Source organism: Terriglobales bacterium (genome assembly GCA_035624455.1).
In the GTDB taxonomy this organism is placed as follows: Bacteria; Acidobacteriota; Terriglobia; order Terriglobales; family Acidobacteriaceae; genus DASPRM01.
In genome coordinates this window covers 1-115,343 of sequence record DASPRM010000075.1, presented here as the reverse complement: position 1 = coordinate 115,343, position 115,343 = coordinate 1, and the positions used below count along the sequence as shown (strand labels likewise).

The following is a 115,343-nucleotide window of genomic DNA, read 5'->3' as shown; positions in this document are numbered from 1 at the left end:
ATCATCGAGCACGTCCGCGATGGCGGACGAACAATTCTCACCGAGTTCGAGTCGAAGGCAGTACTGGCCGCCTATGGAATTCCAACTGTCCCGACCGAGGTGGCTGATGGAGAAGCTGAGGCGGTCAAGTTTGCAGATCAGTTTGGCTATCCCGTGGTCCTGAAGCTGAATTCCGAAACCATTACGCACAAAACAGATGTAGGCGGCGTGCAACTCAATTTGCGAAACGCCGACGCGGTGAAAGCTGCATTCCAGTCCATTCTTGACTGCGTGACGGCAAAAGCGGGTCCCGAGCATTTCCAGGGTGTAACAGTGCAGCCAATGGTAAGGCTGGATGGATATGAGGTGATCCTGGGTAGCAGCATTGACGCGCAGTTTGGCCCGGTGTTGCTGTTTGGAGCGGGTGGCCAACTGGTGGAGGTGTTCAAGGACCGGGCGTTGGCATTGCCTCCGCTGAACACCACGCTGGCGCGACGCATGATGGAGCAGACCAAAGTTTACACCGCGCTAAAAGGAGTACGCGGACGCAAACCAGTGGATCTGGCGGGCCTGGAAGATCTGCTGGTGCGCTTCAGCAATCTGGTGATCGAGCAGCCCTGGATCAAGGAAATAGACATCAATCCGCTGCTGGCGTCTCCGGATCGTCTGCTGGCGCTGGACGCACGCATCGTCATTTGGGGGCGTGGGACGGCGGAAAAGGAGCTACCAAAGCCCGCGATTCGTGCGTATCCCAATCAGTATCTGGGTTCATGGACGGCGAAGAATGGGACAGCACTGACCCTTCGTCCGATCCGTCCGGAAGACGAGCCTTTGCTAAGCAAGTTTCATGAGCGGCTCTCTGAACGCAGCGTGTACCTTCGCTACTTCACTCCGTTGGGTCTTAGTCAGCGCACTGCGCATGAACGGCTGACGCGGATCTGCTTCATCGATTACGACCGAGAGATGGCACTGGTTGCCGAGCAAGCCGAGCCCGCCACAGGCGTGCCCAGAATCGTTGGGGTGGCACGGACTGTCCGCTTGCATGGAACCCAGACGGTCGAAGTCACAGTCGTGATTGAAGATGACTTCCAGCATCTAGGACTCGGAAGTGAACTGACGAAGCGCATCGTCGAGATCGCCCGCAAGGAACAGGCAACGCAGGCCGTAGCGGCCATGCTTCCCGAGAACGAAGATATGCAGGCCATCTTTCGAAAACTCGGATTTTCCGTTCTAGAGGATGACAAGCGACGGGTAACTAGGGCGGAGTTGCAACTTGCATGAGCGATCGTCCGCAATCATCTCCCAGGTAATCCAGGCGATACCTTTCTGCGCAGGCCGCACAAGGCTGTGTGATCTCTGCCCACGACAGTTGTGACCGGCCGGGCTACAAAGGAGACGCATCACCCGTGTGTCCAAAGGGTGCGGAGGCATCTCTATGGCTCTAATCGATTCCAAGGTTGGCAAAGTGATCCGGGATTACTCCATTGAAGAACTGAGAGAGCAAGCGAATTTGATGCGGGGCTACGACCTGGTGGCATTATGCGCGGCTGGATCCGGGCACGCGGGGGGCACACTCTCCATCATGGACGTTACAGCCGCCCTGTATCTGAAGGTGGCGAATCTGGATCCGGCAAACCCGTTTTGGGAGGACCGCGATCGCATCATCTGGTCCACCGGCCATAAAGCGCCAAGTCTGTATCTTGGACTTGCATTTGCGGGTGCTTGCAAACTCGAGGATGTGATGTACCTGCGCAAACTCTCGTCGGCATTTCAAGGCCATCCGCATTGGCTGAAATTTCCCGGAGCCGAGGTCTCCAGCGGTTCGCTGGGGCAGGGATTGAGTATCGCAGTGGGAATCGCCATCGCTGCCAAATTGAATGGCAAGCAGCACACCACGTTTTGCATCATGGGAGACGGTGAGCAGCAAGAGGGCCAGATATGGGAAGCAGCCATGGAGGCCGCGCAGTTCAAGCTGGATAATCTGGTCGGGATCATTGATTACAACGGGCTGCAGATTGATGGTGCGGTTTGCGAAGTGATGAATATCGATCCTATTGAGGACAAATACCGGTCATTTGGCTGGAACGTGGTGCGCATTGTCGGTCATGATATGGAGCAGGTGGTCGATGCACTGGAAAAAGGAAAAGCCAACCGGGGCTGTGGGAAGCCCTTCTTGATTGTGGCGGAGACTGCTAAAGGAAAGGGCGTCAGCTTCATGGAGAATGTGGCGGGCTGGCATGGGAAGGCCCCCAATCAGGAAGAGATGAATCGGGGGCTGGCGGAACTGGGGCTGACCGGGAAGATTCGGGTGCAGGAACTGCTGGAGCACGCGAAGGAATATCAGGCCGAAGTGGAGCGGAAGCTCGAGCTCAAGATGCCGAAATTCAGCCGAAACTATTGGTGGAATTCGGACAGCAAGATGATGGCGGCGATGAAGCCGACGAGAATGGGCTTCGGGCAATCGCTGGCAGAAAACGGCGATGATGAACGAATTGTCTGCCTGGGGCTGGACATCTCCGGCTCGATCACTATCAGCGAGTTCTATACCAACAAGCCAAATCGCAAGAAGCGCTGGATCAGCATGGGCATCGCGGAGCAGTCAGCTACGGCTGCGGCAGCGGGGCTGGCAAAAGAGGGGAAGCTGCCGGTGCTGGGAACCTATGCCACGTTTGCCGCCGCCCGCAACCTGGATCAGCTCCGGGTTTCGGTGTGCTATGGGAATTTCAATGTCCTGATCGCCGGTGCTCATGGAGGGGTCTCCGTCGGGCCGGATGGAGCGACACATCAGGCGCTCGAAGATCTGTTTGCGATGTGCGGATTACCCAACATGTCGGTGGTAGTTCCATGTGATATCGCAGAGACGAAGAAGGCGACGGACTACCTTCTGTTGAAGCATGTAGGACCGAAGTACGTCCGCTTCGCCCGAGAAGCCACACCCATTGTGACTTCCGGAAGTACACCCTGGGTGTTTGGTAAGGCGAACGTAATCCGCTATCGGCGAGAAGCTGAGCAGTTTGGGGAGGCTTTTGAGACGCTGTTGGCCGAGGACTATCGCGATGAAGGTGAGGACCTCAGCATCGTTGCCTGCGGGCCAATGGTTCCAGAAGCAATGCGCGCAGCCTATATCCTGAAAAAGGAATTCGGCTATGAAACACGTATCGTCAACATGCATACACTGAAGCCGCTGGACGAAACGGCCATTCTCCGGGCGGGGAAAGAAACAGGAGCGGTGGTCACTGCCGAAGAACACCAGATTGGGGCTTTGGCATGGCAGGTAAGTGGGATACTGACGCAAAGCGCGGAACTGTACGGCCATCCGATCATCACGGGAGCAGTTGGAGTAAAAGACCGGTTCGGCGATTCGGGAGCGCCCTGGGAACTGATCAAGGAATTCGAAGTCAGCGCCGAGCACATCGCGCAGAGGGCCGCGGAGTTGATGGCGATCAAAAAGGGACGGGCTGCCAGTTCCCGGAACCAAGCAGAGCGTGAAGCCTTGGTGCGGTAGGGGCCGAGCGAAGACAAACCAGCACTTAGTCATTAGACACTACCTTGAGTTATCCAAGTGTGTCGATTTACGTCACAATCCTTCACCATTCCTTCACTGTACCTACGAAGGGAGCCAACCAGGATTCTTTCTTGTAAGTATCTGACAAAGCTGAGAATTTCGGGCCGGGCGGTGCCTCAACTTTCCCCGTTGGACCGTCAAATTACGCCGTTCGGCTGATTCCATTCGGCCACGACATAGAAAGAGGACAAGAATACGCCATTGTGCATGGCGGCGGTCTTGGTCCACCAGGGCCAAGGCGGGGGACTAGGTCTGCAGTTGAACCGAAGAAGGTGAGGACATGAGCACTTCGACACATCCAGCAACGAGTGGTGGGCTAGTGCAGATTACATCGCTGGAAGAAATGATTCGCCAGCGAGTGGCAGAAGAACGGGCACGGCTGGAGAAGGAAGCAGGAATCGCCCGTAAAGAGATCCATCATTTTCACAAGCCGATCGAGCGGCCATTCACTGCAGACCAGCGCAACAAGACCACGCTTCTTTTTGGCGGGCTGACCTGGAAGCACGAGAAGTTGGTCCATGGCGCTCTCGAGGGGCTGGGTTACAAGTGCGAAGTGGTGCCCACGGCGAATGTAAAGGCGTTCCAGTTGGGCAAGGAGTATGGCAATAACGGCCAATGCAATCCTACGTACTTCACCGTCGGCAACCTCGTCCAGTATCTGCAGAAGCTGGAGGAGTCGGGCATCCGCCGGGAAGACCTGCTCAACAATTACATTTTCCTTACCGCAGGGGCATGTGGTCCGTGCCGCTTTGGGATGTATGAAGCGGAATACCGGCTGGCCCTGCGCAATGCAGGCTTCGACGGCTTCCGAGTGATGCTATTCCAGCAATCGGGTGGTCTCGACCAGTCGGAGGCGGAAGCCGGGCTGTGCATGAACCTGGACTTCTTTCTGAACCTGCTGAATGCCCTCAATATGGGCGACATCATTAACGAAGTCGCGCATCAGATCCGGGCGTTCGAAGCGAATACCGGCGAGACAGACGCTGTCCTGGATGAGTCGATCGACTACCTGCACGAGGCGCTCAAGAAGAAGTCGCCCTGGTCGGTAGAGAGCAAACTGGGGAAGGCAGCCAACAAGATCCCGATGAAAGGTACGGTTGAATATTTGGGCAAATTCCTCAATCAGCTCATGTCCGACGATTACATGGTGGCGCTGAATCAGGTACGCGATCGCTTCAACCGGGTGAAGGTGGACCGCTTCCGGGTGAAGCCGATTGTGAAGATCACGGGCGAGTTTTGGGCGCAGACCACGGAAGGCGACGGCAACTTCAATATGTTCCCGTTCCTTCACAAGGAGGGTGCGCAGATCATCGTGGAGCCGATCGGCACCTGGATCATGTACATGATCCATCAGGTGGTGCAGAAGATTCGCGACACCAAGGGACTGGAAGAGGGTACGGTTGCGCCTCCGAGCTGGCGCATCGACAAGCAAGCCAAGATTGAATGGAACTACCGCAACAAGTTGATGAAGCTCAGGGCTGCGGAGCTGATCTTTGCTCGCGAGTATCACCGCATTGTTGACGCTCTGGGAGGGACTGCGCATCGTTTGGTAGATCAATACGAACTACAGCGGCTCGGCCATCCTTACTACAACTCGCGTGCGGGCGGCGGCGAAGGGCACCTGGAAGTGGCCAAGAATATCTACTACTCCAATCGCGAACTCTGCCACATGGTGCTCTCGCTGAAGCCGTTTGGATGTATGCCCTCCACGCAGTCCGACGGAGCGCAATCAGCCGTAGTGGCGCATTACAAAGACATGATCTTCCTTCCCATTGAAACCTCCGGGGAGGGCGAGATCAATGCGCATAGCCGGGTGCAGATGGCGCTGGGCGAAGCCAAGGCCAAGGCTAAGCTCGAGTACAAAGAGGTGCTGGAGAAGATCGGCAAGAGCCAGGACGAGTTGAAGGCGTATGTCGAGCAGCACCCGGAGATGTCCAACGCGCTCTATCCGGTGCCGAAGTACAAAGGCGTAATTGGGACTGCTGCGAACTTCGCGGTGCATGTGGCAGAACGTATGGGGGCCCAGGTTCCGTATCACGCGGAAGCGCACTGAGCGTTGCAAAAGCGGACTTGACCGTGAATTTGCAAGGCTACCAACTGTCATCCTGAGCGAGGGTCGAGTATAAAGACGAGGCCCGAGTCGTGGGACCTGGTGTTTTAAGGGTTCCTCCAGGCTAAAGGCTCTCTAGGAGAATCATGGCGGGACTTACCGATAAAGCGATTCGCGACAAGAAGTACGAAATGCTGTGGATGGGTGCCGACGTCGGTTCCACGACGGTGAAGATCGCGGTCATCGACGGTGAAACCGACCAGATCATCTGGCAGGACTACCAACGGCATGAAACCAAGCAGCCGGAGAAGCTCCTGGAGATGCTGAAGCAGATCGGGGAGGACCTGCCAGCTACGCCGATAGAGAACTATCGCGTATTCATCACTGGATCGGGTGGCTCCGGAATTGCCAAGCACCTGGGCGCGAAGTTCGTGCAGGAGGTAAACGCGGTATCGCTCTCCGTGGAGAAGCTCTATCCAGAGTGCGGGTCAGTCATCGAACTGGGTGGGCAAGACGCGAAGATCATCATCTTCAAGGAAGACCCGGAGACGGGCAAGAAGAAGAAACTGCCTTCGATGAATGACAAGTGCGCGGGTGGCACGGGCGCGGTCATCGACAAGATCAATGCCAAGCTTCGTATTCCCTCTGCGGAACTCTGCAACATGGGCTACAAGGGCCTGAAGCTGCACCCGGTGGCAGGGAAGTGCGGGGTTTTCGCCGAGACCGATATTAACGGCCTGCAGAAACAGGGCGTTCCGCCGGATGAGCTGATGGCGTCATTGTTTGAGTCAATCGTGCAGCAGAACCTGTCGGTGCTGACGCGCGGCAATACGCTACGTCCCGTTGTGCTGCTATTGGGTGGTCCGAATTGCTACATCAAGGGAATGCGCGACTGCTGGAAAGCTAACATCCCCAAGATCTGGGAAGAGCGGAACTATCCCCTTCCAGAGGGTGTGAATCCGGAAGATCTGATTAAGACCCCCGATAATGCGCAATATTTTGCCTGCATCGGAGCAGTCGAGTTTGGAAAGCAGGAAGACCCGGGAGTCGGTCTTTATCAGGGCTACTCGAAGCTGGAATGGTACATCACGGAGGGACGTGCCCAGGAAAAGGCTAAGAAGGGCGGCGCACAGGCGCTGGCGAAGAGCCCGGAGGAGTTGGAAGAGTTCAAGAAAAAGTACGCCAAGAAGAAGTTTGTAGCTGCGACATTCCAGCCTGGCCAAGTAGTTGCGGGTTTTGTCGGAATCGATGGCGGATCCACTTCAACCAAAGCCGTCCTCGTGGACAAGAACCGCAATATTCTGTGCAAGACCTATCAACTCTCGAAGGGAAATCCGATCGAGGACACGCAGGAGGTTCTGGCCAAGATTACGAAGCAGGTTACAGACCAGGGCGCGACTTTGAAGGTCTCAGGCGTTGGCACCACGGGCTATGCCAAAGACATTCTGAAAGACGCGGTCGGCGCCGATGTGGCGCTGGTAGAGACAGTAGCCCATACGCAGGCAGCGCTGCATTTCTATCCCGACGCGGACGTGATCTGTGATGTGGGCGGCCAGGACATCAAGATCATCATCCTCAAAGACGGACGCGTAAAAGACTTCAAGTTGAACACGCAGTGCTCGGCCGGCAACGGCTACTTCCTGCAGGGTACGTGCGAAAGCTTTGGCTTCAAAGTCGAGGAGTTCGCCGACATCGCATTCGGAGCCAAGGGCTTTCCGCAGTTCGGTTATGGCTGTGCGGTGTTCATGCAGTCGGATATCGTCGATTTCCAGCGGCAAGGGTGGAAGCCCGAAGAAATCATGGCGGGGTTATGCAACGTGCTGCCGAAAAATATCTGGCTGTACGTATCCCAGATTCCCAACCTGTCGGCCATAGGGCGCAGGTTCATTCTCCAGGGCGGCACGCAGCACAATCTGGCGGCGGTGAAGTCGCAGGTGGATTTCATCGAATCGCGATTCAAAGGAAAAGAGGTGCAGCCCGAGGTGATCGTGCACCAGCACTGCGGCGAAGCCGGCGCGATTGGCTGTGCTTTCGAAGCAGTTCGCTTGTGGGAGAACGGAAAGCAGACCGAATTCATCGGAATGGATGCGGTGGCTTCAATTTCCTTCACCACGACACGAAACGAGGACACCCGGTGCTATTTCTGCAAGAACAAGTGTCTGCGCACTTTTATCGACGTAAAGACTGCTTCACCGAATCCGAACTATAAGCCGCCGGTGAAAACTAAAGTGCCGCTGGCGCCGGGCGCCCAGCGCTTGATCATCGCCACCTGCGAAAAGGGTACGGTAGAGAACGTGGAAGAGATGCGCGTCATCAAGGGCAATATTGACGCCATCAAGAAGGAGAACCCCAATCTGGTGGAGATTGCGGCCAAGGCGGCATTCAAGAGCTACGAGCCACCACTCGTGGCCGATCCGCTGCCTAAGTTGGTGATCACTAAAGCGCAGAAGCAACGCATCGAACTGATGAAGCGGCGGGCAGAGCTGAAGATTGGCATGCCGAAAGCGCTGAACATGTATTCGTGCGGCCCGTTCTTCACCGCCTATTTCGAGTCGCTGGGGGTAAAAGCCGAAAACCTATTGTGGTCGGAATACACCAGCGAACAACTCTACAAAGAAGGGGCGAAGCGGGGAGCGATTGATCCCTGCTTCCCGTCCAAGGTTGGGATTCCGCATGTACACAATTTGCTGTACTCGGTGCATCCGAAGAAGAAGCTGGATGTGATCTTCTTTCCGATGATCGATTCACTTCCAACCTTCCTGACGCATACGCAGTCCAGCCGCGCTTGCCCAACGGTGACGGCTACACCTGCTTCAGTCAAAGCCGCCTTCACCAAAGAAGGCGATCTGTTCAAGGAAAAGGGCGTGATCTGGAGGGACACGCTCATCTGCCTCAATGAAGAGAAGCTGGCACACCGTCAGATGTATGAAGACTGGGAAGACATTCTGGGCCTGACCGAGGAGGAAAACCTCCGGGCGGTGCAGCAGGGCTTCGCAGCAATGAATAAGTTCGACAACGAGATCATGCGGGGAGCAGCGCGCGAAGTGCTGAAGCGCCTGGAGGCTGAGACCCGCCTGGGTATTGTGCTGCTGGGCCGTCCGTACCACAACGATCCCGGAATCAACCATGAGATCCTGGAGGAGTTCCAGAAGCTCGGATATCCAGTATTTTCTCAGGATTCGCTGCCGCTGGACGATGAAATCGTGTGGAAGCTGTTCGGAGACGAGGTCCACGCGGGCGTGATCAAGCACCCAATGGACGTTTCCGATGCCTGGAAGAATTCGTATTCGGAGAATACGAGCCGCAAGGTTTGGGCCGCCAAGTACATCGCCCGGCATCCCAATCTGGTGGCGCTGGAGCTTTCCAGCTTCAAGTGCGGACACGATGCCCCGATCTATACTGTGATCGAAGAGGTCGTCGAACACTCAGGAACGCCGTACTTCTGCTTCAAGGATATTGATGAGAACAAGCCGACCGGGTCCATCAAGATTCGCGTGGAGACGATTGGTTACTTCCTGAAACGCTACCGAGAGGACATGGTTCGGGAGAAACAGAAGAAGCTGACAATTGAAGACCAGCTTAAGAAATTTGAGGAGCAGTTGCGCGCGGAGCTGCTCATCGCACAGAGGCACCGGGCTGCTGAGGGCGTTCCCGCGGAACTGGTTTCCATTTCCAATGCTCAGCCAACGGCGGATGAGTTGGTGCAGCTGAGTGGAGATTAAAGTAGGACTTTAACATAGGATTACAACGAATTCCGTCCCTTCTGCCGGTCCGAAAGGCTGGCAGAAGGGATTTGTTTTGCTGAAATTTGCACGCTGCCGCGGACAAGAGTGTCCGCGCCACACGTGCTAGACTTCAGTAAAATAGTCTGATCTCCAGCAGGATGGCGCAAGCATGGCAATGGACTCTGATAAGGTGATGTTTGAGATTTACCGTGAGGCGACTTACAGCGGGAAGTACCGGGTGGTGTATTTCACCGAGTTGAACGAAAACAACAAGGAGTTTGAGATCAACCGGGCACTCGCCGGGGAGCACTTTTACGATGGTTTCATCCGCAATTACGGCAAGGACGAAGCCAAGGACATCATCGACGCGCTCCTGAAACGCATGAACGACGGCGAATCGCTGCCCCCCGAAGAAGTGGAAAGGGCCTTGGGCGACCATATGGCCAACCGCTAGCACAATCCCGTCAATAGGCTTGGGGTATAATCACCGCACAATGGCCGAACAACAGGTCGCCAAGGCACCGGGATTTGTCCCGGACGAACTGAAGCATGAGCCACGATCCAAAGGGATTCTGACCCCCCGCAAAAAGAAACCCAAAGAGCTGGCAGTAATTACGGAATGCTGTACAGGCTGTGCCGGCTCGCCAGCGTGCGTGGAGTACTGCCCGATTGAAGACTGCATGTTCTGGGTACCCGATGAAGATCATCCCCCATTCGGGCGCATTCAGGTCGACCCGATCCTGTGCATCGGGTGCAAGAAGTGCACCAGCAAGGGGCCGGATGGCAGCTTCCTCGACGGCTGCCCGTGGGACGCCATAGTGATGCTGGATACTACGGAAGTCGAAAAGGAAGTGGGAATGATGAGTTACTAGTGGCTGCTTTCCCGGCCTGTCGCTGCCAACAAGTGCGTCGTTTGCCCGGCATTGTTATCGGGTAAATTGTAATCGGGTAATCTGAAAACTAAACTTGGGGCCTGTCTCTAGCGGGACAGCTTCAATCATTTCATGGTTTGTTTCCCATCAGCTCCAAGACTGCTGTGGTTTCGGCGAGGATGGCAGTTTTGATCGTCGGTTCACGATCAGGGTAAAACTTGGACGAGTGGAGCGAAGGTAACGGCTCTCCGCCACCCTTTGCCGCCCTATATTTCTCGGGATTCACCGCGCCCACGTGGAACATCAGAATTGGCACTCCTGCGCTGCCATATTCTGAAAAATCTTCTGAGGACATCTTAGGCGGAATTTCCAGCACATTATTTTGCCCCAAGCTGCGGCTTACGGCAGCTTCAACGCGGCGGGTGAGCACAGGGTCATTGAATACTGCTTTGGTTGAGTCCACGACTTTCATCTCGGGAGGCTTGGGAGCTCCGGCAGCCTGGGCTTCGGCGCACGCAATCCGCTCGATGCCGGACAGCAAATGCTCGCGGACCTCCGGGCGGTAAGAGCGAACCGAAAGCTGAAGTTTGACCTCATCGGGAATAATGTTGTGCTTCGTGCCTGCGTGGATGGAACCCACCGTAACGACGGCCGGATCATTGGGATCATCCTCCCGAGAGACGAGAGTCTGAAGTGCGAGAATAGTGCGAGCCGCGACGACTATAGGATCGATTGTCATTTGCGGCTTGGCCCCATGCCCGCCTCTGCCGTAAATAGTCAAGTCTACGGCATCGGAAGCGGCCATGGAGTAACCAGAAGTGAATCCGACCTGACCCGCCGGGATGCCATCATCGTCATGGAGAGCCAAGACAAAATCGGGCTTTGGGAAGCGCGTGAAGAGCCCGTCCTTGAGCATGGCCGACGCGCCATTCATCGATTCTTCAGCAGGCTGGGCAATCATCATTAATGTGCCATGCCAGAGGTCGCGGTGCTGGCTTAGCAAGCTTGCGGATGCAACCCAGGTGGACATATGCACGTCGTGACCGCAGGCGTGCATCACGGAAACATCATTACCCGCAGCGTCCTTGGTTTTGACGTGACTTGCGTAAGGAAGACCGGTGGCCTCAGCAACTGGAAGGGCGTCGAGTTCGGTGCGCACCATCACTGTGGGTCCGCTGCCGTTCTTAAGGATGGCTACAACTCCATTGCCGCCTACGTTCGTGGTGACCTGGAATCCCAGTTTGCGGGCCGCGTCGGCGAGCTTGGCAGCCGTCTGAACCTCATGCGACGAGAGCTCAGGGTTACGATGGAGATCCAGGTAGAGAGCTTCAATATTGGGGTAGATCGAGTCAATATCGCCCTTCGAGAAACTGGGACCCTGAGCGAAGGCACCAATGGAGACAGCCAGGCAAATCATCAGCGAAAGCGATCGCATAGCACCTCGGTTGTGAGATAGCAAAACTGCAGATCCCTCGCGTCCTGGCGGCCGCACGTCCACTCCATTGAGCCAAAAGCGGGCTCATTGGGGAACCCGCTCCTGATGGCAAGAGCCTGCTCCACATGCCTCACTTCGCAGCTCGCTGCAGAATAGCACGCTCAGAAGCAACAGCTTGTTCGCGAATGCGCTCCGGCATCTCCGGCAGAGCACGTTCGTAGGGGCGGATGGCGGGGAGATCCTCGACCCGGCCGACTACGTAAAGAGCTCGCAGCGCCTCCCAAACCTGGTCGGTGCTGGGATCGATGCGGGCTATCTCACCGTTTGCTGCAACCTGCGCGCCGCGGCTTGCGGCGAAGGCCACACGGCCAGTCAATGGCGAGCGAAGTTCGAAAATTTTGGCATCAGCGCTGAGTTTGGAAACAGTGCCATTCTGACGCACAGTGGTTCCAGGCTTGGCGCTATCCACAATGATTCCCGTCGACGGTGCTGTGATGACGGCGGGCTTTAGCATCTCGAGTAGTTGCGATCGGCCAGAATCATCGCCGAAGCGCACCAGAGCCAGAGCGGCGTTACCTCTGACGTTAGCGGACGAATCGTGCAGAAGTTCAAGCAGAGCCTGGTGGAATTCCGGGCGGGAAGCGTCCTGGCCCATGACCCAGGCATCGGTGTTGCGAATCTCTTCCACTGGATGTGAGGCCAGCCAAACCAAATCCGGATACCAGTGCGCGACGCTGTCATCGCGACGTCCTATTCGTTCGCCGATCTGCACGAGCGCGTGCTGAATGTGGCGGGGCTTCTGGCTGTCGTGCAGGTAGCGATTGAGCTCAGCATCTGACAATTGGCGGCCAAACCAGGTACTGCGCCAAAACAGAAACGGCATAAGCACGATGGCCCAAGCTGTCATGAAAAAGAGAATACGAGTGCGAGTGGACATCCGATGGTGCACGCGAGGAGAGGAAACAGTTTCAGCTGGAGTTGGCGATGATGGCTGGTTTACTTCAGTCACAGGGGAATTGTAATCGTTGATGGGCCTGCGCTTCACTCTTCTACGTCGGCGTCGAGAACGCGTGGTTGCTCCAGGTAGTGCGACACCGCGTATTGTGCCACCAAGCTGGTGGGCACCAGGACCTCTGCTCCTCGCCATTCGCCTTTCGGGTGTGGCGCATCCAGTGGGTGTTTGCAGGGGCCACTGCTGCCAAACTCCTCCCCGAAGAAGGCGGCCTGGGCTTCGGGGAAGGGAGTGAGATCACGCCAAGCCCGATCACCGACCGTCCCGGAGATGTCGATTTTGAGTTTGACGATGGGCATGACTTACGCTGACGAGGCGCAGTTGGCGTTCGATTCCTCAGGGTGCAAACAGGTGATACAGCATAACGTAGATGATGACTCCGGTCACAGAAACGTAGAGCCAGAGAGGATAGGTCCAACGCGCGATGGCGCGGTGGCGCTCAAAGAGCTCGCGTAAGGCACGTGAGAGCGTGATCAGCACCATGGGAACGATTACCACAGCGAGAATGGTGTGGCTAATCAGGATCGTGAAGTAGAGAGGCCGTGACCAGCCGTGTCCCTGAAAGCGCACGGATCCAACGTGGTAGTGATAGTAAAGATAAGAAGCCAGGAACAGGGTGGAGGCCGCGAAGGCCGACAGCATGCATGCCCGGTGTGCCGCGATGCGGCCCTTCTTAATCAGTGAGACACCCGCAATGATGAGAGCTGCAGAAGTGCCATTCAGGATGGCATTGATCAAGGGAAAAATGGCGTAGCGTTCATTCATGCCGCAGGTTTCGTGGTGCGACGGTTGGCTACCAGAAATGCGAGGACGAACATGATCATGGCAAAAGCCGCAAGAACAGCCAGGTTGGTGCTGATGGATAGTCCAAGCGAGGAGCTTCCCGGGAACAACAAGCCGCGCAACGCCTCCGTGCCATAGGTCAGCGGATTGATGCGCATCAGGAATCTGATCCAAAAAGAGGCTCCACTGAGGGGGAACAGCGAGCCAGAAAGGAGCCATAGCGGGATCAGGAAGAGATTGATGATGGCGTGAAAGGCCTGGGTTGAGTCCATGGGCCAGGCAATGATGAAGCCGAGGGCAGTAAGCGAGAACGCGACCAGGAAAACGGCAAGCGCGACCAGCAGCAGGGTTCCCACTCCGAAGTGAATTCCCACGGCAGGGGCGAAAACCAAAAAGATCAGGCCCTGCAGAGCCGCCAGCGTAGTGCCTCCAAGGACTTTTCCCAGCACAATCACCGAGCGATGAACCGGAGCTACCAGGACGGAAAGCAGGAAGCCCTCTTTGCGGTCTTCGATGACCGACATCATAGTAAATATTGCGGTGAACAGAACAATCATGATCAGCGCGCCGGGAAAGAAGAAATCCAGATAATTCTGGCTGGCTTGGGCGCTCGCACCGCGAAAAGAAGTGCCAAAGCCTGATCCGATCACGATCCAAAAGAGCAGAGGCGAGGCAATCACGCCTATCACGCGGGTGCGCTGGCGGTAAAAGCGCACCACTTCACGCCACCAGAGACTGAACGCAGGCCGGAACGTGCCCACGGCAGCTGCGGGAGGCGATAGGGCCAAACTTTGGGCCTGGGCTGGCATCAGCTTTGTTCCTGGTCGGTCCAGAATCGGTGTCCGGTGCGATGGATGAAGACATCTTCCAGAGTCGGTTTGCTAACCGAGACCGACTGAATCTCGCCAGGGAAGGCTTCTACGACATCGGTAACGAAGCGGTGGCCTTGCTCGCGCTCCAGCCGCACTTTGCCGTCGAGGACCGATGTTGCAAGACCGAAGCGGGCGCGTATCTGATGGGCGAGGGAGTCCGGGTTGACAGCCTCCAGCAGAATGACGTCGCCGCCAATTTCATGTTTCAGTGCTGCGGGAGTGCCGAGGGCAACCAACTTGCCTTCGCTCAGGATAGCGAGGCGATCGCAATGCTCGGCTTCCTCCATCAGGTGCGTGGTTACGATGATAGTGACATTTTCTTGATCACGCAGCGTGCACAGATACTGCCAGAGATCACGACGAGCTCCTGGGTCAAGTCCGGTAGTAGGTTCGTCAAGCAGGAGCACCGATGGATGGTGCATCAGACCCTTAGCCAGTTCCAGACGGCGCTGCATGCCGCCAGAGAAGGCTTCTGCCTTATCGTTAGCGCGATCTGACAATCCTACGCGGGAGAGCATTTCGTGGATTCGCGCTCTCAGAACAGAGCCTTTCAGGCCGTATAAGTGGCCCACGTGCCACAGGTTCTCGTTGGCAGTGAGCTTCACGTCAATGCTAGGCGCCTGGAAAACAACACCGATGCGGCGACGGAGCCCCTCAGGATCGTTGGCCGCATCGCAACCCATGATGATGGCGCGTCCGCGCGTCGGTAGCATTAACGTGGAGAGAATACGGAACAGCGTGGTTTTGCCGCTTCCGTTGGGTCCCAGCAATCCAAACATTTCTGCCCGCTGAACATTGAACGAGACACCATCTAGTGCTTTACGTTCACCGTAGGAATGCTGCAGGTTATCGACGCACACAACGGCGTCGCTGGAAGTCTCAGGAACCTGCCTGGGGTTGGCCCCGGGAACTTGAATCGTGTCAGTGGGCACAAGCCATTCTACGATGCCACAGCGTTAATCATCATCAGGCCGAACAACAGCGGGAGGTAAATAACAGTTGCCTGCAGTAGAAAACGGGCATGTGCTTTCGAGTGTGGAGAGGTGGGGGGTAGTTTGGCGGCAGCAAGTCGGTATCCAAACCAGAAGAGAGCAGCACTCAACAGCAGTGCACCCGAGAGGTAGAGCCTTCCGGTCATGCCAAGCAGGCTCGGAGCCACACTCATAGGAATGAGGAGGAGGGAGTACACGATAATTTCCCGGGCTGTGGAGCGCCCGTCACTCTCAACCACCGGCAGCATGCGAATGCTGGCGTTGGCGTAGTCCTCACGATAGAGCCAGGCGATAGAGAAGAAGTGTGGAAACTGCCAGAGAAAGACAATGGCGAACAGCACGATGCCTTCCCATTCCACCCGGCCACGATTGGCAGTCCATCCGAGTAGTGGCGGCATGGCGCCGGAAAAAGCGCCTACGAAGGTGCAGATGGGGGATCTGCGCTTGAGCGGAGTGTAAACGGTCAAATAGAAAACTGCCGTTCCCAGTGTGAGTAGCGCCGTCAGGTTATTGGTGGTTAGAGCGAGATAGACAGTGCCACCAAGGATCATGGTTGAGGCAGCGACGGTGGCATGAGCCAGACTCATGCGGCGAGCAGGCAGTGGGCGAGTAGCGGTGCGGCGCATCAGGGCGTCAGCTTCGCGCTCCAGGACTTCGTTAAAAGCAGCGGTACCACCCGAGACTAGCCCAATGCCCAGTAAGGCGTGAAATAAGGCCCAAGTAAAAGACGGGACGCCAGACTTAAGCGCGCCAAGATAGAAACCCGTCCAGGCGGTCAGTACGATCAACGTCGTTACCCGAAGCTTGATTAACTCTGCGTAGTCGCGCGCGCGGCTGATACCGTTCCGGGCAGACCAGAGTGGGTGAGTGGCACTGCTCATGCAATCACAGCCTTTTGAGTTCGAGAACTAAGCGGTTCAGCTTCGGTTTGCGGCACAGCGACATGGCGCCAGGTCTGGATCGCGAGGACTACAGTCGTAGCCAACAATAAGGCGCCCACTGATACATGCGCTACCGTTGACCAAATCATCATTGGCGTTGGCTGAGCAACTTCTCCTCCCCAGACCACCCTAGCCAGAAAAGAAAGAAAACCGAGACACAACTGGGCGATCAGAAGACCCAAAACAATTATGGCGGGCCGACGGAGAGCTTCGAGTTGGGAATAGTAAGAGAGGACACGGATGGCCGTCCAGGTCACAACAATCACCACGAGCAAGGAATGGATGACGTGGGGCTGCCATCCCATCCCCTTGTGGCGGAACATACCGCCCAAGATGAGTTGGACATAAAGCAAAGCGATGGAGAGCAGAGTGAGCGTAACCAGGCTGGGGCGGCGGCGATCCACCGCAATCCTGGGCTGCTCTTGTACCCAGTGTCGCCCCGTAAACAGGGCAATCGCGACGGCTAGGCAGAAGAACGTCTGGCCTACGACTGCGTGAGCCGTGGAAACCGCCGGCGGAAGAAAATGCAGGACGGTGATGCCACCCAGAATAGCTTGCACAATGATGGTGCTAAAGGCGGCGAGCGCAAGATTTTTCATCCAGCGGCGGCGATCTACGAGCCAAGTGGAAATCGCTATTCCAAGGGTAAGCAGGATGGTGAAGCCCGCGATCATGCGGTGGCCGTGCTCATAGAGAACGCCTCCGACCATGCTGGGCATGCGAAAGGAATGGAATGTGGTCGGCCAGTCCGGGACGGCAAGGCCAGCGTCATTGCTGGTGACAAGTGCTCCAGCGATGATGAGGAAAAAAGTCGCAAAGGCGGTGAACACCGCAAAACCGTGGTGCGCCCGGTTATATGGCGTGGTCAACGCGGTCAGAGCTGATCTCCTTCAAGTCGCCGGCCGTCATTAGTGGAACACAGACTATACCATCTGCAAAAAAGTCGTGCTTCATGAAAGCGATGAGCGGAAAAGAGGGCGCGAACGCGCCCTCCGCTAAGCTGGTTATGACCCCTTCACCGTGAAGTCAACTGTTTTCGAGTCTTTTGGAGCGAGCGTCACCTTCTGTTCCTGGGTCCACCCTTTCTCATGTACGACGGCGATGGTGTACGTGCCCGGAGGCAAGCCGGTCAGGGTGTACTTGCCATTTTTGTCCGTGACAGCATAGAAGGGGTTCTTTACCACGTTGATGTACATCTTCATCCAGGGATGCTGGTTGCATTTGACCGGCAGCATTACCTCTTCGCGGGCAAAGGATTTTTCCAGCGGAGCCGCCTTTGGCGCCTGCGATTCGTTCCACTCGCGATTGTCCTTGGGAGTGGGATGAATGTTATGGGTGGTGTTGTCGCTGTTCACGACTTTTACTTCCTGGCCAGTCATAACGCCCAAAACATGGGGGTGGTAGCGGCAGCCTTGCTGGTCGATGGTCACCGCATCTTTGGGGGTTTCGAAGGTGCGGTCGCCTAGGCCATCTTTCACATAGACGAAAGCATTTGCCAGGTCGCCATTGTCGACCACGACGGTCTCGGTCATGTTGGGCCCGCTGCCGCATGCCGGATCCTGGCTCATATCGATCTTCTGCGGCTTGGGCGCAGTGCCGTCAAATTTTACTGTTCCGGAGACGGATGCCACAGTGTTGGGATCGATCGGAGTGGCAGCCGCGGCCGGCTTTGATTCTGCAGCAGGTTTTTCCGCTTCGCTTTCTTTCTTACTACACGCGCCCCACAGAAGCAGGCTGAGCAAGACGAAACAAAGGAAAGCCCATTTTGTTTTGTTCATAAAGATCCTCTTTCTAATAATGCGAGTTAGTGTGAACAGGGTCAGCCCCTGCTCAGAAGTTGCATTTTGCAGGCCTTCTTCGGAGACCCTGGCTGTTCGGCCCCTAAAAACAGCTCGACTCTCAGGCCCTGCAACGCAGCCGGACATTTTATCGCGAACCTCCTGCTGAGGTGGAACCGGGCGCGTAGCGAGTGGTTGCCCGCGGCGAAGCTGCGGGCGGATTGCCTTTGGCCGACTTTGGAGAAGCCGGCATGCGGGCGCTCACGCGATGCTGTTCCTCAGGCGTGAGCTGGAAGATATAGCGGACCAGAAGCTTGGTGTGATCCTGGGTGTATCCGTTGAATGAGGGCGGAGTAGGTCCGGAGAAGACCCATCGCTCGCCCTGCTTGCGAAACAGATTGGAAGGCATGGCCGTGCCAGGACTGATGCTTTGAGGATCGACGATCCAGCGCTCGGTCCAACCCGGCTTGAGACGTTCTTTAGCCAGAAGGAAATTTGGCGCGGTAGCATGCGCGTCGTGCGCAGGATCGCCTGTGGCATGACACTTCAGACAGGGAGCCGCCTGGCTCGCGAAGAGACTGCGCGCCATCTCGGTTTCGCTGGCAGTCAGCAACTCTTCACGCTGGGGAATGTAGGGGAGCGGCTGCTGCGACAAGGCCTGGAAGAAACGAACAAGTTTGCGCACCTCGTTTTCCGAAAAATAGAAGGTAGGCATGCGAACCTGGAGATAGGGACGGACGCCATTGCGATGGATGTCGGTGACGCTGAGAGACGGATTCGACAGGAAGCGCATCAGCCAATCCGGGCTCACGCGCGCGCCCTCGGTAAGAAGCTTGGGGGGCAGTTTCTCCTTGGCATCGGCGTAAACTGGGAGGCTTTCCAAGGCCGTCTTCTGGCCCGGTACGAACTGATGGCATCCCATGCAGTTATATTTGCGGACGATCCACCAACCTTCCTGGATGTCGCGGCGGGAGTCCTGAGGGCGGTACTGGTAGCTCGCGGGTAGTGAGGTCTCCTGGCTGCCTAGGAGGAAGGTGGTCAGGTCCTGAATTTGTTCCTCCGTGAGATGGGGATCTGGCATGCGCAGGGCCTCGGTTTCGGACTTGACCTTGCCCTGATCGTAGATCTCCGGCTTTGCCAGCTTGTGTTCAAAGAAGCCCTTGTGGTCGTACCAGGGTCCGATCTTTTTCGCGGTGATAGGGTCCTTGCCACCTCGCATCGCGGGCTCAGTGAACAGCGCGAAATCAAGGCGCTCGATCGGCTTGCTGCCCTCGGCGGTGAGTTCGGTACCGATGCGGCCTTCGTCCTCAAAACCGGCAATCTCGTGGCAGCCAGCACAGCCATAGTGGCGGATCCACTTCCTGCCTTCTTCCTTCAGCTTTGGATCGTCCATAAAGGAAGCGTCAGCGTATGCACCCGGCTCCTGCTTTTTCTGCTGGCTAAGATACGTTGCGATGTCAGCAACTTCATCCGGAGCGAGCCGCAGGTTGGGCATCACCGTCATCTGTTCAATTTGCAGCTCGTGTCCATCGTTGGGGCAGGTGGTGTGATCGAAGTCGACAATGTAAGGCACGCCGTGCTTGGCGTAGTCGTCTGGGCCAATGTCCTTCTTCTCATATGGACAATAAGGACGGAGGCGCTGGCGTGGATTGCTGATCCAACGCACCAGATAGTCATAGTTGTCTTTCTCTCCGACGCGGGACAGATTGGCGGCAAACTCCGCGCCGATCTGATGCGAGCCTTCGCCGATCGAGTGGCACGCAAGACATCCGCGAGTCTCAAAAAGTTCCTTGCCGCGAGCGGCGTTGCCCAGCTTGCCGTGCGGGATGGGATCAGTGAGCGCCGATTGCCAGAGATAGGCGCTGATGGCTTTGATCTGCGCGTCTGTGAGTCGGAAGTTCGGCATCTTCGTGGTCGGCCGAAAATCTGTGGGCTTGTGCAGCCAGACAGGAATCCAATTGCGGTTCAGCTTGGCACGGATTTCCTTCAGGTCGGGCCCGATCTTCTTCATGTCCTTCAGCAGGCTGGAGGACTTCAGATCAAGCTGCTCGATCTGGCCAGCGATCTTGCTGTTGGCGACTTTCAAGCCGACCGCGTCTTCGTTGAGCTTGTTGGCCTGTTCGTTGGTTAATTTGGGATCGTCAGCTTGCTTGTTCAGATAGGCAGCTTGTTTGAGATTGTCGCGCTGCTGCTGCTCCATTTGTTTGATCTGTTGCTGGATGGAGAGCAGATCCTCCGGTTCCGTGTCGTAACCTTCATAGCGATGGCAGCCGTTGCATCCGCGCTGGCGAAAAAGGAACTTGCCTTCGCTGATGGTGCCGCCTACATCGCCTACGCGGAGCCACATATCCGCAGCGTGGCAGGTCTGGCAGCCAGCTTCGACGTTGGCGGGCTGGAACAGCGGCCATAGCCAGTGTTCGTAGTCCCCGTGCGCTTTCTCCACGCTCGTGGTGGCGCGTCCGTTGCCCTGGTGACACGGAGAACACCCGAACTTATCCGGATCGTGGATAGTGAGCAGTCGCTTCTCGGGATGGCTTACCAAGGCTCGAGCGTACTCATCAGGCTTTTTGCCGGGCAGGCTCATCGATGAAGCAGTCAGGCGCAATGGTTCGCGGATTCCCATGTGGCAGGATTCGCAGCGATCGACAATATTGGCCTCGGCCACATTGATCTGAACGATTTTTGGATCCCAATCCTCTATTTTGTGCTGCAGCCCACGGATTTGTTCCGGAGTCAGGTCGACAAGGTGATCGTTCAGATATGCGTCGCGTTTGTCCTTGGCTTCGGTGAGGGGCTTCAGTAGCTCTGCAAGGCGGGCTCCCAGTTGGGTGCGCTGATCCTTCAGGCCGTTGTATTCCTTTTCGAGGTCGTCGTAGTTGAACTTCTTGCGAGTGCCGTCCGGGTATTCCACCGTGAAAGGGCCGGCCTTGTACTTCTCCAGATCCTTACGAATGCTTTCTTTCGAACTCTGGCCGGTCGCCGTCTCGAGAGCATAGGTTTCCGCACCGACATAAGCCCGCTTGTCGGTGAATACGCTCTGGACGGCTAGGATCCTGGCAGAGAGATCGCGAAGCTGATCGTTGATCCCCTTGATTTCGGCGTCGGATTTCTTTTGCGCATCGGTGTAGGAGACATCCAGTGCATGGTACTGGCTGTCGCTCTCGATGCCTTTCAATTCGTCTGCCGACTGGGTACGTGCCTGTCGGAGAAAACGCTCGTAACGGGACTTGAACTCTGTCTGGTAACGCTTCCAGGGGCGCTGGCCGTAGGCTTCATCCCACAGCGCCCAGAACAGACTTCCGATCAGCACCACGGTAGCTACCACATAGTGCACCGCGTAAGACTTGCTGGTAATCGGATCTTGTTCAGGAATAGGTTGCTCAGGCACGGGCCTTATTTCCTCCGCTTCGACCAGCTAGCGCCGTAAGTGTTCGGTCGGCGATCATCAGATGTTGAACCAGGGCGTGATCCAGACATATTTAATGTGCATGGTCAGCCGAATTAGGATTTTGATCGGCAAGGCAATCATCAGCAGCATGAAGACCATCATGATGTTGTACTGCAGGAATCCCATGCGCTCGTAGTCGCGCCGCTGATAACGTTTGAAGAGCATGTGCAGGATCAGGCCGCCGATCACAAAGTAGGCGCCAACGACAATGGCCCCAAAGATGCCCTTGCCCAGGTTCGAGGTGATGCCGAACAGGTCCGGCAAGTCGCGATTCACTTCGTAGATGAGGCGGTTATGGTCCCAGGTCATACCGGGCCAGAACCACTGCCATCCTGGACCGCGGATGAAGGTGCCGATGATGATCATCGCTACCCAAAGGATGATGAAGCCGAAGACGAAGGTCGCGATGGAGAACCGCCGTTGTTTAAGCGTGTAATAGCCAGCGCCCAGCGGATTGGTGTCGATGTATGGAATTGCCATCAGTCCAATGATGATCAGCGTCGGCATAACCACGCCGGCGATCCAGGGATCGAAGTAAACCAGCATCTCCTGCAATCCGAGGAAGTACCAGGGGGCTTTTGCAGGATTCATAGTGAGGTTGGGGTTTGCTGGCTCTTCGAGCGGCGCATTCAAGCCGATGGACCAAACCATCAGGATGGCGGTCACGATAATCGCTGCGAGAAATTCCACGCGCAGCAGAAAAGGCCACACATGAACTTCTTTCGGCCAGCCCGGAAGGTAAGGGAAGGTTTTGCGATGATGCGTCTTGGCCAGAGCCGGGTCGGCTTCCAGTTGCGTAATCAGCTGGTCGTTGGCTCGCGCCTGGCGGAAAGCAAGCCAGCAGTAAAAAGCAAGCAACGGAATTAGAGCAACGATCGGTACGTTATCTGGAGCCGAACTAATCTGCCAAAGTTGTTTCCAATCCATAAGGAAAATCCTTCGCTGTGGCTGGGAGCTAGCTATACCGCAACGATTGTCTGTCCTTGCCTACGCTATTCGCCGGCTGCACGTGCGCCGGGGCGCTTTTTCTCGGCTTCCGACGCCAACATCACGGGCGCAGGTCCGGAGATGCCGCCGTCCTTACGAACCCGCCAGAAATGCACAATCATGAATACCGAGGCGACGATGGGGATACCGATGCAATGCCAAATATAGGAACGAAGCAACGCATTGGCGTCCACGATTGAACCACCCAGAAGACCGAAGCGAACATCGTTATAAGGTGTCATCCCCAACTGCGGACCGAACGGTCCCTCATGACCAAGCAGCGGAGTAGCCCGGGCCATGTTGGTTCCCACTGTTACCGCCCAGAAACCGAGCTGATCGTCCGGCAAGAGATAACCGGTGAAAGAGAGCAGCAGTGTCAGCACAAGTAGAATGACGCCGACATTCCAGTTGAACTCGCGTGGCTTCTTATACGACCCGGTCAGAAAAACGCGGAACATATGCAGCCAGACGGCGATGATCATCAAGTGGGCCGCCCAGCGGTGCATATTGCGCAGGATCTTGCCGAACGGAACGTCGTGCTCCAGGTAAAGCACGTCGCGGAATGCCTGCACCTTCGTGGGATGGTAATAGAACATCAGCAGCACGCCAGTGAAGGTGAGTACGACGAAGAGGTAGAAAGTAATGCCGCCCATGCCCCAGGTGAAGCTGTAGCGTACCGCATCACGGTTGATCTTCGCCGGATGCAGATGCAAGAAGACATTGGATAAAACGCCCAGGGCACGGTTGCGTGGAGTGTCATCGTGCTTATGGCGGAAGATCGAGGTGTAGAGCTGGGTCTTGGTGGGTTCTTTGACAGTCTCGATCTGTTCCTTGACCTTCGACGTCATCTCGCCGGGGAGGCTGCGCAGGTGTTCTTTGACCTCGTCGACAACGCCGGTGGACTTGCCGTTCTTGCCGTTGGTTTCGTCGGGCATGATGACCTCAAATTCGAGTAATGGCTTTCGCTGTTAAACGCGCAAGAAAGCTCCGGGATCGTCGAACATACTGCGCTGGCCTTTGGGCCAAGAGTAAAGGCGGCTGGTGTCAACGATGATCTGTCCATCGGGGGCCAGCTCGACGTGGGCGCGATCCATAGGCCGCGGCGCCGGTCCCTCGAAGTTAATTCCCTCGTTGTCATAGCCACTGCCGTGACACGGACACTTGAACTTGTTTTCCGCCGGCTTCCAGTCGGGAGTGCAACCCAGATGGGTACAGCGGGCGTAGATAACGAAAACCCGGTCGGGCGTGCGATCTACCCAAATACGGTACCTCTGCTGGAACTTGGTATCGACTCCGAGACCGAAATCGGAGGGATAGCCGACTTTGAATACTGTGCTGGGCTCGAAAAGGGTACGCGGCAGAAAGAAACGGAAGAAGGCGATCAACCAGGTAGTTAGGAAAGCGATGACTGCGGTCCAAACGAGGCGGCGACGCCTCTGGTTGACTTCCGTATTTTCGGGGCCGACGGTGGCAACACCTGCCGCGGCCGCGGCCTTCGAGGTGCCTACCGCTGGCGTACCAACATAGCGGACGGCAGAGCCCTCACGAGTGAGTGGAGGAGACGCAGGCTGGACGCTTGCAGCGGGCGCTGAGGGAGTGACGACCGGTCTTGCGGCCGCGGCGGAAGCTGCGGGAGCGACTGCTGCAGGTGCGGCCAGAGCCGGAGCTGCAGGCTCTCCCAGGAGGAAGGCGACATCGGTATCGCTCAGTGGGGCTAGATCGCTGCGCTTACGGCGAGCTTGTTCGGCGGCAATGGCGGAGCGGCTCCACTTGGCAACGGCTTTTGCCAGTGCCTGAGCGTCGGCGCTAGGAGCTGAACCGGGAGCGGCAACGGGAGCGCTTGCAGGTGTTGTGGTTGCCGCTGGTGTAGGAGGTGCAGCCGGAGCAGCAGCCGTCATAGGAGCGGGCGCAGGAGCAGTAGTGGGCTGGCCATCCGCGCGTTCCCAGGGCATGGGCTCACCGGCTTTAAGGGCCGCAATATCCTCTTCGGTCAGTAGCGGAAGCCCGCTTCTTTTACGGTATGCCTGTTCCGCGGCAATCACCGAATTGTTGAGGGCTTTGCGCGGCGAAGGCGGAAGATTGCCGAGCACGCCCGCCATCGTTTTGACTTCATCCGCCATGAATCCTCACCTCTCGTAACCGGTCGCGTGTGTTCAATCGGCAGCCAGCAAGGACTCGAGCGACTTCCCGACCTGTCGATCCGCACCGATCGCACTCACGACCAACTCTGCCAGAGCGGCAATGAAAGTTGGAGAATCATTCAATCCCGCCGTCATTTCAAACTGCCGTATCCCGAGTTGCATCGCCAGTTGCCGCGCCTCGTGATCGATTTCTCCCAATGTTTCCACATGATCCGAGACGAACGACACGGGAATAACGCACACATCGTTCACGCCTGCTGAAGCCAGTTCACGAAGAGTCTGCCGCAGCGAAGGCTGCAGCCATTTGCTGGCTCCCACCTTACTCTGATAGCAAAGCCGGTGGCGATTGTTCCACCCGCCACGCGCCATCAAGAGTTCGACTGTCTCTTCAATTTGATGCTGGTAGGGATCCCCCTTCTGAACCACTGCCACTGGTACGCTGTGAGCACTGAAGACCAGTTCGACCTTCTCAGCGACAGCGAAGCGGTCGAGGGATTCATCGATATTCTCTACCAGCGACTTCAGGTAGAGTTCCTCACGATAGAAATCGCTAACAACGTGCACGGGAATTTCAGGGTGACGGTAGTGTCGGCGCCACTCATTCAAGCTGCTTCCAGTCGTTGTGGAAGAGTATTGCGGGTACAGAGGGAGCAAAATCAGCTCGTCGCATCCAGCGCGCTCCACCGCGGCGGCCGCCTCTTGCGTTAATGGATGCCAATAACGCATAGCGACAAAACAGCGGGCGTCGATCCCGAGGTCTGCCAAAGATTTTTCCAGCGCCCGGGCCTGTTGTTCCGTGAACTTGCGAATCGGAGATCCTCCGCCGATCACCTCATAGTGATGTTGCACTTTGTGGGCACGGGTGGTTGAGATCAGACGAGCCAAGGGTTTCCGGCCGAGCCGGGCAAATGGGAAGTCGATAATATCGGGATCGCAAAATAGGTTGTAAAGGAAAGGTTCGATCGCGTCCAATGAATCAGGGCCGCCCAATTGAAAAACCACTACGCCGACAAGCTTGGACATTCCCCAGGTCACCCCACCTAGAGCGAACCGAATGTTAGTCAAAACGCAAAAATTCGTCAAATGGGCAAGGAGATGATGCGTGGGGCAGTGACGCGCCTATGCAGGCTGAGTAGCAGTTTGTTCCTCACCAACTTTGGCTTGCATCTCCATAGCGGCGATCACGGCATCGGCAAACTGGCTGGTGGTAGCGGTGCCACCCACATCTCGGGTGAGATTTCTCTTGTCGCGATAGACATACTCCAACGCGTTGCGGATCTTCAAGGCAGCCTCGTACTCACCAAGATGACGAAGCATCAGCAGGCCGGAGCGGAGAACCGCAGTAGGATTTGCCAAATTTTTCCCGGCAATGTCGGGCGCCGAACCGTGCACGGCCTCGAAAACGGCGATCGAGTCGCCGAAATTTGCCCCCGGAACGAGTCCCAGGCCGCCCACAAAGGCAGCGCACAGGTCAGAGATGATGTCGCCGTAAAGATTCTCAAGCAATAGCATGTCGTACTGATAGGGATTCATCACCAGCTGCATGCATGTGTTATCCACGATGTGCTCGCCGTACGTGATTTCGGGATATTCCTTGGAGACTTTCCGCGAGCAGCGCAGGAACAGGCCATCCGATAGCTTCATTATGTTAGCTTTGTGGATGGCGTGGATGCGTTTGCGCTTGTTCTTCCGCGCATACTCGAAGGCGAATCGCGAAATGCGGGTGGAAGCCTTCTCGGTGATAATTTTCAGACTCTCTACCACTCCTGGGACCACTTCATGCTCGATGCCGGAATAGAGTCCCTCCGTGTTTTCACGAATGATGATCAGGTCCACATCGGGATAACGAGTGGGGATGTGAGGAAGATTGCGGATGGGGCGGAAATTGGCATAGAGCTCGAAATGGCGGCGCAATTCGACGTTGATGCTGGAAAATCCTCCGCCGATGGGAGTTGTGATAGGTCCCTTGAGCGCGATCCGGGTGCGCTCAATTGCCAGCAGCAGGTCCTTGGGAATGTACTCCCGGTATTTTTCGTAGGCTTCGGCGCCGGCGGCATAAGATTCCCACTCAAATTTGACGCCGGTAGCTTCCAGAATGCGCACTGCGGCGCCTACCACTTCAGGGCCGATGCCATCGCCGGGTATTAGTGTCACCGCATATGTCATAAACAATTTTGCCCGAAGTCTCTATGATGCTCTTGACGATGCTTAAGGAGCCTGAAACTGCCAGTCGCCAGTACGCACCCTAACTCAGGCCTTGGTACTGGCCTTGGTTCTCGCCGGCGCCTCGTCCTTGCTACTTACCAGGTCTTTGAGTTCATTCATGAATTCACGGACATCTTTGAAATCCAGGTAGACGGATGCAAAGCGAACGTAAGCGACCTTATCGTAGCGTCGCAGCCGATTCATAATGAGTTCGCCGACTTCGCTGGTCTTGCGCTCACGTTCGGGTGAATCAATGACAAAAGTCTCAGCCTCATCGACTATCTGCTCCAGTTTACTCATGGGAATAGGTCGTTTCTCGCAGGCACGAAGCAGACCATTGAGGACTTTTTGGCGGTCGAATTTCTCCCGGCGTCCGTCCTTCTTCACCACCATGTACGGGATTTCGTCCACCCGTTCATAGGTGGTAAAGCGCTTGGCACACTTCAGACACTCCCGCCGGCGGCGGATCGATTCCCCTTCCTTACTTTCACGCGAGTCCACAACCTTGTCATTGAGGAACCCGCAAAACGGGCATTTCATGAGTCAATAGAGGCGTAGGCCTACACTGCTAAAGACTCAATTGTATCAGCCAGAGAACTGGAGAATCGGGGCGGCGTTGAGTGACTTAGGGCTCAGAGGGCTGAGGAGAGCGTTCGTCACCACAACCTTCAACGCTCTCGGAGTCACGTGTGAGCTTGCGTAAGGAAACATGTTCCTGACGGGCTAGGATCAAGCCCAGCGGGGCCACGGACATGAAAGTGACAAGCCAGAACATGATTCCCGCACTCACCGCCAGTTCAGGTCCGACTTCAAACACTTTGTCCATGACCGCAATCGTAGCCAGCTGTGAGCCGCCGCCCACCACCGGCAATTGGAGCACGCCTCCGGCTACGCTGGCTCCCATCAGCAGAATCACCTGCGGCAGGTCGAGATAGGGAAGGCCGGTTTCCGCAGGATAGGCGTGTGTCACCTGGCGATAGGCCAGAGCCACAATGAACCACAATCCCAGCGAGATAACCAGCACTTCAAGAAAGGAAACAATGCTGTGCAAGGTGTTGAGTCCTTCGCTGAAGGCACAGATCTTCCGCTCCACACTGGCCGCGAGGGAGGTCGAAATCGGGGACAGAGCGCGTTTTAGCCAGGCGCCGAGGCGTGAGCCGAACCAGGAGACCGCAAAAACGGCAAGGATTAACAGCGCAATGACCCCCATCAAAGCGTATCCTGCGTGGCGAAAGGCCTGATAGTGGTTTACTTCACGAATAGATGGCGCAAGAAAGATGTCAAGCAGGAGAATGATGGTGACCGCACCGATGTCGAAGACGCGTTCTACCGCCCAAATTGCGAGTTGTGAGGAGAAGCTGGCGCTGGTCTTGAGGGATATGAGATAGGGACGGATCAGCTCGCCCGGACGGCCTAGAAGCGCTAATCCGGCAAAACCGACAAATTGGGGAGCTACCAGGCTTGACCATGAGGCCTGTGGCCGCGTCGGCCGCAAGAAGATTTTCCAGCGGATCGCGCGCAGAAAATCCGCCACATGAATCAGAAGAACGCCAATCAAGATTCTCCAATAATTGACGCCTTCTGTGCCTTCCTCAAACTTTTCCCAATCGAAACGCTGCCAATTGCGTACCTGGAAATAAACCAGCACGCCCAGCACAGCGACCACCAGAAACAGGACAAGGAGTTGCTTACGCTTCATTCGCCCCCTGAAAAAGATCTCCGTCGCCGCAGTGCACTAGAAAACAACACAACACGCCAAACTAAATGACTGGCGCGTATCGGTCAACGAGGAGCAGGTGCAAGCCTTCACTGGGCAGTGTTAGGACTGGAAACCGGCGAGGAAACAGTACCCGAGGCTTTCGAGGATTTGACAGCGCTGATACTGTCAGTTCTGTGACTCTCAGCTAATTTCTTACGATTGAACTCGCGGACGATCCGTGCCACGTAAGCATGCGTTTCACGATAGGGTGGAACCCCGTGGTATTGCTCTACACGCTCGGGGCCGGCATTGTAAGCAGCTAAGGCTTTGATGAGGTCGTTATTATAGCGTATCAAAAGTTCACGAAGATAGCGCGTGCCCGCGTCAATGTTCTCGCCGGGTTCCAATGCATTTTTCACGCCTAAGCTGCTGGCGGTTTCAGGCATTAGTTGCATAAGCCCCTGAGCCCCCTTGCGGGAAATGGCATTGGGGTTAAACCCGCTTTCTGCATGAATTACGCTACTTAACAGGTCGGCATCGATCTCGTGCTTCTGGCTGGCCGCCTTGATCAGGTCAGGAACGGCGACTCTGTTGGGCGCAGGATCGGTAAGAATTGGCGGCGCAGGTTCGAAACCCACAACGTCTTCGGTTGGAACGTCGGTGTATCCACTGTCTGCGGCGGAAGAGAAGTAGAGCCGTGTATTGCCACCGAGTTCTTCGTGGTGGACATGACGGATGCTGAAACCGTTACGCAGATTTGCGTTATAGGCGACTGGGGCGGGGGCAGTCGGGGAAGGGTCAGCTGCTCGTAGTAGGGGCGTGAGCAACAGCAGCAACAAAAGGAGAACCACTTTGGCCGATGTAAACAAGTACTTCACCGTCATGCTACAAATAGATGATTCTGTTTCAATTGTTAGCGGTCATCCTGCTGAGCTTAAATCCCCAAAACCTGTTGAACGACAACTGCCACCCCGCATTGATCGTTCGAAAGTGTAACGCGCCAGCCGGGTTGTTTCAGTTCCTCGCAGGCATTCCCCATAATGACAGGAACTCCGGCAAATTCAAGCATTTCTACGTCATTGTGATTGTCACCGATGGCCATGACCTGGCCGCGGTCAAGCCCGCGATAGCGTGCCCAGCGTTCCAAAGCATGTCCTTTCGAGCAGCCATGGTTGAGAACATCATAAAGACAGAGATCGCGAGAGGGATATTCCGTTCTTAATATAGTGATCTCGCCCACCATATTCGCGGCTTGAAGTGCCTCTCTTGCTTCCCGCATGCGCCCCACGCCGCCGCAGAACATAGCCTGGATGGGATCGGTAGTGAGACAGGCTTCGAGAGGCTTGCGGTACGTGATGTACTGCTGATTCTTTTGCAGCCATCCCCCGATACTGGGGCTCATCTGCTCTAGTCCTTCCAAAACGATCGTCCCCTGATCATTGCGGTCAAAGGTGATCACGGCGTTACCTCGAAAGGCATCCATACATTGGATGAGTTTGCGCGCGGTGCTCGCAGGCAGCAGATCGCGATAGAAAAGCTCACCTTGCAAGGAGCGGGTGACAGCTCCATTGGAACTGATCAACCACAGGTCAAACCCGAGTGCTTCGGCAATTGGTAGGGCAAAAGTATGGCGGCGACCGGTGACGAGTACGATCTCGACGCCTTGCTCGTATGCCTGGCGAAGTGCCGCGAGGTTGGCCGAGGGAATCTTGAATTCAGGATCGAGCAGGGTTCCGTCGATATCGATGGCGATGAGGCGAACAGGTGATTTCACTCAATCGATTCTAGCGAGAGTTCACCGCGGGCCGCAAACCTGTGTCCTGTGGAACTTGGAGCGTGAGCTGCTGGTCACTTGAGAAAAACGTGGCACAAAAAATCACACACCTGCTTGCTGGCGCGACTCCAGCACCGCATATATTCTATTGCGCGCAGTACCTACTCTGGCGGCAGTCCCATGAGTTCCGATGGCTTTACTGAGATGGTTGAGGCGGTGGCAAACTCGGATCCTTTTGTTTTTTGCCGTGGTGGGCCCGGGCTTTATTACCGCGAACGTAGACAACGATGCTGGCGGTATTCTCACTTACTCCCAGGCTGGAGCTCAGTTTGGCTACACCCTGCTCTGGACAATGATCCCGACCACGCTGGCGCTGATCGTAGTGCAGGAGATGGCATCGCGCATGGGTGCGGTGACCGGCAAGGGCCTGAGCGACCTGATCCGCGAGGAATATGGGTTGCGAGCCACGTTTCTGCTCATGGTGGCATTAGTCCTCACGAATTTCGGCAATGTAGTGAGCGAGTTCGCGGGCGTTGCCAGCAGCCTGGAATTGTTTGGGATATCCAAATTCATAACCGTGCCGGCGGCGGCGGGCATTGTATGGCTGCTGATCGTGAAGGGAACTTACAAGTCTGTCGAAAAAGTGTTTCTGGCGGCATCGTTTTTTTATGTGGCCTACATCATCGCTGGAGTCCTGGCTCATCCTGACTGGAAAACAGCGGTGATCAGTACCTTCAAGCCTCCTGGGCTGCAGCATTTTAAAGAATCCACTTATCTTTATATGGTGATCGGAGTAGTGGGAACCACCATCGCCCCCTGGATGCAGTTTTATCTGCAAGCTTCAGTCGTCGAAAAAGGAGTAACCGCACGGCAGTACAAGGCTTCCCGCCTGGATGTGATCAGTGGGTGCTTTTTTACCGACATCGTGGCCTGGTTCATCATCGTCGCCTGTGCCGCCACCCTGTTTGTGTCCGGGCACCGCGACATCCACGATGCCGCTGATGCAGCCTTCGCACTGCGTCCCCTGGCGGGAGATTATGCCTACATTCTTTTTGCGGCGGGACTTTTCAATGCCTCGCTGTTTGCCGCTTCCATCTTGCCAATTTCTACAGCGTACTCGGTCTGCGAGGGACTTGGATTCGAGTCGGGTGTGGGAAAGAGCTTTGGCGAGGCGCCATTTTTTTATTGGCTCTACACCATTCTCATCGCCGCAGGCGCGGGATTGATTCTGGTTCCCAACTTTCCCTACATCAAGATCATCATCTTTTCCCAGGTACTGAACGGCATAATGCTGCCGTTTGTGCTGATTTTCATGCTCCTGCTGGTAAACAAACGGGAACTGATGGGGGGATTCAAGAACTCGCACCTGTACAATGCAGTCGCCTGGGCGACAACTGTGATCCTCATCGCCCTGACCTTGGGCTTGCTGTGGTCGATGCACCAAGGCGGCTAGGGCCGTTTGGACATAGACCTTCGACTTCTCCTCAGAAATTTCTAATCCCCGCTTTATAGTTTTCTAATTCTCTTTGGTTAGAAATCTCTATTCATGGCGACTCTTCCCGCGTTTTCGGACTCCTCGGTTCCCGTGCTGGTGGCCAGTGCCAGCGTGACTTTTCGTGAGCAGATGCTGGCTGCCTTGAACAATCGCTGCCCAATAGAATTGGCCCAAGGTGGAGCGGATGCCCTGGCCAAGCTGGAGGCCAGCGATTGCCGCACGGTTCTTCTCGACAGTCGGCTGCCCGACCTGGACGCTGAAGAACTCAGTGACCTGATCCGCACACGTTTCCCTGGAGTACAGGTCACGGTTCTGGATTCGGAGACGAGGACACCCGGTGCGAGGTCCGCCGTGGGTAGTTTGGAACTCTTGCAGGTTCCCCCAGAGAGGGAGCTCTCTCGCGCGGCAGACTCTTTTGCGATCACCATCGAGCCCTTATCTGGGATGGTGGGGCAGACCCCGGCCATGCTCCAGGTGGCGCGTTTGGCCCGGCTGGTAGCGCCGCGGAGTTCCACGGTGCTGCTGACTGGCCCGACAGGGACCGGCAAAGAATTGGTGGCGCGAGCGATACACGAATTGAGTCCGCGTTCAGCCCGTCCGTTTGCGGTGATCAACTGCGCCGCTATTCCGGAAGCGCTTCTGGAAGCGGAGTTGTTCGGCTACGTGAAAGGGGCGTTTACCGGAGCTGTGCAGTCGCGGGTTGGACGAATTCACGCCGCTCACGGAGGGACGCTGTTTCTGGATGAAGTGGGAGAGTTGCCGATTGGACTGCAGGCCAAGCTGCTCCGTTTCCTGGAACAAGGTGAGGTTCAGCGGCTGGGCAGCACAGATGTATTTCGCGTGGATGTGAGGGTGGTGGCGGCCACCAACGCCGAACTGGCACAGCGAGTGGCGGATCGTCAGTTTCGCGACGACCTTTATTTCCGCCTGGCAGTATTTCCCATCTCGATTCCACCCTTGTGCGAGCGCAAAGAAGACATTCTGCGGCTGGCGGAACACTTCCTGGCGATCTATAGCGGAGGTCGCTTGGGCTTTTCTTCGCGCGCGATTGAACTATTGCTGAGGCATACCTGGCCGGGGAATGTGCGCGAGCTAATGCATGTGGTGGAACGAGCATGGTTGCTGGTGGAGGGCGGATCGGAGATCAGGTCGGAACATATTTATTTCTCCAAGATTCCACCTGTGCGGCGGGAGATCCTAGAGCGGGTGGGCTTAGAGAAAACTTAGCCGTCGGCAGCTGGCTTGGCAACTTCCTTGCACCCTTGTTTGTTGATGTCAGTCGAGTCCATACCCTTCCCCAACGCTGCGGGGCGAGAAGTCATCCTTGCTTCTCATTCCTCCGCTGCCGTGCCCGTGGCTAGCGCACTTATCGGCCAATCGCCGGCGCTGCTTGAGGTGCTCGATCTGGCGCGTCAGATATCCGCGACCAGCGCCGATATCCTGATCCAAGCCGAGAGCGGCACTGGCAAAGAGTTATTGGCGCGTTATATCCATGACTGCAGTGCGCAGCGCAATCGGGCCTTCGTCGCCGTGAACTGCGCAGCGGTTCCGGAAGCTCTGCTGGAGAGCGAACTGTTTGGTCATGCACGTGGCGCTTACACGGGCGCGATCGATGCCCGACCAGGCAAATTCGAGATCGCCAACGGCGGAACCCTGCTGCTCGATGAGATCGGTGAAATGCCTCTCAGCCTGCAGCCCAAACTGCTGCGGGTTCTGCAGGAACGCGAGTTCATGCGCCTGGGAGACTCACGAACTGTGCGCGTAGAAGTGCGGGTCATTGCCACTACTAATCGTTGCCTGGAGAAAGTGGTGGAAGAAGGAGATTTCCGCGCCGACCTGTATTACCGGCTTAACGTCATTCCCCTGACGTTGCCTCCTCTGCGGGCGCGACGGAGCGACATTCCCCTCCTCGCAGACCACTTCCGCTTGCGGTATGGCGGCGTAGGCCGTAGAGCGGAGAAGCGATTTAGCTCAGAATTCCTGGAGCGGTTGAGCCAGCACTCATGGCCGGGCAACGTGCGGGAGTTAGAGAATGTGATTCGCCGCGCCTTGGTGCTCTCTCCCGGGCCAGAGATCGGCGTGGAGGCTTTGCGCGGCAGAGAGTTTCAGCTTGGGAGTGCACCTGAGGATGCCTTGCGGGCCGGGCTCTCGTTGAGAGACGCGGAAAAGCGCCTGCTGGAGCTGACTTTGGAAGCGACTTCGGGAAATCGTTCCCTGACCGCCAAGATGCTGGGCGTCAGCATCCGCACCGTGAGAAACAAGATTCGTGACTACCAACTGGCGAGGCGATATGCATGAGCCTGATTGACACTCCCGAAATTGTCACGCTTACCCGGGCGCTCGATTTAGCGGCAATGCGCCACGGCCTGATCAGCAGCAACATGGCGAACGTCGATACTCCAGGATATCGCACGCGCGACATCGATTTTCAGGCAGAGTTGGGTAAAGCACAAATCTATTCGTCAGTGGCAGAGCATCCCCCAATACGCCAGGTGAAGGGATTAGTCGAGCGACCCGACGGAAATAACGTCAGTCTGGAGCGGGAGAGTCTGTTGCTGTCAGACAACCAGCTGCGCTATCGCATGGCCACAGAATTGTTGCGCGCCGAATTCCACCGTCTTCTAAGCGCCATCAACGAAGGGAGGTAGAGATGAACCTGTTCGGGATGCTGGAGGTAAGCGGATCGGCGCTGGGGGCGGAGAGGCTGCGGGCCGAGGTCGTAGCAGTAAACATGGCTAACGCGGAGACTACGCGCACGCCGCAGGGGGGTCCGTACCGGCGGAAACAAGTGGTTTTCCAGTCGCAGGTCGTAGGCGGATTTCCGCGCCTGATCGAGGCAGCATTTCACAGCCGCCAGGTGAGTCAGGGAGTGCGGGTCGCAGCAGTACTAACCGACCCTTCACCACCGGAAATGCATTTCGATCCCTCGCATCCTGACGCCAACGCACAGGGCTACGTAGCATTTCCCGGGATCAATCCAGTCGCGGAAATGGCTGACTTGATGAGCGCGGTGCGCGCCTACGAATTGAACTCCTCGGCAGTACAGGCGACCAAGCAGATGATACAGCAATCGATCGAGTTGCTACGCTGAGCCAGGCGGGAAATGAACTATGAGCAACACTGTCACGCCACTCCGAATCCTGCCCGCGGACATTGAGCCCGCTGCGGCTCCCCGACCTTCCGATCGAGAGCGCGGATTTGGAGATGTACTGCAGGCGGCTATCGGCGAAGTCGATCAGCTGCACCAGGGGGCAGAGGAGAACGTTGCCGCTGTGCTTGCCGGGAAAGGAGCGGAGGTGCATAGCGCCATGATTGCCGTTGAGAAAGCAGATTTGTCCTTCCAGCTCATGTTGCAGGTCCGTAACAAGGTGGTGGCGGCGTATCAGGAAATTGCCCGGTTGCAGTTCTGAGGGTGCAGGCGCGGTGGTTTCGGAAGCACTCGCTGAGACGAGCATTGATCATGTTGTAGATGAGGGTTGATGGAAGAGAAGGAAGCCAATCTGGGGCTGAAGGAGGTCCGAGAATTCGTGGCCGGGTTGTCCCTCACCCAGCGCATGACGATCGTGGGCGGAGCGCTGCTGGTGGGAATTACCCTGTGGCTGTTTGTGAGACTGATTGGCCAGCCCGATTACCGTACGCTGTACTCGGGATTGAAGCCGGACGAGGCGCGATCGCTAGGCGAGAAACTGGCCGGGCGAAATATCCGATATGAGATCTCCCCCGACGGCGCCAGCGTGCTGGTCCCGTCCGACCGCTTGGACCAAGCGCGATTGGAGACCGCCGCTCAGGGACTGCCAAAGAATGGCCGGTTGGGCTTTGAGATCTTCGACTCTCCCAACTGGTTGGGCACGGAATTCACGGAAAAAGTCAATTATCAGCGGGCCCTGGAAGGCGAGTTGGAGCGGACTCTGGCAAGCCTGAGCGAGGTGCAAGCGGTACGAGTCCATCTGGTGCTGCCGCAGGAATCGCTCTTCAGCGAGCGGGAGAGGCAGGGCAAGGCTGCAGTCATTCTTAAGACTCGTAGCGGGCGGCTTTCCAGCGAAACTCAATTCGGCATCGCGCAACTGGTGGCCAGCGCCGTCGACGGAATCCGCCCCGAGAACGTCACCATTATGGATGCGGATGGGAACTATGCTGTACTGGCCGGAATCGGGGACAGCACAGGGGCCTTCGCAGGCAGCGCCCATGATTTAGGGGAGCAACTGGCAAGCCGTCTGGTTGCCACTCTGACGCCGGTGGTGGGACCGGGCCGGGTGCGGGCGGCGGTACGGGTGGAATATGACATGAGTTCCAGCGAGGATACGCAGGAAACCTACGATCCCAAGTCTGCCGTAGCGGTCACGATGCAGCGCTCGGAGGAAAGTTCCGGCGGCGTGGCGGCGGGCGGAGTTCCCGGAACTGCCAGTAACGTCCCGGGAGCCGCGGGCGCGGGGGCGACGGTTGCCGCCAATACACAGGATCGACAGAGCTCGCACTCGGAGAGCGGAACCTACGTAGTCAGCAGGCTGGTGCGGCACACAGTGCAACCGGCGGGACGCTTGCGACGCATAGCCGCGGCCGTGCTGATCGACGATGCACTGGAGAGCAAAACCGAAAATGGACAAGCTACCCAGGTGCGACGCAAGCGCACGCCCGAAGAGTTAAAAAACATCGAGCAACTGGCGGCAGCAGCTATTGGAGTGGACAGCAGCCGGGGAGACCTGCTGGCGGTCGAGAATCTCTCCTTTCAGGAAACAGCTCCGGAAGCGCCGGCTCCGCCTTCGCGGATGGAACAGGTACGAGTGCACCTGGTTCGCTGGTCCGGCGTGCTGCGCTATGGCGCAGTAGCTCTGCTCTTCATGGCCGTGTACCTGGCGATGTTGCGGCCGATCAAGAAACAGGTACTCGCCGCATTTCGAGAGTTGCCTACCCGCCTGGCCCGGGCCAAGCTGGCGCCTGAACCGGAGCCAGGCGAACCTGGAACTCCTCCCATCATCGAGGCTACCGGTCGAGAAAAATACGATTTGCCGGAGCAACCTGCAGAAGCACGGCGATTTGCAGGCTTGAAGCGGCAATTGGCGGAGAAGGTGAAGGTCGAGCCCGCCGCTGCCAGCCGCCTAGTGGAGAGCTGGATCCAGGATAGCGAATGAGCTCTCATACGGCATCTCCGAGCGGTCTGGAGAAGGCAGCGATCCTCTTGGTGTTGCTGGGAGAGGATGCCGCCAGCAGCGTATATCGCCAACTGCCGGAGCAAGAGGTGCAGCGGCTCACCGCGGCAGTGGGCGAACTCGGGCGTATTCCTCCGCAGGCGGGCCTAGCAGTGCTGGAGGAATACCAGAAGCTCACCCTGACCCAGGAATACTTGGCGCACGGGGGCACGGAATACGCCACCCGCCTGCTGGTAAAGGCCTTTGGGGATGACGGAGCGAAAGCACTTCTCGAGCAGGTTTCCCGCACCCAGGAACTGAGCGCAAGCAAGCTGGACTCGTTGCAGAAGTCCGACCCGCAGCAGCTGGCAAAGTTCCTCGAAGGGGGACGCTGGCAAACCATTACTACCATTCGGGGAGCCGTGATCGCGCTTGGCATCCAGCGCATGCAAGGTATCGCTCTCTCTTGCTGTGTCCTGAAACTATTGCCTAATGTGGATCAAACCTTCGACCCTATTTTGTTATGGGAGCACTCCCTCGCTTGCGCTCTGGTATCTCGTAAGCTCGCTAAGAGAATCGGATATCGCGATCCTGAGGAAGCCTACCTGGCCGGTCTTTTGCACGATGTCGGCTTCATCGTAAACCTCTGCCTCTTTCCAGAGAAGTTTATCGATGCCATCGGGTTAGCTCAGCTGCAACAGATACCTGTACACCAGGTAGAAGAGGACGCACTAGGCTTCACCCATTGTCTCAGCGGCGAGTTGCTGGCAGAAAAATGGAGGTTGGCACCGGACCTGGTGGAAGCCATTCGCGGACATCATCATGCAGATCCCCCGCAAGGAAGTAGCCGCGATCTGGTTGCACTTGTAAGTTTGAGCGACCGTCTTTGTCGCATGCGCAATCTCGGCTACGGGTACGATGAAAAACTAACGCTGAACTGGCTATCCGATCGGGCAGCCGTAATGTTGCGGGAATCATGTCCCTCAGCCCGCATCCTGAACTGGAATCGCTTTGTAGAAGAAATGGACGTTTACACGAAAGATGTCCACAAGTTGGTAAGTGTCCTCTACCGGCTTCGGTGAACAGCTGAGAAGTTAAGGTCGGGTGGATGAGTACCGGGCCTAGCACAAAAGAGAATCTTAAGCCGCGGATTGAGCAAGGGCTTCCCGCACTACGCCGGTAAGCGCATTCAGAGTGAACGGTTTTTGCAGATACACAACACCGGCTTGCTGTGCTCCATCGCGCAGGACGGCATTATCCGTATAACCTGACATATAGATGGTTTTCAATCCCGGCTGCATTGCAGCGAGCTTCTCCGCTAAGTCAGGTCCGTTCATCCCAGGCATGATTACATCGGTCACCAATAGACTTATTCGCCGGCCCCGCTCGTGGAACAATTGCAGTGCTTCCGTGCCGCTGCGGGCACTAATGACGTGATAGCCGGCCGTTTGCAGAATTTCACAGGCTACATTGCGTACGAAACCCTCGTCTTCGACGAGCAGGATCGTCGGCCTTCGATCTTCCTCTTCGAGCATTGTGCAGAGACCACCTGAATAGACTGAAGTCGCGCAGCTGGGTAGATAAACACGAAACCTCAGGGATCTACCTGGCTCGTTATACTCGCACAGAGTTGCTCCGCCACTGCCAAAGATTTCGCGCGCGATACGAATTCCGGAATCGTCAAAGCCTCGCAGCTTGGGATCGGGATCCAATCCCCAGCGGAGGAGTTCGGCCGCAGGGCGCGAACGAAGGCAGATCATCTCCATCAGCACATACCTGCCCGGGTGCAATGTGGTATTGCTCAAAAGCACCGGCTGTTCCAACTCCAGGTTGGCTGTTTCAATCTCCAATTTTCCGCCAAACGGCATCGCAAGCCTGGCCAGCATGGTCAGTTCCAACGTCGCTTGCTCAAAAGAGGCCAGCTGACCCTCAATCTGGTCCAGCCCGGAGCTATTCATCAAGACAAGTTCAATTCGAGGGCCGAGAATGCGACGGATGCGTTGTTTGAGCGCGGGCAATGCGTTACTGATTTCGACCATAAATAGTTGTGAGCCCCTGAGTGGCGCCTCAATATCGGAAATTCTGCATGCAAACTCGTTACCACTGCGAAACGGTGACTCCCGGGGGCCGATCCTGCGGCACTTCAATCCAAGCGAAGCTGATTCCGTCGTGCGGTTTGCAACAGTGTGGCACGTCGTGATGAGAACACAAATCATTGAAAGCTCAAGTGGTGCATCAAGGCCGCAGGGAATTTCCGTTTGTGGGAATGCATCAACTTCAAGGCATCTGCCGTCTTCCGTGGATCAGCAGGCGTGGGGCTCAATTTGAGGAAGTATTAATTTTCGCTAAGAAAGGCGCTCCAAGAGTTCCGCCGGCTCGGTAGCAGTACGGGGACACTCCGCACTCTCGTCCAGTGATGTACCTTTAAACTGCCGTGTCGAACAGTATTGGCGTGAACCGCTGCATCCTTGCACCTGATCAGGGCACTAGGTCCAGCCGCGCCATCGTCTTTGATCATGATGGAGCTATCGTTTCGCGAGCCCAGCAAGAGTTTCCTCAGATTTCCGTCGCCGGGTCATGTCGAGCACGACCCGGAGCAAATCCTGGTCCCTGGAGCTCCAAGTGGGACGAGCAGCGCTGGCAGCGGCGGGCATCAGCGCCCCGCAGATTCGCTGCCATCGGCATCGGTAATCAGCGTGAGACAGGGATCCTGTGGGAGCGGCAATCCGGACGGCCGGTCAATAACGCTATCGTCTGGCAAAGCCGTATCAGTGCGGGGATTTGCGAGCAGTTGAAGCGGGCTGGCCATGAGGAGCTGATCCGAGCCAATACCGGGTTGGTGTTGGATCCTTATTTCACAGGCTCCAAGATCCAATATCTTTTGAAGGGTGTTTCCGTATTGCGCGGGCAGATTCATCCGCCGAATTCAGACCAGGCCGTCGATCTCTACGCCGCATCGCTTAACGCGAACGCGCCCAGGCGAACGGATGCTCAAAGCTCAAATAGACAATCAAGCCTTTCTCGCCCGCGCTCGGTCCTACTCCGATCGGGAGACCCACTCCGGGAACAACTTGCAGCCCGTTCCTGCAGTTGTACGCCCAGCGTATGCCAGGACTGACATACGCAGTCGGAGAACGTATAGTCTTGCTCGTGCCTATAACGTTTTCAGTTGAGGTCCACACTGTTTCCAGCAAGGCATTAAACCGTTTGGCCGCGAGCCAAACAAATGATTGACCCAGGTTGACGCTCACGGCCGGGGCTGACTGACCCAACGGATTGCGAGACCGCGACACCCATGTAGCTCCGGCGTTCCAGTGCGTTACGAGCCGCTTGTTCAACACGATGCTCACCGGGATATTGGTTTGCAAGCCTATGCCTCCACTGCCCCGTCCGAGCGTGCTGTTGCCAGTGGGCAGCAGCACTGACAGGCGCGGCGCTATCGCCAGTTGTACCTCTCCATTGCCAAGCAGTTGATAGCGATAGTTCACCGCCGTATCTCCCCAGCCTGCGTCGGAGCCGGGGATAGAGCCGGCATGGGCCGCCGCGACCGTTAGACTTAGTTGGTGCTTGAGATTTCGGAGTGGCCACTCGTCCGTCTGCGTGAAAAGCCAGTCGCCGCTGCTCGCCCATCGCTGGAACGTGAAAATGTGCTGAATGACACCGTCTTCCTGGTTATAGGCTTCCTCGACGAGGAAGCTGTTGTCCTGAATTGGGCTATTCTCATCGCTGTTGGGTGAGATGGGTTGGGCCAGGGCGGGTGTTGGAGCCGGATTAGCGTCGGCGTTATCCGAACCGGCCGCGGTCAGGGGAAGGGCCGTGGCTGAGAAGAGCAGGAACAGTAAAAGAAGTCGCGGCATGGCGTACCTCAGGTATGAATTGGCGGAAGATGAACATGAAAATGAATTTCAATTTCATCTGGAGCATACCCTGCCGTTCTTGCGCCGCCTGTGACCCCAATCACGATGTTGGGTGACGATGCGACTGCTGCCGGTGAAGCTCATGCGCATCCAAAGCCACCCGCTCTCTTCTCCGTCAAAGATGCGCCGCCCTCCATCCGCCAAAGGAGGGCGAAGGGTAAGGCCCTTATGGTCCTCTCGTGGCCTTCGGAGGGCCGAGAGCGCATCTAAAGACTCGGGGTGACAACTGGTTGCTGGTGTCTAGGTATGACTTCAGGCGGAGATGCGCGCACTCCCCATGTCCTCGGCCTGCTGGGTAGATGCCACTGACTTGATTATCGGCAGACGCGCTACAATGACCGTCCCCTTGCGACCGCTGTTGGAGTTAATTTCCAGACTCCCGCCCAGCTGGTGCAGCCTTTCGCGCATTCCCCGAATCCCGACGCCGGTCGATCCAGCCGAGTTCATCTCCGCCTGCTTGTCTGGCGGAATTCCTTTTCCCACGTCCTCAACCTCGAGTCCGACCTCGTTTGCAGAGCGAGTCAGGCGGACCCGGGCACTGGGACTGTTTGAGTGACGGTGGATGTTGATGAGCGCTTCCTGCACCACACGAAAAATTGCAGTCTCCTGTTCCCGAGGTAGCCGACCGAAGTCCTTGGGGAGGTCCAAGTCGACGGCCAGGCCGCTGCGTTGCGCGAAGCCTTCGGTATACATACGAAGCGCGGCCGGCAGCCCTGCCTCGTCAAGTAGGGGCGGATACAGCAGGTGTGAAATCGTGCGGACCTCCCGATTCATCTCTTGCACCAGGTCAGCACTATCTTTGATTGTCCCTGCGGTCTGCACCAATCTGGCGATATCGTTCTCCACCGTGGAGAGATTGATGGTCAGGGCAGCCAGCATCTGTCCTACGCTGTCGTGCAATTCACGCGCGATACGTCGCCTCTCGTCATCCTGCAATTGCAGCAGTCTTGCAGTCAGTTCCCGGAGACTCTGATTAGCTTTGTCAAGTTCCAAGGTACGTTCTGTAACCCGTTTCTCCAACGTTCCTAAGTCGAAGTGCAGACGTACAGTATCCCGACGATGCTTTTCTCCCATAAGAACGATCACAACTGACATGAGGAAGAACAGTGCCATACCAGTTGTGGATGAAGAGCTAGCAGGGAAGAGGGAGCGGGGTACCGCGACCCAGTACTGCCCAAACATTCCCACCACGATAGCCGCCATGGAAGGTCCAACCCCGCAATAGAGAGCAGCGAAAGTTACTGCCGGAAGCAGTGTGATGAAAGGGAGGGAGGAGCCAATAAGAGGGGTGAGTGCCCAGCGCAAGACTAGAGCCACGCCGACCGCTGAAATAGCCAGGGCATAGCGTGTGGAGGTCCTCTTCAAGATTCGCCGGGAGAGAGTATCGTCAGAGCTCAGGTCAGGTATCCTCCGCATCTCAGAAATCGAAGCGGCGCAACGATCCGGAACACCGGCACATCGCCGTAATGCTACTGAGGTTCCTGCAAGGATACATGAAGGAGCAAGCCTAGTGGAAATCGGCCTACGATACTGGCAAATAGACTTGCATCAGCGCCCTTTCAAGGACGCTGGTGCACCCGGGAAGACTTTGTGCTAGCATTACCTGCTTCAGTCGGTTGGAAAAAAGCTGTTCCGGGGTGAGGAACGTGGCACTACCTGGCGGCATTTTCTCCATTGGCTTTATCTATCCTCTTCAGTTGCTATTTCCCTTCGTTTCACTTGTTCCGTCACTATCTGTCTCAACCTCCCAGGAGACATGTCGATCATGAATTTCAATCGCCGAGATTTCATCAAAGTCGGAGCCGGCGGCGCTGCCGCTTCCATCTTGGGTTTCGATCTGCAGCCTGCGTATGCCCAGGTCCAGGAGTTGAAGATCGCGCGCACCACCGAAACGCATTCCACTTGCCCGTATTGTTCTGTGAGCTGCGGAGTCATCATCCACACGATTGGTGACAAGGCCAAGAACGTAACGGCTCAAGTGGTGCATGTTGAGGGCGATCCCGACCATCCCATCAATCGTGGAACGCTGTGTCCGAAAGGAGCATCGCTTTACCAGGACATCCTGAATGACCGCCGCCTGCTGAAACCGCAAGTAAGGCGGCCCGGTTCGGATCACTGGGAAGATATCTCCTGGGATCAGGCGATTGACGAGGTCGGCCACTGGGTGAAGAAGACCCGCGACGCGACATTCGTTGATCAGGACGCCCAGGGTCGTACCGTCAACCGCTGCGAGAGTATCGCGTTTATGGGCGGTTGCACCGACACCAACGAGTTCAACTGGCTGGTCGTAAAAGCCATGCGCAGCCTGGGGGTCTGCTACATCGAAAACCAGGCACGGGTTTGACACGGCCCCACGGTCTCAAGTTTGGGACCAACATTCGGACGTGGGGCAATGACGAACGGCTGGATCGACATCAAGAACACCGACATGATGTTGATCATGGGTGGGAATCCAGCGGAGAACCATCCTTGCGGATTCAAGTGGCCGGTTGAAGCAAAGCGCACTCGCAACGCCAAAATGATTGTGGTGGATCCGCGCTACACGCGGACGGCCGCAGTCAGCGATTTGTTCCTGCAGATCCGGGCGGGAGCGGACATTGCACTGCTCGGCGTGTTCATCAACTACCTTCTGCAGAACAACCGCGTCCACCACGATTACCTCGTCAACTACACCAATGCATCTTTCATTATTAAAGAAGGCTTCAAGCTTCCCGAGGACGGTCTCTATTCGGGTTGGGATCCAGAAAAGCGCAACTATGACCGGACAACCTGGAACTACGAAGCCGCGGGTGGAGCAGCGACGCCGTCGAATCCAAAGGCTCCTCACGGGTACCAGGCGGCCACCCCACCGCCGCCGGCATTGCCAGAGAACATTGCCTACGATGTAACACTCCAGCATCCGCGCTGCGTATATCAATTGCTGAAGCAGCAGTACTCACGCTATACGCCGGAGGTCGTGGAGCGCATCACGGGCATTCCCAAGGATCAATTCCTGAAGGCAGCCGACCTGTTCACATCCATCCGCAAGGACGGCGATACCAGGAAGGTGGGGACCATCATCTATGCCGTCGGATGGACGCAGCACAGCTCCGGAACACAGACGATTCGCGCCGCCTGCATGCTGCAGCTGCTGCTAGGCAACATAGGGCGGGCAGGAGGAGGAGTGAACGCCCTGCGCGGACACTCGAACATTCAGGGTGCTACTGACATGGCGGGTGTATTCGACCTGCTTCCCGGCTACCTGAAAGTTCCGAACCCGAACGATGTCGACCTGAAGACTTATCTCAGCCGCGTGACCGTAAAACCGGCAAAGCCACACGAGTGGGACTCCTTCAACTACTGGTCGAATAGTCCACGCTTTGCAGTCTCACTGTTGAAGGCGCTTTACGGGGACGCGGCACAGAAGGAAAGCGATTTCTGTTTCAACTACCTGCCGAAGATTGACCGTAATTACTCAGTCACCGAAATCTGGGACGGAATGTATGCGGGCAAGGTGAAGGGGCTAATGGCGTTTGGCATGAACGGCGTCGCCATCGGACCGAACTCCGAGAAGAACATCGCCGCCCTGAGAAAGTCCGATTGGCTGGTGGTCTGCGAAATCTATCCCGACGAAACCAGCGAATTCTGGCGTGCACCCGGTACCACGCCCGAGCAGATGAAGCAGATTAACACGACTGTTTACCGCTTGCCAGGTGCGGGTTTCGCAGAAAAGGACGGTACTTTCGTCAACTCTGCCCGCTGGCTGCAATGGAAGTACGTTGCGGTGCCCCCGCCAGGGGAAGCCAAGCTGGACCAGGAAATCCTGGCACGCATTTTCCTGAAAGTACGCGAGCTATATCAGAAGGAAGGCGGCAAATTCCCGGATCCGATTCTAAATGCCTCCTGGAAGTACACGACTCCTCTCAATCCGTCACTGGCGGAAATTGCGAAAGAACTGAACGGAAAGGCACTGGCGGATGTTACAGATCCTGCCACAAACACTACGATCAAAGCCGGACAGCAGCTGCCCGGGTTCGCGTTCTTGCGGGATGACGGATCAACGCTGTGTGGCAATTGGTTGTTCTCCGGCTCCTGGACCGAAGCCGGACCTATGCTCCAGCGGCGGGGAACGGACGATCCGTCCGGCTTGGGAATTTATCCTAACTGGGCGTGGTCGTGGCCGGCGAACCGCCGGGTGATGTACAACCGGGCGTCGTGCGACCTGAATGGTAAGCCCTGGGATCCTACACGGCGGCAAATCTGGTGGGACGACAAAGCCCAGAAGTGGGTAGGCAACGACGTTCCTGACTTCAAGCCAGATTCCAAGCCGGCCGATCACATGGGTCCCTTCATTATGAATCCGGAAGGGGTGGCTCGACTGTTCGTTCCCATCGGTGCGGTAGCTGACGGTCCGTTCCCTGAGCACTACGAAGTTTTCGAGAGCCCAACCGAAAACATCCTTCACCCGCAGCAAAGCCATAACCCGATCGCAAAGCAGTTCAAGTCGGCGGAGGATAAGTACGGCACGCCGGCCCAGGGTTATGACATCGTCTGCACCACTTATCGGCTGACCGAACACTATCACTACTGGACCAAGAACAACCCCATGAACGTGCAGCTGGTTCCCGAGCCGTTTGTTGAGATACCAGTAGAACTGGCGGAGAAACTCGGCATTCGAGGGGGCGAAAAGGTCAAGGTGACCAGCGCGCGCAGCGACTACATTGCGAAAGCCATGGTGACTCGCCGCATCCGGCCAATGCAAATCAATGGCAAAACCACTTATCAGATCGGGATACCGATTCATTGGGGCTACAGGGGCATTGCTGAGGACGAGGGCAAGACGGCTCGCACGCTGGCCAACCAGCTTTCGCCTGCAGTGATTGATCCCAACGCCTACACACCAGAGTTCAAGGGCTTTTTGGTGAAACTCGAGAGAGTCTAGGGAGGGGTCGATGGCAGCAGGAACACTCCAAGTTAAGGCGATCTCGGGTCACGCCGGACCGGTGCCCGGACGCGATGCTTCGCGCGAGTACGACGTTTGCAAGCTGATCGATGTGACCACCTGCATCGGTTGCAAGGCTTGTGAGGTGGCCTGCGTGGAGTGGAATGGATACCCCTTCCGCCCCACAACCTTCGACAACACGTATCAGACAATGCCGGACACGGCCTGGAACTACTGGAACCTGATTCGTTTCAATGAGCACACCGAGGCGGATGGGACTTTCCAGTGGCTGATGCGCAAGGACCAGTGCATGCATTGCGAACAGCCTGGATGCCTGGAGGCATGCCCGGCGAACGGCGCAATTGTGCAATACGCCAACGGTATTGTCGATTTCAATCAGGAGAACTGCATTGGCTGCCAGTATTGCGTGACCGGCTGCCCATTCAACATTCCCAAATTCAATCCAGAGACGAAGAAGGTATTTAAGTGCACGCTATGCTCGGATCGGGTCTCCGCAGGGTTGGAACCAGCGTGCATCAAGACTTGTCCCACCGGTTGCCTGCATTTCGGCAGCAAAGAAGACATGAAGATGCTGGCGGAGCAGCGGGCGAAGCAATTGCGGGAACACACTTCCTTTAAGGATGCCGGAGTTTATGATCCCGATGGCGTCGGCGGCACGCATGTGATTTACGTCCTGCACGACATCAAGAACCCAGAAAAATATGGCGGCCTCCCCGCGAATCCACGCATTCCTTTCCTGGTCAAAGTGTGGAAGGGGCCGCTGAAGTGGCTCGGTGGGCTGGCAATGTTTTTTGGTGTGGTCGGAGTAGCACTCCACTACCTGCGTTATGGACCCAAGGAAGCAGAGATGCGGGAGACAGAAGATGCCAAACGGTAAAGAAGCGCATTTGCATGTAGGACCGAAGGAGCATCAAATCCTTCGCTATACGCCCGAAGAACGCGTCTGCCATTGGTTCACAGCGGGAACCTACGTGTACTGCATGGTGACCGGCTTAGCCTTGTTCACGCCATACTTGTATTGGCTGGCATTCGTGGTGGGTGGCGGTCCGACCGCGCGTTTCTGGCATCCGATCATCGGCATTCTCTTTGTGGTGGGGATCTTCTGGATGCACATGCTCTGGCGCGACGAATTCAATCTCAGCTCAGAGGATCGCATCTGGCTGGATAAGGTGAAGTATTACGTCAAGAACGAGGACGATCTGCTGCCGCCTCAGGGCAAGTATGATGCCGGTCAGAAAATTTATTACTGGGGCATGTTTTACGGCTCAATCCTACTGATCTTGTCGGGTCTGGTGATGTGGGCGCCGGAGTACGTCCCGAGGGGTTGGCATTGGGCTCTGCCGTTAGTAGCCTTTGTGCACGAAGGCGCAGCCCTCATCACCATCGGCGCGATCATCCTTCATGTGTACATGGCTGTCTTTACGGTCCCCGGAAGTGTGACAGCGATGACCACGGGCTACGTCTCCCGTGGGTGGGCAATGCTGCATGCCCGGCTCTGGTACGACAAAGTCGAGAGTGGAGCGGTAAGAAGGACCTAGGCCGGCTGAATGAGAGACGCCGTTCTGTAAAAGCGCTCGATCGCACAAATAGCGCTTACATCACCGCCACCCTGCATCTAATACATTAACAATAGGAGCACACGGCTGTGTGCTGGCCAGGATTGGGCTGCTTTGCTGGGGGGCGCCTGTGATTACGGAAGTTCGAGTATGGGCTTTGGGTGCTTTGCTGATCGTCGGTACGGGCGTCGCAGGCGGAAGGCAAGCTCTTTCCCAGAGCGGTTCCGGAAAACAGCAGCAACGCTCTCAGACCGAGACCCTGTGCACCTCCTTTCCCAACTACAGCTGCGTGGAGGTGTATGTAGGACCGACAAGACCCGCAGCCGTAGGTCAAGCGGACACTAGTGGAGCGACATCGCCGCAGAAAAATCCTACATCGGAGCAGTCGAACAACGAAATCGTTTGCACGCCATTTCCCCAGTACAGCTGTACTGAAATTTACTTGGGCGAAGAGGGAAGAAGCCAGACGCCGGAACTCCCAATTACAGAGTCTGTCGGATCCGGACCAGGGTCGCAGAAACGGCCGCAGACGATGACGGAATGTATGGTGTTTCCGCAATACAGTTGCACCGAGGTATACGTTGGGCCCAACCCCACGAGCCCAATCCGGAAGGAAACCCGCTAGGAATTTACTGATCTCCTTTCTTTCTGTACGCCGAAGGCGGTGCTAGATTTAGGGTGGAGTAGTCGGCCAACCCCATGCAGCTCTCCAAACTGGCAAGAAAATTGAAACAGATCGTCGGTCCCGATGGCGTGCTCGACCGCCGTGAGGACGTGTCCCTCTATGAATATGACGCCGGCCTGGCTAAGGGTCGGGCGGAACTGGTGGTACTCCCGCGGAGCACACCGGAGGTCTCGCGGATTGCACGTTTAGCCAGTGAGGTCGGGGTGGCCATCGTTCCCCGGGGAGCGGGGACAGGCCTGAGCGGCGGTTCCGTTCCACGGCAGGGCGGCATCGTGATGGTCTTCTCGCGGATGACTAGGATCCTGGAGATCGATGCATCAAACCGGCGCGCGGTCGTAGAACCAGGCGTAGTGAACCTGGAGCTATCACAAGCAACGGCGAAGCACGGCTTGTACTTCGCTCCCGATCCCTCGAGCCAGAAGGCATCCACGATCGGGGGCAATGTTGCAGAGAATTCCGGGGGGCCGCACACTCTGTTGTATGGCGTAACGGTGAATCATGTCACTGGCCTGGAGGTGGTCCTGGCCGACGGCAGGGTTGTCGAATTGGGAGGCAAAGCGGCGGATAGTCTGGGTTATGACCTCACCGGTTTTTTTGTGGGCTCAGAGGGGACGCTCGGTATTGTCACCCGCATTACGGTGAAGCTATCGCCTATCGCCGAGTCTGTTGCCACGCTACTCGCGATTTTCAACACGATTGATGATGCGGCCCGGACGGTGACGTCGTTGACCGCAGAAGGAATCACGCCGTCGGCGCTGGAGATGCTGGATGGCTGGACGCTTCGAACCGTCGAAGAAGCCACCCACGCGGGATACCCGCTGGATTCGGGCGCAGTGCTGCTGATTGAGCTGGAGGGGCTGCGCGAGGAAGTGGAAGAGCAGGCTGAGGCGGTGAAGACGGTCTGCGATCGCAATCACGCGCGTGAAGTTCGGCGTGCGAAGAGCGAACAGCAACGCCAGCTCTTGTGGATGGGGCGGAAGAATGCCTTTGCCGCCATCGGACGGATCAGTCCTTCCTACTACACGCAGGATGGTGTAGTGCCCCGTACCAAAATTCCAGAGGTGCTCGAGTTTATCGCAGGCGTATCCGAGAAATATGGGTTGCGGATTGGGAATATTTTTCACGCCGGCGACGGCAATCTCCATCCGGCAATCCTGTTTGATATTCGCGATCCGGTGCAAATCGCGAAAACACACGCCGCCGGCGCAGACATTCTGAAGCGCTGCGTGGAAATGGGAGGGTCAATTACTGGCGAGCATGGTGTAGGCATGGAAAAGAACGAGCTCATGTCGATGCTGTTCTCGGATCAGGACCTGGAGATAATGAGGCGGCTGCATGATGCGTTTAACCCAAAGGGGGTGCTAAATCCGCAGAAAGTATTTCCCACGCCGCGAAGCTGCAGAGAAGGAATCGTGTCGAGACGGCCTCTGCCAGAGATGGTGTAATGACAACAGCAGCCTTGACTTCCAGGATTGCCCATGAGCTGGCAGGGATAGCAGGAGAAACATTTGTCTGCCAGGACCCGGCTGAACTGGAAAAGCTTTCCGTGGACAATGCGCCGCCAGGGATCGCAGTTTCGCCGGGGTCAGCGGAGGAGGTCGCTGAGGTTCTGCGATTGGCGAATCGCGAAGGCCTTGTCGTGGTACCGGCTGGTGGTGGTACACAGCAAGGTATTGGGCGGCCGCCACAGAAGATCGACATCATGCTCAGAACTTCACGGCTGGATGATATCGGGCACTACGATCCGGGAGACCTGACGATCGGAGTCGGCGCAGGCACGACAGTGAGCTCTCTGCGAAGCCTAGCAGCGGATCACAGACAGCTATTTCCGCTGGACATCGCGCGGGCCGACATAGCAACGATCGGCGGAACAATGGCGACCGCAGCGCATAGCGCTGAAAGGCAAAGTTATGGTGCCATCCGAGACTTCTGCATTGGAGTGAAATTCGTAACGGGAGATGGAAAAATCGCGAAGGGTGGCGGGCGTGTAGTTAAGAATGTCGCGGGCTTTGACCTGATGAAGCTGATGATCGGCAGCTTTGGCACTCTAGGTGTGATCGTTTCAGCCAGCTTCAAAGTTTTTCCTGCTCCAGCCCTGACCCGAACATTTGTAGGTGTTTTCGACAATCACGAGGGGGCGATAGCTTTTCGCGAGGCCGTGCTGCAGTCGCCCCTTTCACCGCTATGCCTGGAGCTTGTGTCGCCGAAAGCGCAGGTTCATTTAGGCGAAAATGCCGTGAGTGGTCGCTGGAGCGTGTTGGTGCGCGCGGGAGGAAGCGAGCGGGTGCACGCGCGATATCGCAATGAGTTGGGATCGAGAATTGCCCGGGAGTTGGAGGGAGCGGAGGAAGCGCGAACGTGGCGGGCGGTTGCCGAATTTCCAACCTCAGTCGCCCGCCAGGATGGTGTGAGCGTCGTGCTGAACGTGAGCCTCACAACCCATTCGATCGGAGAGATGCTTGTCGCAGCGCAGAGAGCCGCGGAGAAAAATGGACTCGTCGTAGCTGTGATTGGACGAGTGGGAGTGGGCTCGATGCTAGTAGCATTTTTATCTCCGTCTGCGGCCGATTGTAGTTCGTTCGCGAACGCAATTACCGATTTCCGCGATCAACTGCCGAGGGATGCGTCGGCGTTCGTGTTGCACTGTCCGACCAATTTCAAGTCCAAGCTGGATGTCTGGGGAACAAGTCCTACGGATATTGCTGCAATGCGGATAGTGAAGAATGCGTTAGATCCGAACGGCATTCTGAATCGTGGGAGATTTCTATTCTGAGCCCAGTGCCTCAAGAAGCGGCGAAGCAAGTCCAAGAACCGCAGGTTATCCGTCCCTCTAATTTCACTACCGGGGATCGACCTACATGGGAGCTCTATTCCACCTGTATTCATTGCGGCCTTTGCCTGCAACAATGCCCGACCTATCGGATTCTCGGATTGGAAGCGGATTCCCCACGGGGTCGCATCTACCAGGTACTACAGGTTGATGCCGGGGAGTTAGCGATCGGAAATTCGTTCGTTCAGCATATCGATCGTTGCCTGGGTTGCCTGGCCTGCCAGACAGCGTGCCCCTCCGGCGTGCACTACGGACGCATCGTGGAGCGTGCGCGTGCAGAGATTGAAGAGAATTACCCCAGATCCTGGATGCGGCGAACGATTCGTGACTATGTCTATAGGGTGATGCTGACCCGGTACGATGTGATGAGGCGTTGGGCGAAGGCATTGCGGTTGTATCAGGTATCGGGATTACAGCGGCTGGTGCGCGTCAGCGGACTGCTGCACATTTTGGGGCTGGCAAGCCTGGAATCGTTGGCGCCGACAATCGACCGAGAATTTTTTCTCGATGAGCTGGGCATGACATTTCCCGCCCGAGGAGAACAGAAAGCTAAAGTTGCTCTGCTGGCGGGCTGCATTGCGAGCGTGGCTTTTTCCGAGTTGAATCGTGCTGCGGTGCGTGTGCTGGTGGAAAACGGCGTTACCGTGGTCGTGAGCGAGGGCCAGGGATGTTGCGGTGCGCTTCACGCGCACGCCGGCTACCGCGAGCAAGCTCGCGCATTGGCACGGAGGAATATCGACGCGATGCTCGGCGAATCCGTCGATGCCATCGTGAGCAATGCGGCGGGATGCGGAGCTGCTCTCAAGGAATATCGTGAGCTGCTCGAGCAGGATACAGAGTATGTCGTGAAAGCGGCTGAATTTGCGGCGAGAGTGAAAGATATCTCGGAGTTCCTGGTAGAGCTGGGGGTCCGTCCTGTAAAGAAGCGCGCCGGGAAGAAAATAACCTATCAGGATCCTTGCCATCTCGCGCACGCACAGAGGATTCGCTCGGCTCCGCGCCAGTTGTTGCAGGCGATAGGAGCAGAGCTGGTCGAGATGCCACATTCCGATTACTGTTGTGGCAGCGCAGGAACCTACAACGTGGTCGAAAATGAATTGTCGATGAAGATCCTTGAGGCCAAGATGGATGATATCTGCGGGACTGATGCTGAAATCATCGCGACCGCGAACGTGGGCTGCATGCTGCAATTGGGATTAGGAGTGAAATTACGAGGAACGAAGCAGCGGGTCGCACACGTAATCGAACTGCTGGACGAGGCATATCGCGAATGATAGGCAGAACAAGCCTCCGGCTAGGTATTCAGAAAAGACTTCCCGAGGCCGAGTCAGGCACCAAAGCCTGGCGAGCTGATCGCTGTTTTCAAATTAGCTTCTCTGCCTTGGCTATGTCGTGCACTCCCACTACGATGAGCGCACGCTCGCTACCCTTCACGATCGAGCCGTAGGCGTACTCCACGTTCACTCCCGCTTCGGCAAGCTTTCTCATAATACGTCCGAGAGCTCCCGGACGGTCGGTAACCCGCACCGCAATCGCGTCCTCTTCCTCGAAAGGAATCCGGATTTCTTCAAGGACCCTTCGAGCAACAGCCAGCGGAGTGGCCAGCAGACGAATGCCACCCTGGCTTTCCTGAGAGGCCATAACTGCTGTGATGTTGACAGCCCGCTTGGCCAGTTCCGAACAAATCGTCGCGAGCATGCCAGGTTTGTTTTCTACCTGAATTCTGAGTTGGACCACACGTGCCATTTTCTGTCCTATGACATCAGCGAGATTGGGAACTGAATATTACAGCGGACGGGAGCACTTTGTAACCTGCGTGTGTACAGCAAATTCTGTTGCTAATTACGCAGTGCACAGGATTTACCGCGCCGCGCCTGCGGCCTAGAGTCTGGCTGTGGAGCATCTGGAACTAGAAACCAAACCATAGAAATCAGATTGGTGAGAGATGGACATCCGCCGAAAAAAGAAGGATTTTCCTACAGTACAGACGTTCTCACGCATAGTGGATGTGATTTCCTTTGCTGAGCACCTGGAAGAGCTCACAGCGGAAGAGGCGAAAGCGATCACCGACCGGCTCTGCAAGCTACCGCGTAATTCCGAGAATCCGATGAGTCTGGAGGAGATTATCTTTTGGGCAGGAATAGCCACCGGCATGGACATATTTCGGAACATGTCTGAAGACCGCATCGATTACAGCGTAGGAGAAAGGATTTTTCACTATTCGTCCCTTTTTGCATGCTCGACTAAGAACGTGGTCGTGGATTTGACGCTCGACAGCTTGGAGGCTGTGAAATAAGTCGGGTCCCTCGCCCCGATTTGTAGTCTGGAATAAAGTAATCTCTCAGAATCCAGTAATCTGTCAGAAACCCATAGTTCTTTAGTTCCATTCGACTTGATGCCTTCCGCAGATTAGATAGCTCTACCAGCATTCCTCGCCGATTTACAGGTTATCCCGGATAGCGACTTGCGGCAGGCACGGTTAGCGTAGACGTGACTGGATGTGATGCCCCCGGAAGTGGGGCGCCGCAGGAGGCACTATGCTGTATTGGGCTTTAGTGTTTTTGGTCATCGCGATTATCGCTGCAGTGTTTGGGTTCGGCGGCGTAGCAGTTGCGGCGGCTGGAATCGCTAAGATTCTGTTTTACCTGTTCCTGGTGGTCTTTCTGATCACCTTGATTATGGGATTGTCTCGGCGCGGCACGAGCGTTTAATCCTCATATAGCTCTGGCCGTCTGCAGTCTCTTTCTGATCGGGGGCTAGAGAGAAAGTTTGCTGCGCTCCGAATAACCGGCTGCTCTCAAACCCTAGAGTAGCCGGTTTCTCTTTGCATCAATCCTACACAAGCCGCACAGAGGGTAGGGTTTCACTGAGAGGATGCGTTTGCCTGCTCGCGTCCCGCATAGTACCCGGTTCGTGTGCGCACGAGCAATCGCTTCGACCCGGCATTGCGAGCCTCGACGCGAATTGATCGGTATCCGCCGAGTTCCATAGGACGAGAGGGTCGATAGCCGATGACGTACTGGTTGCGGATGTCATGAGCCACGATACGGCCTATATTGTCGATTTCGCTCACATCCTGCGGAAAGAAAGCCAAGCCCCCACTTGCGTCAGCTACTGCTTGCAGATCGCGCCGCGCCCGCAATTGCTTATCGGTGGGTTTGTCGGTTTGCCCGCCAAACAGACCGATGGCATAAACCGTGGGGCCATTCTCCTGTTGCAGCTCCGCCAGAACATCCTTCAGAGTCTCGCGGCTTACGTTGTCTTCTCCGTCAGTAACCACAAACAGAACGCGTTTATTGATCTGAGCTTCTTTCACATGATCCGCGGATAAGCGCATGGCGTCGTACAGTGCTGTACCGCCACGCGACTGGACCTGATCCAATGCCCTCTGGAGTTCCCCAACATTGGAGGTGAAGTCCTGATCCAGATAGGCTTCGCGTCCAAAATTGACAACAAATACCTGATCTTTCGGGTTGATCGCACGAACCAGATCGATGGCTGCACGATTAACCCGGGGCCGCTTGTCCCGCATTGACCCGGAGTTGTCGATCACGATTCCCAATGCGATGGGAACTTCTTCGCGGCGGAATGACGTGATGGTCTGAGGCTTTCCGTCTTCGTAAACAGTGAAAGCGCCACGCTCGAGGTCGGTAATCAGCCTGCGCTGCTCGTCGGACACGGTAGCGTGCAGAACGACTTCCTCCACCTGTTTCCTAAAGACATATTGCGTTCCTTCACCGGTCGTGTCTGGGGTTTGCGGAACCTCTGGAGTCATACCAGGGGTGTCTTGAGGTTGGGACGGGGCGGGAGAAGGCTGTCCAGCATTGGCCGGCGATTGAGGGCTGCCGCCGATTGATTGGGCCGGAACTGGTGCTGGGTTGGTCGTCGTTCCAGTCCCCGGCTGGGAGGTCGCAGGTTGGGCGGTTCCTGATTGCATGGAGCCTGGAGATGCGACCGACGGAGTCGTTCCAGGTGGCTGCTGGGAAACAGCCTGAGGCGCGGCTTGAGCGGGTGCGGGATAGCTCGGGCTGCCATTTCCGGTCTGTGCAATCAAGGACACTGAACTAAGAAGAGTCAGTAGCAGCAAGATCAGAATTTGCTGGCCACCGGTGCTGCTGCCGGCTTCGCGCAGGTTTGCCATAGCTTTCTCCTCGGATCTTTGATGAAAAAAGGGGCCTCAGGGAGGTCCAGGAAAATAGCCGAAGTCCTGCCGATTCAGGGACTCGCAGGTCAACAGTGACGGGGGATACAGGTCAGACATCGAACAAGCGGTAAGGACTTGGAGTCGCCTGGCGCTGCAGCAGCGTTATCGCGACGTTATGGACTGGAATTCCGGCAGTGGTCTTTCCCTCCAACGAGCCATGATGCGCATGGCCATGCACGACCAGGTCAGCGCCTTGCCGATCCACTACTTCCGCCAGGCGAGAAGTGCCCAGGTAGGGAAAGATCTCCTGCGCCTCTCCCACTACCGTACTGACAATTGGGGAATAGTGAAGGACTACCACCCGCTTTGGTGTTCGCAGCTGGGACAGAGCGCGCTCGAGTTTGACCGCTTCCTCGATGGCGGCGCGAACGAAGGCCTTGATCTCCGGCTCGCCAAAGGAGGTCAACGCTCCTCGGCCGAAGCCGCCCACAAATCCTTTTGTGCCGGCGAAGCCGACGCCATCACGTTCATAGCCAGTGCCGTCCAGCACCTTGATGCTGGCTGAGGCGAGCATCGCCCTCAGTTCTCCTTCTTTTCCGCTCTCGTAGTCATGATTTCCGAGGACGGCAACGATTGGTATTCTGACGCGAACCAGCACGTTGAGCAGGCCTTCCATTTCTTGAGGCTGGCCGAAGTTGGTGAGATCACCAGCCAGGACCAGTATGTCGGCTTCATCTCTCACCCGCCCCAACTCTTCCCGCAGAGGGATGGCACGCTCCGGCGTGAAATGCAAATCCGCAGTGGCTGCAATTCTCATGGCGACGCCTCCCGATCGAACGCATCGGATTGCGGCTGGCAATCATGGATTTTTGGTTCACGCCGGGCACGTAATTGTGTGAGGAGATCTGCCATGCCCCATTCAGTTACATCGATGGCAAACATGTTTTCGTCTATCAGGCTGCCGCGAAACGGCGTATTTGGGTCCGGATTCTCGATCCCTTTCTGGAAGCGTGTCAGCAGATCGCGCCACAACCTGCGGGGAACGAAAGCGGCGTGGGCAGGGTAAACATAGGCGAACAGCAGCAGAGCCCACAGTACAACCTCCCAGTGCTCACCGACCAACTGCAGCAGGCGATCCCAATCCAAGTTGCCGCCCGTGCGGAAGATAATATGAGCGATATCGGCGCCATCGAAACGATCGCGCCTTGTCACGAAAAGCTTGGAAGCCAGCAACTCTTCAGGGGCCAAAACACGCGTTCGCAAACCCAGGATCGCTGCAGGAATCGCGCGTTCGATCCAGGAGTCGTCAACTGTAATCACGGCATTGCTCATGCCGGTAATCAAGTCGACGAAAAAGTCGCCACGATGGGCTTTTGCCAGCCAGACCGGATCGGGGACTTCGCATTCAAACCCATCCCCACGCAGCGCAGAGAGGGCCCGAGCCGCGTCTTCAGCCTTCAAAAACAGATCGAGATCCTTAGTCTGTCTCCAAATGCCTGTGCACTGATGCAGCGCGAATGCTCCGGAAATCGCGAAGGGCACACGCTGTCGATGGAGCACACAGAGCACTTCGCGAAAGAGTGCCTCCTGCATCTCCGGAAACCGCGGTGGCTCAGAAGACGTAATCATCGCCGTGCTCTTCGGCTCTGACATAACGCGGCTTGGATGTGATTGGGAGAACTACGGTTATCCCAGTAACTTACAGAGGAGCCCCTCAGTCTAGGACTGCAAAGCACCCGGGCGGCTTGGGTCTGCTTCTCGTATAGGCTGGGAGAAGGGGAGAAGTGGGACAGCCTTACGGAATGAAGATCCGTGCGGCATGCCCCACCGTTTGAGTTAGCGGCTAGCTTGGGTTCGAGCCTCTCCAGCGTATTTCGAAACCGTCGCGACGAAGGTTCGGGCTTCGGGAGGAGTGGGAACATTGCCTTTAAAAATGGCATCGAAGGGCTCCATCTTGCCAAACAGAAGACGGGTATCATCCTGATCCTGTTTGATGACTGCGCCGTTTAGTTCCAGGCCAGCGAAAACGCCGCGAGCGCGAGAATAGGTCAGGACTTCAGCTTTCATTTTCCAGTCCGTTGTGGCTTCGGTATGGCGGCCCACGGGACCTGCAGCGGCGGAGGCATCGGCACCCAACTTGAATTTGCTGGATAGCAGGTGCTGCATGCCCCTGTCATTCATGACCAGCATGACTAAATCAACAGCTTCGCCGCCGATTTGTAGTCCCCAGCTACCACCGGCGATCTCTAGTGGTGCAGGAGCGCTCCAGCCGTTCGCGGTACGGCAGGTGGCAACGCCTTTACCGTAACGACCGCCGACAATAAATCCCCCTTTGATCATGGAAGGCACGACGGCGACGCATTTCGCGGACTTCAGTAGATCGTCGGGAATGCCCTTGTCTGGCGCGGACATGATTTCATCCATGACGTTCGCAGCAGCGTGGACTCGCTTCACTTCCTCGGATTGGTCTTCAGCCTTATCCTTAGCCTTGCTGTGTTCTTGATCCTGGGCTTTAGCACTGATCGTCAGAGTGAAGGCCATGACTAAGCCCAGAATAAGCAATTTGCGTGTTGGTTTCATGTTTCCTTCCCGTTTCAAGCAACGTAGTGCTGATCTTCGATGTGACGGCGCTGTGAAGCCATAAGCTGGAGGCTGTAGATCGGTTGAAAAGGTCCTTTACGCCGTGCCAAGGAAGAAGAAGGTCCGCGGGCGCGATTCCTCAACAACTGGAAGGTGTGAAAGACGAAGAGGTGTGAATGACGAAGAGGCGCGCAGGGGTGCTTCCCGAGGATGATCTTCTTACTGACGGGGCGGCGTTCCTCCCGTAGTCGTGCTAGAGCTCGGAGGAGCGGTGGTGGTGCTGCCCTGTGGAGTCGTTGTGCCACTTGGCGTCGTTGTACTGCTGCCCGGAGTCGTGTTGGTGCCACTCGGGGAAGTAGTGCTAGTGCCAGGCGTCGTACCAGGGGCCCTAGTGCTGCTGCCCGGCGTAGTGCTGGCGCCCGGAGTCGTAGTGCTCGGATTAGTGGTATCGGGCGTAGTGCTTGTGGTTCCTGAATAGGGTGGAGTTCCAGGAGTCGTACCGGTTTCAGGCGTTGTGCTGCTGTTAGGAGTGGTCGAGGTCGTTCCCGGGTTCGTGGTACTTGTGCTCGGACTGGTTGTCCCGGGCGTTTGGCTGCCGGGTGTCTGGGCACCGCTATTCATGCTCCCGCTCCCCGATTGCATTCCGGTCGAACCGGTTGCGCTGGAGCCGCTAGCTGACCCAGTCTGGAGACCAGCCATTTCCGGCCCTGAGGGGTTGTGAGTGGAAGAAGAGGGTTCAGCTCCCGAATTGCAGTGATCTGAGATCGCGGTTACGTCATTTACTTGGAAAGATCCCTGACCGGAACTACTCGAGCTTTGTGCCGAACTTTGGGAACTGTTGGAGGGCGAACTGCTGGGATTGTTTCCGCTCGGACTGTTGCCGGACGGTGGCATTCCACTCGGACTGTAGCCGGACGAATCGCTGCGGCCGGAACTCGGGCTTCCATAGCCGCTGCTGCTAGCCATGTTTTGGCCCGTGACTTCTACCTGCTGTCCGACATGGCTCTGGAGCTTATCGGTGCTGCCGGTCAGGGCAAAGGTTGCGCCGCTCTGATCGGTAAGGGTGAAGTTGCCGTTGCTCCCCGTGAGACAGCCACGAAGAGTATTCTGGCTACTGCTTGTCCCCGTACTTTTACAGGGGGATGCGCTTTGGCTGCTGGTGGAGCCAGTGCGGGTGGTCTGGCCAACCGCCATTGCCACACCGAGCAACATCGCCCACGCAAGGAATACGACTTTACGCATACAAACCTCCGAAGGTCGTTAAGGCCAATGTAAGAGTGAGCTTCCGAGCACACCATCCGTGATTTCCCCTAAGTTTTGAGATAGATCGTGTAACGGCCGAATTAGGCGTCTTGTGTCTTCAGAGTGGGAGAAAGGCTTGTCCTACTAGGCTCAAAGGATAGCTACCTTAATATCTCCCTGCCGGTTCAAGACTTGCACCTGAACAGTGCTGTCACGCCGCTCCACGAAGAGATCCACAGAGCCCGAGCCGATGTTCAAATTCCTGATTCGCAGGGAGGATATTGCTTCGGGCAGATAAGGATTGTGCAGTAATACCTGCCTGCTCGTGCCGCTTACTGTCACTCCCAGGCATGCTCCAAGGAGAAGGTAAACGCATGCGGCTGCCCAGGCCTGGGGTGAACAGGCGACGGGGTAGAGAGTCGGGCCCTGGCCAGCCCGGCGCTCCAGACCGCAAAACAATTCCGGCAATCGATGTGCCTCCATCCAATTGCTCGCATCGAGCATGGCCGTAAGAATCTGTCCTGCGAGATCCTTAAAGCCATAACGAGCCAGCCCGCCGGCAATCAGCGCATTGTCATGAGGCCATATCGAGCCATTGTGATACGAGATGGGGTTGTAACGGGCTTCGCCATAAGCTACGGTGCGAATTCCCCAGCCGGTGAAGAAGTCGGGCCCTAACAACGAGCGGGCAACCAATCGCGCACTCTCGTGATCGGCAATCCCCGCGTAAAGGCAATGACCCGCATTAGATGTGCGCACGCGACAGGGCTGCTTATTGCCATCTAAGGCGAGTGCGTAAGTGGCTATTTCCGGACACCAGAAAGCTTCCTGAAACTTTTCGCGAAGAGCGTTTGCCTGAAAGAGCAACGAAGCCGCTCGATCTTCGTAGCCCATGGCGGCAGCGAGTTCGGCGGCCCAGGACTTGGCGGCATAAACGTATCCTTGAACTTCAACCAAGGCAATGGGAGGGTCGGCTATCTTGCCGTCGGCGTGAAAAACAGAATCATTAGAGTCCTTCCAGCCTTGCTGTTCCAGCCCTCGCTTGGTTTTCCGCGAATATTCCACAAAGCCGTCACCGTCCTGGTCCCCATACTTGTCGATCCAGTGCAGGGCCAGCTCGATGTGAGGCCATAGTTGTTGCAAGAACTCCCGGTCAGCAGTGCGCTGATAATAGGCCGCTGCCAACATCACGAAGAGCGGAGTTGCATCAACACTCCCGTAGTAGCAGGCGAAGGGAACTTCTCCGAGGGCGGCCATTTCGCCATGCCGATTCTCATGCAGAATCTTGCCCGGCTCAGCATCTCTCTCCGGAACCGTTTCCCGGGCTTGTGTGGACGCCAGGTATTGCAGTACACCCTTGGCAATCCAGGGATATGCCCACAGGCACTCCAGCGCGGTGATGATTCCGTCACGTCCGAATACTGTGCTGAACCAGGGCACACCTGCATAGGGATAGTTCACCTCCGGATTGCCAACAGTCATCATGTGCACGTCGGCGAGCGACCGCTGAATCCAGTCATTGAATTGTCCCTGGGAGGAGTAGATCTGAGTATCGCGGACCGTCCCCGATTGCAGTTCGCTTGCGGCACTGGTAGCCGCGCCTGCATAGGAGCCAACCTCAGCCCCTGCGGCTAAACAGGAAAAGCTAACGTGGAACTCTATCTCCCGTCGCGGAGGCAAGGACAGGTCAAACTGAAATCCCGAAGACCAGATCCGGGTGGGCAGCGGATCGCAACGAATTCGCATGTGTCGAAGGACACCATCCAGTCCCTGATAAGAGAGGGTAACAGTGTTTCTCTCGACCTGATCCTGCAGCCGCTGACCCCGTTTGCCGCGATGTACACCTCTCACCTCGAAAATATCGGCGAAATCAGTGTTGAATTCTAGGCGGACAGGCAATGAAACGCTTGCCAGGCCATAGTTGGAGATCTTGAACTGTTCGTAACATACACCCCGCCACAAGAACTTGCTGCGGGCGATGTGGACGGTGCCGCGCGGAACGGTTACCCGATCCCCTTCAGAGATGTCGACGTTGGTCATGTCGGCGTTGAAGGTAAAGTTGTCTTCTGTCACCAAGGAACTCAGTAGAAGAGGGCGGCTATTGGAAATGAGAAAGATCAGTTCGGACAGAAAGCGCGTGCCCTCATAAAAGTAGCCCTGTTCCCCCAGTCCAAACGGTTCGATGTCTCCATAGCGGTCCATAACCGCAAACATCGTGCCGTACTTGAGGACCCTAGTCCGATCCTCGACCGGCGAGGACTTAGTCGCAATGTAGTATTGCTGCTTGACGCTGATTTCAGCCAACAGGCGCTCCGTCGGAGAGAAGAAGAGTCTCGGGCGCCTTCCGCACGAGCTGCTCATAGATCGCCACGTAGTCCCGTGTCATGCGGCGCACTGTAAACCTTTTCTCGAATTGCTGGCGGCACTTACCGCGGTCGACGTCGCCGATTTCTTGAATTGCGCGAACAGCACCCGCAATATCCGTCACCAGCAGGCCGTTGACGCCATCCTCAATAATCTCCGGGACGGAGCCGAGCGGAAATGCGATTACCGGAGTGCCGCAAGCCATAGCTTCGATCATAACTAACCCAAATGGTTCGGGCCAATCGATGGGAAACAGAAGGGCGGCAGCATTGCCAAGAAATTCATTCTTTTCGCTTTGGCAGATTTCGCCGACAAATTCGACATCACGATTATTGAGCAGAGGTCGTATGACGCAATCGAAATATTCCTGATCGACGCGGTCCACCTTAGCGGCTATCTTCAGTGGCATACCGGTACGCACAGAAATCTCAATGGCTCGGGCCGCACCTTTCTCCCCGCAAATTCGCCCCAGGAATGCAAGGTATTTTCCGGAGCGGGGCCGAAAAGTGTACTCCTGCTCTGGCAGACCGTGCTGGACTGTGCCCTGCCAGTTGATCCAGGGGAGTGGCTCGCGCTGAGCATTGGAAATCGAGACCACTGGCATCTCGCGAAAATCTTCATACAGCGGAACCAGATCTGGCAGATCCAATCGACCATGAAGCGTTGTGACGTGTGGGACTTTTTCTCGCCGGCTGAGCGGAAAATGTAAGTAATCGATGTGGTAATGAATGATGTCGAAGTTGTCTACTTCACGCAGCACGAGCTCCATCATGAGAATGTGATGCGCCAGTTGGTCAACGGATTTTCGATCGAGCCGCAGCGATTGCTGGCACGCAGGAACTAATTTTGCTGAGGTAACTGAGTCTCCGCTGGCAAACAGCGTGACATCGTGACCTTGCCGGATCAATTCCTCTGTTAGGTAGGAAACAACCCGCTCAGTTCCTCCATACAGTTTTGGCGGTACGCTCTCGTACAACGGTGCAACCTGGGCAATTCTCATCTAGGTATTCGGGCAGTACTGCGACGATCACTCCAAAAACTCAAGCGATTGCCGTACCGGTAACATCCGGATTTTGACTGGAGCCTCTCTCCTTACATTTTTTCTCCTCTTTCTAATTACATTTTTCACCCCAAGGGCTCCATACGGTGAACTCTGTAAACGCTTGAGGCAGTCTTCCACCATACCAAGGACTTCTATATTGCAGCAGCTTCTCTAATTGCGTGCAGCTACCAAATTCCCTTGTCACTTCCGGTGATCTTTGTACCAAGGAAAGCCGCTGCTGCGAGAGGGGGAAGCAAACTGAGCCGCAATGTGGTGCTCAATTTAACCTTGGAGCCAGAGGAGAGGAGTTGTGAAAGATAGAGTCCGGCCGCCTGCGGCAGAATTGGGACTCTCACATACTGTCGGGCAATGTAGGTCATGCTACTGTCAAACCTGGCTGAAGAGCGGACCTGATGTGGTAACTCGAATGCACCGAACCCATATTCATTAGCGTACTCAGCGACGATGACGAGGAACGTTGCGACGCCTGGCCAAACACCGCCCAAATCCGCAGTAGTTTTCAGCTCGCGAAAATCTATGGCATTGTTTTCGAGAAGATGTGCAACATCTAAGATGTCACAGAGTCGAATATAAAAATGACGGTACATGCGTTGCAATGTGGCAATGACTATTTGCTCTTCTGGAGCTGGCACAGAAAAGCAGTAGCGAGCCACCGACTTGAACAGTCGCCGATTTTCTAAACGGCAGCCCAGAGCTTCTTGCTCGCCAGTTTGCCCCAACACCTTGACGTGTATTTCGATCAAGCGAGAAAGGCCAGGCACCCGAAAGTTCCACTTGTTCGCCAGCCGATCACCCCAACTTCGGGACTCCACGCGAGCATGAAATTGTTTTGTGAGAACGCTCACTACTACTTCCGGGTGGCTACGTGTAAAGAGATCAAAGTCGCTGCCGAGATCCGGCCAGTGATCGAGAGACTTGATGATTGTAGCTGGCCAACCGGCCTGCTCGAGCAAATCACAGATCGCTTTCAGAAGTTGAACGTCTTTTTCGGCTCTGGCACGCTCGCGCCACAACTCATTCTCGGTCCACCTGAGCAACGGATCATTCCCGGCCAAGCCAGCGGCATGCTGCAGGAGCGCCATTACACGTACCCACACGTGGTGTTGATCGGCCAGCTCCAGCAACTCGCTCAATTCGTCGGGGTTCAGCCGAGCGATCGATTGCAAGGTGCTGTCGAATTCCGAAGACTCAAGATTCAGGCGGGAGGCTTCATTCCCTAATAATCTCCTGAGTGTGGCGAACAGAGTACTGGATTCGTGTTTGCGGGAAGCCATCATTGTGCGATTGGGGTGAGATGGCACGACATTTCGAGGAGTTGTGTGGGGCGCGCTAGGGATTAGCCCTCCAGGCAGAGGAATTACGTGGACCGGAGGTGCAAGTCGCAATGCCACGCTCGATAGCCGTACCCTCCTCATAGTCGTTCCAGGTCGCGATCAGTAAGAATGGCAAAGGATGGGAACGGTCGTAATAGCGGCGAAAGAGGCGAAAGGAATCTTCGAAGGTGCGTCCGCAGCGCGGGTCGATGTAGCGGTTGAGGCTCCAGGGGGCGCTGCGATCATCAAAGCCCGGCCAAGCTGCGCCGACCGCGATCTTATCGGGGTGACGGTTGAGCATTCGCTTGTAAAACGCCTCGAGGTAGTCTGCGCCCCAGTCGCTGCCGTCGGGGGACCACTGGCTACCACTGGGATGAACCCAGGCATATTCGCCATCGAAGGCGCTACTCTCGTTTGCAGGAGGCTCATCCTTGTACAGCAATAACGGGGGCACGGCCCAGCTATTTGCGTGTTGGCGTATCCGATTCCAATCAGTGTGGCCGCCCTTTGGGAAAACAAAGATTACTGGTCGTCCCTGATAAGTCAGATAGGCGGTACGGGCTGCAGCATCGGGACCGACATAGGATTTGTAGGCTTTGTCGAACGCTGCGATTGCATCATCGGTGGCTTGGGCCTGGTCTCCGTCCGACTCGTCATACATAAGAGCGACCTTGAACGGTGTTTCGGTTGCCAACTGCTGCAAGAGAGCATAACTACGATCAAGGTAGGGTTGCCGATCGCCATACCAGTTCACGACGAAGCCGGAGATGCCCATGCTCTCAGCTTTTTCTATTTGCCGCCGAAGCGTGACGGGGTCCTGGCTGGAATATCCCACATTCATATGGCCATGATCCCCGAACCAAGGCATATAAACGGCCAGGACCGCGGGAGCGGGAGGCGGACCTTGCACATTCCGAATTACTGCTCTTGGATCTCTCTTCTGACAACCAGCACAAAGAAGGACAACCGCCGTCACGAGACCCGTGGCCAGTCGCAGCCAGATCTGCCGGCACGCGCGGTCACCGAGGACGGCGGAAGACAGGGCCATGATGGGGGATCGATAATCCGTCATTTATTTTGATCAGCTATCGATCGGGATTGAGGAACAGTCTCCAGGAGGCGCACGACCCATTTGTCCGCAGCAGGTGTCATCAACACCACATACTGAAGTTGAGTCTCCTCCTCATGGATTACTTTGTCTCCATCCAGAATCTGCAAGTGCAACTGGGCGGTGTCGCGGAATTCCAGAAGGTCCCCTTCCGGCGAATAGAACAGAGGCTGCAAGCGGTGGCTAATGTCTCGATAACGCCTATGAAGGCCGCTTTTGTTACCGCTATTAATGGCGTCGGTGAGGTTTTGCTGGGCGGCGCCCGCAAAATAGGAGGCTAGCGGCAGCGCGGAATTTTGATCGTAGGCTGTGGATAAAACCTCCCACGCACGGCCATAGTCACGGACAATGTTTTTCGCCGTGATTGGTTCCAAGGTGCGCGGCCCAATCCGGCTGCCGATGAGTTCGATCTTCGGCGGTTCACCAGCAATCGCAGCTCCGGTAGCCAAGAAAAACCAGACCAGGCATACGAGTGTCGTAGGATTGATTTGCCGGAAAAATGGATTTGATTCGGGTCTCACGTTCACCTGCCCAGATGTATCTCGTTTCCCATAGTCACACCGGAAGCCACAGAGATTACCCCCGGGCCGTCAGGCCCGAGATAGGCTCGCGCAATCCCTTGCTTCACGGGTGCATCCACAGTTGATCTTCCGTTTTCACTTACGCGCGTGAAGCTGACAGTAGTTCCGTCGGGCACTGGATTCCCAGCGCAATCGCGCACGGGATCCGTCTGCACGAGAATGCCTTGGGTCGTAGGCTGCGTGGTGATCCTGAGGTGACAGGGCTCGGAGGCAACCTGCTGTACCACTCTGCGCGTAGAAATGCCGGCTACAGAAGCAGTGAGCTCCGTTCGTCCGGACTCCTTGCCGGAAGCTACGCGGACCCACGCTATCCCGTCCCGCGTGGAAACTGTCTGAGACTGGGCCCGGAAGCCGGGCATCGCTAGAGTGAATTGAACTGCTTGCGGTATCACAACCAAGTTGTGAAATCGATCGAACAGCAAGGCCACGCCGCTAATCGCGTCACCCTGCGAAACTGGTACGCGCGAGGGATGAGCCAGCAAAGCCAGGCTATCCACATCTGCAGGACCAACATACAACTCAGTGCTAATGCATGTCCCCGAACATAAAACAGCAGTGTATCTTCCAGCTGCGCGAGCCTCCTCTGGGGCGATGGGTATCTCACCTTCAAGTCTTACCGAGCGTTTGACAGAACTGGCAGGGCCGGCCAGATAGAGAGTTGCTTCGCCTTTGCCTCGGGCGGAGAACGAAAAGCCACGTCCAGCCACGGCGCCGTTTGGCGGGCCGAGGCTCTCTACTTGAGCCAGGCAACTTGGACCGGTAACCGCAAGCAGCAGCCAGCAAATAGTGAAGCGCATATTAAGGCCGGTCAAAACTGTACTGGTTGACCACCGCATGGTAGTTCTGCACCTTCGCGACAATCGACTCGGGCACCTCGACCGCGAACTTCTCCGGGACCTGTGGGAGCAACGCCTGATCCACGTAACCATCCGAGACCCAAATCACCTTGCTGTCCTTGTCATAAAAGCTGGCAATGATGTGCGGGATGTTGACTGTCTGGCCGCTCTGATTCAGTAATTGACCCTCCAGCACCGCTCCACCTTGGGGTGACTTGGTCAGCTTTTGATCCATTACGCTGATCACGGGATCAGCCGCGGCCGGAACCACCGTGGCCTTCACATCCATGCGAACGTTCTTTACCCGCTGCAGAACGATGTTGGGAAAGTCGATGCGATACGGAGCCACCTGTTTGGGAAGAAGAATGTGAACGATCTTGTCGAAGCTGCTCTCTTCGTCTATAGAGTTACCGTTCCCATCGACCAGAGTGGCATTGACATTTACGAATGCGGGGATCGTATCCTGATTCACCACTTCTCCCATCACTACCGTCTTGTCAAGGTATTGGACCGCATTCATGGAGAGAATCGTGACGCGAGGAGCGTCCAGGTTCTGCGATCCCCAGTCCTGGCCGGAACCAGCAATCACGTCCCAACGAAGAAAGTTCACAGGTAAAACCTGGGCCGGAGTCTTTGGCTGGTTGGGAGGCGACCAGACTACTCTCCATGCATCGCCTTGTCGCTGAAGATCGAAATCTCTCTCATCAAAGACCGGGCCGACGGCGGTGGACCATCGCAACGACGCCCGGAATTTTGCTGAGTCATCGGTTTGGTGCAGCGGATGAAAGTCCCAGCCCTCTAGCGTGGAGTAGGTACGCAAGCTTCCATCGCTGCCGGCCAGCTCCTGTACAAACTCAGGCCGTTGCGATTCGTTAGGATTGGCTAACTGGTTAAAAGCCGAGGCCCAGTCACGTCTTTGCACAGCGTGTAGAAAAGAGGAGAGCGCCAATTCTGGGGTTGTGGTTGCGCGTTTTGCCAGCGCGGAACCGGCGGCAATGCCAGTGGTGGCGCCGATCGATCCGGGCCAGAGCGTTGCAACTGCTACCAACCCGATGGTTACGATCAATATCAGTACAGGCAATCCACGGTTCATAGATAGTTCCTTCACGCGGCCGAGTGCTCATTGAGAGGAGCTAAGGCCCCGACTTCCTCGCGAACTCGGCGCCGAGCGGGCAGCATCAGCGCAAGCAGAATCGCCAGCAGGCTGCTGCCGATGGGCAGAATTCCCCACAGCAATCCTTCCCAAGGTGCTGGTATTGCGTCAGACTCGATCTTGTGTGCGGGAGGCACATCCTCTTTAGACCAGGCTGTGATCTCGCCTCCGTTGTAGGTTTCGATCTTGCGCCAGCCGGCAAATGCCAACAGCGGTTCGTAGTAACGATCGCGCACGAAGATATATTTCAGTCCGTAGCGATTCGCATGCTTGAGCATAGCGCGCAGCGATTCCATACCTGCCGAGCCGTAGAATTTCGCGTTGGTGAGTTGGGCGCCGCCGTATTGCGTCATCTCAGGAAGAAGGCGAGCCGAGTTGTAATCGCCATCCACACTACTGGCATCGGTGTAGGTGGAAACCTTAGCCAGGGAACTTCCGAATCCGAGAGTCAAATAACGATATTGATCGTGACCATCACGATTTAAGAATGACACTACCTGATCTACATTCGAGACTGGCGCGGAACGATAAGGGCTTGCGGTGGTCCATCCCAGCGCAAGCGCCAAACAGGCTATCGCCGCAAACGACAAGCCAACTTGCGCGAAACTGTCGAAACGATCAATCAGCTCAACAGCCAGCAATCCGACGATCGGCAATGTCATCAAAGCTGCCCAGAAGGTAAAGCGCTCGAAGGTGAGAATCTCAAAGGCGCGTCCCAGTAGCCAGCGGGGGACGGGAGTGGTTCCACCCAATCCCAGAAGGAAGGTCAGCCAAAAACCGAACAGCAGTGGCCGCAGGCGTCGGACGGAAGACCCTCGTATCACTACGAATGGAAGGGCCAGCAGCAGTAGTCCGTAAGGGACCACGAAATAATTCATGCCTACCAATGAGTTGAGCAGGAAATTCTCGCGGCTGGGGTGGGGGATCGGAATCTGCTTGATGGGATGCTGGATGAGCGAAATCCAGAAGGGCAGGAGCACGATTCCGACTCCAATTCCGCATAGTGCGAGAAAAGCGAATGCGCGCGACAATGCGCCGGCAGGGCTGCCCTCCACGGCATGATATTTCACGTCTTGGTAAGCCACCCAGACTACCGGTCCAGCAAACAGAATTGCGCCGAAAATTAACGTGACATGATGAGCTGATGCTGCTGCTATGGCCAGCACGAGTCCCTTAAGTAAAGCACGCACGCTTGCATTTGCGGACCATTCATAGAAATAAGGTAGCGCATTAAGAAACAAGCCAGCCCCTGCGACCGTGGCCAGCTGTCCTGCGCCGTACACCAGGAATGCCAAGGCTCCGAGAAAAATGCTTCCTATAGCTGCATAGCTGGCCGCGGATTCATCAACCCAGATCCGCGCATATCGCATTACTCCCACGACCAGCAGCACGATGAAGATGAGCTGGACCAGCATGTAGGCCATGTCCAGACCAATAACCTTAGAAAACAAGGCGATCCATTGATGTGTAAGCGGCGGATAAGTAGTCTGCGAGAAGCCGGCGAACCACTTTTCATTCCAGGGATTGAACCAATGCTGAGAATAATGCGACGCCAGAAAGATGTGGAAGTTGGTGTCGTAAGAAGATGCAGGCAGCTGCATAAAGAGGAGCGGGCCGTGTATGGCTATGGCGAGCAGAACGATGATCAGAAGCGATATTGGGCGGCCACGATGAGCAAGCAACGGCCGATCGACATAGGTTTGTCCTAAGCTCGCCAAGAACTCCTCCTTTTCCCCGGGCGAAAGCGTTGGATTCGGAAAGTCCTCTCAGAGTTTTCTGGTTGCCGAGAATGACCATAACTTATTTGAACGCTGGTAGATCCGCGCCTTATGAGGGATGAAGCAGCCTGATTGGAAAGCGGTGCATCTGAAGTCGCGCTAAGCAGGTGAGCTTGCTGAGACTGAACTCGGAGCCTACGTGTATGACGAGCATGGGAAAGGTCCTGTGCTGCGCCGCGCTCTGGTTGATCGCGGTAACCGGCAACGCCTGGGCGCAGAATTTTGAAATTGCCAACCCGAACGGAAAGCCTGCGTCAACTTCCAAGCAGTCGGGGAACAGCGACGCAGCGCAGTCGGGAATCGGGTGGGGGTCGGGCGTGGAAGTAGCCCGTCAGGCCCATGCGGCGCAGGATGCCTTGCGCACCGGTAACTACGCAGCTGCCGTAGATTATGCCGAACGAGCTACAAGAGCAGCACCTTCGGATGCCAGCCTATGGCTGCTTCTGGGTTACGCAGCGCGCCTCGCCGGCCGTTACCAACTCTCGGAGGATGCTTATCAGCACGCACAGGTGATTCAACCCAGTTCCGGAGCTGCACTGTCGGGATTAGCTCAAACGTACGCAAAAATGGGGCGCCAGGAAGAGGCACGCCAGCTGCTGCTGAAGACGCTTACAGTGAGTCCGAAGAATCCCGAGATCCTGGCATTTGCGGGAGAGCTCTTCCTGGGCTCGGATCCACAACGTGCTCTCGGGTTCCTGGAACAGGCAGACAGTCAGAAGCCATCGTCCCACATAGAGGTGTTGATGGCTCAAGTCTATCGGCGCCTTGATCAGCCGGAGCAGGCGAAGCGAATGTTGCTGCGAGCGAAAAGCCGGGCACCGGAGGACCCTGATGTGCTGCGAGCCATTGCCGGGTACTACCGCGAAAACGGTCAGTATGACGAGGCGATTGCATCATTGAAAGAGATTAGATCGAGGAATCCCGAAGTTCAGGCGGAACTGGCCTATACCTATGGGGTGGCAGGAAAGCAGGAAGAAGCGGCAGACGTTTATGTACTTGCGGCTAAAGCAGCCACCGCGAACATCGGACTGCAGTTAAGTGCAGCGCAGTCGCTCATCAATGCCGGCAAACCGGATGCCGCCAAACCCTTTCTAGACCGTGCCCGTAACCGGGATCAGAAGAATTATCGTTTGCACGCCATCCTTGCTCAGATCGCGGATCTGCAAAACCGGCCAGCAGATGCCATTCAGGAATATCAACTGGCGTTGAGTCACTCACCGGAAGTTCCTGCCGAGGGCAGTTTATATCCAATTCAGCTGCGCCTGGCGCTTTACGATCTCTATCGCCGCGCTGACAATCCAGGGGAAGCGAACCAACAGCTCGAGCTGGCCGGCAGCGCAATTCAGAAAATTCAGATTTCAGATTCTTCGCGGCCCGAGTTCCTGCGCCTGCGAGGCGTGATTGAATCCGCCTCCGGAAACATGACCGCCGCTGATCGTGACATGAAAGAGGCTCTGGCACTGGCGCCTTCGAATCCTAATCTGGTCCTGAATTATGGATTTCTGCTCTGGAAGCTCGATCGCAAGGAGGAAGCGCAGAAGATGTTCCAGCGTGTGCTCACTCTGGATCCACAAAATCGATTTGCGCTGACTTCGCTGGGATATCTGGCGCGGGAGATGGGTGATCCAAAAGCTGCGGAGGGCTACTTTGCTCGCGCCATGGAACTTCATCCCGGCGACTATGCTCCCCATCTGGCATTAGGCGATCTCGATACAGCCTTGCGCAAGCTGCCTGCCGCTGAGTTGAGCTATGAAACGGCTTACAAGCTGATGCCGACCAATCCGATGGTTATCGCCGGAGGGACCAACGCGGCGTTGGAAGCGCATGATCTGGAGCTAGCTCAGAAATGGCTCGCTCGAAGCACCGGCGAGATGGACCAGCATCCACAGGTGATGCGTGAGCGCGAGCGCTATCTGTTCTTCCGTGGCGCCTATAAGGATTCGGCGAGCTTAGGGGCAAAGGTCATTCAAAAGCTGCCACGGGATCCACAGGCGCCGGTCTACTACGCCTACGATTTGTACTACCTTGGCCGCTATGATGAAGCGCTTCAGCTTGTAAACGAATACGAGAAGGTTCTGCCCCGCGATAAGGATCTGGCTCTCATTGCAGGCTACGTCCACTATCACAATGGGCTATTGGATGACGCGCTCAACGATTTCACTCGCGCCTTGGAACGGGATCCCAAGATGGCTACCGGATACGTGAACCGAGGATACGTGCTGAATGACTTGAAGCGCGCCCGAGCAGCGACACGGGATTTTCAGGCCGCGATCAAGCTGAGGCCAGATTACGGTGAGGCTCATCTTGGGCTGGCCTATGCAGACTTGCAACTCCGTCGTTCTCAGGCAGCATTGAGCGAATTGGATTCCGCCGAAAGACTGCTGGGCAAACCTCGAGCTTGGCACTTAGCGCGGGCTGAGGCTTTTCGCCAGCAGCAACGCCTGGGAAAAGCAGAGGGCGAATATCGCGCGGCCCTGGCCGACACACCTAATGACCTGACAACCCGCATGGCATTGGCCGATACCCTGTACCAAATGCATCGCTATAACGACGCCATCCAAGCCCTGAATGACGCGATGGCGCTCGCTCCCGGCGATCCTTTGCTGCAGGCGCAAATGTCCCGCTGCTATGCGCATCTGGGGCGCGAAGACGAGGCGATGCGATACATCCAGCTGGCCGAGCAGCAGAGAGCAGGGAAGCCAGCCATCCTGATGACCACGGGCGATGCTCTGCTTACCCTGGGCAAGCGCCAGGCGGCTATGGATCGCTTTGGACGGGCCCTGGAGTCGGGAGAGTCAGATCGCGTGGCCACCCGATTAGCGATTGCGCGCGTGTTTGCCCGGGAAGGGAACTTCGAGGATGCTCGTCAGCAAATCAGTCTTGGATTTGCCGAAGCGCGCATCGGTGAAGCAGGACCGGTTACGCCGTCAGATTTGGTCGAAGCGGGCGATATTCTGCTTACGCTTCACGACTTCGATTTAGCGCGCACCTATTTCGACAAAGCCCGTACGGCGGGAGCAGATGAACGCGTAGTTGCACTAGGGTTAGCTAACAGCTACCTGGCTCAGGGCAATCCACACGATGCGGAGATGCAGCTGAAAATCCTGGAGAAATCCGCCGACTCCGACCAGGACTATGACTACCTGATGACCTTGGCCAATGTTTACCGCCAAAAACAGGACACCGAACGCGCTCTGATGGAGTTTGGCCGAGCCAGTGCGGTCGTCGGAGGCGATCCTGACAACCAGGCGGCGATCAGCCAGTTCGAGTTGGAGAGTGAGGAAGGCAAGCCAATCAGCGATGAGCTCAGTCTGGCAACACAAGCCTATTTCGCACCCACTTTCGAGGACATCAATATTTACACTCTCGATGCCAGGCTTCATGGCGGTGGCAATGCCGCAACGCTGCCGCCGCCTCGATCTTCTTACGAGTCGCTGGCGGCCGAGCACTTCCGCATTCACCCGGAGAACATACCGACGATTGAGGGTTTCGTCGGAGAACGCATCGCGGGAGGGCGCATCTCCTTCCCCAGTACCGATCTCATTCGCGATCGCAGTACCTTCGACACTATTTTCAATGTGGGTATTGCGCCCGTGGTTCGCCTGGGAAGCAACACCATGGTCTTCCATACTGGATTGCAATTCACCAATCGCCGAGACCGGCTTGATCCAGTGGATATGAACCAGAACTTACTGCGTCAGTTCGTCTATATGGAGACCAGCTCGTTTGGCAATTGGCTTTCGGTGCATGGCAGCCTCACGCACGAGACAGGCCCCTTCAGCTTGCAGGATCTGCATTCCCGTGACATTACCGGTACGCTGGAGTTCAGAGTTGGCCGTCCGTGGGGGAATAACGCGCTGATCACCGGTTATGCGGCGCGCGACCTGCTTTTCAATCCTCTGGTAAGGGAATATTTCACAACCTCCACTTACGTCGGATGGCAGCACCGCTTCAACGAGCGCCTGAAAGTAACGGGTCTGGCAGAGTATCTGCGATCGTGGCGGGTGGAGAACTCACTCTACGCGCTGGCACAGGCAGTGCGCCCGGCGGTGCGAGTCGAATATTTCCCCAATCATCGCTGGAGCGTAGAGGGTTCTTTTGCGCTCTCGCGAGGACAGGGCTTTCACGATTATGACAATGCTGACGGGCAACTCCTGGTCTCGTACATGAAGCCTATTCACCGGGCGGGGGATGACGGTAAGGGAGGGAGTCGAATTGGTTATCCGCTGAAACTGTCTTTCGGTGTAGAGCAGCAGACCTTCTATAACTTTTCTGGCCAAGGCGGCAAGACGGAGGTCTTACCCGTGTTTCATCTGACATTGTTCTGATGCTACTGCTGTCTTCCCCACACGAATGGCTTACCGCGGATTGCCGGAAGCGGGTCATTCAGCAGGCGTGCTTTGAGGCACGAGAAATCGAACCCCAGTCAAACGCCGATGTTGAACACGACTAAACCTGGCCCTCAACGATTGCCTGAGCACGATCTTAGCGTCTTGGTGTCACCGCAGCTGAAAGCTTTGCGCTCGCGAGTGGTGACCGGGAGCCTGATTCTGCTTGCCAGTTCTGGGCTCGTGAGCCTGATGAACCTGGCTTACAACATTGGGGTTGCGCGGCTTCTCGGTCCGGTGGGATTCGGGCATGCCACGGCCGTCTACACGCTGTTGATGCTGGTCTCTGCCCTCACCCTGTCATTTCAGATCTTGTGCGCCAAGCTGACTGCGAACCATGCATCCTCCGAAGAAAAAGCGGCGGTCTACTTCGGCCTGCACGGCCGGGCCTGGCGATTGGGGGCGTTCCTCGCCTTTCTGCTCGTGTTATTCCGCGAGGTGGTGTCTTCCTACCTGCGCCTGCCATCGGCAACTCTGGTGGTTCTCCTGGCCCTGGGAACTGCTTTTTACATTCCGCTGGGCGCCCGCCGCGGCTTCTACCAGGGGACCTACGCCTTTGGCCAGCTGGGAATCAATTTTCTCCTGGAAGGTGTAGTCCGGTTAGGTGGGGCGCTCTTGCTTATCAAGGCGGGCATGGGAGTGAGTGGCGCGGTCCTGGCTAGCGTGCTGGCGGTTATGATGGCTTACATTTTCAGTCCGCCGCGCGGAATACGCCGTCCCCAAATCGCTGTCGTCACCTCTTTTCGTGAGGCCCTCCAGGCCATCGTGTTTTTTGTTGGTCAGGTGGTGATCAACAACTTCGATATTGTTCTGGTAAAGCATTTTTTTGCACCCGCGCTGGCGGGATTGTACGCAGCCGTAGCCCTTGTGGGTCGCGTGGTGCAGATGTGTTCCTGGTCCGTGGTAAGCACCATGTTCCCAGTTTCTGCGGGTTCGCCTACGAAAGAACACGAGGGCCGGCCGGTGCTGATAACTTCGCTGGTGATAGTGATTGCAACTCTCACCGTTCTGATCATCGGAATCTGGCTTATGCCGAGTTTCCTTTGGAGGATGATCTTCGGTGCTCACTTCGAAGTGGTGGGCGCCAAGGCAATCTCGTCGCTGTTGGTGCTGTATGCGGTTACCACCGGAATCTACTCCCTTAGTGCGGTCATGATCGCATACGAAATGTCGCTCAAGATTGCCAACACAGGTTGGCTGCAATTGGCGGTGAGCGGCGTTCTGGTCGTGGGAATCTATCTGTTCCATAACTCCCTGGCGCAGGTGATCGCGGTGCAGTTGGTGTTGATGCTGCTGCTATTGATAATGGTGTTGCTGCCATTTGTCAGGTCGAGTCTTACCATTGCCGTCGAGGCGATGCCTGTCGGCGTGGTCAATCGAATTCGCAAGCGCGGGCGTTTGTGTGAGCCCGAAGTGATTGCGGAATTTCTGAGAAATGAATTTCATCATCCTGAATTCGACCCTTATCGGCAGCGATTGGGATCGATTGTCAGCAATCCGGATCTTTCAAGCCAGGAAGAGAATGAACTGCGGCGGGCGTTACTGTTCCTGCGACGCGGGGCAATGTGGCGTGAGTTACCGCCCGATACAGAGTGGTATGAGGTGGACCTGGCTGGTCCCGAGTTGGAGAGAGTGCGAGTGTTTCCCAGGGCTCATTGGCGGCGGATTGCGCACGGCAGTTTTTACTTGCTGGACATTGTAGAACGCATTCATGGGGGAGGGCTGAAGCGTTCCTATCAGGAGTTCCTGGCGGAATTGCGACGTCTGGGGCGACGGTTGCAGGAACCCTCGGGATATTCCGCCATCCTGTTCATCGGCGACAGTGAGCAGAGTCCTATCACCATTCTTGATGGCAACCACCGGATGGCAGCAGCCATGCTGGTTTCCCCGATAGCTCTGCAGAGCTTCCGCTTCATATGTGGCTTCTCTTCACGAATGCGCGAATGCTGCTGGTACGAAACCAACATGACCACCCTGTGGCGCTATGCCAAAAACAAGGTGAAGCACATCCCCTATGATCCAGAATCGGACATCAACCGCATGCTGCAGAGCCGGGCCTGTCCAGCCGAATGAACAGCTGGAAGGAGCCCTGACACCTAACTCTTGGATAGCTAAACAAGCAGGCTTAGCTAATTCTGCGGCTTTGGCTCCGCGGCTTGGGGTGAAGTGGCTGGCTCGTTGTTGCGGCGTAGCAGCTGCAGGGGCGTTTTCTCCTGACGTCTGGCCTCGCGTTCTTCCTCAAGGCCGGCTTCCATTTGCTGGTCATTTCCGGAAGCTACGCGCTCCAGCTTTTGACCTTCAACTGATGCGCGAGTGGCGATGCCAACGCGCCGCCCTGCACGATCGGCGGTTTTGGCCCTTTCATAGAAGTCTTCGGCGGTTTCTTTGTCTCCTGCCAATTCTGAGACATATCCCATATTGTTCAAGGTGAAGGCGTCGTTAGGATTCAAAGCATATGCGCGTTGGAAATAACGCTGGGCGCTTTCGAGATCGTTGTGGTTCGCAGCGATAACTCCCTGCAAGCTCAGTCGCGCTGCTTTCGATTCTGCGTCTTCTTTCTTCAATTCGTCGCGAACCCGTTTGGCGCTGTTGGCAGCCATCTCGCTGATAGGCTTCCCCCTTGAGCCACGATCAAGAGTGACGATCGCAGAGTCGTCCGAGCGTTCACGAGCGGCAGCGTCGTAATACCGCACAGCCTGCTCCAGATTGCCCTGCATCTCCTTGGCCACACCCATGTTATTCAGCGCGAAGGGACTGTGCGGATGGGCAGCCAGCATCGTCTGCAATAAACGATCGGCTTCCACCGCGCGTCCGCGCGAGAGCAAAAGAATTGCCTGCAGGTTCCCGCGATTGGCCTGCATCATGGGATCAGCTACTTTATTAATGGCTTCGTCGATCGACTTTCCTTTCAGTCGGTCCGAGGTAGCGCGATCGATCACGGCTTGGGTGGCGAGTGCTGATGCCAGGTTGTAATACTTCGTCGCAGCTTCGACCTTGCCTTCGAGCTCGGAAATGTATCCCAGGTTGTTGAGTGTGAATGGATCGTCAGGATCGATGAGATAAGCTTTGTAGAAAAGCGTTCTGGCTTTGTCGAAGTGGTGCTTCTCAATTGCGGCCACTCCCTCGCGATTAAGCTGCTGGACCGGGGTTGGTTTGCTGCGCTTGGGCAGAGTGATTCTCAGGTCGCCACCAAATCCATGGCCGCATAGGAGTAGTGCCGCGAAGATTACGTTCACAGCGCCGCGGAAATAGTTCCCTTTGACCGACACCTATGACCTCCTCTGCTTTCCTTCTGCTTAGCCGTGAGCTTTGCCAAAACCAGTGTTTTGATGCGAATACCTGGATCAGGTTGCCCAGTCAGGACCGCCGTGCCGCTCTTCCCAAGGCCACTCGGGAACTGCAAACCGCATCGAAGAACCGCCATGAGGAGCCTTCTTTTAGTGTGTCTACTGAGTGCGGCGGTGATGGCCCAGGTTTCGCCCCTGCCGTCGAGGTCGCCGCAGATGCCACCCACAGCCGCAACTTCAAGCACTACGAAACCCGCTGAGAATCCGAGATCAGCTGCTGATGTCTCCGACTTGCCGGATCGCAGCAACGCCACGGAATCCGATATCGTCGCGCTGTTGCCAGAATTGAGTCCTTTGCCCCCGAAGAAGGCAACTCTGATTGGCGGTACTGTTATCCAGGTGGATCAGATCCGCGACCAACTCATGTTGCGTCCGTTTGGACAGAATAAGAGCCTGAAGCTGTTCTTTGACCCGCGCACAGCAATCTTTCAGGATGGCACCAGGTCGAACCGAGTGATTCTCCACCGCGGAGATCGTATCTATGCCGATACGATGCTGGTGGAGTCCAGAATCTATGCGAAAGCAATTCACGTGCAGGCACACTCTGGAGGGGGACAGGGCAGCGGGCAGTTGGCTGGATACGATCCCAGCAGCGGCGAGTTTACCGTGCGCGATTCTCTGGCCCTCGAGCCGATTAAACTACGCGTCAGTCCTGCAACCGTGATTCGCCGAGGGGACAAAATTGGATCTGCACGCGACCTGCAACCAGGTGCGCTCGTTTCGTACAAGTTCCACCCGGACCCGGCGGGTTACGCTCGAGTGGAGGAGATCTCGATTCTCGCTGATCGTGGCGGGCTATACACCTTTTATGGGCGTGTGACGTATTTGAATCTGCGCACGAACCTGATGGCAGTCACCAATTCGAGCGACGACAAGAATTACGAGATCAACATTGAGCCTTCGCAAATAACGTTAGCGAAGCGCCTCCACGAAGGTGACATGGTTAACGTCTCGGCCGAATTTGACGGAATACACTACGCGGCTCGCAGCATTTCCATGGAAAAAGCTTCTTCTGAAAAAATCGAGCCCGGGCCTGAACGGTAGGCTACTGAAGAGAGATTTTCCTGAACCATGAACACGATGTAATTCACAGAGGCCTGCAGGATTTGGGTACCGGTGCCGGCTTCCTGGCTACCAGGAGTCGTCAGTCCCTGACATCCGAAGAGACAAAAAGCAATCCCAACATCGGCAGAGCCCACTTCTCCGGCCCGGAAACTGTTCTCATTTCCACTCTCCTCTTGCTTAACCTGGGGTGCCTGAGGTGAAGGCGGGCGGGCAAGCGTTCGCTGCAAAATCTTGCACATTATGTGCAAGTCACTGAAGTTCAAGCCGAACCGATCGTCTGGACAATTGCTTATCCACACGGTTTTCACAGTTCGCCCCATTTTCTCCGTTGCTGATAACGGGATTGAGAGGATATACTCGCGCCAATTTTTCAAGTCCATGCGTACGAGAGGAAGCTTTCTGGCTGTGCCGGCTAGGAGAGCTGCTTGAGGGCGGTGGTCGCCATAGGCGGCACGTAGGCTGACTCAGACTTGGGCTTGAAGCGAGATCCCCATCCGAAGCTCGCTTCGCGTCGGTATGTGGATCCTCAGATAGCTTGCATTTGGCAGCTTGGGCTGAGTGCCGGTGTGTAGAGGCCACGGTTCTCCCTTCTCATCGCGGCAGGGAATTGCGCACGTTAAACCTGCTGCGAGGCTTGTCCCGAAGCCCTGGAACTCACCGCTTGATCGGCCGCAAGAAGTAGCTCTTCTGCCGTGAGCCAATGAAAGCCACGTCCAGCTACAGGTGTGCTCGTTTTCACCTGGCGATGATGGCTGCAAGCTAGGCGGACCTCAAGAAGGCGCCCTCCCGCCTCCGCGAGGACCAACGTGCGTCGGTACAAAATTCTCATCCTCTTTGTGTGTATTCCCTTACTGCCGATTTTCAGCTTCGCCGGAAACCTGGTAATCACGCCCACTACTACCCTTTATTGGGAAACCAACAGCAACACCAGTGCCGCTCCCGGTTTCACCAGCCAATCGAACGGAAATTTGGGAGGCGCAAATGTCAGCAAAGCGGATGTCCACTCCCTGCTCTATGCGGGAGCTAGCACCAAAGTCTACGCCCACTTGCTGCTGTGGTTCGGAGGATCGAATCACATGAACGTAGGCTACGACTCAGCCGATCCTGCGCAGGTGAAACGCCAAATCCAGGACATGATAGGACGCGGAATTGATGGTGTGATCATTGACTGGTATGGCCCAGGGAATTCAATTGACCAAGCCACGCGCGCGGTAATGGTGGAAGCCGAGGCCCATCCTGGCTTCACGTTCGCCATTATGGTGGACCAGGGAGCGATCCGCTGGTTTCCTTGTGCGGGTTGCAATCCTGAGCAGTCTTTCATCAGTGACCTTCGCTATGTGGAGCAAAACTATTTTCCATCCCCAGCTTACCTGCGAGTGAGTGGCAAGCCGGTGGTTGCAGACTTCGGGATTGCTGACTCCTACAGCATCAACTGGGATTCGGTCAATGCGAGTCTCGACGTCAAGCCCATGTTCATCTTCCAAAATGCTGGCGGCTTTAGCCACGAGCTTAGTGGCGGAGCGTATGCATGGGTTATTCCGACCACTAGTGACTATGGCTTGGGATACCTCAACAATTTTTATCTAGCGGGAAATTCGGCGGCGAATAGCGAAACCGTGGGAGGAACGTACAAGGGGTTTAACGACACTCTGGCCGCCTGGGGCTCGAATCGCGTCATGCAGCAGCAGTGTGGCAAGACATGGTTACAAACTTTTGACGAGGTCAACAGTCTTTACAGTACTAATCGTCAGCTTCCTGCTTTGCAGCTGGTGACCTGGAATGACTACGAAGAGGCCACGGAAATCGAAACTGGAATCGACAACTGCCTGACGGTTGCAGCTGATCTGCAGGGAAATACCCTCTCCTGGAACGTTTCTGGCGATGAGAGCACCGTGTTTTTCTATAAGGTCTACATCAGCAATGACGGGCAGAATCTGATGCAGCTCGATGGGGTGCCGGTGCAGCAGCACTCTCTGGACCTGTGTAAGTATTCTCCTTCCACGGGCAACTACACGCTTTATGTTCAGGCCGTAGGCAAGCCCAGCATCAGAAATCAGATCTCACGTGCCTTGCCATACGCTGCAGAATGTGGCGAGACTTCGGCTGGCGGGGGAGCGACTGGTGGCGGCGGCAATCCAGCTCCTACTGGTGATGGGGGAACAACAACCAGCGGGCCAGCGCCAAGTGGAGGGACGACCGGAACAGGTAGTGGAACGACTTCAGTGGCAGCTCCGGTCGCGCAGGGTTTGGATATGACTGTGTCGGCCGGAGCCATCTCTGTTGCGCGCGGACAATCGGCAAGCGTCACCATTACCGTAAGTCCAAAGGTGCTACCGTTTAATGATCCAGTATCGCTGTCATGCTCCGGTTTGCCACAAGGAGCATCGTGCGCGTTTTCTCCCCAGGCGGTCACTCCAGGCAACGACAAGGGCGCTGCCACACTGACGATTTCCACTGCGAGCATGACAGCCTGGAACTCGCGAACCGGCGGGCCGAACTCGAACCGACAGCGTTCGCTGCCCCTGTACACGAGTTTTCTCCTGAGCGCGTCCGGACTGGTACTAGCAGGGGATGGTAAAAGAAACTGTGCGCCTAAGGTGGCTGCCTCGGGATTGGTTCTGTTATTGGGGTTCCTGCTCGGCTCCTGCGGGGGCCAGAGTGCTCAGCAGAGCACCATCATTCAAAGTGATACGGCCAATTACACCGTTACCATTAGCGGGAACTCCGGCCAGATCCAAGGGTCGACTACCACCATGCTCACCATCCATTAAGGCGAGGCTTCTGCCGGCTCGTAGCAGTTGTGGCGAGCTGGCACGAGCAATTAGACCGCGTTTGGCGATGGTCCTGCCAATCCAAGCCCGGGCTGGAAACCATCGCGGGAGACGCCTGAGCCTCACCAGCGATTCTTGATTCTTCATTTCTTGTTCGACCTGGAAGGAATGCAGGTAGCTGAAAATCACTTGTGGCATGGTCATGTGCAGCGCCACGCGGAAGTTCTGCATTGCCATTCGGCGTTGCATTTCTGGAGACTGGATCAACGTGGCCAACCGATTTGCCAGATCGTGTGAATTTCCCAGCTCATAGAATTCGATAGCCATTCCCTCTTCCTCCGACATCTCGCGGAAGTCCCTCAGATCGGCAGAAATGATGGGAACTCCGTAAGCGCTCGCCAGGTGAGCCACGCCGCTCGCTCCGGCTGATGAGGAGTAGGGAAGCACCAGCACCGTCGATTGTTTGTACAGACTGGGGATATCTTCCTCGGAAACGTACCCAGTGAACTCCACCGTGGGATCATCTTGAAATTGCTGCGCCACGGAAGCTATGTATCCGGGGGTTCGCGGATGATCGCCGCCCGCGATGATCAGCTTCACGTTGGGCACCATTGTTTTCAATAATCGGAACGCCTCGATGAGATGTTCGACACGCTTGTAGGTACCCCATTTTCCGAATGCCAGGACACGATGAATTGGATTGCCCCGTTGAGAATAGTCCGGGAACTCCGGAATGGGGCATAAGATTCCGTGAGCGCGAAGTTTAGTATGCGAGCCTCCGTATCTTGTCCGCAGCAGCCGACGATAGGCAGGCATCAAGACGGAAACGGAATTTGCCGCCAGCAACATTTGGGTCACAACTGCGCCCCCCAATCGATAAATCCGAGGAAAGCGCACGCCGGCGTCAGCCAGATCGATGGTGTCCATAAGGTGGTGGAGAGTGATATGGGTCCAATAACCGGCCATGCGCGCAAGCGCGGGTGTGATCAACCCGAGGAATGCCGCCAGAGGGTTGTGACCAAAAGTTGTAAACAGAAGATTGAACCAGACGACGTCCGGATTGACCTCGCGGATGCTGCGTAGCAATTTTACAGGGCTGAGCGGGTCGTCGAAAGACCAGCAGCGGATCACGGAGAATCCATCCAGTTCCGGTTGAGGCGCAGGTAATTGGTCAGCGAGAATCGTGACGCTGAGCAGTGGATTCTGTTGTAGTTCGTGAGCGATGTGGAAACCGTACTCGTTCAGCCCGCCGCGGCTCGGCGGAAATGTGCTGACTAGGCAGATTCTCATCCTGTAACCCTGGTGTCCGAATCTTCGATGGGAAAGATGCTCTGGATGTTGGCTCAACACAATGAGATAAGGGAAACGAGCAGTGGCGGACTCCTGTTTACGGGCGCAAGGTTGACTGGGAACACAGCTCCTGACGTCTTAAATCGGAATCGGTAAGCATCTGCATGATCTGGTCTTGCGCTTCATCGACTCCCGATGCGCGAATTACCTTCATATTCTCCAGCGATAGAGCCATTTCGAGAAAGCATTGCCGGTTTTCGCACAAGAACTTCACCGGATATTCTGGTTTCCGCTGCTGCGCAAGGGAAGGTTCAACGTCCAAAAGGTAAGCTACATCGGGAGCGGGCACAATGCGGTTCACGAATTGCAGGTACAGCCGTGCCACGTGGCTGCGAAGGGGGAGATTGGCGAGTTCATCGTAGATGTAGCGATCAAATATCAGGACGTCAATGTCCGCTGCCTGCAAGCGACGAACGATCCAGCACAGGTGTAGAGCATCGAGGAGGTACAGCCAGTGGCGGCTGAGCGTCAAATACCATGCCCTGAGGTTCTTGTCTCTGCGCTCGACAGGCAGCCCAGGAGCGCCCACTCCTTTTTCGCTGCCAAAGAGTCGATGAGTGATGCCCTCGCGGAAGCGTGACAGCACTGCCACATCATCCCAGAAGCTCAGTTTGCAAATCCGAAATCCTGCCTGCGACAAGCGGGAATGAAGTTGCTGAATCTGCGTAGTCTTCCCCGCGCCGTCAATCCCAGAGAAGCTGAGGAGCATCAGCCTTCGCCAGCCGTCGTGTTGATTCGCAGAGTGCGGAGCCTTCTTCACTGGAACTCCTCGTCTGTAAAGAGAGCTGAGAGGATGCCACGATGCGCCTAGGCTGCACATTCGCGTCTGTTTAACCCCCGGTTAACGAGCACCCGGGGGTTTGCTGGACGTTCCTTTGGAAAGGGCCATGACCGTACCTAGCGCAACTCCGCCCGCTGCAACAGCTCCAACCTTAATCCAAAAGGAACGGGTTTGACGCTGTTTGGCCGGGGCGATAGCGTTTCCCGCCGGTCGCGATCCCGCGTTACCCTTCATGCCCAGGCCTTCGGCGGCGGCTGTGCCCATAGGTGTTTGTTCCCTCTCTGACTGCGTAGCCGGCTGGTTTTGACTGTTGCTTGCCGGACTGGCAGCGCTGGGGCTATCAGGCAGGTTCTCCGACGCTGGCTTTTGACTTTGACTTGAGGAGTAGGTTCCTTCCCCCTGTGGCTGAGCAGTAGATGACTGACCCGCGGCGGCTTGGCTCTGGTTGTCGGTGGCCATTTGCTGGTCGGCTGCAGCTATAGACGGGGCGGCCAAAATCAGTATCAAACCGAATGCCAGTGAGCGCATGACTGAATGCTGGATATTCATGAAACCCTCAACTGCGGAACCAGGTTTTCGGCTGGTAACTTTTCAGCCTGCATTGACTCCCCGCACAAGGTTCCTTCTGCTAATCCCGATGTGGTCTCGTATTCTGGCTCAGAGCAGCCGAAGCTCCGTACTGCGTCGGTGGTAGTAGGAAAGGTCTCAAAGAGTCGATCGACACGAGTCAGCTCAAGCACCACTTCCGCTTGCGGCGACAGAGATGCCAGTTTCAGGTCCCCATCCCGCTTCATGACTGTTTTCAAACACCGCAGGAGCATATCCAACCCAGCGGTATCAATCTGGCGGACGTGCGTGAAATCAAATATCAGCCGAGGCCGATCAGCCTTTAAGAAGGGAAGAATCTCCCGCATGAGGATCTGAGCTTGCTTCAGATTGAGTACTTCCGGCATGGGCGTAACCACAACTGCAGTGCGAGCCCTCATATTCCCCCCAGGTTCGATTCGTGACAGCTACCCGCGATGACGCTCGAGCGCATTCTAAAGATGCGATTCTTCAACTTCTGGTTGACCGAGCCGATGAAATCTGCGGGGAACGCCGCCAGAAAGACCTTGCTGTATTCATCATCCGGGTGGAAAGCGGCTGCCGGGCAATATCCAGCAACGCCGGGTCATCGATTTGCATTTCCAATTGACGATCAACTTGCATAAAGAGCCTTCCTGCCACCACGGCATGGGCCACGCTTAACCCTACGCCGAGATAGGTCCCAGGAAGCACACTGGCATCTTCGATCGAAGTACCGAAATCGATTTCGCAATTTCGTTCCACAGCAGCCGAGCGCGTGAGCAAGACGTCGGCTCGCAATTTTGTGTTGGAGCCCACGTACGCGGGGGACAGGAGCCGAGCCCGAGGGTCGATACGGGCTCCCCGCGCGATCCAGATTCCTTCCCTAACCTCGTCTCCTTGAGGCTGAAGTTCGCAGCGTCCTTGCAGAGCATCACGTGCCAATTCCCGGAGGGCGCAGGCATTCGCCAAACGTTTGACGTAGCCGGTGACCGGGAAGAGTTCAGGCGAATTGGAAAATTTGGAAGAAATCGCTTTTTCTCTAGTCTGCCGTGCGTCCAGCAGGACCATTGGCAGTCCGCCATGTTGATCGCAGACTCCGGTTACGGCGCTCTGCCGTTCGCGGCGGAACTCGAGCCATTCCTGTAAGTCAAATTCGACATACGCATTCACGAGGAATAGAACTACAAACTCGATGCCGCCCCGAACATACTCCAATAGCTGTGGCTTCCATGCTTCCGTAGTGGGACTTTCGAACACTTCCCGGATGGTCCGCGCATGTACGGGGAAGTCTTCTCCAGTGGCCGCGACAAGGGAAATGGAATTAACTCGGGACTGCCGCAGCCGTTCCTCTGTCCTCATGAGAACGCTCCGGCCCAGCACATCACATTGCGCATAGCAAACAGCGCCTGATGCCAAAGCGTCGCGTGCGTATCCTGTGGTATCGGCTCCTGACACCAATGGCGCGCCGCTGATAAGGATGGCAGCTAGATCCACATCAAGCCCCAGGTCGTAGTCCAGATCTACACATACAGAGCCTACAATCGGCTCTCTGCTAATCGCGATGTGGCGGCGTCGAGCGCGAACAGAGGCGAGTCATTGGCATCCTTCTCTTTCTCTTTGAAGGGCCACTTGCCGGCGGACCGCAGGCGCGCGAGAGACGCCGCCAGAGCCCGCTCGGTGATAGGCCGAATTCTTCTACCGATCCGGGGCTTCCTGCTGCTTTCGGTTTCCCTGGACCCTCCGAGCAGTTCGCGCATGCGAAGCTTTGCCTTGTGCAATTGAGACTTAGAGTTTCCAACCGAGCACTTGAGGATGCGAGCGATTTCCTGGTGCTCGTATCCGTGAATCTCGTGTAAGAGAAATATGGTGCGGTAACCGGCCGGCAGTTTCTGGATAGCGCGTGCCAGGGCTAAACGATCCACGCACGAACTCAGCCGTTTGTCCTGAGTTCCGTACTCACGCGCGACCTGTGGCGCCTCCTGATTGGAAGATTCGTCAAGCGAAACCTGCCGCAATCCTTTTTTCCGGAAGTGCATGAGCACGGTATTGACCGCCACGCGATAAAGCCACGTAGAAAGTGCGGAATCACCGCGGAATGTGGATAGCTTCCGGAAAACCTGCATGAAAGCATCCTGGGCAAGATCCTCGGCCTCCGCGGTGTTGTGCGTCATGCGCAAGCACAACGAATAGACCCGGGATTTGTGAAGGTGAAAGAGCGTAGCAAAAGCGTCCGCATCTCCCTTTTGAGCTCTTTGCACAAGCTGGATATCCGATTCGAATTGAGTGGCGGCACTTCCGTCGTCGGTCATCGGGGTCGCATTGACTTCTAACGTGCTCACTGGCATCTCCTTTCAACGCGCCTTGCGATTCGCGCACCAATTGAAGCTGCGGTACGTTTGGCACCGATGAGCGTAAGTAAGGAGGCGAGCATCGTCCATAAGGTGCAGCCCGTAGTTCATTTCAGGAGTTGCTGTACCGGAGTAGGGGAGGTCAGGCTTCTAACTCGCACGAACGAAAAAAGATGTGCAAAAAATGTGTCCGGCTCTTCGCGCCTAATTTGACATCACCCGTTTCGCAGCGGGTAAGCCCTAGGTGCAATGGTAACCACGCCAAACACAGAGAGTGAGCCTACAGTAATTCCGTCTTCACGCTACACGCCTATCTGGATTGGCTCGCATGCGAGGGATGACTATGGTGAAAAAAGTGTATGGAGATCGTTTTCCGAGTACGAGCGATATTCATCTGGCGACGGCAAGATTGATCATGGGGCGTACAAACAACAAATCTGGCGGCAAGAATTTGGCGGACTTGCGCGGCGGCTGTAAGCAACATGCGCTACAGAGATTATCCAGATTAGGTACAGGCTTAGCGGGATTGTGCGGCTCTTCGTACGACTCCTATCCTTGCGCAACCACAAGTTGCCTTCAGATACCCACCACCCGGGCAGGTGCTGGCTCTCTTGAGGAGCCGGCTCCTGCCTCCCGCCCTTTCCACAAACCTCGAGCAAACACATTGGATGAATGCTGCTAAGCAGATTTCGAGCTTCAGATAAGACCACAAAAGCATAGGAGAACTACGGTGAAATCAGGTTCTTTACGTGAACTTTACGTCGACCAACTGCGCGATCTTTATGACGCGGAAAAACAGCTGGTCAAAGCCCTGCCTAAACTTGCCGATGCAGCCTCTTCCGATGAACTGCGCAGTGCATTGGAAGAACACTTACAGATTACCAAGCAGCAAGTGGAACGCCTGGAGCAGATCTTCGAAAAAATGGGCGAGAAGTCCAAATCGAAAGAAATGCGACGGAATGGAAGGCCTGATTGAGGAGGGCAGCAAGGAGATGAAGCGCTACTCTTCGCCCAATGTTCGCGATGCAGCCATCATCGCTTCCGCTCAACGCGTCGAACACTATGAGATCGCGGGTTATGGTTGTGTGCGTACATTCGCCAGCTTGATGGGAGAATCGGAGGCCGCGAGCCTGCTCGAACAAACCCTGAATGAGGTGTCCTAACCACGACTTGATCTGACATTTCCGATAGACTGCGCCGAGCGGCGCAAGAGAGGAGATGTCATGAGCACCGATCAGAAGATCATCAAGAACAAAGTGGGGTTGTTAAAGCTGGCCCTCTGAACCGGCAGCGTAATTGACACTACTTGCATTCGGTCCGGGGCCGCTGAATGCGGCCCCTTGCCTCAACCCAACCTACAGCTTTATTCCTTCTTACTCCTTGCTGACCGCAGCGCTTTTTCCTTGGCTGCCGTCTCCGCTCAGATCCAGGGGCGGGGACACGTGAACGATATTGTTCCGGATGGCGTAAAGCACCAGCTCGCTGACCGAGTGCAGCTGCAATTTCCGCATGATGTTGGAACGGTGAGTTTCAGCGGTCTTTACGCTGAGGTCGAGCGTGACCGCAACCTCCTTGGAACTCTTCCCCTCCGCCAGTAATTGCACAATCTGCCGTTCTCGTGGTGTCAAGGTGTTGCGGCTGGGAGGAGGGACCTCCTCAGGAGAGCCACCTTTCAGGTAAGCTTCGAGCACCATGCCTGCAACTCTGGAAGTGAAGTAGGTCTTGTCACGACGCAAGGCCTCCACAGCGACAACGAGATCGCGAGCGGCATCAGACTTGAGCAGAAAACCGCGGGCCCCAGCATCGAGGACTTCTCGCACGACCTGGTCCGAATCGTGCAGGGTGAGGATCAGGACCTTGGTTTTGGGATCGTTCTTCAAGACTTGCCGGGTCGCTTCCAAACCGTTGAGGTTCGGCATTCCAATATCGAGGATGACCACATCCGGTTTAAGAGATGCGGTCTTCTCGACAGCTTCAAGTCCATCGGAAGCTTCGCCACACACTTCCCAATCCGGTTGCCCTTGAAGAAGCGAAGCAAGACCACGTCGTACTACTTCATGATCATCGGCAATCAAGATTCGAAACGCCATCCACGTTCCTCCAGGAACTCAGCAGGGTTGTGCACGCTTAATTCATGCATAAGCACTGACCTGCGTCGATCAATGTGCTTCATCACATACGATGCTTTTAAATGACGGCTGCATCGAGGTTGCCAAAAGCGAAGTCCCTGATACTGGGTAGGTTTAAGAGCAGCGCAGAATGTGAGTTGGTGTAATTTTTACGCGTACCCGTTACGGAAAGTCAGGCGTCAAACTACAGGCCACCTCTTAGCTGCACCTACCGCAATGTGCTCCACACTACCGAGCGATCAAAATTAAACCTATCCGAACGCCGCCACCAATACCCTGGGTACTGTATCTCCCGCGTAAAGATTCATGCTCATAGTTGAGACGCATTGGAAGCCGGCCAGCGGCATCTATAAGCGTTAGAGAACTGGAGGCGCCTGACGGTCACATTTATGTCCAAATTAAGCGAAGTTGCCGTACTTCACCCGGGCACAGCCGCAGAGCTGATCCCCGAGCACCCGACCCTGGCAAACCTCCGCCGAGCTGCCGCTACCTGCAAAGCCTGCGAGCTCTGGAAAATGGCGACGCAGACCGTCTTTGGCGAGGGAAGCCCACATGCGAAGGTAATGTTTGTGGGAGAGCAGCCTGGAGACCGCGAGGATCTCGCGGGCAAGCCGTTTGTCGGGCCAGCGGGGCGGCTGCTGGATCAAGCACTGAGCTCAGCCGGAATTGATCGTAAGGACGTCTACGTTACCAACGTGGTGAAACATTTTCATTGGCAGTTGGATGCGCGTGGGAAACGCAGAATTCATAAAAAGCCGCGTTCCTTCCACGTAACCGCTTGCCGTCCGTGGCTAAATGCGGAGCTTGCTGTGGTGAGGCCTCACGTGCTGGTGGTCTTAGGAGCTACAGCAGCTCAGACCCTGTTGGGGCGCAGCTTCAGTGTCTTGCGAATGCGAGGCCAGGCGGTGCCCTCCGACTTGGCTCCGAAGGTGGTTGCAACAGTCCATCCTTCCTCGATCCTGCGCGCGCCTGACTCTGCTGCGCGGGACCGCGAACTGCGACTCTTCATCGGAGATCTCAAGAACGTTGCAGAACTGATCAAAGCAGTCGAAGGACTGGGATCGGGGAAAAGCCTTAGGCGCGCTGGTTAGCGAGGCAATGGCGGCAATCCTTGTCCTCCCCTAACCCATTGAGCACATAGGCCCGGCTTGCGGGAGTGTGCATCTATTACCTTCTTAATCCACTAATTACATATGGATTGTTTCCAAGCTCGCTACGCCAAGTCCCCGATGTAGCCCGCCACTTAGAACCGCTAGCGTTAAGAGCATGGAAACGGTGCATGCCAGAGTTCTTCGTTGCTGTGTAAAAGCCGCCCTAATCGCAGTCACTGCCATCCTGACATGCGGTCTCCCAACTTATCTCACCGGGAGCCTTTGGGCAGCTGCCAATCAGGCACCCATGGGTCGTTGGAGGCTCTTCCAGGTTGGGATTGCGTCCTGGTACGGTCGGCAATTTCAAGGCAGACTCACGGCCAGCGGAGAAGTGTTCAACATGTACGAATACACGGCGGCGCATCCGTCACTGCCGCTAGGCACCCATGTCCGAGTTACCAATCTGGCTAATCATAGGTCGGTAGTCGTCCGCGTCAATGACCGCGGGCCAGTCGTCGATGGCAGAATCATCGATCTTTCCTACGCGGCAGCCCGGGCTCTAGACCTGGAAACTAAGGGCATTCAACGCGTGAGGTTGGACGTGATTGGCCCAGTAACTATGGCAAGGGCTGCGCGGGTTACTCGGCTGCCATGAACGGCGTGCCTTATAGAAATTTATTCAGTTTTAGAAACCAAAGGAGACCACCATCTCGCAATGGTCGTCTCCTTTTTCTGGCGCCATAGAAACCTATGTTGTGGCCGCGCTTCCTCTCAAATACCGGCTAAACCACAGGCCTGCGTCCTTGAACCAGTTGGAGGATCAGCACCACCACCGCGATCAGCAGCAGGATGTGAATAAAGCCTCCAAAGGTATATGAGCTCACTAGCCCTAACAGCCACAGAATCAATAGAATCACAAAGATTGTCCAAAGCATCGCCGAACTCCTTTCGCGTGGACTTGCGGCCTGCCAGGGAGGCGCTCGCCATGATCGCGGCTATCTCACGATCGCTGGCACCTGGAGAATCGCACCGCCGTCAGACTAAAGTCGCTCAGCGGACGCGTCGATCAGGTAAACCATCTATAGAAAAAGGAAGGCAGCTGTAGGATTGTGGCCACGAATGGGCGATAGCAAGGCGTAAATTGGACATCTTAGAACCCCAGTGGCGGCGCAGGTTTTTATCGTTTCCCTGCCTTGGGCTCGGCTGAAGGCGAACGATGTCAGGCCGAGCCACGCCATGGATGGCAATGAGCAATCAGGATTAGACGAAGATCGACAACAATTGCGAAAGGTCGAACAGGCGTTTGACCGTGAGGCAGAAGTGCCCCGGTTAGTCGAAGTCAACCTTCGTGAATCCCAACCCCGTGAGAACTCCGGTCAATGCAGTCTGAGCATTCTGGCGAGCAATATTAAGAATGCCGTCGTCTAGCGCAGACTCCAGAAGTCGACGCTCCGCGCTCTGACGAACTTCCGTTTCAAGATTTGGGTCCACGGCCACGAACAGGCCGGTTTCCCGTGAGTAAACGCGCGTACTTTGATTATCGAGGCGAGTCAGAAGTACTCGTGATTCAGGTAGGTGTAGCCGCACCTCCTTTCCATGCACCGAAACATCTGCCGCCTGCAATTGGCTGAAATCCACTCCGGCGATAACTTCACCATGCGCCACCAGCAGCAGGCGATCGCCTACCATAAAATCGGGCAGCAATTTGCCCTCCCGCTGGCCGGATACGATCTTTTCCATGTTGTAGCTGACTGTTTCCAACCGTTTCAATTGCTGAATGCGATTAACAACGGCTGGCTGACTCAGGTCGATCTGGCTGGTTCTTGCGATAGCCGCGGACCACAAGTGCTCCCAGGCTGTAGCTTGTTTATTGTGAACGGCGAGCACTAGCAGAGCGCCGAGGGCCGCCGACAGTAGTCCCGTAACCACAAGGACACCCACAGGACGGGACGAAGTTGGTGGAGGAGGTTGATCCGTTTCAGCCGGCATGGTGAATATTCTAGCCGCTTTCCTGACTGATCGATTCTGGCTGGGACAGGCTCGCAGGGCAGCTATACTCATCTGCATTTATGTCGGGGAAAAAAGCAGCCCTGGCGTTGCTAATCCTGACAGCGATTGTGACGGCGGCAGCTTTACTCTTGCCTAGGCTCCCGCAGCCGCAAAGCTATCACGATTTTGCCGATCAAAGATCATGGCTGGGAGTCCCCAATTTTGGCAATGTGATCTCGAACATCGCCTTCGCAATAATAGGGTTGTTCGGTCTGAAGCTCATTTTTGGGAGTGTTCGTCCAGGCGAACCGAGAGTATTCGTTGATTCGCGCGAGAAATGGCCATACGCCGTCATGTGCTTCGGGTTGTTCCTTACTGCCTTTGGGTCGGCTTACTACCATCTGGCTCCGGACAACACGCGGCTGGTATGGGATCGGTTGCCAATGACTATCGTTTTTGCGGCGTTAGTCGCGGCATTAATCGCCGAGAGGATCAGTTTGGCGGCCGGATTGTGGCTCCTACCTGTGCTCCTGGCGATCGGAGGGTGGAGCGTGTTTCAGTGGTGGCAGAGTGAGTTGCGCGGGGCTGGCGACCTGCGCTTTTATGTCGCCGTGCAAGCCTATGCCGTGCTTGTAGTCCTGCTAATGCTTGTTGTACCAGGGCACTATACTCGTAGATACGATTTTGGATTCGCTGTGGGGTTCTATTTACTGGCAAAAATACTAGAGACCTTTGACAGGCAGGTTTTTGTCGTCCGTCATATCGTGAGTGGACACACGCTTAAACATCTAGCTGCAGCCGCAGGAGGCTGGTGGATACTTAGAATGATCAGCTTGAGAAGGCCGATCTTGGTCAACATTAATGATGCCCCAACACGGGATGCGGCTCATAAAGCTCAGACAGTGCCTTAACTTCGGCTTCGTCCAACCTGAGACTCAGCCCCTGGACTAGATCTTCCAGCTGTGACAGCTTGCTCGCTCCAATGATTGGCGCGGTCACGCCTGGCTGTTGCAACAACCAGGCGAGCGCAATCTGCGCGTTGGACACTCCACGTCGGGAGGCGATTTCCGTTACTCGCTCGACGATCTTGAAATCGCTGTCCCGGTAGTACAACTTGTGAGCGTAGTCGTCCGTCTTGGCTCGTTGCGTGTCACCGAAGTCTTCGCGGTTGCGATTGCCCATGACGAAGCCACGGGCTAAAGGACTCCAGGGAAGCACCGCGATACCTTCTGCGCGGCAGAACGGAATCATCTCGCGCTCTTCTTCACGATAGACCAGGTTGTAGTGGTTCTGCATGCTCACAAAGCGTGGACCTCCGAGCCGCTCGGCAGTGTAGATTATCCGCGCAAACTGCCAGGCGTACATCGAGGATGCTCCCAGGTAGAGCGCTTTTCCGGCGCGCAGAACGTCATTGAGCGCTTCCAGAGTTTCGTCGATGGGGGTATCGGGATCGAAGCGGTGAATCTGATAGAGATCAACATAGTCCATGTTCAGCCGGCGCAGGCTGGCTTCAATCGAGAGCACGATGTGCTTGCGCGAGAGGCCTTTCTGATTGGGATCCTCTCCCATGGGGAAGAAGACCTTGGTGGCCACGACCACCTTCTCGCGGCCTACGCCAGAGTCTTTCAAGGCGCGTCCGAGTACGGCCTCGCTTTCACCCAACGAGTACATGTCTGCTGTGTCGAAAAAGTTGATTCCCAGTTCCAGCGCGCGCTGAATGAAGGGCCGGCTGTCGGCTTCATTCAGCACCCAGGGACGCCACTTCGAGCTTCCATACGTCATCATCCCAAGGGCAAGGCGCGATACTTTCAGACCAGCACTGCCCAGATTTACGTATTCCACGCGGCGAACCTCCGGGCGAACTGGCTATTTGACACTCAGATGGTGTGCGCGGGAAGAGGAATCAAGGTTTACGGAAGCAATATTCATTCCGGGGCCGCGGAAACTCGCGGATCTGCTGAATGCTGATTGCTGAATGCTTTCTTCCGACTGCCGGGCCACTGTCGGCCCGGCATTCGGAACCGGATCAGGATTTATTTTCCCTCATGTTGAGCTGGTTTGGAATCGTGCGACGGAGGAGAAGCGTGGTGCTGCTCCGCCGGAGCACTGTGCGGCGCTGGCGAGCTTGTGTTGTGCTGCGCTGGCGGAGCGGGCGCACTGTGGTCTACATGAGGCGTTGGTCGATCCATGGAGACGTTCGTGCGCGTTGCTCCCTGGTTCGGACGCGAAGGGCCGTTATTGCCGTTGTTCTTTGGAACATTGGCCGCAGGCTGAGACGAATTGCCGCGAGTATCCGCCCGATCCATGCTCCGCTCCGGAGGCCGAGGCGCCGAGCGAATTTGGGCGCTCGCCGGCGGAGCAGGCGCAGATTTATTGCGCCGCGTGTCGTCATTTTTCGGGCTGGGCGCGGGCTGGCTCGCGTTATGGCTCACGGTATTGTCCGGAGTGTCCATACCACGGCCGAAGCCTCGTTCGGGCGGACGCGGAATTGTGTGTCCATTACCGCCATTGGCGGCGGGTTGCGGCGGGGGGCTGTTGCCGCGGGCCGAGTCGTCGTTCCGAGAGGGATTGGAAGCAGCCTGCCCAGCACTGTTCCCGTTATTTCCGTTATGCCCGTTATTGCCAGCCGACTGGCCTTGCCGGTCCGTATCGCGGTCCGGAGGATGTGGAGTGTTGTGTTCATTACCGGCGTTCATCGGACGTTGCGATGAGTTGTTATCACCGCGAGCGTCGTCGTTCCGAGAGGGACTGGAAGCAGGATGGTCCGCGTTGTTCCCGTTATTTCCGTTATGCCCGTTGTTGCCAGCCGACTGGTCTGGCCGGTCGGTATCGTGGTCCGGAGGATGTGGGGTGTTGTGTTCATTACCGGCGTTCACCGGACGTTGCGATGAGTTGTTATCACCGCGAGCGTCGTCGTTCCGAGAGGGACTGGAAGCAGGATGGTCCGCGTTGTTCCCGTTATTTCCGTTATGCCTGTTGTTGCCAGCCGACTGGTCTGGCCGGTCGGTATCGTGGTCCGGAGGATGCGGATATCTGCGTCCATGATCAGGATCGGTCGCCTGCTGCTCACGACCCTCGTTTGTTTTTGTGGGGTGTGGCATTGAAGCCGAAGGATTAGCGTTGTTCTTTCCCGACGGATTTTCGGCGGAATCTCCAGTGTGAGGATTTTCGTTATCTCGCCGAAATGGCGGAGCATTGTTCGCATTTGCCGGCTCGGACTGCCGCCCTGGAGCATGCCCGGCGGGTTCGTTGCGATCTGGATTGCCGAAGTGCCCGCCTTGACCTCTGTCCTTGTCTCGATCTCTGTCGCCATCCCGGTCCTTTTCAATTTCCCGGAACGGAGCTGGCCGCGGCGGAGGAGCAATGCGTGACACTACTGGCCGCGAAATCACGTGAGCTGGCGGCGCTGCTGAAGGTGCGCCCGCATGCATCCCCAGCACGCTGTGCCTGGAGGGATCCACGCCGGGTCCCGCCATCACCGAGGCCCCAGAGTACTCTCTGGCGTCCACGTGCACGATGGACCTGGCGACCGGTTGCGAGTTCTCCATAACCTGACGATGCACCACGGTTACGCCGTCAGGCACGCCCTGGTTGACGTACTTGATGTGGGCAATATTCGTCGTGTTGTTGTAGTAGTTGTTGGTGACGTAAGTGATGTTGGTTATGTGCGTGTTCGCGACGTTTACGTTGTGGAAGTAATCGCGGCTGCAATGATAGTAGGGAATGTAGGGTTCACCGTAGCCGAGCGGAAACCATCCCACGCCAGCGCCCACTCCGACCGAAACTCCAACTCCCCAGTGCTCGCCGCCTACCCACGCGACCAGCGCAGGAGCGTACACCGGGCGTACCGCAACCGGCCCAGGTACCCATCCCCAATATCCGCTGTTGTAGATCCATCGGCCATAGTGGAAGGGGGCGTAACCCCAAGGCGCGTCATCCACCCAAGTCCAGCCCCAGGGCGCAACAAAAATCCAGTGTCCGTAACGATAGGGCGCCCAGCCAGCGACAACCGCCGTTGGTACCCATACTGGACCGTAGGGGGGAATAGTTCGCCAATAGCCGTAGTCATCCAGATCGTCGGCTCCCGGAACACCGGGCGAGACGTAGTGTGCGGAGACAGATTTGTCTTCGCGATCATCGCGGACACGGCACCAATCGTCAAAGCCGTCGAAGCCTGGCGCAGAGACAAGCTGGTGCGCCATCGACTTACCGCTCATAAACCGCGCTTGCTCATGAGAACGAACTCGCACGACCGGGCCATCGCCGGTGGCATCGCCCTCACCTTTGAATACGGTTACATTCGTAGTGTCGCCATTAGAATCCACGTCAAAGCGATATACACCGGTTTTGCGAATCGTGAACGCAAGGTTGGGCGTGTCGACCTCATAGATCTCGCCGCTGTATAGGCGCCGAATGCGCAGATTCAGCGTGCCCTGATCGAGTTCCACCTGCACGGTATTGTCGGTAAGGTTGGATAAGGTGAGACTGGTTTCGGCGTTCATGCGTATAGCGGCCGTGCCCAGGTGAAGCTCGGCGCGGGAATCCTTGTCTGTCCAAACGCGGTCGGCGGCTGCTATTGGCCGATTGATGCTGGCGGCAACCCAGTCGTTCACACCGCCGGGTTGTACCGAGACCTGCCCAGTGACGTATTGCAAACGGACCGCTCGCGATGGCGGGTCCTCCGCAAACGTCGACGCAACCAATACCACTGACAGAAACACCGCGATTCTGATCGTAAACAGTCGCATGGTCTTCATATGCTGCAGCCCTCCTGACGACCCGTTCACCTTGTCCGCCATACCGCAGTTTTGATCGGCACTCTGTGCCGGGTCCTGCGCTTTCTGCTACCACCTGTGAGAACCCGTCGCCTGGAAGACCGTTGCGAGGAATCTAGGTGCTTCCGCCCCAAGCCGGTGACCAAAGTTTCAGTCTGGGAAGCAACCCTTTTTCCGGCCATCAGTCTCTCGCCCCGGCCGAATCCGCTTGCATCCCTGGGGAAATTTTGGAAGAAGCATAACCTTGATTCGCCCGCCAGCTATCACCCGAAGGGGCCAGCACTTACGGGGGTCTTGCTCGCGGGACGACTCACTCTTGTAACCAGCGAATCCGGCGGAAATAGGGGCAAAATAGCCCTAATGACAGGGCATGTCTTGCTGGTTGAGGACGACGATGCAGTGCGTGAGGTGATCGCACGTCACCTGGAAATGAACGGTATGATCGTCCACCAGGCTTCCAGTGCCTCTGAAGCCATGCAGCTTCTGGAACGGGAAAACTACTTTGCCCTGATTCTCGATCGCCTGGTGGCCAGCGCCGGGCTGCGAGTCAGCCGCGCTTTTCGTGAGCGCAAGCCCCACGCTCCTATCATCCTGATCACTGGCTACAGCACCTCGCATACGGAGTTGGAAGCGCGGGCCTCGGGGGTGGATCTGGTTCTGCTCAAGCCGATCCGGTTGCCCCATCTGATGGCTGAATTGGAACGCTTGGCCGCTCCTCCCATGGCAAAGTAGGTTCAGCTGTGGCCCGACGAATTCGGAACGGCTTGGGACCCGGAGCTTGCGCCACTGCGAAGCCGGCCATTCTCACCGCCGCACTTGGAATTGCTGTTTTCCACCCGTACTTACCATAGGATTGTTAAAGGTGGGGTTTAGCCCAATTTTTTGCAAATTTCACTTGCAGCGTTTTTTGGGCAGGAGTACATTTCAGACTTCGCCCCCACGTATAGCCCTGTATTCCGGAAGACATCTGAATGTGGAGTAAACTGGCTCATGGCGTCGTAGTTGTGCGTACTCGCACGGGGGTACATTACATCCGCCCCAGCTTGTTTGAGTGTGTCCGCTTGTTGTGGATATTCCGTCATTTTTCCATATTGCCGGAAAATGTCCTGGGATCGCGGCAGCGTCGCTTCATCGAGTCGCTTTGCGTGAAAGCGCGGCCGGTAATTTGGGGTGTGGATATGGCGACTCAGTGCATCGGCACAATCGAATGGAACCGGCCGGCGGCAAAGCCGTCCAGCGGCGTCAAGTCGGTCCAGCAGCCTGGGCAGGTGTACGATCGGGCTAGCTGAGTCGTAACTCCTCATTCTTCGAACGACACGCTCCCAACACAGACAGGTGCAGCACGCTGGTTACTTGTGCCAGGTTAGGTTCGAGCCGAAACTGACGGGTGGAGGTCCTATGGCTCGTCTTTTCGGCATGGTCGGATTGCTTTTCGCTCTGGTGGTCGGCGCGTATCTCTACATGCGCCAAGCCACCAGCCTGTCGCCGCAGGGAGCGGCATCGTCACCCCGAGCAAGCGTTGACCTAGTAGGGGTGAAAAACGACCTGATTGCCATCGCCAACGCCGAGCGCCGTCATCTTGCTTCCGATGGCAAGTATGTTCCGATCGAGGATTTGATTTCCAACGGCGACATTTCGATGCAGTCGCCTCGTCGGGGGCAGTATCAATACAGTTCTGAGGTTTCGGACAACAGTTTCCGAATCGTGGCCACATACTCGGGAGAAGCCCCGGCTGGCTCGCCACACCAGTTGTCGATCGACGAAACCATGCAGATCAGCGCGGAGTGAAGGTGGGTTGCCTTCACCAAAATCACAGGAGAAGGCTTAATTTCAGGCTCCTTGCAGATTCCCCGGATCAGATAGGCATGCACGAAGCGGTAACGATCTGCATCGCTCCCAGCTACTTTTTACGCTTCGTACAATACTTCTTTTGTCTCTAAAAATATTTTCCATTTTGCTCTTGGCTCTTGAGCTATAAGGGGAAAGAGAGTCAAGTCTATTGCCGATGAACACATTTCTTTTGTCAGAGAACTAAGATGTTGAACGAATCGTTATCGCCACTTGAAGCTAATTCCGGGCTGCTGCAGGAATTGCAAAAAAGATCGACTCCGCTCCCCAAAACCAAGGGATCCGTTCTTTTCTACCAGGGGCAGCGGGCGGATGGAATTTATCTGATCTCGACCGGCCAGGCCCAGCTTTCCTTCGTGTCCGCTCAAGGCAAAGTGCTTGGTTCGAGGGTCGCTGGACCAAACACTGTATTGGGATTGCCTGCGATTATCAGCAACCAACCTCACAGCCTGAAGGCTGAAATTATCGAAGACTCTACCATCGCCTATGTCTCGCGCGAACAGCTCGTAGACCTGATGCGCTCCAGTACTGCATTGGCGATCAAGGTCATAGAATTGTTAGGGTGGGAAGTGAGACAGACGCGCGAGATGTTGGCGAACGCCTCAAGACCAGGGATGCCAGGGCTTCAGGTGGCTCGATAGTCTAGTCGCACCAACGAGCCAACCGGGCTGCAGCAAACCGTGCATTCGCTGAAATCGAAAAACAGGGCAACTAGACTGCAGGCAAAATCTGGTGAGCCAGGTAGGATTCGAACCTACGACCCTCGCCTTAAAAGGGCGATGCTCTACCGACTGAGCTACTGGCCCGCCTGAAAGTTAATTTAACACAGCGGGCAGAGACGGACCGAAGCGTTCGAAGAGCCACACGAGACAAACAGCAAGCGGAAAAGGGCTGCTGCGGGCAGCCCTTCTCCTTTGCGCACACAGAATTTCAAGCGAATTTCACAACGCGCGCAAGAAATCCAAGATGGCCTGTCTGTCAGCTTGCGACAGCCGGTTGAAGCGTGAGATCACTCCGTTTGCTTCGGAGGGACTATAGCAGGCCGAGTCGGAAGAATCGTGTTGTGAGTTGTTGTCACACTCGCTAGCCGGTGAAGAGTGTGCCTCAATCGCCTTCAGCAGGTCGTTGGTGCGACCGTCGTGCAGGAAGAAGATGCGCTGGCCGACGCCCCACAGCGGGGTGGTGCGGAACATGTCGCCGGTAGCCAGCCCTTGGGTGATGTCGTCTGCGAGCCCTTTGCCCATGTGATGGATCAGCAAGTCTGTGTAGGGATGTGCGGTCAAACTTTGCAGGGCTGGAGTTTCGCTCCTTGGTGGAGTCACCATGGTGGGAGTGTGACAGGCAAAGCAGCCGATGCCGGGATTCTCCGGTCCCGTGCCGAACAACTGCTGGCCACGCTGGGCGCTGGCTGAGAACGGCGCTGGCTTGGGTGCATCCAGAAAGCGCATGAAGACGGCGAACATCAGCCAGTCGGGAAGTTCATGCAGTGGATTGGCAAAGGCCTGGTTGCGGTCGTCATTGTCGTCGGTGCGGAAGATATCGTTGGGTTCACTCTTGTCCGCTGTGCAGTCGGGATTTTCGTCGGTTGCCTGCGGGAAGAGGTCATTGGTGACGCCCATTTCCACGTTGTAGGCTTCCGCGGCAAAGATGGTGATGGATTTGTTTTGCGCCTTCCAGCCGAAGCGCGTGATTGTGCCGTCGTTGGCGCTGCGGTTGGGAGTGCCGAAGATCCCGAGTTCGCGGCGAAGGGAGGCGGTTGCCTGATGACGGCCCAGAATTTCCCGATCCTGAATACCATCAAGAATGCCGAGACCGAACAGCTGCAACGGAATGCGAAAGCGCAGGTTACCTCTGCGGAATTGGTCTTCAAAATCGATCGACGGCAAAACTCCTGCGGTACAGGTGTTGGTCTGCCCGCTGGGAAAGATGTCGGAACGGCCAACGACAGTGAAGAGCTGATGAACGCCGCCGTCTGGAGTGCCGTTCGGCTTCTTGGCAAAGCGAACCTCACGGATCGGCCCGTACTGCTCGATGAATGAAGGGACGTAGTTGGTCGCACCCTTGCGGTGCGAGATCAAGTCGAACATGGGATTTTCTGGCGGGCGCTGAAGGTTGGGAGGGTCCTGTGGATTCGGCACCATGAACCCGCCGGAGCCGCCGAGCGCCGGCTGGTTGTGGCAGACGGTGCATTGATCACCGTTAAAGCGCACGCCGAGGCCGGCAGAATTGGTTTGGGTTACGAGATTTGCTTTCGCCGGATAGGTAAAAGAGCCGAGCTGTATATCGTTGCAATCGTCACAGACGGCTTCCAGTTGTACTGCTCTCTGCACGCCTTCATCGAACATTGACTGCTCGATGAGCGTGAGTCCATCGAGCGCTTTGCCGGCTCCCGCCGGTCCCGGGCGAACGCCGGGATCTTTTTGAGCAAGGCACACCGACGCCGCGAACAAAAGCACAGCGAAACGAAAGTGACGCAACCGGATCGTTGTTCCTGACATGGTCTTCTCCTCGATGGTTGAGCTTCGCGGGGCAGGCCCGGCAATTCCGGTGCCCGTCTGAGTTCAACTGGGCTGTGGAAATCCGGGGAGTGGAGGGGACTTTCGGAGAAAAGACGGAATTGGTCAATGGACGACAGACTAACTTTCAATCAACTGGTAAGTACCTGAATTTGGAAGATTTGCCTGGAAGGATCAACTGCCCATTGGTTGCCATCTCGGGCTTTGATAGACTCCCGATCAAAATTGCTATCGACTCTGGCCAGATTGAGGGGTGGCTCCGGAGATGTTGCGGGGTCAGGAGACGATTCGCTTTGGCCTGTATTCAGCAAACCTGCATTCTGCTGAACTGAAGAAGGGCCAGGACACGATCCGGCTGCAGAACCTTCCTTTCCGCGTTCTCACCTTATTGTTGCGAGAGCCCGGACGGGTGTTTACGCGGGAGGAACTGCGCCAGGAGCTGTGGCCGGCCGATACCTTCGTTGACTTCGAACGCGGCATCAGCACGGCAGTTCGCAAGTTGCGGGAGGCGCTGGGAGATTCCGCAACAAATCCCAGATTCATTGAAACGGTAGGGCGGCGCGGCTACCGATTCATTGCACCGGTGAGCCTGCCTTCCGCAGAGCTGGCCGGGCCCGGTCCAAGCACTCCCCAATCTGAATTCATCCAGAGTGAAATTCAGGAAAGGGTGCGGGTTGGGCCCATAACCCAATCTGAGGAGGCAGCAGGCAGCGATGTAGGCACAGGAGTGGTCATTGCGCCCGACATATCCAGGAAAGCGGCAAAGGGGGCCAACAGGCGTTGGCATGCTGGCGGTGCGCTCATCCTCTTAGCGAGCGGAATGGTGATCGCCGCATTTGTCGGGCTGAAATTGCGTTTTCAGGAGGCCCGACCAACACTACCGGGACCGATCGGGTCCATCGCCGTGCTACCGCTGGAGAACCTGTCGGGGGATGCCGCGCAGGAATACTTTGCCGACGGCATGACGGACGAAATCATCACCGATCTGGCAAAGCTGGCTGGACCAAAAGTGATCTCGCGGACTTCCGCCATGCAATACAAAGGAACGCACAAAAAAGTCCCGGAGATCGCGCGCGAACTAAATGTAGATGCTGTTGTGGAAGGATCGGTGGAACGCTCCGGAGACAGGGTGCGGGTTCGCGTTCAATTAATCCAGGGATCAACCGATGGCCACTTGTGGGTGGAAGAGTACGATCGGCGCCTAAACGATGTCTTCGAGCTAAAGGCCGATCTAGCGCAGGATATCGCTCGGCAGATCCAGCTTCGGTTGACGCCGCAGCAACAGCAGCACTTCGCTCGCAATCGGCCCACGAATCCGCAGGCCTTTCAAGACTACCTGCTGGGACGTCATTACTGGGCTTTGCGCACGAAAGAGAGCCTCGCCAAGGCAGTGGAATATTTCAACCGCGCGATTCAGGAAGATCCCAACGATGCGGGCAGCTATGCGGGCCTGGCGCACACCTACATTGTGCTGCCGATGATCACAACGACGCCATATTCGGAGGCGAATCCAAGAGCGAGGCAGGCCGCCGAAAAGGCGATCAGGCTTGATGATTCGCTGGCAGAGGCGCATCTGGCGGCCGCAGAAATCCTCCTCTACCAGGACTGGGACTTCGCGGCAGCGGAGCGCGAGTTCAAGAAGACACTGGAGCTGAACCCGAACTATGCCACCGGTCATCAATGGTACGGCGAGTATCTCTCGATCATGGGACGTCATGAGGAGGCTGTTCGGGAACTGGCGACGACGCTGGAGCTCGATCCTTTGTCGGCGATTGCGCACCACCAAGCGGGACAGACCTTCCAGCAAGCGCGTCAGTACGACAAAGCAATCTCGGAATACCGAAAGGCTTTGAGTTTAAACCCGGCCTTGTACGTCACATATGACTCTTTGTACTGGGCTTTGCGGCGAGAGGGAAAATTCAGCGAGGCGAGCCAGGTACTGCAGGGCGCCCTCCCTTATTGGAAACCGAGTGAGCGCATGGAATTACTTATCGAGCCGCTACCGCGGGCGTACGCACAAGGCGGGCGTGAAGGCTTTCTGCGCGAGAGTATCAAGTTTCACGAACACTGCCGGGATGCCGAGTATTTCCTAGCCCTGGACTATGCCGATCTCGGCGATAAGGAACGAGCCCTCCAGCAGTTGAGCCGAGCCTATGAAACCCATTCTATTATTTTGTGGATACGCGATAACCCGGAATTCGACCCCCTGCGTTCCGATCCGCGATTTCAGGGACTAGTCCGCAAGATAGGGCTTCCGCAATAGCGGTGAAAAATCAGCGTTGGCCTGCCAAGAGCTGTTCAGCCCAATTTCATTTCAGGCGTGACCTAATTCACATTCAACCGTTCTTCCCAGTAGTAGCCTATCAATATTCTGGCTGATAGATTCAGGTCGAGACTCGCACGATTATGACCCTGACGCGATTCGTCACCAAGAATGCGTTTCGCAGCCGGCGGCGCAGCGTTCTCACTGTGCTCAGCATCAGTTTTTCACTATTGCTGCTCACGTTTCTGATGACGATCTGGCGCAGCTTCTATATCGATAAGGGCACGCCAGAGTCGGCGGCACGCCTAATGACGCGGCACAAGGTCTCGCTGACCTTTTTCTTGCCTTCGTTCTATCGCGAGAAGATTCGCGCAGTGCCAGGAGTTGCCCATGTCGTACCGATGACCTGGTTTGGCGGACGCTACAAAGACGATAAGCCGGAGAACTTCTTTGCCCAGTTCGCCACGGATCCTGACGAATACATGCAGGTAGCCACCGACAAGTTCGTGCCTGCTGATGAGCTTGCCGCCTGGCAGCGTGACCGCGCCGGCTGCATGGTCGATCGCGAACTTGCGGCGCGATACGGCTGGAAGTTGGGGGATCGGGTTGTGATTCAGGGCGTGCTGTTTCCGGCGAATCTGGAGCTGACCATCCGGGCCATCTACACGGCGGTCAACCCCAATAAAACACTATATTTTCATTACAAATATTTGGAGGAGCTCGTCTCCTACTTTAAAGGAAGCGCAGGGTTCTTTTTCATCCTCGCAGATTCCCCGGAAGCAGTAGCAGACGTATCACGCGGAATCGATGAGATGTTTCGCAACTCGCCGCAGCCGACGAAAACAGAAACGGAAAAACACTTCCAACTGGAGTTCATCGCCATGCTGGGGAACGTCAAGGCGTTCATCCTGGGAATCGGTGCAGCGGTAGTGTTTGCCATTCTGCTGGTCTCGGCCAATACCATGGCGATGTCGATCCGAGAGCGCACGCGCGAAGTCGCCATCCTGAGAACCCTGGGTTTCACGCGCCAGACGATCCTTTCGCTGTTCGTCGGCGAAGCCATGTTCCTTTCGCTTCTGGGTGGAGTGCTCGGAGTGATGATTGGCAGCGTGCTCGTGAAGGCCGTGACCAAGTCGCCCATGGCGATTGGTGTCGGAACCGGAATGAGAGTTACGCCGCTTACCATGCTCGCCGCGTTGTTGCTGGCTGCTCTGGTCGGGTTGATCAGCGCATTCCTGCCTTCCTATCGCGCTTCCCGCATGAACATCTCAGAAGGCATGAGGTTTCTGGGATAGCAGCGGTAATCTGAGAAGCGCCGCGAATGCAGTTTTATGTCTGCTCCTTGGGTCAGCGAATCCCGCCCGGGATGCTTGCCAATTGCACAACCTAGAGTACAATTGCGCGCCCTAGGGGGTGTCTATGCGTTTGCTGGCTTGCATTACCGGATTGCTAGCTGTGCTGGTATTGGGTTGCCTGGGTTCGTCGCCGGCTGTCGCGCAGGATCTTGATGCCGTAAAGGCGGACGCCTCCCACCACAAAGTGGAGTTTGAAAACGATCAGGTTCGCGTGGTGCGATACGTGATCCCGCCGAGAGACAAGACCGCCAACCACAGTCATCCCGCCATGGTGAATATCTATCTGACGGATGTGAATGGTAAGGTCACGACCCCGGATGGCAAGGTCGCGGAAATTCATGGGAAAGCGGGGGCGGCGGCGTGGCGAAACCCCACAACACACATTGTGGAAAATACCGGAGACAAGAGCATAGAAGGAATTTTAGTCGAGCCGAAGAAGCCATCGTCGTCGCTGCCGGCGGGCGCGAAAGATGTGGTTGCAGCGGATCCAAAACACGACAAAGTTGAGTTTGAGAATGAGCAGGTGCGGGTGATCCGCTACCACTTCGACGCGGGAGAAAAATCGCCGATGCACGGCCATCCCGATAATGTGCAGGTGTTCCTGACCGACACCAAGGCACAGGTTACGACGGCTGACGGCAAGACGACAGCCACCAGCGGAAAAGCGGGACAAGTGGAATGGAGGACGGCCACGCAGCACGAGGTCAAGAATACGAGTGACAAGCCGTACGAGGGCATTCTGGTGGAAATGAAGGGTGCGCCTGGAGGTAAGGCCGGCGGGAAATGAGATCACCAAGGAAAAACGAGGGGTGCGAAGCGAGAGGACCTGTAACTCAATCGCGATCGGGTGATCTGTAATCGAGGAATCAGCAAGCACGAGTTTGTGGAACGGTGAATCCTGCGCCTAGTCCAAATATTTCATTTTGCGGAGGCCAAGAATGGCGATCACGCGTCACTCGCGATGGTCGTGCTCTGTCTATTGTGTGTTGATTCTGCTGTTGGCAGATAACGCGTTCGCACAAACCGCGAAATCCTCAGCGCTAACTACGAAACCCAAAGTGCGAGCGATTACAGCATTCATTCAGCTGGACATCTCAAAATACCAGCAGCAACTGGCGGACACGCTGAAAATGTTGCGCGGGGCCAAGCAGGAATATGAGCGAGCCGGATACGAGGTCGAGTCGGTCCGCATCACTACCCAGCCCTTCCCGCAGTACACGAAAGGGATGTCCGATGCCGCGGCGCTGGAGTTTTTCCGCAACTATGACGAATTTTCGCGTCGCGAATCGTTTGACCCCAATATCGGCCCAGCCATGGTGGCGGACAACGACGATCCGCATGCGGCGGAACTGCTGGCAAGGGTTCTTTCCGAGAACAAGAGTCTGGAAGCGAGCATCATTGCAGCGGGCCCCGACGGCGTGCATTGGAAGGCTGTGCACGCCGCCGCGCGAGTAATTAAGTACGTGGAAGAACATAGCCCGCGTAGCCAGGGAAACTTCAATTTCACCGTGACAGCGATGCTGGAGCCCTATGGCCCGTTCTATCCCGGCTCCTATCATCTTGGCGCGGGGCACCAGTTCTCGGTGGGATTGGAATCAGCAAATGTGGTGGACGCCGTGCTAGCCGCAAGTCCTGGCGACTACGCGACAGCTCGCCAGCGGCTTACCGAGGAACTCACTCGCCATGCGCAGGATTGCGAGCGTGTCGCGCGGCAGATCGAGAAGACCTCCGGTTGGACCTATACAGGCCTCGATCCTACCCCGGCGCCGCTGGGCAAAGTCTCGATTGGCGCGGCGATCGAGAAGTTTACCGGTGCACGCTTTGGATCGAGCGGAACGCTTACGGCGGCAGCAATGATCACCTCAGCCGTGCGGGCGGTTGCAGTGAAGCAGGTCGGATATATCGGACTGATGGTGCCGGTGCTGGAAGACGAACGTCTGGCAGAGCGGTGGAGTCAGGGCGCGTACACGATCGATGCCCTGCTGGCATATTCAGCGGTGTGCGGCACGGGTTTGGATACGGTTCCCTTGCCCGGCGACGTTTCCGAGGAGCAACTGGCAGGGATTCTGGGCGATGTTGCTTCACTGGCCGTCCGTTGGAAGAAGCCTTTATCTGGGCGGCTCCAACCCGTGGCAGGGAAGAAGGCGGGCGAGCGAACGGAGTTCGACGATCCCTTTCTGAGCAATGCGGTGCTGCAACCGTTGCCGTGATAAGAGTGAGTGTTCTTTCTTTAGCGGACTGGTTTGGCCAAGAGAAGATCCGACAACTCCCGAGCGCGTTTTCCAGACCGAATCTCGATCATGCAGTTACAGCAACTCGCTCGAGCAGCGATAAGATCGCCTGTAGCACGGCTTCTTCACCGTCGCGCGAGTCGATTGCGAGGTCCACTGCATGATGCTTGCCGCTGGCATGCAGCACCAGGACCTGGAGATCGGGATCCGCTTTCTTGGCCATATAGGGGAGGTGATGACGGTCGTCCCTGGTGAGGGTGTGGCCCAAAACCACAAGATCGAAGTGCCCGGATTTCAATGTCTGCTCAATCGCCTTGCGGCCTTCCGCCTGCTGGACCTGGTAGCCTGCGCGCTGAAACATCGCAGCCTGGGAGGCCAGAATGAGGCTGTCTGATTCACCGTAAAGGATTCGTGCTCCGTTTTGCGTAGGTGTTGATGCCTTTGCCGCAATCTTGGCCATACCGTTGACCCCCGTGCACTCAGAAGCTTAGCCAAGCTGCAGCGGTGGCGTAACGTCACCAAAGTCGGCCACGTTACCCTCGGTAACGGTCAGCAACGGAAGTACCCGAGGTAAGGGGATCATCGGTCCGCTGATGGACATCAATTAGCCTGCCACACGACGCCAATTCAATACGCCACCAGATTCGACTGCAAAAGGTCTAACCGAGCAGATCCAAGCTTGAAGATTTCTCGTACCTATTTCGCCCGTTCCGAATCTTAAGTCTTAGACATGCATGAACTGACTTCACTGATCACCCGTCACGGTTACGCTGTACTGGCCTTGCTGGTCTTTCTGGAGGCCCTGGGTCTTCCCATTCCAGCGGCGCTGGCGCTGGTGACCGCTGGCGCGGCCGCGGCCTTGCACCGGATGACCTTCCCGGGGGTGCTGCTGGTCGGAATCTTTTGCATCATGCTGGGGGACCTCATCCTTTTTCTCCTTGGGCGCAAAATGGGATGGCTGCTGCTGGGAGTTCTATGCCGGCTGGCGGTCAATCCTGAGACTTGCATTCTTCGCTCCGCCGAGTCTTTCTACCGGCGCGGGCGCGTGACTCTGATGATCGCGAAGTTCATCCCTGGCGTTAACACGATGGCTCCCCCGCTGGCCGGCAGTATGAAAATGAGCCTAGGCCAGTTCCTGCGACTGGATTTCATTGGCTGCGCGCTGTATGTTTCGGCCTACGTCTCCATCGGATACCTGTTCAGTCAGTTCTTCGAACTGCTGGCGCGTGGACTTGCCACGGTGGGTCACACGCTGGCTTCGGCGTTGGTAATCGCGATACTGGTCTATATGGTGTATCGCTTCTATCTGTATTGGCAGCATCGCGTCTATCGCGTGGTGCCACGCGTGCAAATCGAGGAAGTAATGGAAAGGCTGCAGTCAGATGCCGGCGCGGTGATCGTGGCCGATGTCCGCAGCCACGGCTACTACGATGCCGGGGCGCAACGCATTCGCCATTCCATTCGTCTTGAACCGAATAATCTGACGGCGGCTACGGCGGACGTGCCTAAAGAAAAACTTGTTTTCCTTTACTGCACGTGAGCGCGCGAGGCGACCAGCGCCCGGGTGGCGCATCTTCTGCGCGAGAGCGGTTATGACGCGCGCGTGATCGTAGGAGGCCTGCGCGCCTGGGCTAAGGCGGGATACCCGGTGGAGCCCGTTCCCGCCTCTGATATTGTCTTGTTGCCGACTTTCAGTTAGCCGAGTCGCGCCCAGAGCTGGTTTCCACCATTACCCAAATCAGGCCCAAGGCCGGGGCCGTAACCTAATTTCTTCCCGGGCCGTTTATCGGGTAGTAGTGTATGGCATGGAGTTGAAGCGCCATGACTACCTCATCCGATGTGACTTCGGCTATCCAGGCTGGCGATGCAGTACGTCTTCAGGAATTGATCCGCGAGGCTCCCCAGTTGGCCGGCACGCGAGATAGCAATGGAGTGTCGGCTATCATGCTCTCGCTCTACCAGCGGCGTCGCGATCTCGCCGATTTGCTGCTTCGTGCCCACCCCACGCTGGATGTTTTTGAAGCCGCAGCGCTGGGGCGGATTGAGCGGCTCGAGGAGCTGCTCAGGGCGCATCCCGATCTGGCTGGGGCCTGGTCCGGGGATGGATTTACGCCACTGCACTTTGCTGCCTACTTTTCGCAGGAGGAAGCTGCAAGCGTGCTTCTGGATGCAGGCGCTGATCCACGAGCTGTTGCGCGCAACGCTACTCAGGTTCAGGCACTGCACAGTGCTGCTTCAGCAAGGGCCAGCAAGGTTGCTGAGCTTCTGCTGAAGGCCGGAGCTGACGTGAACGCGCGGCAACAGAAGGGGTTCACGCCCCTGCAATCGGCAGCGCACAACGGCGACACTGCCATGCTGAGCCTATTCCTGCGTTATGGCGCCGACCGCGAACAGCAGAATGAAGAAGGGAAGACCGCCCTTGACCTGGCACGCGAAGCGGGGAAGGAAGAGGCGATACGAATGTTGTCCGGGGCAGCTTAGGGGAGAACAGCGACTCAAGCCGATTCGGCAGTTTCTTCGCTCTCGGTAGCCGTGCCTCTTTCCGGGCGCAACAGCGGGAAGAGGATCACGTCACGGATCGAGGGCGAATTGGTCAGGAGCATGGTCAGGCGATCGATTCCGATACCCTCGCCTCCGGTTGGCGGCATGCCGTAAGAGAGCGCGCGCACGTAGTCTTCATCCATCTGGTGGGCTTCTTCATCGCCGCGAGCGCGTTGCGATAGTTGCTGCTCGAAACGCCGGCGCTGCTCTTCGGGATCGTTCAGTTCGCTGAAGGCGTTGCCGATTTCCAGTCCGCCGACAAAGACTTCAAAGCGCTCTACCCAATTATTCGCATCTTCGGGCTTGCGGCTGTTCTTCGAGAGCGGCGAAATCTCCAGAGGGAATTCATAAATAATCGTTGGCTGGATGAGGTGCTCCTCAGCCGCCGCCTCAAACAGATCGGCAATGGTTTTGCCCGGCGGCCGCTGAGGATCGTAGGGCATGTGGGCGTGATGCGCATTGAAACGTCTGACCAGCTGGTCGATAGAGTTGGCGTCAAAAGCGAAGTCCGACAATTGCGGCTTGGGGGCGGCAGATTCCGGCCAATACTTGATGATGGCTTCGCGCATAGTCAGCCGCTGCCAATGCGACCAGTCAATTTCTTGGTTGCCGAATCTCACCTTCGTCCCGCCGGTTACCTCACGGGCCACGTACGCCAGCATGGCTTCGGTCAGGTCCATCATGTCGTACATGTCGGCATAGGCCTGGTAGAACTCGAGCATGGTGAATTCGGGATTGTGCTGGGTGGAGATGCCTTCATTGCGGAAGTTGCGGTTGATCTCGTATACGCGTTCCATTCCGCCGACAATCAGCCGCTTGAGGTAGAGCTCGGGGGCGATGCGCAAGTAGAGATCAAGGTCAAGAGTATTGTGATGAGTGACAAACGGCCGGGCCGCGGCGCCTCCGGCGATCGGCTGCATCATCGGAGTCTCGACCTCCACATAGCCGCGCTCGTCAAGAAACTTGCGAATGGCCTTCACGACCTGGGCTCGCTTGACGAAGACCTCGCGAACCTCCGGGTTCATGAAGAGGTCGACATAGCGCTGCCGATATCGGAGTTCGACGTCGGTCAGACCATGCCATTTCTCAGGCAAGGGAAGCAGGTCCTTTGACAGGAAAGTGATTTCCTGCACGTGCACCGTAAGCTCATTCGTTTTGGTTCGAAAGAGGTATCCTTTCACGCCGATATGGTCACCGATATCAAGCAGCTTGAAGAGCTCGAAACCTTTTTCTCCGACATCATCTTTTCTTATGTAGATCTGCAGGCGCTGTCCCATCTGCTGCAAGTGCAGGAAACCGGCCTTGCCCATCAGGCGCACTGCCATGATGCGTCCGGAGATGCTTACGTCGATGCGAGGGGACTCCAGTTGCTCGGCAGTTTTGTCCTGATAATCGGCCTGAATCTGTGGGATCGTGTGGCTGATGTCGTATTTGTAAGGATAGGCTGGCTGACCAAGCGCCTCGATCTGAGACAGTTTCTGGCGGCGCAGTTCGTAGATCTTGTTTTCGAGCGACATTCTCTTCTGGATTGCCTCAAGCGAGGCGGGTTGCCCGGCCAGCGCGGAGGGACGGAGGCAAAAAATCGATTATAACGAATGGCCGGTAAGCTACGAGGGCTTGAGCCCGGCGGATAGGTCGGCCCCCTATCATTCAGCCGAGCACCCCATTTGGGTAGGCAAGCCCCCAAGTGATGTACGTCACAAACCGAAGTGATACCAACCTTGAAACCCTCACGCCACAAAGGTTAGTATGCTCGGTTCTGATCGAAACCGTTTGCTAGCACTCTGCTCGCTGCGGGCCGCTGCCGGCCACAACGAGCCCCAGGATTGGTTTGAGGCTATCAAAATATGCCAGGGAACTATGTTCCGATCTTCCTTTTCATTGCCATCATCGCGATTCTGATCCCCTTGACACTGTGGCTAGCCAAGCTGGTGAGACCGGACAATCCTGAAAAGACCAAGCTGATGCCCTATGAATGCGGGGTCGATCCGATCGGTGATGCGCGCGGACGTTACACGGTACGCTTTTATATAGTCGCCATCCTGTTCGTGGTTTTCGACGTGGAGACGATCTTTCTATTCCCCTGGGCGGTGCAGTTCAAGGCGCTAGGGTTGTTTGGCCTGGTGGAGATACTGGTGTTTCTGGCAATCCTGATCGTTGGCTATATTTGGGTCTGGAAGAAGGGTGCTCTGGAATGGATTTAAGCGGAAGAGCGGGCAACGCGTTTCTATATGGCCGACGAAACTAAGCCAAACAGCACCCCTGAGAGTCCGACTCCGGCCAAGCCCACGCCGGCGGAGACAACTTCTTCGGCCAAGCCTGCGGCGGCGCCCGCGGGTGGCGCATCGGCGGGCGCAGGAACTCCAACCGCCAAGCCTGCTCCACCTCCTCCCAAACCCTCTGGCCCCGTCCCCGTACCCTGGAATTCGGAACTGGTGAGCCGCTTCAAGCGACAATACGGTTCCGGCATCCACGAAGCCAGTACGTATTTGGGTCAGAACTATCTGGTGGTGAACGCTTCTATCGTTTATGAAATCCTGAGTGTGCTGCGCGACGAAGAAGAGTTCGATTATTGCGTGGACGTTACCGCGGTTCACTATCCGCAACGTGAGCTTCCCTTCGAGGTGATTTACATCCTTTACTCGTTCGAGCGCAACGAGCGTATGCGAGTAAAGACGCAAATTGCCGACGGAGCGGCATTACCAAGTGTTGTCCCACTATGGCCCACGGCTAACTGGCTGGAGCGTGAGGTGTATGACATGTTCGGTGTCCGCTTCGAAGGGCATCCTGATTGCAAGCGAATCCTGCTCCCCGAAGATTGGAAGGGACATCCGCTGCGCAAGGATTACGGCATCATCCAGCAAGACAAGGAATGGGTTCAGATCAACTTGGGGATTGAGAGCGGGCAATGAAAGAGTTGTCGACAGCGTCGCACCTGCAACTGGAAGAGAAGGACAAGACTTTCCTGGATGCGACTGAGCTGACCCTCAATATGGGGCCGCAGCATCCATCGACCCACGGCGTGCTGCGAGTCATCCTGAAGCTGGATGGCGAGAAAATTCTAGGAACCGAGTGCGTGATCGGCTACCTGCACCGGGGGGTGGAGAAGATTGCGGAGAATCGCACCTATGCGATGTTCAATCCTTACGTGGACCGCATGGATTATGTGGCTGCGGTCTCCAATGGGCTGGGCTATTGCGAAGCCGTGGAGAAGTTGCTTAATGTCGAGGCCCCACCCCGTGCCAACTACATTCGCGTTATTCTGACCGAGCTGAATCGCGTCGCGAGTCATCAGCTCTGGCTAGGGACCCATGCCCTTGATATCGGTGCGATCACTCCAGTCTTCTATTGCTTCCGCGACCGTGAAGAGATCTTGAAGATCTTCGAAAAGTATTGCGGCGCTCGGCTCACAACGCACGCCTTCCGCATTGGTGGCTGCCAGTACGAGACCTACGACGGCTTTGAGAAGGACGTCATCAAGTTTTGCGATTTTGTTGCGCCTAAGATCGACGAGTACGAAGAGCTGCTGACCCATAACCGCATATGGGTAGAGCGGACCAAGGGGGTCGGAGTCATCAGCGGCGATGAGTGCAAAGCCTTGGGCGTAACCGGTCCAGTACTTCGCGGAAGCGGAGTGAAATGGGACCTGCGCAAAGCTCAGCCCTATGCGGCTTACAAGAATTTTGAATTCGACATCCCCACTGGTCAGAACGGCGATACCTATGATCGATACCTGGTGCGCATCGCTGAAATGCGGCAATCGTTGCGCATTATTCGCCAGGCGGTCGGGGCGATTCCCGAAGGCCCCATTATGGCGAAAATCCCCAAAGTGCTGAAGCCGCCGGTAGGTGAGATCTATCACTCGATCGAAGCTCCCAAGGGCGAGCTGGGGTACTTCATCGTCAGCGACGGTTCCACACAGCCCTATCGCGTGCGCGTGCGGCCACCGTCGTTCGTCAACCTGCAGGCGTTGGACACCATGGTTCGGGGACGGCTGGTGGCAGACGTGGTTGCCATCATCGGCACCATAGATATCGTCCTGGGTGAGGTGGACCGCTAATGCTGAATCAGCTTACGGGATATCTCAATCAGAACACGACGCCGGGCCAAGCCGGGAATTTGATCTGGGCCACTATCTACATTCTGGTCATCTTTGCGGGCGTGTCTCTGGCAGTGATTCTGATGAATTGGGGCGAGCGCAAGGCCCTGGCGCATATGCAGGTACGGCTCGGGCCCATGCGTGTAGGTCCGCATGGCTTGCTGCAACCAATTGCCGACGCGGTAAAGCTGTTGATCAAAGAAGACATCATGCCCAGCGAAGCCGACAAGCTGGTCTTCTGGATGGCTCCACTGGCGGTAGTGGTTGCGGCGTTCACCGTCTACCTGGTGGTACCGTTCGGGCCGACCCATGCCGTCACCGACATGAACATTGGAATTCTGTTCATGCTGGGCACTTCCTCGCTGGGCGTGCTGGGGATCATCATGGCGGGATGGGCCTCTAATTCCCATTACCCGCTGTTGGGGTCGCTGCGCTCGAGCGCGCAGATGGTTTCCTATGAAATCGCCATGGGCCTCGCGGTGGTCTCGGCTGTGCTGATGACCAGCTTCACAGGAACAGGCCCTTATGCAGCGGGAAGCGGTTCGGGTGTCGGAACTCTGAGCATGATCGGCATCGTGGAGGCGCAGAAAGCGCAGCATGCGTGGTTCGTATTCAAGTTCTTCCCGCTGGGACTGATCGCATTTGGCGTTTTCGCTGTCGCTATGGTGGCGGAAACCAATCGCGCTCCCTTTGATTTGCCGGAAGCCGAATCGGAACTGGTAGCGGGTTTTCACACCGAGTACAGCGGGTTTCGCTGGTCATTATTCTTTTTGGCGGAATATGCGGCGATGATTGCGGTCTCATCGATCGCGGTGACGCTCTGGCTTGGGGGTTGGCTCCGGCCTTTCACCTACTGGCTAAGCGGGCCGACATGGGACTTTGTGTTTTCGCTGGTTCCAGGGCTTTTCTTCCTGCTGCTGGCGCTGGCTGCCTTCTACAACGCCGCCCGCATGCCCAAGCACCCCATGTTGCGGATCCAGACGATGGGACTGGGGGCGTTTGGCGCGCTTCTCGGGCTCATCGGCTTGCTGCTATTTGTTCCTGGGGTGCGCGACCGAATTCAGGACATCTTTTGGTTCGTCTTCAAGGTGGCTGTTTTTATGTACCTGTACATCTGGTACCGCGGCACCTTCCCGCGCTATCGCTTTGACCAGTTGATGAAAGTGGGTTGGAAAGTGCTCTTGCCCGTCGGCCTGGGAGTACTGATCGTTACAGCGCTGGTCGGAGTTGGTCCGGAGCTTGTGGCCTGGATCACGGGAGGCCATTCGTGAACAGAAAAAAGGGGCTGTCAACCTTCGTCCGCGAGGCCCTGCTCCTCGACCTGTTGCAGGGTCTAGGGGTGACGTTTCGCAATCAGCATCCGCAGCGAATCTATACGGAGCAGTATCCCCTAAAGCGCCCGCAGATTGCAGAGCGCTATCGCGGCCTGCCGCGGCTGAACGTGAATCCGGATACGGGGGAGACGCTGTGCATCGCCTGTGATCTGTGCGCCAAGGCTTGTCCTGAGCACCTGATCACAGTCGAGAGCGAACGCGATGCAACGACCAAGCGCAAAGTTCTGACTCGGTATACCTTTGATATCAGCCGATGCATGTTCTGTGGGCTGTGCCAGGAATCCTGCTCCACTGACGCCCTGGAACTCTCGCAGGACTTCGAGTTGGCGCAGTATAGCCGCGATGGCCTGATCCTTGACCGTACGCGCCTGGAGCGCGGTCTGGAAGTGACGGTGTATACGCGATGAATCCCATTGCTCCAAGGTTCTTCTTCTATCTGCTCTCGGGAGTCGCCATGGTGAGCGCGATCTTGGTGATCACGCGCAGGAACCCGGTGCACGCGGCGCTGGCGCTGATCTTCACATTACTCTCGCTCGCAGGGCTGTACTTGATGCTCTATGCCCCGTTTGTTGCCGGCGTGCAGGTGATTCTCTATGCCGGCGGGATCATGGTGCTCTTCTTGTTTGTGATCATGTTGGTGAACATTGACCGCAACGTAAAGGAAGAACAATTCAATCAGCAATGGCTGCTGGGTATTTTGACCAGCCTGGTGCTGGGCGGAATCATCACCGTGGTCTATTTGAAGGGGAGCAGCATCTTCCCGCAAAACGCCATTTCGCTGCCGGAACAGAGCAACACGCAGCAGGTTGGGCTGGCGCTCTACCAGACGTATTTGTTGCCTTTTGAAATTGCATCGCTGCTTCTGCTGGTGGCCATCGTGGGTGCGGTAGTAATGGCGAAGAAGCGGATCTGAGCAAGTGCGAGGTCTGAAGTTGGAAGTGTGAAGTTCGAAACTAGAGAACAAGAGCTGGTATATGGGACCGATCACGACTCTCGATTATCTGGTAGTAGCTGCGGCATTGTTTGTCATAGGCACTATTGGCGTGGTCACGCGGCGCAATGTGGTGATCATCCTTATGTCGATCGAGCTGATCCTGAATGCCGTAAACCTGAACCTGGTGGCGTTTTCCAGACTGTGGAACCTCCAAGGTCAGGTGTTTTCGATCTTCGTGATCACTGATGCGGCGGCGGAAGCTGCCGTCGGTCTGGGAATCCTGATCGCCTTTTTCCGCAATAAAGAAACCATCAATGTGGATGAAGTCGATCTATTGAAGTGGTAGGGAAGCAGTCAGCAATCAGCAGTCAGTAGTCAGTCTCGGGCCCCCTTGGCGGCTTAGGGGTCGCGGGACAGGGGCAGGCCGAACGTTGGATTCGCTGAATGCTGATTACTAAATACTGATGGCTAAATGCTAATTGCTGATTACTGAGTCTTAAATGTTCTTTCTCGAACACATCTGGGTCATTCCGCTGCTGCCGATTGTTAGCGCGGCCGTAATGCTCTTTTTCGGCCGGAAACTGCCCAAGTCAGCGGTAACGGCATTCTGCGTGGGCACGGTTGTGGTCGCGTTCTTGTGGTCCTGCCTC

General features: G+C 56.3%; 98 protein-coding genes and 1 tRNA gene (1 of these 99 running past the window's edge). 49 read left to right on the top strand and 50 right to left on the bottom strand.

What is annotated here, in order from left to right; translation table 11 throughout:
* From VEG30_08425 to VEG30_08400, 6 genes are all read left to right on the top strand, one after another.
* On the top strand, nucleotides 1–1,260 hold the 3' end of the coding sequence (locus VEG30_08425; protein ID HXZ79940.1) for a bifunctional acetate--CoA ligase family protein/GNAT family N-acetyltransferase. 1,512 nt of this gene lie to the left of the window's left edge; 1,260 of the gene's 2,772 nt are visible here — the last part of the coding sequence; its start codon lies beyond the left edge, outside the window; it ends in the stop codon at nucleotides 1,258–1,260.
* Nucleotides 1,261–1,414: 154 nt separating this feature from the next.
* Nucleotides 1,415–3,484, top strand: a complete 2,070-nt coding sequence (locus tag VEG30_08420) for a transketolase (GenBank protein HXZ79939.1) — start codon at nucleotides 1,415–1,417, stop codon at nucleotides 3,482–3,484.
* A 340-nt stretch (nucleotides 3,485–3,824) separates the two neighbouring features.
* Complete coding sequence (locus tag VEG30_08415; GenBank protein ID HXZ79938.1) at nucleotides 3,825–5,597, top strand: hypothetical protein; 1,773 nt, start codon at nucleotides 3,825–3,827, stop codon at nucleotides 5,595–5,597.
* Nucleotides 5,598–5,740: 143 nt separating this feature from the next.
* Complete coding sequence (locus VEG30_08410) at nucleotides 5,741–9,316, top strand: BadF/BadG/BcrA/BcrD ATPase family protein (protein HXZ79937.1); 3,576 nt, start codon at nucleotides 5,741–5,743, stop codon at nucleotides 9,314–9,316.
* 172 nt (nucleotides 9,317–9,488) lie between these two features.
* On the top strand, nucleotides 9,489–9,773 hold the full coding sequence (locus tag VEG30_08405; protein ID HXZ79936.1) for a hypothetical protein: 285 nt from the start codon (nucleotides 9,489–9,491) through the stop codon (nucleotides 9,771–9,773).
* Between the two features lie 40 nt (nucleotides 9,774–9,813).
* Entirely contained in the window at nucleotides 9,814–10,191 is a 378-nt protein-coding gene (locus tag VEG30_08400; GenBank protein ID HXZ79935.1) for a hypothetical protein, read from the top strand.
* 130 nt (nucleotides 10,192–10,321) lie between these two features.
* Here VEG30_08400 and VEG30_08395 read toward each other — a convergent pair whose 3' ends face one another.
* The 19 genes from VEG30_08395 to VEG30_08305 all read right to left on the bottom strand — a co-directional run bounded on the left by VEG30_08395 (nucleotide 10,322) and on the right by VEG30_08305 (nucleotide 30,258).
* Complete coding sequence (locus VEG30_08395) at nucleotides 10,322–11,626, bottom strand: amidohydrolase (GenBank protein HXZ79934.1); 1,305 nt, start codon at nucleotides 11,624–11,626, stop codon at nucleotides 10,322–10,324.
* Nucleotides 11,627–11,756: 130 nt separating this feature from the next.
* Nucleotides 11,757–12,563 carry a HEAT repeat domain-containing protein gene (locus VEG30_08390; protein HXZ79933.1) on the bottom strand — a complete coding sequence of 269 codons (807 nt, stop codon included), beginning with the start codon at nucleotides 12,561–12,563 and terminating at the stop codon, nucleotides 11,757–11,759.
* A 104-nt stretch (nucleotides 12,564–12,667) separates the two neighbouring features.
* Nucleotides 12,668–12,937 (bottom strand): hypothetical protein, encoded by a 270-nt coding sequence (locus tag VEG30_08385; GenBank protein ID HXZ79932.1) that lies wholly within the window; start codon nucleotides 12,935–12,937, stop codon nucleotides 12,668–12,670.
* A gap of 37 nt (nucleotides 12,938–12,974) precedes the next feature.
* Entirely contained in the window at nucleotides 12,975–13,403 is a 429-nt protein-coding gene (locus VEG30_08380; GenBank protein ID HXZ79931.1) for a DUF420 domain-containing protein, read from the bottom strand.
* On the bottom strand, nucleotides 13,400–14,230 hold the full coding sequence (locus VEG30_08375) for an ABC transporter permease (GenBank protein HXZ79930.1): 831 nt from the start codon (nucleotides 14,228–14,230) through the stop codon (nucleotides 13,400–13,402). Before VEG30_08375 ends, VEG30_08380 begins: the two co-directional genes overlap by 4 nt.
* Entirely contained in the window at nucleotides 14,230–15,225 is a 996-nt protein-coding gene (locus tag VEG30_08370) for an ATP-binding cassette domain-containing protein (protein HXZ79929.1), read from the bottom strand. The genes VEG30_08375 and VEG30_08370 overlap by 1 nt, the downstream gene beginning before the upstream one ends.
* Nucleotides 15,226–15,233: 8 nt before the next feature.
* A complete protein-coding gene (cyoE, locus tag VEG30_08365; GenBank protein ID HXZ79928.1) occupies nucleotides 15,234–16,166 on the bottom strand; it encodes a heme o synthase in 933 nt (310 codons plus the stop codon).
* A complete protein-coding gene (locus tag VEG30_08360; GenBank protein ID HXZ79927.1) occupies nucleotides 16,163–17,095 on the bottom strand; it encodes a COX15/CtaA family protein in 933 nt (310 codons plus the stop codon). The genes cyoE and VEG30_08360 overlap by 4 nt, the downstream gene beginning before the upstream one ends.
* A gap of 135 nt (nucleotides 17,096–17,230) precedes the next feature.
* The gene (locus VEG30_08355) at nucleotides 17,231–18,004 is read right to left on the bottom strand and encodes a carboxypeptidase regulatory-like domain-containing protein (protein ID HXZ79926.1); all 774 of its coding nucleotides are present in this window, start codon (nucleotides 18,002–18,004) and stop codon (nucleotides 17,231–17,233) included.
* 148 nt (nucleotides 18,005–18,152) lie between these two features.
* Nucleotides 18,153–21,392 (bottom strand): cytochrome c, encoded by a 3,240-nt coding sequence (locus tag VEG30_08350; GenBank protein HXZ79925.1) that lies wholly within the window; start codon nucleotides 21,390–21,392, stop codon nucleotides 18,153–18,155.
* Between the two features lie 57 nt (nucleotides 21,393–21,449).
* The gene (locus tag VEG30_08345) at nucleotides 21,450–22,379 is read right to left on the bottom strand and encodes a hypothetical protein (GenBank protein HXZ79924.1); all 930 of its coding nucleotides are present in this window, start codon (nucleotides 22,377–22,379) and stop codon (nucleotides 21,450–21,452) included.
* Nucleotides 22,380–22,444: 65 nt separating this feature from the next.
* Nucleotides 22,445–23,374, bottom strand: a complete 930-nt coding sequence (locus VEG30_08340) for a cytochrome b N-terminal domain-containing protein (GenBank protein HXZ79923.1) — start codon at nucleotides 23,372–23,374, stop codon at nucleotides 22,445–22,447.
* A 33-nt stretch (nucleotides 23,375–23,407) separates the two neighbouring features.
* On the bottom strand, nucleotides 23,408–24,559 hold the full coding sequence (locus VEG30_08335) for a Rieske 2Fe-2S domain-containing protein (protein ID HXZ79922.1): 1,152 nt from the start codon (nucleotides 24,557–24,559) through the stop codon (nucleotides 23,408–23,410).
* Nucleotides 24,560–24,592: 33 nt separating this feature from the next.
* A complete protein-coding gene (gene hemH / locus VEG30_08330; protein HXZ79921.1) occupies nucleotides 24,593–25,603 on the bottom strand; it encodes a ferrochelatase in 1,011 nt (336 codons plus the stop codon).
* Nucleotides 25,604–25,699: 96 nt separating this feature from the next.
* Nucleotides 25,700–26,746: an isocitrate/isopropylmalate dehydrogenase family protein gene (locus VEG30_08325; protein HXZ79920.1), complete on the bottom strand. Its 1,047-nt coding sequence runs from the start codon at nucleotides 26,744–26,746 to the stop codon at nucleotides 25,700–25,702.
* An 84-nt stretch (nucleotides 26,747–26,830) separates the two neighbouring features.
* Entirely contained in the window at nucleotides 26,831–27,325 is a 495-nt protein-coding gene (gene nrdR, locus VEG30_08320) for a transcriptional regulator NrdR (protein HXZ79919.1), read from the bottom strand.
* Between the two features lie 85 nt (nucleotides 27,326–27,410).
* Nucleotides 27,411–28,484, bottom strand: coding sequence for a lysylphosphatidylglycerol synthase transmembrane domain-containing protein (locus VEG30_08315; GenBank protein HXZ79918.1), 1,074 nt, complete (start codon nucleotides 28,482–28,484; stop codon nucleotides 27,411–27,413).
* Nucleotides 28,485–28,591: 107 nt separating this feature from the next.
* Nucleotides 28,592–29,368 carry a lytic transglycosylase domain-containing protein gene (locus tag VEG30_08310; GenBank protein HXZ79917.1) on the bottom strand — a complete coding sequence of 259 codons (777 nt, stop codon included), beginning with the start codon at nucleotides 29,366–29,368 and terminating at the stop codon, nucleotides 28,592–28,594.
* 50 nt (nucleotides 29,369–29,418) lie between these two features.
* Complete coding sequence (locus VEG30_08305; protein ID HXZ79916.1) at nucleotides 29,419–30,258, bottom strand: Cof-type HAD-IIB family hydrolase; 840 nt, start codon at nucleotides 30,256–30,258, stop codon at nucleotides 29,419–29,421.
* A gap of 190 nt (nucleotides 30,259–30,448) precedes the next feature.
* On the opposite strand from VEG30_08305, the gene VEG30_08300 reads away from it, so the two are divergent.
* From VEG30_08300 to VEG30_08265, 8 genes are all read left to right on the top strand, one after another.
* On the top strand, nucleotides 30,449–31,711 hold the full coding sequence (locus VEG30_08300) for an Nramp family divalent metal transporter (protein HXZ79915.1): 1,263 nt from the start codon (nucleotides 30,449–30,451) through the stop codon (nucleotides 31,709–31,711).
* 93 nt (nucleotides 31,712–31,804) lie between these two features.
* A complete protein-coding gene (locus VEG30_08295) occupies nucleotides 31,805–32,980 on the top strand; it encodes a sigma-54 dependent transcriptional regulator (GenBank protein ID HXZ79914.1) in 1,176 nt (391 codons plus the stop codon).
* A gap of 45 nt (nucleotides 32,981–33,025) precedes the next feature.
* Nucleotides 33,026–34,051 (top strand): sigma-54 dependent transcriptional regulator, encoded by a 1,026-nt coding sequence (locus VEG30_08290; GenBank protein ID HXZ79913.1) that lies wholly within the window; start codon nucleotides 33,026–33,028, stop codon nucleotides 34,049–34,051.
* Nucleotides 34,048–34,401: a flagellar basal body protein gene (locus VEG30_08285; GenBank protein HXZ79912.1), complete on the top strand. Its 354-nt coding sequence runs from the start codon at nucleotides 34,048–34,050 to the stop codon at nucleotides 34,399–34,401. Before VEG30_08290 ends, VEG30_08285 begins: the two co-directional genes overlap by 4 nt.
* Before the next feature lie 2 nt (nucleotides 34,402–34,403).
* The gene (flgC, locus tag VEG30_08280) at nucleotides 34,404–34,844 is read left to right on the top strand and encodes a flagellar basal body rod protein FlgC (GenBank protein ID HXZ79911.1); all 441 of its coding nucleotides are present in this window, start codon (nucleotides 34,404–34,406) and stop codon (nucleotides 34,842–34,844) included.
* A gap of 19 nt (nucleotides 34,845–34,863) precedes the next feature.
* On the top strand, nucleotides 34,864–35,163 hold the full coding sequence (gene fliE, locus VEG30_08275) for a flagellar hook-basal body complex protein FliE (GenBank protein ID HXZ79910.1): 300 nt from the start codon (nucleotides 34,864–34,866) through the stop codon (nucleotides 35,161–35,163).
* A 69-nt stretch (nucleotides 35,164–35,232) separates the two neighbouring features.
* Nucleotides 35,233–36,882, top strand: coding sequence for a flagellar basal-body MS-ring/collar protein FliF (gene fliF, locus VEG30_08270; GenBank protein HXZ79909.1), 1,650 nt, complete (start codon nucleotides 35,233–35,235; stop codon nucleotides 36,880–36,882).
* Nucleotides 36,879–37,961 (top strand): HDOD domain-containing protein, encoded by a 1,083-nt coding sequence (locus tag VEG30_08265; protein HXZ79908.1) that lies wholly within the window; start codon nucleotides 36,879–36,881, stop codon nucleotides 37,959–37,961. Before fliF ends, VEG30_08265 begins: the two co-directional genes overlap by 4 nt.
* Before the next feature lie 57 nt (nucleotides 37,962–38,018).
* Here the strand turns inward: VEG30_08265 and VEG30_08260 are convergent, their stop codons facing one another.
* The 3 genes from VEG30_08260 to VEG30_08250 form a co-directional block, all read right to left on the bottom strand.
* Nucleotides 38,019–38,918 carry a response regulator gene (locus VEG30_08260; protein ID HXZ79907.1) on the bottom strand — a complete coding sequence of 300 codons (900 nt, stop codon included), beginning with the start codon at nucleotides 38,916–38,918 and terminating at the stop codon, nucleotides 38,019–38,021.
* A 921-nt stretch (nucleotides 38,919–39,839) separates the two neighbouring features.
* Nucleotides 39,840–40,736 carry a transporter gene (locus VEG30_08255; protein HXZ79906.1) on the bottom strand — a complete coding sequence of 299 codons (897 nt, stop codon included), beginning with the start codon at nucleotides 40,734–40,736 and terminating at the stop codon, nucleotides 39,840–39,842.
* A gap of 312 nt (nucleotides 40,737–41,048) precedes the next feature.
* The gene (locus VEG30_08250) at nucleotides 41,049–42,161 is read right to left on the bottom strand and encodes a sensor histidine kinase (protein HXZ79905.1); all 1,113 of its coding nucleotides are present in this window, start codon (nucleotides 42,159–42,161) and stop codon (nucleotides 41,049–41,051) included.
* Between the two features lie 400 nt (nucleotides 42,162–42,561).
* Between VEG30_08250 and fdnG the strand changes: the two genes are divergently transcribed.
* The 6 genes from fdnG to VEG30_08220 all read left to right on the top strand — a co-directional run bounded on the left by fdnG (nucleotide 42,562) and on the right by VEG30_08220 (nucleotide 52,083).
* On the top strand, nucleotides 42,562–45,717 hold the full coding sequence (fdnG, locus tag VEG30_08245; protein HXZ79904.1) for a formate dehydrogenase-N subunit alpha: 3,156 nt from the start codon (nucleotides 42,562–42,564) through the stop codon (nucleotides 45,715–45,717).
* Between the two features lie 10 nt (nucleotides 45,718–45,727).
* Nucleotides 45,728–46,615, top strand: coding sequence for a formate dehydrogenase subunit beta (gene fdxH, locus VEG30_08240; GenBank protein ID HXZ79903.1), 888 nt, complete (start codon nucleotides 45,728–45,730; stop codon nucleotides 46,613–46,615).
* Complete coding sequence (locus tag VEG30_08235) at nucleotides 46,602–47,276, top strand: formate dehydrogenase subunit gamma (GenBank protein ID HXZ79902.1); 675 nt, start codon at nucleotides 46,602–46,604, stop codon at nucleotides 47,274–47,276. The genes fdxH and VEG30_08235 overlap by 14 nt, the downstream gene beginning before the upstream one ends.
* A gap of 717 nt (nucleotides 47,277–47,993) precedes the next feature.
* Entirely contained in the window at nucleotides 47,994–49,424 is a 1,431-nt protein-coding gene (locus tag VEG30_08230; GenBank protein HXZ79901.1) for an FAD-linked oxidase C-terminal domain-containing protein, read from the top strand.
* Nucleotides 49,424–50,752 (top strand): FAD-binding oxidoreductase, encoded by a 1,329-nt coding sequence (locus VEG30_08225; protein HXZ79900.1) that lies wholly within the window; start codon nucleotides 49,424–49,426, stop codon nucleotides 50,750–50,752. Before VEG30_08230 ends, VEG30_08225 begins: the two co-directional genes overlap by 1 nt.
* Nucleotides 50,753–50,757: 5 nt before the next feature.
* Nucleotides 50,758–52,083: a heterodisulfide reductase-related iron-sulfur binding cluster gene (locus VEG30_08220; protein HXZ79899.1), complete on the top strand. Its 1,326-nt coding sequence runs from the start codon at nucleotides 50,758–50,760 to the stop codon at nucleotides 52,081–52,083.
* Between the two features lie 88 nt (nucleotides 52,084–52,171).
* Here VEG30_08220 and VEG30_08215 read toward each other — a convergent pair whose 3' ends face one another.
* Nucleotides 52,172–52,555: an ACT domain-containing protein gene (locus VEG30_08215; protein ID HXZ79898.1), complete on the bottom strand. Its 384-nt coding sequence runs from the start codon at nucleotides 52,553–52,555 to the stop codon at nucleotides 52,172–52,174.
* Nucleotides 52,556–52,754: 199 nt separating this feature from the next.
* On the opposite strand from VEG30_08215, the gene VEG30_08210 reads away from it, so the two are divergent.
* Complete coding sequence (locus tag VEG30_08210) at nucleotides 52,755–53,105, top strand: hypothetical protein (GenBank protein HXZ79897.1); 351 nt, start codon at nucleotides 52,755–52,757, stop codon at nucleotides 53,103–53,105.
* Nucleotides 53,106–53,346: 241 nt separating this feature from the next.
* Entirely contained in the window at nucleotides 53,347–53,520 is a 174-nt protein-coding gene (locus tag VEG30_08205; protein HXZ79896.1) for a DUF1328 domain-containing protein, read from the top strand.
* Nucleotides 53,521–53,672: 152 nt separating this feature from the next.
* Here the strand turns inward: VEG30_08205 and VEG30_08200 are convergent, their stop codons facing one another.
* From VEG30_08200 to VEG30_08185, 4 genes are all read right to left on the bottom strand, one after another.
* Nucleotides 53,673–54,950, bottom strand: a complete 1,278-nt coding sequence (locus VEG30_08200; protein ID HXZ79895.1) for a VWA domain-containing protein — start codon at nucleotides 54,948–54,950, stop codon at nucleotides 53,673–53,675.
* A gap of 112 nt (nucleotides 54,951–55,062) precedes the next feature.
* Complete coding sequence (locus VEG30_08195; GenBank protein ID HXZ79894.1) at nucleotides 55,063–55,770, bottom strand: metallophosphoesterase; 708 nt, start codon at nucleotides 55,768–55,770, stop codon at nucleotides 55,063–55,065.
* Nucleotides 55,767–56,582, bottom strand: coding sequence for a nucleotidyltransferase (locus tag VEG30_08190; protein HXZ79893.1), 816 nt, complete (start codon nucleotides 56,580–56,582; stop codon nucleotides 55,767–55,769). Before VEG30_08190 ends, VEG30_08195 begins: the two co-directional genes overlap by 4 nt.
* Before the next feature lie 207 nt (nucleotides 56,583–56,789).
* Nucleotides 56,790–57,533, bottom strand: coding sequence for a lipid-binding SYLF domain-containing protein (locus tag VEG30_08185; GenBank protein ID HXZ79892.1), 744 nt, complete (start codon nucleotides 57,531–57,533; stop codon nucleotides 56,790–56,792).
* 298 nt (nucleotides 57,534–57,831) lie between these two features.
* Between VEG30_08185 and VEG30_08180 the strand changes: the two genes are divergently transcribed.
* Nucleotides 57,832–58,011: a hypothetical protein gene (locus tag VEG30_08180; protein HXZ79891.1), complete on the top strand. Its 180-nt coding sequence runs from the start codon at nucleotides 57,832–57,834 to the stop codon at nucleotides 58,009–58,011.
* Between the two features lie 914 nt (nucleotides 58,012–58,925).
* On the opposite strand, the gene VEG30_08175 is transcribed toward VEG30_08180, so the two are convergent.
* The 8 genes from VEG30_08175 to VEG30_08140 all read right to left on the bottom strand — a co-directional run bounded on the left by VEG30_08175 (nucleotide 58,926) and on the right by VEG30_08140 (nucleotide 68,911).
* The gene (locus VEG30_08175; protein ID HXZ79890.1) at nucleotides 58,926–61,079 is read right to left on the bottom strand and encodes an amylo-alpha-1,6-glucosidase; all 2,154 of its coding nucleotides are present in this window, start codon (nucleotides 61,077–61,079) and stop codon (nucleotides 58,926–58,928) included.
* Nucleotides 61,072–62,139 (bottom strand): glycosyltransferase family 4 protein, encoded by a 1,068-nt coding sequence (locus tag VEG30_08170; protein HXZ79889.1) that lies wholly within the window; start codon nucleotides 62,137–62,139, stop codon nucleotides 61,072–61,074. The genes VEG30_08175 and VEG30_08170 overlap by 8 nt, the downstream gene beginning before the upstream one ends.
* A gap of 227 nt (nucleotides 62,140–62,366) precedes the next feature.
* On the bottom strand, nucleotides 62,367–63,479 hold the full coding sequence (locus VEG30_08165) for a hypothetical protein (protein ID HXZ79888.1): 1,113 nt from the start codon (nucleotides 63,477–63,479) through the stop codon (nucleotides 62,367–62,369).
* Nucleotides 63,480–63,531: 52 nt separating this feature from the next.
* Nucleotides 63,532–64,356 (bottom strand): endo-1,3-alpha-glucanase family glycosylhydrolase, encoded by an 825-nt coding sequence (locus VEG30_08160; GenBank protein ID HXZ79887.1) that lies wholly within the window; start codon nucleotides 64,354–64,356, stop codon nucleotides 63,532–63,534.
* A gap of 227 nt (nucleotides 64,357–64,583) precedes the next feature.
* Complete coding sequence (locus tag VEG30_08155) at nucleotides 64,584–65,072, bottom strand: hypothetical protein (GenBank protein ID HXZ79886.1); 489 nt, start codon at nucleotides 65,070–65,072, stop codon at nucleotides 64,584–64,586.
* A 74-nt stretch (nucleotides 65,073–65,146) separates the two neighbouring features.
* Nucleotides 65,147–65,722, bottom strand: a complete 576-nt coding sequence (locus tag VEG30_08150; protein ID HXZ79885.1) for a hypothetical protein — start codon at nucleotides 65,720–65,722, stop codon at nucleotides 65,147–65,149.
* A 280-nt stretch (nucleotides 65,723–66,002) separates the two neighbouring features.
* Nucleotides 66,003–67,133, bottom strand: a complete 1,131-nt coding sequence (locus VEG30_08145) for a hypothetical protein (protein HXZ79884.1) — start codon at nucleotides 67,131–67,133, stop codon at nucleotides 66,003–66,005.
* A gap of 11 nt (nucleotides 67,134–67,144) precedes the next feature.
* Complete coding sequence (locus VEG30_08140; protein HXZ79883.1) at nucleotides 67,145–68,911, bottom strand: hypothetical protein; 1,767 nt, start codon at nucleotides 68,909–68,911, stop codon at nucleotides 67,145–67,147.
* Between the two features lie 203 nt (nucleotides 68,912–69,114).
* Here VEG30_08140 and VEG30_08135 point away from each other — a divergent pair, with 203 nt between their 5' ends.
* Both VEG30_08135 and VEG30_08130 read left to right on the top strand, forming a co-directional pair.
* Nucleotides 69,115–73,299, top strand: coding sequence for a tetratricopeptide repeat protein (locus tag VEG30_08135; GenBank protein HXZ79882.1), 4,185 nt, complete (start codon nucleotides 69,115–69,117; stop codon nucleotides 73,297–73,299).
* A 168-nt stretch (nucleotides 73,300–73,467) separates the two neighbouring features.
* Nucleotides 73,468–75,432, top strand: a complete 1,965-nt coding sequence (locus VEG30_08130) for a hypothetical protein (protein ID HXZ79881.1) — start codon at nucleotides 73,468–73,470, stop codon at nucleotides 75,430–75,432.
* A gap of 56 nt (nucleotides 75,433–75,488) precedes the next feature.
* Here VEG30_08130 and VEG30_08125 read toward each other — a convergent pair whose 3' ends face one another.
* Nucleotides 75,489–76,628, bottom strand: a complete 1,140-nt coding sequence (locus VEG30_08125; protein ID HXZ79880.1) for a tetratricopeptide repeat protein — start codon at nucleotides 76,626–76,628, stop codon at nucleotides 75,489–75,491.
* Between the two features lie 153 nt (nucleotides 76,629–76,781).
* Here VEG30_08125 and VEG30_08120 point away from each other — a divergent pair, with 153 nt between their 5' ends.
* Nucleotides 76,782–77,750 carry a hypothetical protein gene (locus tag VEG30_08120; GenBank protein ID HXZ79879.1) on the top strand — a complete coding sequence of 323 codons (969 nt, stop codon included), beginning with the start codon at nucleotides 76,782–76,784 and terminating at the stop codon, nucleotides 77,748–77,750.
* Between the two features lie 2,642 nt (nucleotides 77,751–80,392).
* Here the strand turns inward: VEG30_08120 and VEG30_08115 are convergent.
* The 5 genes from VEG30_08115 to VEG30_08095 form a co-directional block, all read right to left on the bottom strand.
* Nucleotides 80,393–81,832, bottom strand: coding sequence for a glycosyltransferase (locus tag VEG30_08115; GenBank protein HXZ79878.1), 1,440 nt, complete (start codon nucleotides 81,830–81,832; stop codon nucleotides 80,393–80,395).
* A 97-nt stretch (nucleotides 81,833–81,929) separates the two neighbouring features.
* A complete protein-coding gene (locus VEG30_08110) occupies nucleotides 81,930–82,652 on the bottom strand; it encodes a thymidylate kinase (protein HXZ79877.1) in 723 nt (240 codons plus the stop codon).
* 566 nt (nucleotides 82,653–83,218) lie between these two features.
* A complete protein-coding gene (locus tag VEG30_08105; GenBank protein HXZ79876.1) occupies nucleotides 83,219–83,659 on the bottom strand; it encodes an STAS domain-containing protein in 441 nt (146 codons plus the stop codon).
* Between the two features lie 70 nt (nucleotides 83,660–83,729).
* Entirely contained in the window at nucleotides 83,730–84,599 is an 870-nt protein-coding gene (locus VEG30_08100; protein ID HXZ79875.1) for a hypothetical protein, read from the bottom strand.
* Between the two features lie 176 nt (nucleotides 84,600–84,775).
* Nucleotides 84,776–85,579, bottom strand: coding sequence for a sigma-70 family RNA polymerase sigma factor (locus tag VEG30_08095; GenBank protein ID HXZ79874.1), 804 nt, complete (start codon nucleotides 85,577–85,579; stop codon nucleotides 84,776–84,778).
* A 739-nt stretch (nucleotides 85,580–86,318) separates the two neighbouring features.
* Here VEG30_08095 and VEG30_08090 point away from each other — a divergent pair.
* Nucleotides 86,319–86,564, top strand: a complete 246-nt coding sequence (locus VEG30_08090; protein HXZ79873.1) for a DUF892 family protein — start codon at nucleotides 86,319–86,321, stop codon at nucleotides 86,562–86,564.
* Nucleotides 86,548–86,751, top strand: coding sequence for a DUF892 family protein (locus VEG30_08085; GenBank protein HXZ79872.1), 204 nt, complete (start codon nucleotides 86,548–86,550; stop codon nucleotides 86,749–86,751). Before VEG30_08090 ends, VEG30_08085 begins: the two co-directional genes overlap by 17 nt.
* A 210-nt stretch (nucleotides 86,752–86,961) precedes the next feature.
* Here the strand turns inward: VEG30_08085 and VEG30_08080 are convergent, their stop codons facing one another.
* A complete protein-coding gene (locus tag VEG30_08080; protein ID HXZ79871.1) occupies nucleotides 86,962–87,678 on the bottom strand; it encodes a response regulator transcription factor in 717 nt (238 codons plus the stop codon).
* A 428-nt stretch (nucleotides 87,679–88,106) separates the two neighbouring features.
* Here VEG30_08080 and VEG30_08075 point away from each other — a divergent pair, with 428 nt between their 5' ends.
* Together VEG30_08075 and VEG30_08070 are read left to right on the top strand one after the other, a co-directional pair.
* The gene (locus VEG30_08075; GenBank protein ID HXZ79870.1) at nucleotides 88,107–88,808 is read left to right on the top strand and encodes a UdgX family uracil-DNA binding protein; all 702 of its coding nucleotides are present in this window, start codon (nucleotides 88,107–88,109) and stop codon (nucleotides 88,806–88,808) included.
* A 307-nt stretch (nucleotides 88,809–89,115) separates the two neighbouring features.
* On the top strand, nucleotides 89,116–89,463 hold the full coding sequence (locus VEG30_08070) for a septal ring lytic transglycosylase RlpA family protein (GenBank protein ID HXZ79869.1): 348 nt from the start codon (nucleotides 89,116–89,118) through the stop codon (nucleotides 89,461–89,463).
* A 127-nt stretch (nucleotides 89,464–89,590) separates the two neighbouring features.
* Here VEG30_08070 and VEG30_08065 read toward each other — a convergent pair whose 3' ends face one another.
* Nucleotides 89,591–89,743, bottom strand: a complete 153-nt coding sequence (locus VEG30_08065) for a lmo0937 family membrane protein (GenBank protein HXZ79868.1) — start codon at nucleotides 89,741–89,743, stop codon at nucleotides 89,591–89,593.
* Between the two features lie 394 nt (nucleotides 89,744–90,137).
* A complete protein-coding gene (locus VEG30_08060) occupies nucleotides 90,138–90,797 on the bottom strand; it encodes a DUF4230 domain-containing protein (protein HXZ79867.1) in 660 nt (219 codons plus the stop codon).
* An 80-nt stretch (nucleotides 90,798–90,877) separates the two neighbouring features.
* Here VEG30_08060 and VEG30_08055 point away from each other — a divergent pair, with 80 nt between their 5' ends.
* Entirely contained in the window at nucleotides 90,878–91,708 is an 831-nt protein-coding gene (locus VEG30_08055) for a hypothetical protein (protein HXZ79866.1), read from the top strand.
* On the opposite strand, the gene VEG30_08050 is transcribed toward VEG30_08055, so the two are convergent.
* Together VEG30_08050 and VEG30_08045 are read right to left on the bottom strand one after the other, a co-directional pair.
* Nucleotides 91,656–92,639 (bottom strand): aldo/keto reductase, encoded by a 984-nt coding sequence (locus VEG30_08050; protein HXZ79865.1) that lies wholly within the window; start codon nucleotides 92,637–92,639, stop codon nucleotides 91,656–91,658. The two genes, VEG30_08055 and VEG30_08050, sit on opposite strands and share 53 nt — an antisense overlap.
* Before the next feature lie 191 nt (nucleotides 92,640–92,830).
* Nucleotides 92,831–95,554 (bottom strand): DUF6600 domain-containing protein, encoded by a 2,724-nt coding sequence (locus VEG30_08045; protein HXZ79864.1) that lies wholly within the window; start codon nucleotides 95,552–95,554, stop codon nucleotides 92,831–92,833.
* 378 nt (nucleotides 95,555–95,932) lie between these two features.
* Between VEG30_08045 and VEG30_08040 the strand changes: the two genes are divergently transcribed.
* The 4 genes from VEG30_08040 (at nucleotide 95,933) to VEG30_08025 (ending at nucleotide 98,061) form a co-directional block, all read left to right on the top strand.
* Nucleotides 95,933–96,304: a response regulator gene (locus tag VEG30_08040; GenBank protein HXZ79863.1), complete on the top strand. Its 372-nt coding sequence runs from the start codon at nucleotides 95,933–95,935 to the stop codon at nucleotides 96,302–96,304.
* Nucleotides 96,305–96,543: 239 nt separating this feature from the next.
* Nucleotides 96,544–96,861 carry a hypothetical protein gene (locus VEG30_08035; protein HXZ79862.1) on the top strand — a complete coding sequence of 106 codons (318 nt, stop codon included), beginning with the start codon at nucleotides 96,544–96,546 and terminating at the stop codon, nucleotides 96,859–96,861.
* 109 nt (nucleotides 96,862–96,970) lie between these two features.
* Nucleotides 96,971–97,360 (top strand): hypothetical protein, encoded by a 390-nt coding sequence (locus tag VEG30_08030; GenBank protein ID HXZ79861.1) that lies wholly within the window; start codon nucleotides 96,971–96,973, stop codon nucleotides 97,358–97,360.
* Between the two features lie 248 nt (nucleotides 97,361–97,608).
* A complete protein-coding gene (locus tag VEG30_08025; protein HXZ79860.1) occupies nucleotides 97,609–98,061 on the top strand; it encodes a Crp/Fnr family transcriptional regulator in 453 nt (150 codons plus the stop codon).
* Between the two features lie 89 nt (nucleotides 98,062–98,150).
* Here VEG30_08025 and VEG30_08020 read toward each other — a convergent pair.
* Together VEG30_08020 and VEG30_08015 are read right to left on the bottom strand one after the other, a co-directional pair.
* Nucleotides 98,151–98,226 (bottom strand) — tRNA-Lys (locus tag VEG30_08020).
* Between the two features lie 135 nt (nucleotides 98,227–98,361).
* Nucleotides 98,362–99,918, bottom strand: coding sequence for a di-heme oxidoredictase family protein (locus VEG30_08015; GenBank protein ID HXZ79859.1), 1,557 nt, complete (start codon nucleotides 99,916–99,918; stop codon nucleotides 98,362–98,364).
* 271 nt (nucleotides 99,919–100,189) lie between these two features.
* Between VEG30_08015 and VEG30_08010 the strand changes: the two genes are divergently transcribed.
* The 4 genes from VEG30_08010 (at nucleotide 100,190) to VEG30_07995 (ending at nucleotide 105,764) form a co-directional block, all read left to right on the top strand.
* Nucleotides 100,190–102,199: a winged helix-turn-helix domain-containing protein gene (locus VEG30_08010; protein ID HXZ79858.1), complete on the top strand. Its 2,010-nt coding sequence runs from the start codon at nucleotides 100,190–100,192 to the stop codon at nucleotides 102,197–102,199.
* 143 nt (nucleotides 102,200–102,342) lie between these two features.
* A complete protein-coding gene (locus VEG30_08005) occupies nucleotides 102,343–103,494 on the top strand; it encodes an FtsX-like permease family protein (GenBank protein HXZ79857.1) in 1,152 nt (383 codons plus the stop codon).
* A gap of 124 nt (nucleotides 103,495–103,618) precedes the next feature.
* The gene (locus tag VEG30_08000) at nucleotides 103,619–104,341 is read left to right on the top strand and encodes a hypothetical protein (GenBank protein HXZ79856.1); all 723 of its coding nucleotides are present in this window, start codon (nucleotides 103,619–103,621) and stop codon (nucleotides 104,339–104,341) included.
* A 151-nt stretch (nucleotides 104,342–104,492) separates the two neighbouring features.
* Complete coding sequence (locus tag VEG30_07995) at nucleotides 104,493–105,764, top strand: DUF711 family protein (GenBank protein HXZ79855.1); 1,272 nt, start codon at nucleotides 104,493–104,495, stop codon at nucleotides 105,762–105,764.
* A gap of 88 nt (nucleotides 105,765–105,852) precedes the next feature.
* Here the strand turns inward: VEG30_07995 and VEG30_07990 are convergent, their stop codons facing one another.
* A complete protein-coding gene (locus VEG30_07990; GenBank protein ID HXZ79854.1) occupies nucleotides 105,853–106,245 on the bottom strand; it encodes a hypothetical protein in 393 nt (130 codons plus the stop codon).
* A gap of 270 nt (nucleotides 106,246–106,515) precedes the next feature.
* Here VEG30_07990 and VEG30_07985 point away from each other — a divergent pair, with 270 nt between their 5' ends.
* The 3 genes from VEG30_07985 to VEG30_07975 all read left to right on the top strand — a co-directional run bounded on the left by VEG30_07985 (nucleotide 106,516) and on the right by VEG30_07975 (nucleotide 108,266).
* Nucleotides 106,516–107,325, top strand: coding sequence for a VTT domain-containing protein (locus VEG30_07985; protein HXZ79853.1), 810 nt, complete (start codon nucleotides 106,516–106,518; stop codon nucleotides 107,323–107,325).
* A gap of 24 nt (nucleotides 107,326–107,349) precedes the next feature.
* Nucleotides 107,350–107,484, top strand: coding sequence for a hypothetical protein (locus VEG30_07980; GenBank protein ID HXZ79852.1), 135 nt, complete (start codon nucleotides 107,350–107,352; stop codon nucleotides 107,482–107,484).
* 122 nt (nucleotides 107,485–107,606) lie between these two features.
* Nucleotides 107,607–108,266, top strand: coding sequence for an ankyrin repeat domain-containing protein (locus tag VEG30_07975; protein ID HXZ79851.1), 660 nt, complete (start codon nucleotides 107,607–107,609; stop codon nucleotides 108,264–108,266).
* 14 nt (nucleotides 108,267–108,280) lie between these two features.
* Here VEG30_07975 and lysS read toward each other — a convergent pair whose 3' ends face one another.
* A complete protein-coding gene (gene lysS, locus VEG30_07970; GenBank protein HXZ79850.1) occupies nucleotides 108,281–109,843 on the bottom strand; it encodes a lysine--tRNA ligase in 1,563 nt (520 codons plus the stop codon).
* A 330-nt stretch (nucleotides 109,844–110,173) separates the two neighbouring features.
* Here lysS and VEG30_07965 point away from each other — a divergent pair, with 330 nt between their 5' ends.
* From VEG30_07965 to nuoK, 7 genes are all read left to right on the top strand, one after another.
* Nucleotides 110,174–110,530 (top strand): NADH-quinone oxidoreductase subunit A, encoded by a 357-nt coding sequence (locus VEG30_07965; GenBank protein ID HXZ79849.1) that lies wholly within the window; start codon nucleotides 110,174–110,176, stop codon nucleotides 110,528–110,530.
* Nucleotides 110,531–110,557: 27 nt separating this feature from the next.
* Nucleotides 110,558–111,238, top strand: coding sequence for an NADH-quinone oxidoreductase subunit C (locus tag VEG30_07960; protein HXZ79848.1), 681 nt, complete (start codon nucleotides 110,558–110,560; stop codon nucleotides 111,236–111,238).
* A complete protein-coding gene (locus VEG30_07955) occupies nucleotides 111,235–112,386 on the top strand; it encodes an NADH-quinone oxidoreductase subunit D (protein ID HXZ79847.1) in 1,152 nt (383 codons plus the stop codon). Before VEG30_07960 ends, VEG30_07955 begins: the two co-directional genes overlap by 4 nt.
* Complete coding sequence (locus tag VEG30_07950) at nucleotides 112,386–113,696, top strand: complex I subunit 1 family protein (GenBank protein HXZ79846.1); 1,311 nt, start codon at nucleotides 112,386–112,388, stop codon at nucleotides 113,694–113,696. The genes VEG30_07955 and VEG30_07950 overlap by 1 nt, the downstream gene beginning before the upstream one ends.
* Nucleotides 113,693–114,166, top strand: coding sequence for an NADH-quinone oxidoreductase subunit I (locus VEG30_07945; GenBank protein HXZ79845.1), 474 nt, complete (start codon nucleotides 113,693–113,695; stop codon nucleotides 114,164–114,166). Before VEG30_07950 ends, VEG30_07945 begins: the two co-directional genes overlap by 4 nt.
* Nucleotides 114,163–114,672: an NADH-quinone oxidoreductase subunit J gene (locus VEG30_07940; GenBank protein HXZ79844.1), complete on the top strand. Its 510-nt coding sequence runs from the start codon at nucleotides 114,163–114,165 to the stop codon at nucleotides 114,670–114,672. The genes VEG30_07945 and VEG30_07940 overlap by 4 nt, the downstream gene beginning before the upstream one ends.
* Before the next feature lie 61 nt (nucleotides 114,673–114,733).
* Nucleotides 114,734–115,039 (top strand): NADH-quinone oxidoreductase subunit NuoK, encoded by a 306-nt coding sequence (gene nuoK, locus VEG30_07935; GenBank protein HXZ79843.1) that lies wholly within the window; start codon nucleotides 114,734–114,736, stop codon nucleotides 115,037–115,039.
* The last annotated feature ends 304 nt before the right edge of the window (nucleotides 115,040–115,343 follow it).

Excerpts from the sequence above, each read along its gene's own strand:
- VEG30_08035 (HXZ79862.1), top strand. The coding sequence starts at position 96,544 with ATGTGGAGTAAACTGGCTCATGGCGTCGTAGTTGTGCGTACTCGCACG.
- VEG30_08120 (HXZ79879.1), top strand. The coding sequence starts at position 76,782 with ATGAGGAGCCTTCTTTTAGTGTGTCTACTGAGTGCGGCGGTGATGGCC.
- fdxH (HXZ79903.1), top strand. The coding sequence starts at position 45,728 with ATGGCAGCAGGAACACTCCAAGTTAAGGCGATCTCGGGTCACGCCGGA.
- VEG30_08080 (HXZ79871.1), bottom strand. The coding sequence starts at position 87,678 with ATGGCGTTTCGAATCTTGATTGCCGATGATCATGAAGTAGTACGACGT.
- VEG30_08290 (HXZ79913.1), top strand. The coding sequence starts at position 33,026 with ATGTCAGTCGAGTCCATACCCTTCCCCAACGCTGCGGGGCGAGAAGTC.
- VEG30_08325 (HXZ79920.1), bottom strand. The coding sequence starts at position 26,746 with ATGACATATGCGGTGACACTAATACCCGGCGATGGCATCGGCCCTGAA.
- nuoK (HXZ79843.1), top strand. The coding sequence starts at position 114,734 with ATGGGACCGATCACGACTCTCGATTATCTGGTAGTAGCTGCGGCATTG.
- VEG30_08205 (HXZ79896.1), top strand. The coding sequence starts at position 53,347 with ATGCTGTATTGGGCTTTAGTGTTTTTGGTCATCGCGATTATCGCTGCA.
- VEG30_08260 (HXZ79907.1), bottom strand. The coding sequence starts at position 38,918 with ATGGTCGAAATCAGTAACGCATTGCCCGCGCTCAAACAACGCATCCGT.
- VEG30_07960 (HXZ79848.1), top strand. The coding sequence starts at position 110,558 with ATGGCCGACGAAACTAAGCCAAACAGCACCCCTGAGAGTCCGACTCCG.
- VEG30_07965 (HXZ79849.1), top strand. The coding sequence starts at position 110,174 with ATGCCAGGGAACTATGTTCCGATCTTCCTTTTCATTGCCATCATCGCG.
- VEG30_08085 (HXZ79872.1), top strand. The coding sequence starts at position 86,548 with ATGGAAGGCCTGATTGAGGAGGGCAGCAAGGAGATGAAGCGCTACTCT.
- VEG30_07975 (HXZ79851.1), top strand. The coding sequence starts at position 107,607 with ATGACTACCTCATCCGATGTGACTTCGGCTATCCAGGCTGGCGATGCA.
- VEG30_08000 (HXZ79856.1), top strand. The coding sequence starts at position 103,619 with ATGCGTTTGCTGGCTTGCATTACCGGATTGCTAGCTGTGCTGGTATTG.
- VEG30_08310 (HXZ79917.1), bottom strand. The coding sequence starts at position 29,368 with ATGACGGTGAAGTACTTGTTTACATCGGCCAAAGTGGTTCTCCTTTTG.
- VEG30_08040 (HXZ79863.1), top strand. The coding sequence starts at position 95,933 with ATGACAGGGCATGTCTTGCTGGTTGAGGACGACGATGCAGTGCGTGAG.
- VEG30_08165 (HXZ79888.1), bottom strand. The coding sequence starts at position 63,479 with ATGATGGCTTCCCGCAAACACGAATCCAGTACTCTGTTCGCCACACTC.
- VEG30_08405 (HXZ79936.1), top strand. The coding sequence starts at position 9,489 with ATGGCAATGGACTCTGATAAGGTGATGTTTGAGATTTACCGTGAGGCG.
- VEG30_08060 (HXZ79867.1), bottom strand. The coding sequence starts at position 90,797 with ATGCCGGCTGAAACGGATCAACCTCCTCCACCAACTTCGTCCCGTCCT.
- VEG30_08355 (HXZ79926.1), bottom strand. The coding sequence starts at position 18,004 with ATGAACAAAACAAAATGGGCTTTCCTTTGTTTCGTCTTGCTCAGCCTG.
- VEG30_08255 (HXZ79906.1), bottom strand. The coding sequence starts at position 40,736 with ATGCCGCGACTTCTTTTACTGTTCCTGCTCTTCTCAGCCACGGCCCTT.
- VEG30_08025 (HXZ79860.1), top strand. The coding sequence starts at position 97,609 with ATGTTGAACGAATCGTTATCGCCACTTGAAGCTAATTCCGGGCTGCTG.
- VEG30_08105 (HXZ79876.1), bottom strand. The coding sequence starts at position 83,659 with ATGAGGGCTCGCACTGCAGTTGTGGTTACGCCCATGCCGGAAGTACTC.
- VEG30_08395 (HXZ79934.1), bottom strand. The coding sequence starts at position 11,626 with ATGCGATCGCTTTCGCTGATGATTTGCCTGGCTGTCTCCATTGGTGCC.
- VEG30_07950 (HXZ79846.1), top strand. The coding sequence starts at position 112,386 with ATGCTGAATCAGCTTACGGGATATCTCAATCAGAACACGACGCCGGGC.
- cyoE (HXZ79928.1), bottom strand. The coding sequence starts at position 16,166 with ATGAGCAGTGCCACTCACCCACTCTGGTCTGCCCGGAACGGTATCAGC.
- VEG30_08045 (HXZ79864.1), bottom strand. The coding sequence starts at position 95,554 with ATGAAGACCATGCGACTGTTTACGATCAGAATCGCGGTGTTTCTGTCA.
- VEG30_08415 (HXZ79938.1), top strand. The coding sequence starts at position 3,825 with ATGAGCACTTCGACACATCCAGCAACGAGTGGTGGGCTAGTGCAGATT.
- VEG30_08340 (HXZ79923.1), bottom strand. The coding sequence starts at position 23,374 with ATGCCCGACGAAACCAACGGCAAGAACGGCAAGTCCACCGGCGTTGTC.
- VEG30_08135 (HXZ79882.1), top strand. The coding sequence starts at position 69,115 with ATGACGAGCATGGGAAAGGTCCTGTGCTGCGCCGCGCTCTGGTTGATC.
- VEG30_08390 (HXZ79933.1), bottom strand. The coding sequence starts at position 12,563 with ATGTCCACTCGCACTCGTATTCTCTTTTTCATGACAGCTTGGGCCATC.
- hemH (HXZ79921.1), bottom strand. The coding sequence starts at position 25,603 with ATGTCCAAGCTTGTCGGCGTAGTGGTTTTTCAATTGGGCGGCCCTGAT.
- VEG30_08200 (HXZ79895.1), bottom strand. The coding sequence starts at position 54,950 with ATGGCAAACCTGCGCGAAGCCGGCAGCAGCACCGGTGGCCAGCAAATT.
- VEG30_08335 (HXZ79922.1), bottom strand. The coding sequence starts at position 24,559 with ATGGCGGATGAAGTCAAAACGATGGCGGGCGTGCTCGGCAATCTTCCG.
- VEG30_08005 (HXZ79857.1), top strand. The coding sequence starts at position 102,343 with ATGACCCTGACGCGATTCGTCACCAAGAATGCGTTTCGCAGCCGGCGG.
- VEG30_08315 (HXZ79918.1), bottom strand. The coding sequence starts at position 28,484 with ATGAAGCGTAAGCAACTCCTTGTCCTGTTTCTGGTGGTCGCTGTGCTG.
- VEG30_08235 (HXZ79902.1), top strand. The coding sequence starts at position 46,602 with ATGCCAAACGGTAAAGAAGCGCATTTGCATGTAGGACCGAAGGAGCAT.
- VEG30_08055 (HXZ79866.1), top strand. The coding sequence starts at position 90,878 with ATGTCGGGGAAAAAAGCAGCCCTGGCGTTGCTAATCCTGACAGCGATT.
- VEG30_08100 (HXZ79875.1), bottom strand. The coding sequence starts at position 84,599 with ATGAGGACAGAGGAACGGCTGCGGCAGTCCCGAGTTAATTCCATTTCC.
- VEG30_08345 (HXZ79924.1), bottom strand. The coding sequence starts at position 22,379 with ATGGATTGGAAACAACTTTGGCAGATTAGTTCGGCTCCAGATAACGTA.
- VEG30_08190 (HXZ79893.1), bottom strand. The coding sequence starts at position 56,582 with ATGATTACGTCTTCTGAGCCACCGCGGTTTCCGGAGATGCAGGAGGCA.
- VEG30_07990 (HXZ79854.1), bottom strand. The coding sequence starts at position 106,245 with ATGGCCAAGATTGCGGCAAAGGCATCAACACCTACGCAAAACGGAGCA.
- VEG30_07940 (HXZ79844.1), top strand. The coding sequence starts at position 114,163 with ATGAATCCCATTGCTCCAAGGTTCTTCTTCTATCTGCTCTCGGGAGTC.
- VEG30_08385 (HXZ79932.1), bottom strand. The coding sequence starts at position 12,937 with ATGCCCATCGTCAAACTCAAAATCGACATCTCCGGGACGGTCGGTGAT.
- nrdR (HXZ79919.1), bottom strand. The coding sequence starts at position 27,325 with ATGAAATGCCCGTTTTGCGGGTTCCTCAATGACAAGGTTGTGGACTCG.
- VEG30_08170 (HXZ79889.1), bottom strand. The coding sequence starts at position 62,139 with ATGAGAATTGCCCAGGTTGCACCGTTGTACGAGAGCGTACCGCCAAAA.
- VEG30_08195 (HXZ79894.1), bottom strand. The coding sequence starts at position 55,770 with ATGAGAATTGCAGCCACTGCGGATTTGCATTTCACGCCGGAGCGTGCC.
- VEG30_07985 (HXZ79853.1), top strand. The coding sequence starts at position 106,516 with ATGCATGAACTGACTTCACTGATCACCCGTCACGGTTACGCTGTACTG.
- lysS (HXZ79850.1), bottom strand. The coding sequence starts at position 109,843 with ATGTCGCTCGAAAACAAGATCTACGAACTGCGCCGCCAGAAACTGTCT.
- VEG30_08145 (HXZ79884.1), bottom strand. The coding sequence starts at position 67,133 with ATGAACCGTGGATTGCCTGTACTGATATTGATCGTAACCATCGGGTTG.
- VEG30_08115 (HXZ79878.1), bottom strand. The coding sequence starts at position 81,832 with ATGAGAATCTGCCTAGTCAGCACATTTCCGCCGAGCCGCGGCGGGCTG.
- VEG30_08400 (HXZ79935.1), top strand. The coding sequence starts at position 9,814 with ATGGCCGAACAACAGGTCGCCAAGGCACCGGGATTTGTCCCGGACGAA.
- VEG30_07995 (HXZ79855.1), top strand. The coding sequence starts at position 104,493 with ATGGCGATCACGCGTCACTCGCGATGGTCGTGCTCTGTCTATTGTGTG.
- VEG30_08375 (HXZ79930.1), bottom strand. The coding sequence starts at position 14,230 with ATGCCAGCCCAGGCCCAAAGTTTGGCCCTATCGCCTCCCGCAGCTGCC.
- VEG30_08410 (HXZ79937.1), top strand. The coding sequence starts at position 5,741 with ATGGCGGGACTTACCGATAAAGCGATTCGCGACAAGAAGTACGAAATG.
- flgC (HXZ79911.1), top strand. The coding sequence starts at position 34,404 with ATGAACCTGTTCGGGATGCTGGAGGTAAGCGGATCGGCGCTGGGGGCG.
- VEG30_08210 (HXZ79897.1), top strand. The coding sequence starts at position 52,755 with ATGGACATCCGCCGAAAAAAGAAGGATTTTCCTACAGTACAGACGTTC.
- VEG30_07955 (HXZ79847.1), top strand. The coding sequence starts at position 111,235 with ATGAAAGAGTTGTCGACAGCGTCGCACCTGCAACTGGAAGAGAAGGAC.
- VEG30_08300 (HXZ79915.1), top strand. The coding sequence starts at position 30,449 with ATGGCTTTACTGAGATGGTTGAGGCGGTGGCAAACTCGGATCCTTTTG.
- VEG30_08015 (HXZ79859.1), bottom strand. The coding sequence starts at position 99,918 with ATGTCAGGAACAACGATCCGGTTGCGTCACTTTCGTTTCGCTGTGCTT.
- VEG30_08160 (HXZ79887.1), bottom strand. The coding sequence starts at position 64,356 with ATGAATGTGGGATATTCCAGCCAGGACCCCGTCACGCTTCGGCGGCAA.
- VEG30_08285 (HXZ79912.1), top strand. The coding sequence starts at position 34,048 with ATGAGCCTGATTGACACTCCCGAAATTGTCACGCTTACCCGGGCGCTC.
- VEG30_08230 (HXZ79901.1), top strand. The coding sequence starts at position 47,994 with ATGCAGCTCTCCAAACTGGCAAGAAAATTGAAACAGATCGTCGGTCCC.
- fliF (HXZ79909.1), top strand. The coding sequence starts at position 35,233 with ATGGAAGAGAAGGAAGCCAATCTGGGGCTGAAGGAGGTCCGAGAATTC.
- VEG30_08420 (HXZ79939.1), top strand. The coding sequence starts at position 1,415 with ATGGCTCTAATCGATTCCAAGGTTGGCAAAGTGATCCGGGATTACTCC.
- VEG30_08215 (HXZ79898.1), bottom strand. The coding sequence starts at position 52,555 with ATGGCACGTGTGGTCCAACTCAGAATTCAGGTAGAAAACAAACCTGGC.
- VEG30_08070 (HXZ79869.1), top strand. The coding sequence starts at position 89,116 with ATGGGTCGTTGGAGGCTCTTCCAGGTTGGGATTGCGTCCTGGTACGGT.
- VEG30_08075 (HXZ79870.1), top strand. The coding sequence starts at position 88,107 with ATGTCCAAATTAAGCGAAGTTGCCGTACTTCACCCGGGCACAGCCGCA.
- VEG30_08065 (HXZ79868.1), bottom strand. The coding sequence starts at position 89,743 with ATGCTTTGGACAATCTTTGTGATTCTATTGATTCTGTGGCTGTTAGGG.
- VEG30_08225 (HXZ79900.1), top strand. The coding sequence starts at position 49,424 with ATGACAACAGCAGCCTTGACTTCCAGGATTGCCCATGAGCTGGCAGGG.
- VEG30_08295 (HXZ79914.1), top strand. The coding sequence starts at position 31,805 with ATGGCGACTCTTCCCGCGTTTTCGGACTCCTCGGTTCCCGTGCTGGTG.
- fliE (HXZ79910.1), top strand. The coding sequence starts at position 34,864 with ATGAGCAACACTGTCACGCCACTCCGAATCCTGCCCGCGGACATTGAG.
- VEG30_08185 (HXZ79892.1), bottom strand. The coding sequence starts at position 57,533 with ATGAAACCAACACGCAAATTGCTTATTCTGGGCTTAGTCATGGCCTTC.
- VEG30_08380 (HXZ79931.1), bottom strand. The coding sequence starts at position 13,403 with ATGAATGAACGCTACGCCATTTTTCCCTTGATCAATGCCATCCTGAAT.
- VEG30_08030 (HXZ79861.1), top strand. The coding sequence starts at position 96,971 with ATGGCTCGTCTTTTCGGCATGGTCGGATTGCTTTTCGCTCTGGTGGTC.
- VEG30_08265 (HXZ79908.1), top strand. The coding sequence starts at position 36,879 with ATGAGCTCTCATACGGCATCTCCGAGCGGTCTGGAGAAGGCAGCGATC.